General features: G+C 44.8%; 102 protein-coding genes, 2 tRNA genes and 1 riboswitch (1 of these 105 running past the window's edge). Of the genes, 40 read left to right on the top strand and 64 right to left on the bottom strand.

Annotation, left to right across the window (positions count from 1 at the left end):
• Window positions 1-1,114: the 3' portion of an ATP-dependent DNA helicase RecQ gene (locus tag R7P72_RS11760; RefSeq protein WP_213907266.1), read on the top strand. The gene continues 812 nt to the left of window position 1, outside the view; the window shows 1,114 of its 1,926 coding nt (coding positions 813-1,926); its start codon lies off the left edge, out of view; its stop codon occupies window positions 1,112-1,114.
• On the opposite strand, the gene dinB is transcribed toward R7P72_RS11760, so the two are convergent.
• Both dinB and R7P72_RS11750 read right to left on the bottom strand, forming a co-directional pair.
• Window positions 1,111-2,175 carry a DNA polymerase IV gene (gene dinB / locus R7P72_RS11755; RefSeq protein ID WP_054576341.1) on the bottom strand — a complete coding sequence of 355 codons (1,065 nt, stop codon included), beginning with the start codon at window positions 2,173-2,175 and terminating at the stop codon, window positions 1,111-1,113. The two genes, R7P72_RS11760 and dinB, sit on opposite strands and share 4 nt — an antisense overlap.
• Window positions 2,176-2,251: 76 nt before the next feature.
• Window positions 2,252-2,485 carry a DUF2789 domain-containing protein gene (locus R7P72_RS11750; RefSeq protein WP_213907267.1) on the bottom strand — a complete coding sequence of 78 codons (234 nt, stop codon included), beginning with the start codon at window positions 2,483-2,485 and terminating at the stop codon, window positions 2,252-2,254.
• 187 nt (window positions 2,486-2,672) lie between these two features.
• Between R7P72_RS11750 and R7P72_RS11745 the strand changes: the two genes are divergently transcribed.
• Complete coding sequence (locus tag R7P72_RS11745) at window positions 2,673-3,890, top strand: response regulator (RefSeq protein ID WP_005380276.1); 1,218 nt, start codon at window positions 2,673-2,675, stop codon at window positions 3,888-3,890.
• A gap of 158 nt (window positions 3,891-4,048) precedes the next feature.
• Here the strand turns inward: R7P72_RS11745 and nqrM are convergent, their stop codons facing one another.
• The 9 genes from nqrM to bolA form a co-directional block, all read right to left on the bottom strand.
• Window positions 4,049-4,282, bottom strand: a complete 234-nt coding sequence (gene nqrM, locus R7P72_RS11740; RefSeq protein WP_005380273.1) for a (Na+)-NQR maturation NqrM — start codon at window positions 4,280-4,282, stop codon at window positions 4,049-4,051.
• Between the two features lie 22 nt (window positions 4,283-4,304).
• Window positions 4,305-5,309 carry an FAD:protein FMN transferase gene (locus R7P72_RS11735; RefSeq protein ID WP_005380272.1) on the bottom strand — a complete coding sequence of 335 codons (1,005 nt, stop codon included), beginning with the start codon at window positions 5,307-5,309 and terminating at the stop codon, window positions 4,305-4,307.
• Window positions 5,310-5,464: 155 nt separating this feature from the next.
• Window positions 5,465-6,688 (bottom strand): NADH:ubiquinone reductase (Na(+)-transporting) subunit F, encoded by a 1,224-nt coding sequence (gene nqrF, locus R7P72_RS11730; protein ID WP_005380271.1) that lies wholly within the window; start codon window positions 6,686-6,688, stop codon window positions 5,465-5,467.
• A gap of 33 nt (window positions 6,689-6,721) precedes the next feature.
• Window positions 6,722-7,318: an NADH:ubiquinone reductase (Na(+)-transporting) subunit E gene (gene nqrE / locus R7P72_RS11725; protein ID WP_005380270.1), complete on the bottom strand. Its 597-nt coding sequence runs from the start codon at window positions 7,316-7,318 to the stop codon at window positions 6,722-6,724.
• A 7-nt stretch (window positions 7,319-7,325) separates the two neighbouring features.
• Window positions 7,326-7,958: an NADH:ubiquinone reductase (Na(+)-transporting) subunit D gene (locus R7P72_RS11720; RefSeq protein WP_005380269.1), complete on the bottom strand. Its 633-nt coding sequence runs from the start codon at window positions 7,956-7,958 to the stop codon at window positions 7,326-7,328.
• Window positions 7,958-8,728, bottom strand: a complete 771-nt coding sequence (locus R7P72_RS11715; protein WP_005380267.1) for a Na(+)-translocating NADH-quinone reductase subunit C — start codon at window positions 8,726-8,728, stop codon at window positions 7,958-7,960. Before R7P72_RS11715 ends, R7P72_RS11720 begins: the two co-directional genes overlap by 1 nt.
• Window positions 8,718-9,962: an NADH:ubiquinone reductase (Na(+)-transporting) subunit B gene (locus tag R7P72_RS11710; protein ID WP_005380265.1), complete on the bottom strand. Its 1,245-nt coding sequence runs from the start codon at window positions 9,960-9,962 to the stop codon at window positions 8,718-8,720. The genes R7P72_RS11715 and R7P72_RS11710 overlap by 11 nt, the downstream gene beginning before the upstream one ends.
• A 5-nt stretch (window positions 9,963-9,967) precedes the next feature.
• The gene (locus R7P72_RS11705; RefSeq protein WP_005380264.1) at window positions 9,968-11,308 is read right to left on the bottom strand and encodes a Na(+)-translocating NADH-quinone reductase subunit A; all 1,341 of its coding nucleotides are present in this window, start codon (window positions 11,306-11,308) and stop codon (window positions 9,968-9,970) included.
• 473 nt (window positions 11,309-11,781) lie between these two features.
• Window positions 11,782-12,090 carry a transcriptional regulator BolA gene (gene bolA, locus R7P72_RS11700; RefSeq protein WP_318110523.1) on the bottom strand — a complete coding sequence of 103 codons (309 nt, stop codon included), beginning with the start codon at window positions 12,088-12,090 and terminating at the stop codon, window positions 11,782-11,784.
• Between the two features lie 243 nt (window positions 12,091-12,333).
• On the opposite strand from bolA, the gene R7P72_RS11695 reads away from it, so the two are divergent.
• From R7P72_RS11695 to R7P72_RS11680, 4 genes are all read left to right on the top strand, one after another.
• A complete protein-coding gene (locus R7P72_RS11695; protein WP_005380260.1) occupies window positions 12,334-13,488 on the top strand; it encodes a methyltransferase in 1,155 nt (384 codons plus the stop codon).
• A 32-nt stretch (window positions 13,489-13,520) separates the two neighbouring features.
• Window positions 13,521-14,090 (top strand): YajG family lipoprotein, encoded by a 570-nt coding sequence (locus R7P72_RS11690; RefSeq protein ID WP_005380259.1) that lies wholly within the window; start codon window positions 13,521-13,523, stop codon window positions 14,088-14,090.
• Complete coding sequence (locus tag R7P72_RS11685; RefSeq protein WP_005380258.1) at window positions 14,090-14,635, top strand: peptidylprolyl isomerase; 546 nt, start codon at window positions 14,090-14,092, stop codon at window positions 14,633-14,635. Before R7P72_RS11690 ends, R7P72_RS11685 begins: the two co-directional genes overlap by 1 nt.
• 71 nt (window positions 14,636-14,706) lie before the next feature.
• Window positions 14,707-16,059 carry an AmpG family muropeptide MFS transporter gene (locus tag R7P72_RS11680; protein WP_005380257.1) on the top strand — a complete coding sequence of 451 codons (1,353 nt, stop codon included), beginning with the start codon at window positions 14,707-14,709 and terminating at the stop codon, window positions 16,057-16,059.
• Window positions 16,060-16,122: 63 nt separating this feature from the next.
• Here the strand turns inward: R7P72_RS11680 and R7P72_RS11675 are convergent, their stop codons facing one another.
• From R7P72_RS11675 to R7P72_RS11660, 4 genes are read right to left on the bottom strand one after another with little or no spacing between them, the layout of a single operon-like run.
• Window positions 16,123-16,782, bottom strand: a complete 660-nt coding sequence (locus R7P72_RS11675; RefSeq protein WP_005380256.1) for a ChrR family anti-sigma-E factor — start codon at window positions 16,780-16,782, stop codon at window positions 16,123-16,125.
• Window positions 16,779-17,363, bottom strand: coding sequence for an RNA polymerase sigma factor (locus R7P72_RS11670; protein WP_005380255.1), 585 nt, complete (start codon window positions 17,361-17,363; stop codon window positions 16,779-16,781). The genes R7P72_RS11675 and R7P72_RS11670 overlap by 4 nt, the downstream gene beginning before the upstream one ends.
• A 44-nt stretch (window positions 17,364-17,407) precedes the next feature.
• On the bottom strand, window positions 17,408-18,766 hold the full coding sequence (locus R7P72_RS11665; RefSeq protein ID WP_213885659.1) for a DUF4397 domain-containing protein: 1,359 nt from the start codon (window positions 18,764-18,766) through the stop codon (window positions 17,408-17,410).
• On the bottom strand, window positions 18,763-19,359 hold the full coding sequence (locus tag R7P72_RS11660) for an LON peptidase substrate-binding domain-containing protein (protein ID WP_005380253.1): 597 nt from the start codon (window positions 19,357-19,359) through the stop codon (window positions 18,763-18,765). The genes R7P72_RS11665 and R7P72_RS11660 overlap by 4 nt, the downstream gene beginning before the upstream one ends.
• A gap of 323 nt (window positions 19,360-19,682) precedes the next feature.
• Here R7P72_RS11660 and R7P72_RS11655 point away from each other — a divergent pair, with 323 nt between their 5' ends.
• The 4 genes from R7P72_RS11655 to csdA all read left to right on the top strand — a co-directional run bounded on the left by R7P72_RS11655 (window position 19,683) and on the right by csdA (window position 23,286).
• Window positions 19,683-20,480: an outer membrane protein OmpK gene (locus R7P72_RS11655; protein WP_005385292.1), complete on the top strand. Its 798-nt coding sequence runs from the start codon at window positions 19,683-19,685 to the stop codon at window positions 20,478-20,480.
• 108 nt (window positions 20,481-20,588) lie between these two features.
• On the top strand, window positions 20,589-21,479 hold the full coding sequence (gene panE / locus R7P72_RS11650; protein ID WP_017820775.1) for a 2-dehydropantoate 2-reductase: 891 nt from the start codon (window positions 20,589-20,591) through the stop codon (window positions 21,477-21,479).
• Window positions 21,476-22,075 (top strand): DJ-1 family glyoxalase III, encoded by a 600-nt coding sequence (locus R7P72_RS11645; RefSeq protein WP_006742560.1) that lies wholly within the window; start codon window positions 21,476-21,478, stop codon window positions 22,073-22,075. Before panE ends, R7P72_RS11645 begins: the two co-directional genes overlap by 4 nt.
• Window positions 22,075-23,286, top strand: coding sequence for a cysteine desulfurase CsdA (gene csdA, locus R7P72_RS11640; RefSeq protein WP_025768229.1), 1,212 nt, complete (start codon window positions 22,075-22,077; stop codon window positions 23,284-23,286). The genes R7P72_RS11645 and csdA overlap by 1 nt, the downstream gene beginning before the upstream one ends.
• A gap of 33 nt (window positions 23,287-23,319) precedes the next feature.
• Here csdA and R7P72_RS11635 read toward each other — a convergent pair whose 3' ends face one another.
• The 5 genes from R7P72_RS11635 to R7P72_RS11615 form a co-directional block, all read right to left on the bottom strand.
• Window positions 23,320-24,240, bottom strand: a complete 921-nt coding sequence (locus R7P72_RS11635) for a sensor domain-containing diguanylate cyclase (protein ID WP_136976877.1) — start codon at window positions 24,238-24,240, stop codon at window positions 23,320-23,322.
• 309 nt (window positions 24,241-24,549) lie between these two features.
• A complete protein-coding gene (gene csdE, locus R7P72_RS11630; RefSeq protein ID WP_213907268.1) occupies window positions 24,550-24,978 on the bottom strand; it encodes a cysteine desulfurase sulfur acceptor subunit CsdE in 429 nt (142 codons plus the stop codon).
• Between the two features lie 19 nt (window positions 24,979-24,997).
• Window positions 24,998-25,807 (bottom strand): tRNA cyclic N6-threonylcarbamoyladenosine(37) synthase TcdA, encoded by an 810-nt coding sequence (gene tcdA, locus R7P72_RS11625; RefSeq protein ID WP_005380241.1) that lies wholly within the window; start codon window positions 25,805-25,807, stop codon window positions 24,998-25,000.
• A gap of 99 nt (window positions 25,808-25,906) precedes the next feature.
• A complete protein-coding gene (gene mltA / locus R7P72_RS11620) occupies window positions 25,907-27,010 on the bottom strand; it encodes a murein transglycosylase A (protein WP_005391723.1) in 1,104 nt (367 codons plus the stop codon).
• Window positions 27,011-27,283: 273 nt separating this feature from the next.
• On the bottom strand, window positions 27,284-27,739 hold the full coding sequence (locus tag R7P72_RS11615; protein WP_213907269.1) for a DUF2850 domain-containing protein: 456 nt from the start codon (window positions 27,737-27,739) through the stop codon (window positions 27,284-27,286).
• Window positions 27,740-27,901: 162 nt separating this feature from the next.
• Between R7P72_RS11615 and argA the strand changes: the two genes are divergently transcribed.
• On the top strand, window positions 27,902-29,239 hold the full coding sequence (gene argA, locus R7P72_RS11610; protein ID WP_012841478.1) for an amino-acid N-acetyltransferase: 1,338 nt from the start codon (window positions 27,902-27,904) through the stop codon (window positions 29,237-29,239).
• Between the two features lie 416 nt (window positions 29,240-29,655).
• On the top strand, window positions 29,656-29,844 hold the full coding sequence (locus tag R7P72_RS11605; protein WP_005380230.1) for a hypothetical protein: 189 nt from the start codon (window positions 29,656-29,658) through the stop codon (window positions 29,842-29,844).
• A 34-nt stretch (window positions 29,845-29,878) separates the two neighbouring features.
• Here R7P72_RS11605 and recD read toward each other — a convergent pair whose 3' ends face one another.
• The 3 genes from recD to recC all read right to left on the bottom strand — a co-directional run bounded on the left by recD (window position 29,879) and on the right by recC (window position 39,518).
• The gene (recD, locus tag R7P72_RS11600; RefSeq protein WP_025768225.1) at window positions 29,879-32,026 is read right to left on the bottom strand and encodes an exodeoxyribonuclease V subunit alpha; all 2,148 of its coding nucleotides are present in this window, start codon (window positions 32,024-32,026) and stop codon (window positions 29,879-29,881) included.
• The gene (recB, locus tag R7P72_RS11595) at window positions 32,026-35,700 is read right to left on the bottom strand and encodes an exodeoxyribonuclease V subunit beta (RefSeq protein WP_182038658.1); all 3,675 of its coding nucleotides are present in this window, start codon (window positions 35,698-35,700) and stop codon (window positions 32,026-32,028) included. Before recB ends, recD begins: the two co-directional genes overlap by 1 nt.
• Window positions 35,701-36,026: 326 nt before the next feature.
• A complete protein-coding gene (recC, locus tag R7P72_RS11590) occupies window positions 36,027-39,518 on the bottom strand; it encodes an exodeoxyribonuclease V subunit gamma (RefSeq protein ID WP_318110520.1) in 3,492 nt (1,163 codons plus the stop codon).
• A gap of 252 nt (window positions 39,519-39,770) precedes the next feature.
• Between recC and R7P72_RS11585 the strand changes: the two genes are divergently transcribed.
• The gene (locus R7P72_RS11585) at window positions 39,771-41,594 is read left to right on the top strand and encodes a DUF3413 domain-containing protein (RefSeq protein ID WP_213907270.1); all 1,824 of its coding nucleotides are present in this window, start codon (window positions 39,771-39,773) and stop codon (window positions 41,592-41,594) included.
• Window positions 41,595-41,669: 75 nt separating this feature from the next.
• Here the strand turns inward: R7P72_RS11585 and R7P72_RS11580 are convergent, their stop codons facing one another.
• Window positions 41,670-42,644, bottom strand: coding sequence for a TDT family transporter (locus tag R7P72_RS11580; protein ID WP_031779038.1), 975 nt, complete (start codon window positions 42,642-42,644; stop codon window positions 41,670-41,672).
• A 109-nt stretch (window positions 42,645-42,753) separates the two neighbouring features.
• Between R7P72_RS11580 and R7P72_RS11575 the strand changes: the two genes are divergently transcribed.
• The 5 genes from R7P72_RS11575 (at window position 42,754) to dapD (ending at window position 47,529) form a co-directional block, all read left to right on the top strand.
• A complete protein-coding gene (locus tag R7P72_RS11575; RefSeq protein WP_005380210.1) occupies window positions 42,754-43,680 on the top strand; it encodes a LysR substrate-binding domain-containing protein in 927 nt (308 codons plus the stop codon).
• A 128-nt stretch (window positions 43,681-43,808) separates the two neighbouring features.
• Window positions 43,809-44,108: a YebG family protein gene (locus R7P72_RS11570; protein WP_005380208.1), complete on the top strand. Its 300-nt coding sequence runs from the start codon at window positions 43,809-43,811 to the stop codon at window positions 44,106-44,108.
• Between the two features lie 156 nt (window positions 44,109-44,264).
• Window positions 44,265-44,340: riboswitch (Fluoride riboswitch) on the top strand.
• Window positions 44,341-44,472: 132 nt separating this feature from the next.
• Complete coding sequence (locus R7P72_RS11565; RefSeq protein WP_005380206.1) at window positions 44,473-45,165, top strand: iron-sulfur cluster assembly scaffold protein; 693 nt, start codon at window positions 44,473-44,475, stop codon at window positions 45,163-45,165.
• Between the two features lie 23 nt (window positions 45,166-45,188).
• Window positions 45,189-46,172, top strand: a complete 984-nt coding sequence (locus R7P72_RS11560) for a GGGtGRT protein (RefSeq protein ID WP_318110518.1) — start codon at window positions 45,189-45,191, stop codon at window positions 46,170-46,172.
• A gap of 325 nt (window positions 46,173-46,497) precedes the next feature.
• A complete protein-coding gene (gene dapD, locus R7P72_RS11555) occupies window positions 46,498-47,529 on the top strand; it encodes a 2,3,4,5-tetrahydropyridine-2,6-dicarboxylate N-succinyltransferase (protein WP_042521367.1) in 1,032 nt (343 codons plus the stop codon).
• 81 nt (window positions 47,530-47,610) lie between these two features.
• Here dapD and glpQ read toward each other — a convergent pair whose 3' ends face one another.
• Both glpQ and glpT read right to left on the bottom strand, forming a co-directional pair.
• Window positions 47,611-48,666, bottom strand: coding sequence for a glycerophosphodiester phosphodiesterase (glpQ, locus tag R7P72_RS11550; protein WP_318110517.1), 1,056 nt, complete (start codon window positions 48,664-48,666; stop codon window positions 47,611-47,613).
• Window positions 48,667-48,722: 56 nt separating this feature from the next.
• Window positions 48,723-50,087 carry a glycerol-3-phosphate transporter gene (gene glpT / locus R7P72_RS11545; RefSeq protein WP_005380199.1) on the bottom strand — a complete coding sequence of 455 codons (1,365 nt, stop codon included), beginning with the start codon at window positions 50,085-50,087 and terminating at the stop codon, window positions 48,723-48,725.
• Window positions 50,088-50,983: 896 nt separating this feature from the next.
• On the opposite strand from glpT, the gene R7P72_RS11540 reads away from it, so the two are divergent.
• The 5 genes from R7P72_RS11540 to R7P72_RS11520 all read left to right on the top strand — a co-directional run bounded on the left by R7P72_RS11540 (window position 50,984) and on the right by R7P72_RS11520 (window position 57,333).
• On the top strand, window positions 50,984-51,838 hold the full coding sequence (locus R7P72_RS11540) for an MIP/aquaporin family protein (protein ID WP_005380195.1): 855 nt from the start codon (window positions 50,984-50,986) through the stop codon (window positions 51,836-51,838).
• Between the two features lie 59 nt (window positions 51,839-51,897).
• Window positions 51,898-53,415 carry a glycerol kinase GlpK gene (gene glpK / locus R7P72_RS11535; RefSeq protein WP_005380193.1) on the top strand — a complete coding sequence of 506 codons (1,518 nt, stop codon included), beginning with the start codon at window positions 51,898-51,900 and terminating at the stop codon, window positions 53,413-53,415.
• Between the two features lie 159 nt (window positions 53,416-53,574).
• Entirely contained in the window at window positions 53,575-54,366 is a 792-nt protein-coding gene (locus R7P72_RS11530; RefSeq protein ID WP_005380192.1) for a DeoR/GlpR family transcriptional regulator, read from the top strand.
• Window positions 54,367-54,543: 177 nt separating this feature from the next.
• Window positions 54,544-56,103: a glycerol-3-phosphate dehydrogenase gene (gene glpD, locus R7P72_RS11525; RefSeq protein ID WP_033905559.1), complete on the top strand. Its 1,560-nt coding sequence runs from the start codon at window positions 54,544-54,546 to the stop codon at window positions 56,101-56,103.
• A gap of 276 nt (window positions 56,104-56,379) precedes the next feature.
• Complete coding sequence (locus R7P72_RS11520) at window positions 56,380-57,333, top strand: CorA family divalent cation transporter (RefSeq protein ID WP_005391702.1); 954 nt, start codon at window positions 56,380-56,382, stop codon at window positions 57,331-57,333.
• Window positions 57,334-57,406: 73 nt separating this feature from the next.
• Here R7P72_RS11520 and R7P72_RS11515 read toward each other — a convergent pair whose 3' ends face one another.
• On the bottom strand, window positions 57,407-58,591 hold the full coding sequence (locus R7P72_RS11515) for an NnrS family protein (protein WP_033905560.1): 1,185 nt from the start codon (window positions 58,589-58,591) through the stop codon (window positions 57,407-57,409).
• Window positions 58,592-58,773: 182 nt separating this feature from the next.
• Here R7P72_RS11515 and R7P72_RS11510 point away from each other — a divergent pair, with 182 nt between their 5' ends.
• Window positions 58,774-59,325: a gamma-glutamylcyclotransferase family protein gene (locus R7P72_RS11510; RefSeq protein ID WP_025768214.1), complete on the top strand. Its 552-nt coding sequence runs from the start codon at window positions 58,774-58,776 to the stop codon at window positions 59,323-59,325.
• Window positions 59,326-59,363: 38 nt separating this feature from the next.
• On the opposite strand, the gene R7P72_RS11505 is transcribed toward R7P72_RS11510, so the two are convergent.
• On the bottom strand, window positions 59,364-59,951 hold the full coding sequence (locus R7P72_RS11505; RefSeq protein ID WP_017820436.1) for an outer membrane beta-barrel protein: 588 nt from the start codon (window positions 59,949-59,951) through the stop codon (window positions 59,364-59,366).
• A 420-nt stretch (window positions 59,952-60,371) separates the two neighbouring features.
• Here R7P72_RS11505 and ebgR point away from each other — a divergent pair, with 420 nt between their 5' ends.
• Window positions 60,372-61,358: a transcriptional regulator EbgR gene (gene ebgR, locus R7P72_RS11500; RefSeq protein ID WP_025768213.1), complete on the top strand. Its 987-nt coding sequence runs from the start codon at window positions 60,372-60,374 to the stop codon at window positions 61,356-61,358.
• A 170-nt stretch (window positions 61,359-61,528) separates the two neighbouring features.
• Here ebgR and R7P72_RS11495 read toward each other — a convergent pair whose 3' ends face one another.
• Window positions 61,529-62,446, bottom strand: a complete 918-nt coding sequence (locus R7P72_RS11495; RefSeq protein ID WP_115386440.1) for a LysR family transcriptional regulator — start codon at window positions 62,444-62,446, stop codon at window positions 61,529-61,531.
• A 112-nt stretch (window positions 62,447-62,558) separates the two neighbouring features.
• Between R7P72_RS11495 and chrA the strand changes: the two genes are divergently transcribed.
• Entirely contained in the window at window positions 62,559-63,698 is a 1,140-nt protein-coding gene (gene chrA / locus R7P72_RS11490) for a chromate efflux transporter (RefSeq protein ID WP_005380170.1), read from the top strand.
• 123 nt (window positions 63,699-63,821) lie between these two features.
• Here the strand turns inward: chrA and R7P72_RS11485 are convergent, their stop codons facing one another.
• Window positions 63,822-64,466 carry a helix-turn-helix transcriptional regulator gene (locus R7P72_RS11485; RefSeq protein ID WP_005380169.1) on the bottom strand — a complete coding sequence of 215 codons (645 nt, stop codon included), beginning with the start codon at window positions 64,464-64,466 and terminating at the stop codon, window positions 63,822-63,824.
• 568 nt (window positions 64,467-65,034) lie between these two features.
• On the opposite strand from R7P72_RS11485, the gene R7P72_RS11480 reads away from it, so the two are divergent.
• From R7P72_RS11480 to R7P72_RS11465, 4 genes are read left to right on the top strand one after another with little or no spacing between them, the layout of a single operon-like run.
• The gene (locus R7P72_RS11480; RefSeq protein ID WP_005380168.1) at window positions 65,035-65,964 is read left to right on the top strand and encodes a hypothetical protein; all 930 of its coding nucleotides are present in this window, start codon (window positions 65,035-65,037) and stop codon (window positions 65,962-65,964) included.
• Window positions 65,965-65,984: 20 nt separating this feature from the next.
• Window positions 65,985-66,308, top strand: coding sequence for a hypothetical protein (locus R7P72_RS11475; RefSeq protein WP_005380167.1), 324 nt, complete (start codon window positions 65,985-65,987; stop codon window positions 66,306-66,308).
• 5 nt (window positions 66,309-66,313) lie between these two features.
• Complete coding sequence (locus R7P72_RS11470; protein WP_005380165.1) at window positions 66,314-66,991, top strand: C39 family peptidase; 678 nt, start codon at window positions 66,314-66,316, stop codon at window positions 66,989-66,991.
• 54 nt (window positions 66,992-67,045) lie between these two features.
• Entirely contained in the window at window positions 67,046-67,612 is a 567-nt protein-coding gene (locus tag R7P72_RS11465) for a hypothetical protein (protein WP_005380163.1), read from the top strand.
• Between the two features lie 224 nt (window positions 67,613-67,836).
• On the opposite strand, the gene R7P72_RS11460 is transcribed toward R7P72_RS11465, so the two are convergent.
• On the bottom strand, window positions 67,837-68,832 hold the full coding sequence (locus R7P72_RS11460; RefSeq protein ID WP_213907271.1) for a transporter: 996 nt from the start codon (window positions 68,830-68,832) through the stop codon (window positions 67,837-67,839).
• Between the two features lie 476 nt (window positions 68,833-69,308).
• Here R7P72_RS11460 and R7P72_RS11455 point away from each other — a divergent pair, with 476 nt between their 5' ends.
• Window positions 69,309-71,000 carry an AMP-binding protein gene (locus R7P72_RS11455; RefSeq protein WP_031779037.1) on the top strand — a complete coding sequence of 564 codons (1,692 nt, stop codon included), beginning with the start codon at window positions 69,309-69,311 and terminating at the stop codon, window positions 70,998-71,000.
• A 68-nt stretch (window positions 71,001-71,068) separates the two neighbouring features.
• Here R7P72_RS11455 and R7P72_RS11450 read toward each other — a convergent pair whose 3' ends face one another.
• A complete protein-coding gene (locus tag R7P72_RS11450) occupies window positions 71,069-71,269 on the bottom strand; it encodes a DUF1127 domain-containing protein (RefSeq protein WP_224721253.1) in 201 nt (66 codons plus the stop codon).
• Window positions 71,270-71,375: 106 nt separating this feature from the next.
• On the opposite strand from R7P72_RS11450, the gene R7P72_RS11445 reads away from it, so the two are divergent.
• Window positions 71,376-72,323 (top strand): LysR substrate-binding domain-containing protein, encoded by a 948-nt coding sequence (locus tag R7P72_RS11445; protein WP_005380154.1) that lies wholly within the window; start codon window positions 71,376-71,378, stop codon window positions 72,321-72,323.
• A 106-nt stretch (window positions 72,324-72,429) separates the two neighbouring features.
• On the opposite strand, the gene fusA is transcribed toward R7P72_RS11445, so the two are convergent.
• Both fusA and radA read right to left on the bottom strand, forming a co-directional pair.
• A complete protein-coding gene (gene fusA / locus R7P72_RS11440; protein ID WP_005386444.1) occupies window positions 72,430-74,520 on the bottom strand; it encodes an elongation factor G in 2,091 nt (696 codons plus the stop codon).
• 215 nt (window positions 74,521-74,735) lie between these two features.
• On the bottom strand, window positions 74,736-76,115 hold the full coding sequence (gene radA / locus R7P72_RS11435; RefSeq protein WP_005386443.1) for a DNA repair protein RadA: 1,380 nt from the start codon (window positions 76,113-76,115) through the stop codon (window positions 74,736-74,738).
• A gap of 136 nt (window positions 76,116-76,251) precedes the next feature.
• Between radA and R7P72_RS11430 the strand changes: the two genes are divergently transcribed.
• On the top strand, window positions 76,252-78,600 hold the full coding sequence (locus R7P72_RS11430) for a PilZ domain-containing protein (RefSeq protein WP_318110514.1): 2,349 nt from the start codon (window positions 76,252-76,254) through the stop codon (window positions 78,598-78,600).
• Window positions 78,601-78,663: 63 nt separating this feature from the next.
• Here R7P72_RS11430 and serB read toward each other — a convergent pair whose 3' ends face one another.
• On the bottom strand, window positions 78,664-79,644 hold the full coding sequence (gene serB, locus R7P72_RS11425; RefSeq protein ID WP_005380142.1) for a phosphoserine phosphatase: 981 nt from the start codon (window positions 79,642-79,644) through the stop codon (window positions 78,664-78,666).
• Window positions 79,645-79,735: 91 nt separating this feature from the next.
• Between serB and R7P72_RS11420 the strand changes: the two genes are divergently transcribed.
• Window positions 79,736-80,341, top strand: coding sequence for a YtjB family periplasmic protein (locus R7P72_RS11420; protein WP_005391677.1), 606 nt, complete (start codon window positions 79,736-79,738; stop codon window positions 80,339-80,341).
• A 94-nt stretch (window positions 80,342-80,435) separates the two neighbouring features.
• Here the strand turns inward: R7P72_RS11420 and deoD are convergent, their stop codons facing one another.
• The 4 genes from deoD to deoC all read right to left on the bottom strand — a co-directional run bounded on the left by deoD (window position 80,436) and on the right by deoC (window position 84,790).
• Window positions 80,436-81,155 (bottom strand): purine-nucleoside phosphorylase, encoded by a 720-nt coding sequence (deoD, locus tag R7P72_RS11415; RefSeq protein ID WP_005380140.1) that lies wholly within the window; start codon window positions 81,153-81,155, stop codon window positions 80,436-80,438.
• Between the two features lie 143 nt (window positions 81,156-81,298).
• Window positions 81,299-82,519, bottom strand: coding sequence for a phosphopentomutase (locus tag R7P72_RS11410; RefSeq protein WP_005380135.1), 1,221 nt, complete (start codon window positions 82,517-82,519; stop codon window positions 81,299-81,301).
• A gap of 68 nt (window positions 82,520-82,587) precedes the next feature.
• Entirely contained in the window at window positions 82,588-83,916 is a 1,329-nt protein-coding gene (deoA, locus tag R7P72_RS11405; RefSeq protein WP_318110513.1) for a thymidine phosphorylase, read from the bottom strand.
• 97 nt (window positions 83,917-84,013) lie between these two features.
• The gene (gene deoC, locus R7P72_RS11400) at window positions 84,014-84,790 is read right to left on the bottom strand and encodes a deoxyribose-phosphate aldolase (protein WP_005380133.1); all 777 of its coding nucleotides are present in this window, start codon (window positions 84,788-84,790) and stop codon (window positions 84,014-84,016) included.
• Between the two features lie 90 nt (window positions 84,791-84,880).
• Here deoC and R7P72_RS11395 point away from each other — a divergent pair, with 90 nt between their 5' ends.
• A complete protein-coding gene (locus tag R7P72_RS11395) occupies window positions 84,881-85,015 on the top strand; it encodes a hypothetical protein (RefSeq protein ID WP_005391675.1) in 135 nt (44 codons plus the stop codon).
• 358 nt (window positions 85,016-85,373) lie between these two features.
• On the opposite strand, the gene R7P72_RS11390 is transcribed toward R7P72_RS11395, so the two are convergent.
• The 6 genes from R7P72_RS11390 to R7P72_RS11365 all read right to left on the bottom strand — a co-directional run bounded on the left by R7P72_RS11390 (window position 85,374) and on the right by R7P72_RS11365 (window position 90,658).
• Window positions 85,374-86,657: a NupC/NupG family nucleoside CNT transporter gene (locus R7P72_RS11390; RefSeq protein ID WP_005380131.1), complete on the bottom strand. Its 1,284-nt coding sequence runs from the start codon at window positions 86,655-86,657 to the stop codon at window positions 85,374-85,376.
• Window positions 86,658-86,861: 204 nt separating this feature from the next.
• On the bottom strand, window positions 86,862-87,635 hold the full coding sequence (locus R7P72_RS11385; RefSeq protein WP_005380129.1) for a TatD family hydrolase: 774 nt from the start codon (window positions 87,633-87,635) through the stop codon (window positions 86,862-86,864).
• Window positions 87,622-87,819, bottom strand: coding sequence for a DUF5363 family protein (locus R7P72_RS11380; protein ID WP_005380125.1), 198 nt, complete (start codon window positions 87,817-87,819; stop codon window positions 87,622-87,624). Before R7P72_RS11380 ends, R7P72_RS11385 begins: the two co-directional genes overlap by 14 nt.
• Window positions 87,820-87,913: 94 nt before the next feature.
• The gene (prfC, locus tag R7P72_RS11375) at window positions 87,914-89,503 is read right to left on the bottom strand and encodes a peptide chain release factor 3 (protein ID WP_005380123.1); all 1,590 of its coding nucleotides are present in this window, start codon (window positions 89,501-89,503) and stop codon (window positions 87,914-87,916) included.
• A 285-nt stretch (window positions 89,504-89,788) separates the two neighbouring features.
• A complete protein-coding gene (gene rimI / locus R7P72_RS11370) occupies window positions 89,789-90,244 on the bottom strand; it encodes a ribosomal protein S18-alanine N-acetyltransferase (protein ID WP_005380122.1) in 456 nt (151 codons plus the stop codon).
• Window positions 90,245-90,256: 12 nt separating this feature from the next.
• Window positions 90,257-90,658 carry a DNA polymerase III subunit psi gene (locus R7P72_RS11365; protein ID WP_005380121.1) on the bottom strand — a complete coding sequence of 134 codons (402 nt, stop codon included), beginning with the start codon at window positions 90,656-90,658 and terminating at the stop codon, window positions 90,257-90,259.
• A 159-nt stretch (window positions 90,659-90,817) separates the two neighbouring features.
• Between R7P72_RS11365 and R7P72_RS11360 the strand changes: the two genes are divergently transcribed.
• Window positions 90,818-91,264, top strand: a complete 447-nt coding sequence (locus R7P72_RS11360) for a hypothetical protein (RefSeq protein WP_005380120.1) — start codon at window positions 90,818-90,820, stop codon at window positions 91,262-91,264.
• 62 nt (window positions 91,265-91,326) lie between these two features.
• Here the strand turns inward: R7P72_RS11360 and R7P72_RS11355 are convergent, their stop codons facing one another.
• Together R7P72_RS11355 and R7P72_RS11350 are read right to left on the bottom strand one after the other, a co-directional pair.
• The gene (locus R7P72_RS11355) at window positions 91,327-91,830 is read right to left on the bottom strand and encodes a GNAT family N-acetyltransferase (protein WP_005380119.1); all 504 of its coding nucleotides are present in this window, start codon (window positions 91,828-91,830) and stop codon (window positions 91,327-91,329) included.
• Window positions 91,814-92,341, bottom strand: coding sequence for an SCP2 domain-containing protein (locus tag R7P72_RS11350; RefSeq protein ID WP_005394645.1), 528 nt, complete (start codon window positions 92,339-92,341; stop codon window positions 91,814-91,816). Before R7P72_RS11350 ends, R7P72_RS11355 begins: the two co-directional genes overlap by 17 nt.
• Before the next feature lie 363 nt (window positions 92,342-92,704).
• Here R7P72_RS11350 and R7P72_RS11345 point away from each other — a divergent pair, with 363 nt between their 5' ends.
• The 3 genes from R7P72_RS11345 (at window position 92,705) to R7P72_RS11335 (ending at window position 96,790) form a co-directional block, all read left to right on the top strand.
• Entirely contained in the window at window positions 92,705-94,744 is a 2,040-nt protein-coding gene (locus R7P72_RS11345; RefSeq protein WP_005380112.1) for a bifunctional diguanylate cyclase/phosphodiesterase, read from the top strand.
• Window positions 94,745-94,877: 133 nt separating this feature from the next.
• Window positions 94,878-95,891, top strand: a complete 1,014-nt coding sequence (locus R7P72_RS11340; RefSeq protein ID WP_005380110.1) for a peptidase U32 family protein — start codon at window positions 94,878-94,880, stop codon at window positions 95,889-95,891.
• Window positions 95,892-95,911: 20 nt separating this feature from the next.
• A complete protein-coding gene (locus R7P72_RS11335; protein ID WP_005380107.1) occupies window positions 95,912-96,790 on the top strand; it encodes a U32 family peptidase in 879 nt (292 codons plus the stop codon).
• Between the two features lie 53 nt (window positions 96,791-96,843).
• Here R7P72_RS11335 and R7P72_RS11330 read toward each other — a convergent pair whose 3' ends face one another.
• The 17 genes from R7P72_RS11330 to rlmE form a co-directional block, all read right to left on the bottom strand.
• Entirely contained in the window at window positions 96,844-98,190 is a 1,347-nt protein-coding gene (locus R7P72_RS11330) for an MATE family efflux transporter (RefSeq protein WP_005380105.1), read from the bottom strand.
• Between the two features lie 124 nt (window positions 98,191-98,314).
• The gene (locus R7P72_RS11325) at window positions 98,315-98,737 is read right to left on the bottom strand and encodes a MarR family winged helix-turn-helix transcriptional regulator (protein ID WP_005394653.1); all 423 of its coding nucleotides are present in this window, start codon (window positions 98,735-98,737) and stop codon (window positions 98,315-98,317) included.
• 97 nt (window positions 98,738-98,834) lie between these two features.
• On the bottom strand, window positions 98,835-99,755 hold the full coding sequence (gene nlpI / locus R7P72_RS11320) for a lipoprotein NlpI (protein WP_213907272.1): 921 nt from the start codon (window positions 99,753-99,755) through the stop codon (window positions 98,835-98,837).
• Between the two features lie 178 nt (window positions 99,756-99,933).
• Window positions 99,934-102,069, bottom strand: a complete 2,136-nt coding sequence (gene pnp, locus R7P72_RS11315; RefSeq protein ID WP_005380098.1) for a polyribonucleotide nucleotidyltransferase — start codon at window positions 102,067-102,069, stop codon at window positions 99,934-99,936.
• Between the two features lie 292 nt (window positions 102,070-102,361).
• Entirely contained in the window at window positions 102,362-102,631 is a 270-nt protein-coding gene (gene rpsO, locus R7P72_RS11310) for a 30S ribosomal protein S15 (RefSeq protein ID WP_005380094.1), read from the bottom strand.
• A 141-nt stretch (window positions 102,632-102,772) separates the two neighbouring features.
• Window positions 102,773-103,726, bottom strand: a complete 954-nt coding sequence (truB, locus tag R7P72_RS11305) for a tRNA pseudouridine(55) synthase TruB (protein WP_005380088.1) — start codon at window positions 103,724-103,726, stop codon at window positions 102,773-102,775.
• Window positions 103,726-104,121 carry a 30S ribosome-binding factor RbfA gene (gene rbfA, locus R7P72_RS11300; RefSeq protein WP_005380087.1) on the bottom strand — a complete coding sequence of 132 codons (396 nt, stop codon included), beginning with the start codon at window positions 104,119-104,121 and terminating at the stop codon, window positions 103,726-103,728. The genes truB and rbfA overlap by 1 nt, the downstream gene beginning before the upstream one ends.
• A 114-nt stretch (window positions 104,122-104,235) precedes the next feature.
• Window positions 104,236-106,947, bottom strand: a complete 2,712-nt coding sequence (gene infB, locus R7P72_RS11295) for a translation initiation factor IF-2 (protein ID WP_005380086.1) — start codon at window positions 106,945-106,947, stop codon at window positions 104,236-104,238.
• A gap of 22 nt (window positions 106,948-106,969) precedes the next feature.
• The gene (gene nusA / locus R7P72_RS11290) at window positions 106,970-108,457 is read right to left on the bottom strand and encodes a transcription termination factor NusA (protein WP_005380084.1); all 1,488 of its coding nucleotides are present in this window, start codon (window positions 108,455-108,457) and stop codon (window positions 106,970-106,972) included.
• A gap of 36 nt (window positions 108,458-108,493) precedes the next feature.
• Window positions 108,494-108,949: a ribosome maturation factor RimP gene (rimP, locus tag R7P72_RS11285; protein WP_005386424.1), complete on the bottom strand. Its 456-nt coding sequence runs from the start codon at window positions 108,947-108,949 to the stop codon at window positions 108,494-108,496.
• Window positions 108,950-109,174: 225 nt separating this feature from the next.
• Window positions 109,175-109,251: transfer RNA gene (locus R7P72_RS11280), tRNA-Met, on the bottom strand.
• 56 nt (window positions 109,252-109,307) lie between these two features.
• Window positions 109,308-109,391 (bottom strand) — tRNA-Leu (locus R7P72_RS11275).
• Window positions 109,392-109,407: 16 nt separating this feature from the next.
• Window positions 109,408-109,746, bottom strand: a complete 339-nt coding sequence (gene secG, locus R7P72_RS11270; protein ID WP_005380080.1) for a preprotein translocase subunit SecG — start codon at window positions 109,744-109,746, stop codon at window positions 109,408-109,410.
• A gap of 220 nt (window positions 109,747-109,966) precedes the next feature.
• Window positions 109,967-111,307, bottom strand: a complete 1,341-nt coding sequence (glmM, locus tag R7P72_RS11265; RefSeq protein ID WP_005380076.1) for a phosphoglucosamine mutase — start codon at window positions 111,305-111,307, stop codon at window positions 109,967-109,969.
• 19 nt (window positions 111,308-111,326) lie between these two features.
• Entirely contained in the window at window positions 111,327-112,157 is an 831-nt protein-coding gene (gene folP / locus R7P72_RS11260) for a dihydropteroate synthase (RefSeq protein ID WP_213907284.1), read from the bottom strand.
• A gap of 52 nt (window positions 112,158-112,209) precedes the next feature.
• On the bottom strand, window positions 112,210-114,183 hold the full coding sequence (gene ftsH, locus R7P72_RS11255) for an ATP-dependent zinc metalloprotease FtsH (RefSeq protein WP_017635895.1): 1,974 nt from the start codon (window positions 114,181-114,183) through the stop codon (window positions 112,210-112,212).
• A gap of 108 nt (window positions 114,184-114,291) precedes the next feature.
• The gene (gene rlmE / locus R7P72_RS11250; protein ID WP_213907273.1) at window positions 114,292-114,921 is read right to left on the bottom strand and encodes a 23S rRNA (uridine(2552)-2'-O)-methyltransferase RlmE; all 630 of its coding nucleotides are present in this window, start codon (window positions 114,919-114,921) and stop codon (window positions 114,292-114,294) included.
• A gap of 138 nt (window positions 114,922-115,059) precedes the next feature.
• On the opposite strand from rlmE, the gene yhbY reads away from it, so the two are divergent.
• The coding region (gene yhbY, locus R7P72_RS11245; RefSeq protein ID WP_318110508.1) for a ribosome assembly RNA-binding protein YhbY at window positions 115,060-115,343 on the top strand (284 nt) is incomplete at its 3' end.

Here is a 115,343-nt window from a genome sequence, read left to right as displayed (position 1 = left end):
ACAAATCCAACAGCAGTTCATGGATGGCCAAATTGACTGTATTGTTGCAACGATTGCATTTGGTATGGGGGTCGATAAATCTGATATTCGACGCGTCATTCACTTCGACTTACCCAAATCAATCGAGAACTACGCACAAGAGATTGGACGTGCAGGCAGGGACGGGCAACGCTCGGAGTGCATTCTGCTAGGCAATACGTCCGGCCTAACGGTGTTGGAGAATTTTGTCTATGGTGACACACCAGAATTTACGTCAATTAACTATGTAGTCGAGCAAGCGAAAGAACATGCTCCACAATGGGAGGTAGTGCCACTGCGTTTGTCGCGTGAAAGTAATATCCGCCAATTGCCACTCAAAACCTTGTTGGTTTATTTGGAGCTACATAACGTCATTGAAGCAAAGTACAGTTACTTTGCGGAATATCGGTTTAAGTTTTTGCACGATCAGCAATTTATTGTGAATCAATTTCAAGGCGAGCGACGTCAATTTGTGGAGGCTATTTTTTCCTGCTCACAAAAAGCCAAAGTGTGGTGCCAAGTTGATCTAGAAGCGCTATGGATGAACTATCAATCGGAACGCAGCCGAGTTGTCGCAGCGCTCGACTATTTTCACCAGAACGGCTGGATAGAACTAGAGAGCAAACAACTGACGGACGTGTACTCAGTTATGCCAACCAAACAGAGCTCGGATGTTTTAATCCAACAACTGTCTGAACTGTTCCAATCCAAAGAAAGCAAAGATATCGAAAGAATCCACACCATGCTGCACTTGTTCCAGTCCGAGCACTGTTTGAGCTCACAATTGGCGAACTACTTTGCGGATCACGATGCACCAAAGCAATGTGGTCACTGCTCCGTGTGTCGTGGTCACGTCGCCACATTCACAGCACCAGAACCTGAAGATATTGAACAATCTCAAGTATCGATATGGGCGCGGGAGTTTATTCAGCTTTCCCCATCGGCCATCAGTAATGATGCCGTTGCTCGCTTCTTGTGCGGAATCAGCACTCCTTTGATTAGCCAGCTAAAAGCCTCAAAGCTAGCAGGTTATGGTGCAATGGCAAATGTAAGTTTTGAGCAGGTATTAACGCAGGTAGAAACGGTAAGGGCCTAAAAAAAGCTCAATTGACGCGCTTGGTCTTCGGGCTTGAGCATCACGTTCAAGCCTAAAAGGCGAATTTCCCGTCCATTTTGGCGTTTAAGAATATCTCTTAGCAAGGTCTTGAAGTCCTCAAGCTCTAATTGCGGATGGATGTGCTCAATTGTTGTCAGTTGAAAGTCGGCAAATTTGACTTTAATACCTTGTTTAATAATCGACTTATCTGGGCTTGCACGCTCTAAACGTTTCTCGAGTTCAGGATAAAGTTTCTCCTCAATCACTTGCCAACATTCATCATAGGTTGCGATGTTCTGGCTGAATGTCCTTTCCACACCGACGGACTTTCTCTCGCGCTCAACAACGACTTCTCGATTATCAATTCCATGGCTTCGCTGCCATAAGGAGGCACCCTGACGACCAAACTGCCTCAACAACTCTCGATAGTCACTGTTTTTAATGTCCTCACATCGATAAAAACCGGCTTGGTGGAGCTTCTCAAGACTCACCTTCCCCACACCAGGAATGTTCTCTAGCGGAAGACTATCGATAACCTCTTGGACTTTCTCTGGCGGAATCACAAACTGACCGTTGGGCTTGTTCATGTCTGACGCGACCTTGGCAAGAAACTTTATCGGAGCAATGCCCGCCGATGCCGTCAACCCAAGTTCACTCCAGATATCGCGGCGAATTGACTCTGCGATCAACGTAGCGGAGCCACGGCAAGCTGTCGAGTCCGTGACATCGAGGTATGCTTCATCCAATGAGAGAGGTTCAATGATAGGCGTATAACGCTCAAAAATAGCACGAATCTGCTGAGAGACTTGCTTATATACATGCATTCTACCGGGCACAACCAACAAATGAGGACAGAGTTGCAGCGCGCGCGCCGTTGACATTGCACTGCGAACACCATATTTACGCGCATCATAATTACAGGTGCTAATCACTCCACGCTGCTTTTCATGTCCGCCAACAGCGAGTGCAATGCCACGGTAACTGGGGTTATCTCTCATCTCTACGGCAGCATAAAAACAATCCATATCGACATGAATAATTTTTCTAATTCGATCTGACATAGCCATCAAAGCACTGTTCAAAAAAACAGTATAAATCAAATCTACCTGAAGAGAAATGGGCGTGTTTAAGCGAACGTCAATTTCGAAGCATTACGTCCAATTGATCGACTAATTCGGCCCAATCTGCATCTTCTTCGATGGCTTGTTTTAGAAAGTTCGCCTGTGACATCGTCCAAAAGCTAGCTTCATGTAAAGGCGCAGAATCTCTTTTGTGTCGATGTTGATTAATAAAATCTTTCATTTCTTGAGGAGAGCTACCGAGGCCCAGTTGTTGAAATAGCTCAGCCATACCATGTTGATGCATTTCCATACTACTTTCTCCCTACGTTAGCTAAACATAATTATATAACTAAGACAGGAATAATGATGTGATGTTAACGGATGCGTGTCAAACATTTGAGTAGTTGTTCTACTTTTGGTTGACATGTGTTTTTTGATGGCGATAAGTTTAATTTTAGTTATCATTGATTTTAAACAATTAATTTTGGGGACTGCGCTTGAGTAATAAGATTCTGGTTGTTGAAGATAGTCGTGCATTTAAAAACTTTCTTTGCCAAACAATAAGCCAAGCTGGTTATGAGGTCATCGCAGCGGAAAGCTACGCGGAGGCAAAGAACTTGTTATCTTCAGCACAGGACCTCTTCTGTGCGGTTTTAGACTATTGTTTACCGGATGCTCAAGATGGCGAGATTATTGACCTCGTTTTGGAACATGGTCATCGTGTCATTGTTTTAACGGCTCGATTTCAAGAAGACACTCGCGAAAAGATGCTTGCAAAAGGCGTCCTCGACTATATTTTGAAAGACAGCATGGCGTCCGTTTCCTATCTATTACCACTCCTCAAGCGACTAACCAACAATCAACAACACAAATGTTTAGTCGTTGATGATTCACACACCGTAAGAAGACACATTGCCCAACTTTTGGAGCATCAATATATTCAGACGTTGGAAGCTGACAATGGGCAAAAAGCCCTAGAGCTTGTCGAGCAAAATCCAGATATCACTCTCGTTTTAACCGACCATGATATGCCCGTTAAAGATGGCATTACTATGGTGCGTGAATTACGTCGGAAGTGGGATAAAAATCAATTAGCCATTCTCGGCTTGTCGGGTAGTAACTCTAAGACCATGACGGCTAGGTTTCTAAAAGCAGGGGCCAATGACTTTTTATACAAGCCATTTAATCAAGAAGAATTTTTTTGCCGTATTCACCAACTGTTAGATATCAAAGACGCAACATCTGAACTGTTTAAAATGGCAAATCAAGATGCGCTAACGGGCTTATGGAACCGCCGCTTTCTGTTTGAGCAACCCCATGTAGAAAACGCTCAAAGAAACATCGCGATGCTTGATATCGATTTCTTTAAGCAAGTAAATGATACACACGGACATGAGGGCGGCGATGCAGTGTTAGTCATGATAGCGAATATTCTAAAAATCTATTTTCCAAATGATATTGTCGCTAGGCTTGGTGGCGAGGAGTTTTGTATTCAAGCCAGTGGCGACTATGACGGCTTTCTAACACGCTTAGAACAAATGAGACAGCGCATAGAAAAAACGCCAATAACTTATTTGGACAAAAACATTCTTGTGACCGCGAGTATTGGTGTAAGCAACATCGAGGGGGAGCTGGAACAACAAATAAAAGTGGCGGATGAGCGACTTTACATGGCCAAAGAGAACGGACGTAACCAAATCATTTCTTCGTCCTAATGACTATCAGTGTGGTCTTGCTCTGTAACATGAGAGAAAGAAACAACAAAACACGGTATTGGGCTCTTTCTCGGACATCTGAGCTTTGGTTAGCTGCCTAAAAATAAAGCTCAGCAGAACGCTGAGCTTTATCACTTTCTTAGTACGATTAACCAATACTAAGCAATTCTATCTTTTTCCCACGCCGCCAATTTCTCAGCACGCGCAGCCTCGCGCGCTTCACGTTTTTTACGCGCATCGCAGGGTTCTGGACAATTACACACTTTTTCGATGCCAACTGCCCCTAAGCCACCACAGCTACCTTTCACGACTTTCTTTTGGAAAATGTATCCGACAGCCATTGCAGTGATTACCGCGACAAACACAGCAAAGGTAATTAGAAATGTATTCATAAAAACATGCTCACTTCTGTTGTTATTTCTTCATGAATGGCTTGTATGCTTCCGAAGCCAACTCTTTAAAACCATCTTCCGTTTTCACAATCATGAAAACAGGAATATTATTTTCGTTCGCAATTGCCATGCCTTTGTCTTCACCTAGCACCATAAGACCAGTTGCAAGACCATCAGCAGTCATCGACGATTTATCTAATACCGTTACAGACACCACTTTATGATGAATTGGTTTGCCTGTTCGTGGATTAATAATATGAGAGTATCTCACACCATTACTCTCAAAGTAATTACGATAGTCACCACTTGTTGCAATTGCCATGTCGCCTGGTTCAATAATTTCTTGAATTGAACGTTCATCAACGGTCGGTTTTTCAATTGCGATACGCCAAGGCACACCTTCACGATTGACACCTTTGAGACGCATTTCACCGCCAACTTCGACCATAAAGTTCTGTACCCCTTCAGATTGAAGGTAGTCAGCAACCACGTCAACCCCCCAACCTTTCGCAATTGTCGATAGGTCGACGTACAAGTTAGGAAGGTCTTTGGACAGTGTATTACCATCAACAGATAGGTGGTGAATACCGGTATTTGCTTTGCGAGCAGCGAGTTCTTCATCGGTTGGAACTACATCTGGACGAGCTTCTGGACCAAACCCCCACAGGTTAACTAGAGGGCCGACCGTCACATCCAATGCACCTAAAGTAAGACCGTTAAGGCGAATTGCTTCTTTCACTACCGTTGCAGTTTGTGTCGAAACTGTAAATGGCTCGCTCGTTTGATGCTGATTAAAACGACTTAACTCTGAGTCGTCACGATAGGTCGACATTTGGTCATTAACCTCTTCCAATAAGCGATCAATTTCTGTCTGCATCGCTTTTGGCGTTGGAATACCATCTTGCTCGATATACTTGATGTTGTAAGAAGTCCCCATGGTAGGGCCACTTAAATGAATTTGATCGGCAGGCTGCTCACAGCCAGCCAAAATCAATAGAGAAGCAAATGCAACAAGCCACTTTTTCACTTGTTAACTCCCAATGTTGTTGAATTGATATGGGAAATAGGATCAATCCTTTCAATCCGATTACCTATATCAACTGTTGAGTATCAGTTTTATGTCTATAAAAAATAATGGCTAGCTCTTGGAGAGCTAGCCATAGATTCAATCACTTGGAGGAATTAACCACCGAAGTCATCTAGTAGGATGTTTTCATCCTCTACACCTAGATCTTTTAGCATGCCGATTACAGCTGCGTTCATCATAGGTGGACCACACATGTAGTATTCACAGTCTTCTGGCGCTTCGTGATCACGTAGGTAGTTCTCGTAAAGAACGTTATGAATAAAGCCAGTGTAACCATCCCAGTTATCTTCTGGAAGTGGATCAGACAGTGCACAGTGCCATACGAAGTTGTCATTCTCAGCTTGTAGCATATCGAAATCTTCTACGTAGAACATTTCACGCTTAGAACGTGCGCCATACCAGAAAGACATCTTACGCTTAGAGTGCAGACGCTTAAGTTGGTCGAAGATGTGTGAGCGCATTGGAGCCATACCAGCACCACCACCAACGAATACCATTTCTGCATCTGTATCTTTCGCAAAGAACTCACCAAATGGACCAGAAATAGTACACTTGTCGCCTTCTTTTAGAGACCAGATGTACGAAGACATGATGCCTGGTGGTACGTCTGGGTTGTTCGGCGGCGGAGTTGCGATACGAACGTTAAGCATGATGATACCGTGCTCTTCTGGGTAGTTAGCCATAGAGTATGCACGAATGGTCTCTTCATTAACTTTAGACTCGTAACGGAAAAGGTTGAACTTCTCCCAGTCTTCACGGTATTCCTCAGGAATATCGTAGTCTGCGTATTTCACGTGGTGAGCAGGAGCTTCAATCTGGATGTAACCACCAGCACGGAAAGGTACTGACTCGCCATCTGGAATTTGTAGCTTAAGCTCTTTGATGAATGTCGCTTTGTTATCGTTAGAGATAACAGTACATTCCCACTTCTTAACGCCGAAGATTTCTTCAGGAAGCTCGATATCCATGTCAGTTTTCATTGCAACCTGACACGCTAGACGCTCACCTTCACGCGCTTCACCTTTAGTAATATGGTCAAGCTCGGTTGGTAGGATGTCGCCACCACCTGATTTAACTTTTACGCGACACTGACCACATGAGCCACCGCCACCACAAGCAGAAGATACGAATACGCCAGCACCTGCTAGAGCACTCAGTAGCTTACCACCTGGTTGTGTAACGATCGCCAGAGAAGGGTCATCGTTCACAGAAATTGTAATGTCACCTGTTGGTACAAGCTTAGACTTAGCGAAAAGAATCACTAGTACTAGTGCAAGTACGATCAGAGTAAACATCACTACACCAAGAATAATGTCCATTGACTATTCCTTAATTGTTGCGGTTTACCCGACTTACAGTTGAACACCAGAGAAAGACATAAAGCCTAACGCCATAAGACCTACAGTGATAAATGTGATACCAAGACCACGTAGACCTGGAGGTACGTCAGAGTACTTCATCTTCTCACGGATACCTGCAAGAGCAACGATTGCTAGCATCCAGCCCACACCAGAGCCGAAACCGTAAACGATCGATTCAGCAAAGTTGTAGTCACGTTGTACCATGAAAGATACACCACCGAAGATTGCACAGTTTACTGTGATCAGCGGTAGGAAGATGCCTAGCGCGTTGTACAAAGGTGGGAAGAAACGGTCTAGGACCATCTCTAGAATCTGTACAAGTGCTGCAATTACACCGATAAAGGTGATGAAGTTTAGGAAGCTAAGGTCCACGCCCTCAACTAACGCGTTCTCTCTCAAAACTAGGTTGTATACTAGGTTGTTCACAGGAACAGCGATAGTCAGAACTACCACAACTGCAACACCTAGGCCGAAAGAGGTCTTAACCTTCTTAGATACGGCAAGGAAAGTACACATACCTAGGAAGAAAGACAGAGCCATGTTTTCGATGAAAATCGATTTAACTAACAGACTAATGTAATGTTCCATGACGTCCTTACTCCTTCGCTTCTACTTGTTCTGGTTTCAGAATACGGATTACCCAGATAAGGAAGCCGATTAGGAAGAATGCTGATGGTGCTAGTAGCATTAGGCCGTTAGGCTGGTACCAACCACCGTTGCTCACTAGAGGTAGAACTTCTAGACCAAATAGTTTGCCTGAGCCAAATAGCTCACGGAAGAAACCTACAGTGATAAGAACGAAGCCGTAACCTAGACCGTTACCAATACCGTCAATAAGAGATGGTACTGGCGCAGACTTCATTGCGAATGCTTCAGCACGACCCATTACGATACAGTTAGTGATAATCAGACCAACGAATACAGATAGCTGTTTAGAGATATCGTATAGGTAAGCTTTTAGCACTTGGTCTACCACGATTACTAACGATGCGATGATTGCCATCTGAACGATGATACGCACACTGTTAGGAATGTGGTTACGGATCAATGAAACAGAGAAGTTAGACAACGCAGTTACAAATGTTACCGCTAGTGTCATTACAAAAGCTGTTTCTAGTTTAGTTGTTACTGCAAGAGCAGAACATACACCAAGAACTTGTAGCGCGATTGGGTTGTTATCCAATACTGGCGCTAGAATGCTCTTTTTAACGTTTTGTGCACTAGACATTAGTTAAGTTCTCCGTCACGAACTTTTGCTAGGAAAGGACCAAAGCCCATATCACCTAACCAGAAGTCAAATGTGTGTTGAACACCATTACTAGTGAGCGTCGCTCCTGATAAGCCATCAACACCGTGCTCAGAACCTTGCGGTGCGCCGCCTTTCACGACCTTAATCGCTGGCTGGTGATCTTCATTGTACAATTTCTTGCCAATGAATTGATCGCGCCATGAAGGGTTCTCTACTTCACCACCAAGTCCAGGAGTTTCACCTTGCTCGTAGTAAGTAATAGCAGACACAGTGTTACCATCAGTTTCAACGGCTACAAAGGCATACATCATCGACCATAGTCCTTTACCGTGCATAGGCAGGATAACTTTTTGGACTTCATCTTGATCTTTTACAAGGTACACCACTGCTGTATTCGCGCGACGACGGATATCAGCTACGTCTTCTTCTGGTGTCAATGCGATTGAACGTTCTGCATCTTTTGATGCTTCACGTTGATCGTACGTAGATGCATTACCCTCAGTAAAGTTACCTGTTTCAAGGTCTACTAGACGAGGTTCGATGTACTCAGCAAATAGCTCTGGTACTTTCTTACCGTTTGCGTCAATGCCTGCAACTTCAACGATCTTTGATTGCTTATCTAGGACAGCGTTAGCTTTTTGCTTATCACGCAGACCTACTGCTGCTGTTGATACGATGATTGAACAAACAAGGCTCAACCCGATAACAACACCCAGCGTCTTTTTAATGCTGTCGTTATTACTTGCCATAGCGTGCTAGTCTCCGCTTGATGTTCTTCTCAATCACTACATGGTCGAACAGAGGTGCGAATAGGTTCGCGAATAGAATCGCCAGCATCATACCTTCTGGGTACGCTGGGTTAACTACACGGATCATCACACACATTGCACCAATCAGGATGCCGTACCACCATTTACCTTTGCTAGTAAATGACGCTGATACTGGGTCCGTTGCCATGAAGAACATACCGAATGCAAAACCACCTAGAACTAGGTGCCAGTGCCATGGCATATTAAACATTGGATTAGTGTCAGAACCGATCACGTTAAACAGAGTCGATACTGCGATCATACCGATCATCACACCCGCAATGATGCGCCATGAAGCGATTCGCATGTAAACGATCATCGCTGCACCGATCATTAGAGCTAGAGTCGATACTTCACCAATAGAGCCAGGGATGTTACCGATGAACGCGTCCATCCAAGTGATAGGAGCGCCAGTTACTGTGTTAACTAGAGCACCGTTACCACCTTGAGCCCATTGGCTAAGAGCAGTTGCACCAGAGAAGCCGTCAGCTGCAGTCCATACTACGTCACCCGAAATTTGCGCTGGGTAAGCGAAGAATAGAAATGCACGACCTGCAAGTGCAGGGTTAAGGAAGTTACGACCTGTACCACCGAAGATCTCTTTTGCTACAACAACACCAAATGTGATACCTAGTGCCGCTTGCCATAGAGGTAGCGTTGGTGGAACGATAAGTGCGAATAAGATAGAAGTTACAAAGAAACCTTCGTTAACTTCGTGTTTACGCACCATACAGAACAACACTTCCCAGAAGCCACCAACAATAAATACTGTTGCGTAGATTGGCAGGAAGTAAGTCGCACCTAGTAGCATCTTACTGCCAACACCCGCTTCCGCACCGATAGTGCCGCCAAGCATTTCTGTTAGCCAGTAGTGCCAGTTACCTGCGATAACTGTCGCTAGTTGGTCACCAGCGTACATGTGGTTAAGTGCTGCAATAGCTTGGCCACCTGCGTTGTACATACCCCAGAACATTGCTGGGAATACCGCAAACCAAACCATGATCATGATACGTTTTAGGTCAACGCTATCACGAACGTGCGAGCTTTTATTTGTTACGATACCTGGGGTGTAAAAAACTGTTGCTACAGCTTCGTACAGGGCAAACCATTTTTCGTGTTTGCCACCAGGCTCAAAATGATGCTCGATGTCTTCAAGAAACTTTTTAAGAGCCATGAAAATTACCCTTCCTTCTCGATAGTATCTAGGCATTCACGAAGTAACGTACCGTACTCGTACTTACCTGGACATACAAAGGTACACAATGCTAGATCTTCTTCATCCAGTTCAAGCGCACCCAGTGCTTGAGCACTGTCTGTGTCGCCGGCACATAGATCACGAAGCAGCAAAGTAGGCTCCATATCTAGAGGCATTACGCGTTCGTAGTTGCCAATTGGAACCATTGAACGATCACTACCATTGGTCGTCGTTGTCATATTGAACAACTGACCTTTGAATACGTGACCAAGGAAAGAGCGAGTTACCGAGAACTTATTCTTACCAGGCATTGCCCAGCCAAATAGTTCTTTTTCACGGCCTTCACGTAATACAGAAACCTGTTGATGGTAACGGCCAAGGTATGCGTGTGGACCAGTTGCATGTGTACCTGTTAGTACTGAACCAGAGATCACACGAACTTCGCCAGGCATCAGCTCGTTATCTGTTAGGTCATCTAAGCTTGCACCCATTACGGTACGAACTAGACGAGGGTTATTCACAACTGGGCCAGCTAGAGACACAACACGATCTGTGCATAGCTCACCAGTTAGGAACAGCTTACCGAACGCGATAACGTCTTGGTAGTTGATGCTCCATGCCACATTCTCTGCATTTACTGGGTATAGGAAATGCATGTGGGTGCCAGCAAGACCTGCTGGGTGAGGGCCATCGAAGACGTGTTCTTCTACGTTAGACTGTGAAGAGCGTGGCAAGCTAGTGCCAGATTTACATACGTAAACCTTGCCTTCTGTCAGGGCTGAAAGAATGTCTAGACCAGCAATGAATGCTTCTTGTTGCTCATTAATGATCAACTCAGGCTTAGCTGCTAGTGGATTAGTATCCATTGCAGTTACGAAAATAGCCTTAGTAGAAGACTCGATTGCAGGAACCTTGCTAAACGGACGAGTACGTAAAGCGGTCCATAAGCCAGAGTCAACCAACTGAGTCTTGATCACTTCACGATCTAGACCTGAAAGTTGAGCGGCTTCGAACTTATCAAATGTCACCTGCTCTTCACCTGCCACTTCAATCACTACAGATTGAAGGACACGTTTAGCGCCACGGTTAACTTCGATCACTTTACCGGCTGCTGGTGCAGTAAATTTCACGCCTGGGTTCTTTTTATCTTCAAAAAGAACTTGCGCTTTTTTCACTTCATCACCAACGCGGACATGCATGGTAGGTCGCATGCCAACGTACTCTTCGCCAAGCAAGGCGACTTTTTTGATGGTCTTACCATCATTAATCACCTGGGATGGAGTTCCTGCGATAGGAAGATCCAAGCCCTTCTTTATTGTAATCATACGCACTTGCACTACTTTTATCGGGAAAAAGATTCTTTTGATTGCGTAACTTTTAGACACGACATCAGTGTCCGGTTTTGATGTTGTTTTAAACATCAAAATCGCAACATCCTATTAAAAATCTCGTCACAAGGAATACGCGAGATTTATCAGGTGCCGTAGTCTAGCATTTTTTAGGAACTTGATGCCATGATCAATCATTAGAATAGAGGGGTTATTTCGGTAGAATCAGGTCTAAAAGGTCAAAGAATAGTCATAACTTTGACCCATCGCACAAATGCCATATTCCATACATATCTTATGGAAAAGTGATATTCATCGCCTGAAATATTCTGCAATTTCCATTCATTTGTTGAAACACTGTTAACACATTTTTTAACCAGAATTTGTGCCACGTTAACGTCCCTAAAGAATGTAAAACGAAAAAAGATGGCCTTAAGCCACCTTTCTCTGCACCTTTATATCTTGCGTTTTTAGTGAGCACCACCCATACACATCGGGCTATCAGGGGCGCCATCTTGTTCACGCTTCCACTCTTCATCAGTATATGTATGAATAGCTAATGCATGAATGTGGTTGTCCAGTTCATCTGCCAAAATTTGATGAACTTGACGATGGCGCCCAATCAAACGCTGTCCCGCGAACGAATCACTCACAACAATCACTTTGAAATGACTCTCTGAGCCTGGTGGCACATTATGCATGTAGCTCTCATTAATGACTTTGAGATAGCTGGGTTGCAGCTCACTGTGTAGTTTCTTCTCTATGATTTCTTGGATCATATTCGTTCCTCATTGATGCGAATTCCATAAGTATATACCTAAGTAAAGCAGACATGCATCACTCAAACGTCACTCTCATTATTGACGCACTTTGTAGACATATTGTCTCAAGGCGCTTGACTCCACGAACATGTCTAAAGAGCAGCCATCACTGAACTCGTAAAATTTGACAGCTTTTTGTATCTCGACACGTCATCATTTGCGACAATAACACTTAATTTCTAAATCAACTTACATTTAGCTATGAAAACCGAACTGAACCTTCACGAGCGAAGCTTAACACTTCATCGTTTCCCAAAACGTAGTAACGAAACGCTACAAGCGTGGGATGCCGGTGATGAGTATCTTATTAATCATGTTGAAGAGCTTGCTTTGCCAGACAATCAAAACATCCTCGTGATTAATGACAGCTTTGGTGCCCTCTCCTGCTGGTTTTCGGAAAAGCACCATGTAACGCTAATGAGTGATTCATTCATCTCACATAAAGGTGCACAGCAAAATCTCGAGCAAAACCAGTGCAATAAAGTAGCGTTTGCCACCACGATGGACCTCGTTCCTGCCAATATTGATCTCGTCTTGCTGCAACTGCCCAAAAGTAACCGCCATCTAGTGTGGATACTAAGCCAATTAAGAAAGGCGCTACCGGCTTCCTGCCCCGTCATTGCAGTCAATAAAGCGAAAGACATTCATACTTCGACGCTAAAACTGTTTGAAAAATACTTAGGCGAAACAAAAACATCTTTGGCCTGGAAAAAGCACAGATTGGTGTTTTCTCAAGCAACAGTTGAGCCTACGATTGAAGTAATGCCTTTCACGACTTGGCGCGTTGATGGCGAAGATATCGAACTCAAGAACATGCCAAATGTCTATTCAGGAGAAAGTTTAGATTTAGGTGCACGCTTTATGCTGCAGCACCTGCCTCAAGACCCTTCAATAGACAATGTCATCGACCTCGGCTGCGGCAATGGTGTTCTGTCTGTTAAATTTGGTCAGTTGAATCCAAATGCTCGGCTAACATGTGTTGATGAAAGCTTTATGGCGCTTGAGTCGGCAAAACAGAACCTACGCGACAACCTTGGTGAAAATAGAGACATACAGTGCATAGCGAACAATTGCTTGGACGGTTTTAAACACAGCAGCAGCTCTATGGTTATGTGTAATCCACCGTTTCATCAACAACAGGCAATCACCGATCATATTGCTTGGCAAATGTTCTGCGATGCTAAACAAGTATTAAGTGAAAATGGCCGTTTACTGGTTATCGGAAATCGTCACCTCGGGTACGACGCAAAACTCAAACGTCTGTTTGGCGATAAAAATGTGAAACTTATCGCTTCCAACAATAAGTTTGTGATTTTACAGGCTACAAAAAATCCTGCTAAATTAAGCGCAAAATAAGCTTTAGCAAAATAGTTAAAAGGAATAATAAAATGAGAAAATTGGTACTTGCGGCTTCGGTTGCGTTGCTTGCTGCGTGTTCAGCCCCTCAACAACCTCAGCTGAACCTGATGCCAGAAAGCACATTGAGCACCAATCCAATTGTTCAAGGCAAGACTTACAGTTTGACCAGCAAAGATGTACGTGCAGCGCAGTACGTGGCGTTGGTGGATAACGGCCGTTCGAACATTCTTCCTCTTCATGCTAAACAGAATTTACGTATTGCGTTAGAAGAAGCATTAGAGAAGCAATTCTCATCTCAAGGTTTCCATGCGGATCTAAACAGCAACAACGCGATTGAATTGAGCGTTCAAGAAGCGTTGGTCAACGTGAAGCATTCGGTGATGGAAAATGAGATGGATGCTAAAGTTGTGCTGGAAATCACAGCAGAGACACCTGAGGGCAAGCTAGTCAAAACTTATACAGGTACAGCAAAGCGATCTGGCACATTGAGTGCTTCTGATGCCGATATTGAAGAGACATTGAATGATGTGGTGACATTGACGCTTAAAGAGATTGCCAATGACCCTGAGCTTCGTCAATACATGCAGGAGCGTTTCTAATGTTACGCAAAGCGATTCTGTCCTTAGCACTACTCAGCTGCAGCGTTTGGGCTGGACCAAAAGTAGCGTTTGAAACGACACTTGGTTCATTTACGGTTGAGTTAAACGAAGAGAAAGCACCTATCACTGTCGCTAATTTTCTAAAATATGTAGAAGATGGGAGCTACGAGGGTACTATTTTTCATCGTATTATCCCAGGCTTCATGGCACAAGGTGGCGGCTTTAACCAAGATATGCAGATGGTGAAAACATACGCGCCAATCAAAAACGAAGGAAATAATGGTCTAAACAATGACCGTGCTACCATCGCCATGGCACGAACCAATGCACCAAACTCTGCAACTCGTCAGTTTTTCGTCAACTTAGTCGACAATGACTTTCTCAACTATGGCGCTCGACCACCAGGTTATGCTGTATTTGGTGAGGTTACTGAGGGGTTCGACGTTATCCAGAAAATGGCTCAGCAGCCGACCACGACGGTAGGCCGAATGCGTGATGTACCAGAGACGCAAATCGTCATCACCAAAGCTACACTACTTAAATAGCCAAAACGATAAGCCCTTTGAATAATCGAAGGGCTTTCTCTTTCAACGGCTTCATTTTATTGGATTGATTTATGTCTTCATTACCTTCCATCACTTGGTTGGAAACGGTAAAAAGTTACCTCGATAAACGACTCATGTGGGTTTTCATGCTGGGCTGCTCTAGCGGCTTTCCGTGGGTTCTTATCGGTTCAAACATGTCAGGTTGGCTAAAAGATGCCGGCTTGACCCTCTCCGCAATTGGCTATTTTGGTAGCGTTTTTGCGGTCTATGCGATCAACTTTCTGTGGGCACCTCTGGTTGACCGCGTGAAGCTGCCAGTCCTCTTTAGACTGCTGGGGCAAAGACGTAGCTGGATTTTCTTTTGTCAAAGTATCGTACTCGTCGCTACCCTATTTATTGCCGGTGTTAATCCAGCGGAAAACTTGGTGTTTGCGTCACTACTCGCCTTGTGTATTGCAACGGCTTCAGCGACACAAGACATCGCAATTGATGCTTTTCGTATTGATACTTTCCCAAAGTCAGAAGAGTCTAAACTGCCTCAAGCTTCTGCAATGGCGGTCATTGGCTGGTGGACAGGTTATTCACTACCGGGTTATTTAGCGTTTGTTAATGCTGACAGTGTCGGTTGGAATGGTGTGTATTACGGGATGGCGGTGATAGTCGGCATTCTAATGGTCTTTACGATTTTAGTCGGTGAACCTAAGACTCAACGCGAACAACTTCAGTCTGCCGCTGAACAACGCCACAAAGAAGTGGTTGGTTCGAAAGTCGTAGCTTGGTTTACCGTGACTGTTGTGGAACCTTTCCTTGATTTCTTTAATCGCAATGGTGTCCGTGTCGCGATTACTCTGTTGCTGTTCGTTTTCCTATTTAAAATTGGCGAAGCGTTTTTGGGCAGGATGTCGATCGCGTTCTACAAAGATATTGGTTTTAGCAATGAACAAATTGGCTATTACTCCAAACTGATTGGTTGGGGAGCCACCATCTTCTTTACTTTTGTCGGAAGCATGTTCAACGTTAGGTTTGGTATTGTACGTGGATTAATGATCGGTGGTATTGCTATGTCTGCCAGTAACTTGATGTTTGCTTGGATTGCTTCGGTAGGCCCAAACGAGCACTTGTACTTAGCCACGATTATTGTCGATAACTTTACGACTGCTTTCTCAACTGTCGCTTTTGTTTCATTTTTGACGATTCTAACCGGACAAGCATTTTCGGCAACTCAGTATGCGTTGCTTGCTTCTCTAGGAAACTTCGGACGGACGACTCTTGCTTCTTTCAGTGGCGAGCTAGTGGATTATCTTAATGATTGGAGCACATTCTTCGTGCTTACCGCTGTCATGGTCGTGCCAAGCTTGATTATGTTGTACTCGCTACGACATTACTTTGATGCTCTATTGGAAAAAGCACGTCACAAGCATTAACGAAACATATAAAAAACCACCGAATTCGGTGGTTTTTGTTTTGCGAGATATAAGATAAGAGGTCTATGGGTATAACCCTTTACCAAACATATTAAATATACGTGCCACGCCTTGAGTAAAGATCATCGGCTCAGTCAATACGGTTAAACACAAGCAGTCTTCTCCGGCCTTAGTGTAAGGGCTGTGCTTCACTGATGCGTCTCTAATCATCAAATCGCCCTCTTCATATTGGCCATCCTCGTCACTAAATCCGCCATGCAGGATCAATGTAGACTCCAGGCCTTTGTGCGTATGTTGAGGAATTTGCACATCTTCCCCGATGTACATTAAGCTGACACGAGCGTCTTCCCCTAGGTCAATCTGAGCACTAAAAACCTTGCCTCCGTAACTTCTCCATGACCCTACGAGGTCAGAGAAACGCGCTAGAGTTTTAGGAAGAGCGAAACTTTTTCCTGCGACATTAACAGCAGCAGAGTCGCGGATCACGATATTATCAGTCGCTGGCTCCGCATTGATGATGTCATTAAACATGTCGTCAAATTCAGAAACATACTCAGAAGGTATGTCACTTACGATGTTCGCTTGACTTGCTTCGACTTGGTTCACATAAGCTCGGCACTTGGTGCATGTTTCTAAATGGGTTGCGACCACAAGACCAGAAACCGCATCAATGCTTCCCGAAGCGTATGCTTCTAACAAGCTGTTATCTGGGTGTTTGTTCATAGTTGCTCCGTATGCATTGAATGCCTTAGCTTTTCTACTGCAAGCCTCAGCCTGGATTTTACAGTACCGAGGGGTATATCAAATAATTCCGCGACCTGTTGATGAGGTAGCTCTTCAAGATATACCGCTTGTAAAACATCTCTCTGGTTTTTCGGTAATATATCTAAAAACTTAACCACCTGTTCTTTCAACATATCTTGTTCTGGTGAATAGTGATCAACAAGATCAGGTGGATAATACTCTGACGGCCAAATGTCATCAGAATGAATGTGTAATTCCTTACCTTTCTGTTTTCTCAGCAAATCAAAACAAAGGTTTCGGATTATGGTATATATCCAAGTCGATAACGCGCTCTTTTCACCATCATAGAGGTGCGCTTTCTGCCAAACTGTCGCCATGGTCTCTTGCACCATCTCCATAGCAACTTGCTCATTACCAACATGTTTGTAAGCGAATTGCTTCAGCTTGGGTGCGTAAAAACGGAATACAAAAGCGAACGCATCTTTGTCTCGAGCCTTCACTTTATCCATGTAATCGTTCCAATCACTGCGCCCCAGTTTTTTCGGGCTATCACTCATCATAATCGGCCTTAATTTGTGGGAGGAGTCTCCTCCTCCCATTCGTCCTAATCGGTCACGTCATCGACCAACAAGTTGAAACCACCGTTGTTCCCATCATCAATGGCAACGACTTGGTACACAACACCGTTCATTACATTGACTGGTGCTGAGTCAACCGCAACAATACTTGGGTTACCAGCCACTGTTACCGTTACATAATATGTACCTTCAGCGACATATAATCCTTGTGCGCTATTTTTATACGCAAAATTAGCAATAGTTGGATCACTTCCATCTATTCCTGCACTCGTAGTGAGGTAAATATCCACCATTTCCGCTATAGGATTAGCCGCAGCGTGTGTCACATTCAATGTCGCGCTAGTCGCCACAGCGCGTCTCATATCTTCAACAACCAGAGCTTCGATATCAATCGCTGGGCTAACAACACCGACTGCATAAACACTGTAATCCATTCCACCTGCAACCATTAACCCGTCAACATCTATGATCGGATTGGTTGTTGTGCCATCCACGTAAACGTCAATATCGTAAGCGCCAGCAGCAAGATCCAAATAACCACGAATCTCTTTGAACGCTAAGTCGGCAAGAGGAGCGAAGGCCGCCCCGTTAACGTTAACATCGACGACTGGCGCTCCATCGACAAGGTGTCCGACTCTTACTTCAGCTTGGCTGCCCATATCTTCAATTATAGAAGAGCCCGAACCGTCCAACACCAAGAGTTTGACAGGTGACGTGCTATTCGAATCTCCTGTGCCGATAGCGGCAATCGTCAAGTTGGAATTAGCCGCAAGAGGTACTGTGCCGGAGTCAAAAGCAACGCTGTCTCCTACGGCAAGTCGAACTTGATACTCACCAGCTGGGATGTTCAATACGTCGGTAGAAGCTTTGTAAGCAAGGTTAGTTATTGGAGTCGCGCTAGCAAGAGCAACACCTGGCTCAGTGACATAAAGATCAACAGCAGGAACGCCTGAAGCTGCATGAACAACTTGAACATCTAGACTATTGGCATCAGCCATTGAATCGGCGCTGCGAGTCACAACTAAAGGCTCAACTGGGTTTGGCGAACCATCGGCATCGCCAACAACGAACACGTTATAATTGAGGTCGGAATCAAGATCTAGTTCTGTTTTAGGTATTACGGTCGCGGTTTCATTACCTGGGAGCTGAACATCGACCTGAATCGAATTCATCCCCTCTCGCAATTTAACGTAGCCAGATCCCACACCATAATCAACATTCGTTAATGATGGTTTATCGTTGATCCACACATTTGCAAGCGGCGCGTCAGAAGACGCGTGCACTGCTTGTAAATTGGAATACTCGATAGTGTCACTGTCGGAGCCACACGCCGCCAGTCCTAATGCCGCCACCATAGTTAGCGCAGCTCTGCCAAATCCTTTCATATCCTTGCCTCTTTGTTAGTCGGGGCTTCTATGGCTTCTGTCAGAAATTGCAACGCAGGAATGCAGTTCTCTGCGCCAACGAGCTGTTCGAACAGATTGCAGTCTAAAGGAAGTAATTCAAGCCAGCGCTGGGTCACCCAAGCTGAGTCATCGTAAAAACGATGCTGGTAGAGGTTTCCAAGTTGAGGAAACTCTTCATAAACATGGGATAACTGCTGGCTTAAATAGAAGAAATCTGGTGAGTTGTCTGGATGTTGCCAATTGTCTAACCATTCGACCTCTGCATGGCGTAAGCCGTCCGCATCTGCACGAACTCGTTTGACAACAAAGCGTTTCTCACCAGCGACTGTAATACCAAGAAGACCATCACTGAGTGTTTCAAAATCAACAATCCTGACCAAAGTTCCGATAGATGAAACGTTACCCACGTCTTTAGGGTCACCTTCACTTCCTACTAGGCAAACTCCAAAACCCACATTTTGTAGACTGCATTCCTTTACCATTCGCTTATATCGTGGCTCAAAAATGCGCAGATTCATTTTACCTTCAGGGAGTACAACTGAAGTGAGTGGGAATAACATGACTTCTTTCATTCAAACGTCCTCTTTGATTCACGGATACATACGAATCCCTTATCACTCCGATCACTAACGATTTATGTTGGTTAATCGACTGGCTTAAAAAGTCATAAAATCGCTCACGCAAACGATCCAAATCACACATTTATTGCAATAAAATGCAACAAACAAAAAGTTCCGTAAATAAAGATAATTTCGTGATGCAACTCACCAAAAACGTTTCATTTTGCACCCTTTATCACTTTCATTTGGGATTTTTATCGCTATTATTCCCGCCAATTGGAAAGCGCAGCACAGATTGCGTGTTCTGAATCATTACAAACATAGAGAGTCCCCTTATGCGTAAATCACTTTTAGCTCTTAGCCTTCTAGCGGCTACTTCAGCTCCAGTTATGGCGGCAGATTACTCTGACGGCGATATTCACAAAAACGATTACAAGTGGATGCAATTTAACCTAATGGGTGCATTTGACGAACTTCCAGGTGAGTCTTCACACGACTACCTAGAAATGGAATTCGGCGGCCGCTCTGGTATCTTCGACCTTTACGGCTACGTTGATGTATTCAACCTAACTTCTGATCCAGGTAGCGACAAAGCTGGCGCAGAGAAGATCTTTATGAAATTCGCTCCACGTATGTCTCTAGATGCGGTAACTGGTAAAGACCTATCTTTCGGTCCAGTTCAAGAGCTATACGTTGCAACTCTAATCGAGTGGGGTGGTAACTCTGGTGTTAACTCTCAAAAAATCGGTCTAGGTTCTGACGTAATGGTTCCTTGGTTTGGTAAAGTTGGTGTTAACCTATACGGCACTTACGACGGCAACAAAAAGGATTGGAACGGTTTCCAAATCTCGACTAACTGGTTCAAACCATTCTACTTCTTCGAGAACGGTTCATTCATTTCTTACCAAGGCTACATCGATTACCAATTCGGTATGGATGATGATGCTGGTAACAAGTTTGGTTCAACCGCGTCAAACGGTGGTGCAATGTTCAACGGTATCTACTGGCACTCAGACCGCTTCGCAGTGGGTTACGGTCTAAAAGGTTACAAAGACGTGTACGGTATCAAAGATACTGATGGGTTCAAGTCAACTGGCTTTGGCCACTACCTTGCTGTAACTTACAAGTTCTAATTGAACCACTAAGTTTGCTCAAAAATGGCGCCTTTCGGCGCCATTTTTATTTGCTTTCCTTTTTTCCCTCATTATCCTTGCAGCAAACCTTTTTAATGAGAGCGTTTGGTGAATATCCTTATCCTCGGTCCAGGTGCGGTGGGCTCACTCTGGGCAACAAAATTTAAGCTTGCCGGGCACAATGTTTCATTGTGGGGAAGAAGTTCTGAAAGCCAACAATCACTTCAGTTGGATGACACACCCGCAATCGTATTCAGTAATCAAGATATTTCCTCCGTAAATAAAGCAGATCTCATTTTGATCACGGTAAAAGCTTGGCAAGTGGAAGACGCCATTCAGCCTTTGCTCCCTCATATCAATACAGACACGATTATCATGCTGATGCACAATGGTATGGGTACTGCCTCTGCCTTGGAGAAGGTTGTGCCAAACAATCCGATAGTGCTCGCAACAACGACGCACGGCGCATACAAACCAGATAACCAACACGTATTGCATACCGGTCACGGAACAACGCAAGCGGGTGGTTATAATGACAAAGGAATGCAGTGCGCTTTTCTGCAAGATGTTATGCATCATGCTCTTCCAGAGGTCATTTGGAATCCACACATCCAATCTGCGTTATGGACTAAGTTAGCAATTAACTGCGCGATTAACCCACTGACTGCGATTCACCAGTGTAAGAATGGTGAGCTTGCGCAGCCCGAGTTTAAGATACAACTCGAAAGCATCACTCAAGAACTGGTTGAAGTAATGAGTAAAGAAGGTATTGCTATCGAGTTTCGCTCTCTTTTCGATACGGTAATGCAAGTGGTGAACGCCACAGCTGAGAACTATTCTTCAATGAGGCAAGACGTATTCCATCAACGTCGAACGGAAATTGATTTTATAACCGGATACTTGTTAAAGGCTGCCGAGAAACATCGTATCAATACGCCTGAGAATTTAAAACTTTACCAACGCATCAAACAAATAGAACAAAGCTGGACAGAACAATGAGTAAGAAAATCTTAGTGCCAATAGCTCCAGGCACCGAAGAAATGGAAGCCGTCACCGTTATCGACATGATGGTTCGCGCGGGTTATGACGTTACAGTAGCGAGTGCTGCTTTTGATGGCTCATTGACGATGAAAGCTTCTCGCGGAGTCACACTAACTGCCGATTGTAAGCTAGTCGATATCGCTGATGATGAGTTTGACGCCATAGCGCTTTCTGGTGGTGTTGGTGGTGCAGAAATTTTTCGTGATAGCACGGTGATGATAGAAATCCTTAAGCAGCACATCTACGAGGGAAAATTGGTCGCTGCTATCTGCGCAGCACCGGCGTTGGTATTGCAACACCATGATCTTTTCCCACAATCACTGATGACCTGTCACCCGAGCTTTCAGTCACATATCCCGGAAGAGAAGTGGCGCAGCAAACGCGTGACCTTTGATATCAACCACAACCTGATCACCAGTCAAGGTCCGGGTACAGCTTTAGAGTTCGCGATGGAAGTAATCATTCAACTCTCAGGTAAAAAACACGCATGGTCAGTTGCTGAACCAATGATCCCTCTGCCTACTCTGCACTACCACAAGCTTGGTGAGGAATAATGTTTGACGTAAATGCTGTACGCGAGCAATTTCCTGCTCTAAACCAATCCGTCAACGATACGCCCTTAGTGTATCTAGATAGCGCAGCGACAACGCAAAAACCGCAATGTGTGATTAATGTCATCAGTCATTACTACAGTGCGCAAAATGCCAATGTTCACCGTGGCAGCCATAGTTTAACGGCTAATGCCACCAGCCAATTTGAAGCGGCACGAGAACGAGTGGCAAGCTTTATTGGTGCAAACAGCTCTAAAGAGATCATTTGGACACGGGGCGCAACCGAAGCACTGAACTTAATTGCTCAAACCTACGCCCGTAGCACGTTACAACCAGGTGATGAGATCTTGATTAGCGAGATGGAGCACCACGCCAACATCGTGCCCTGGCAAATCGTGGCAGAGCAAACGGGTGCTAAAGTCATTAAAGTTCCGATGACATCAGATTGCCAGTTCGACATCAGTGCATTTGAGGCGCTTCTGTCTGACCGCTGTAAAATTGTTGCTTGCGCGCAAATAACCAACGTAACAGGCACACGCCAACCTATAGAAAAAATCACTGAACTGGCGCACAACGTTGGCGCGGTTATTGTAGTTGATGGCGCGCAAGGCATCGTACATGAGCAACTTGATTTATCGGCATCAGATATCGATTTCTACGTTTTCTCAGGTCACAAACTTTATGCACCAGCAGGCATTGGGGTTTTATACGGCAAGCTTGAACTTTTGGAAGCCATGCCACCATGGCACGGCGGCGGTAAAATGGTTGAACGCGTTTCTTTCGAAAAAACGACGTTTTCTGCACTTCCTGGAAAATTTGAAGCGGGCACACCAAACGTTGCGGGCGCGATTGCTCTAGCGAAAGCCATTGAGTGGTACCAAGGTTTTGACCATCACGAAGTAGAGACTCATCTCCATGCGCTTCAGGATAAGGCCTACCAAGCACTAAGCGCTTTGGATGACATCCATATTCTAGGCTATCAACCGAATGCCTCTGTACTGACCTTCGTAATGGACGGCGTTCATCACCAAGATATTGCGACGCTGCTCGATCAACAAGGCATTGCGGTACGAGCAGGACACCACTGCGCTCACCCATTGATGGATGCGCTAAATGTGAAAGGCACGGTACGCGTCTCTTTTGGTATTTATAACACGACGAGCGATGTGGAAAGACTCATCGCCGCCGTTGAAAAAGCCGTCGACATGCTATAACGCCAACGGTTTGATTTGGAGTAACCAACAAGGTTACTCCATCTGCCTATCCAGAGTCGCCACGCAATTTCTGCCATTTCTTTTCGCAGCATAAAGCGCTTTATCTGCATGCGCATACAAACGTTTGGTGGTTTCATTTCTGCCTATTTCCACCACGCCTACACTCACCGTGACCGGAATTTCAATCTTTTCAAATTCGAACTGACAATTTTGAATGTGGGAACGTACTTCCTCTCCTACCTCTTTCGCCGCCGACAGAGAAGTTTCTGGCAAAATAATCGCAAACTCCTCCCCTCCGACTCTTGCGAAAATTTCGTCTTTGACGAGTAAGTGAGAAACCAAATCAGCTAACGTCTCTAAGACATAATCCCCCGCATCATGACCACGTTTATCATTGATGACTTTAAAAAAGTCCAAATCAAACAATAACAACACGGAGTGATAATCTGGAGCTTGGGATTTAATAACTTCTTCTGTGAGCTTTTCGAAAAAAACACGTCGGTTGTAGATATTGGTGAGAGCATCTATTTGGCTTTGATGGCGAAGAAGGGTTTCAACTCGGTGGCGATTGGAGATGTTGCGTGTAAGAATAAGGACAACGCGACGACCCCGGTATTTTATAGCGAGTGGGCAGATCTTGCCTTCGTAGTATAGGTCGCCTCTTGGTCCACTGTTGGCATCTATTCCCTGAATGCTGTCGGCGCACATCTTGTACTCGATCGTCACAATACTGTCTTGTTTCAGTGATCGACTGATCTGCTCGATAAACCAGTCGGCTTTATCTTTTTCAAGTACGCTGTGAAGTGTCTTACCTATCAAATTGCTTCCATCGTGATAGGCTTTTTTATCTGTTCCTCCAAAAACATCAATATAGATACCATCTTCACTCAGAATAAAAGTGGGGTCTGGCATTCCGGATAATACGTCTTGCGCATGTTCCAAGGTGAATTGCATATAGGGAGGTTCCTAGCGTTTGTACCTAAATATCCCAATCGCCTCCAAATGCGTGTCAGCATTGGGGAACAGGAGCGAATGAGGCATATGTCTACTATCTAATATAGACAAATTTTAAATACAATTGAGTTTATAAAAACCAAGTGGGCAATATAATGAACCAGGATCAATAGAAAGGTTAATTAACACTAAAATAGTCGACTATTTGCATACTTTTTATCCATATGCAAAAAATGTCTCAACTCAGATACAAAAAAGCGCCAAACAGCTAGGTTATTCGGCGTTTTTAAGAATTGGGAAAATGACTCGTTACACGGCGGTTTGCTTAATCTGCTCTACAATAGCTTTCAAGCCATTACCACGTGACGGGCTTAAATGGGAGACAAGCCCCAGTTGACCAAAATAAGCATCAATATCAAATGCTTGAATTTGATCGGCCGTTTTTCCGTCATAAGCCGCCATCACCAAGGCAATCAATCCACGGACGATACGCGCATCGGAGTCCGCACAAAAATGCCAAACGCCATCTTGCTCTTGGCTCACTAACCACACCAAGCTTTCACAACCCGAAACGGTAACTTGTTCTGATTTCAGCTCTTCTGGTATTTGTGGCAGCTTTTTACCCCACTGAATAACCTGACGGTAGCGATCTTCCCAGCCTTGAAATTGCTGCATAGTCGCTACAATGTCTTCGCTGGTGATATCTGTACCAAATGGAGAAACGGGAAAATCTGTCATGATGCGCTCTTCTTCTAGTTTACTTCTTATATTTTGAAATCAACTTCTCAACGATTCGCGATACCGCGACAAAGCCAAACGTTGCAGTTACCACAGTCGCCGCACCAAAACCGCTAGCACAATCCATACGTTTTGGGCCTTCCGCTGTCGACTTCACACCACACACTGAACCGTCTGCTTGAGGGTACTTCAGCTGCTCGGTTGAAAACACGCAATCAATACCAAACTTACGAGCCGGATTCTTAGGGAAGTTATGATGACGACGCAAGGTGTCTTTGATTTTCTTCGCTAGAGGATCTTGGATCGTTTTCGTTAAATCAGCGACCATGATCTGCGTTGGGTCAACCTGACCACCAGCGCCCCCCGTAGTGATCACTTTGATCTTGTTGCTGCGGCAATACGCCAACAAAGACGCCTTCGCTTTTACGCTGTCAATCGCATCTAGCACGTAATCAAACTCTTTGCTTAAGTACTCATGTTGATTGTCTGGCGTGATGAAATCATCAATCAGATTGACTTTACACTCTGGGTTGATCAATTTGACACGCTCGGCCATAACTTCAATTTTGCTTTGGCCAACGGTGCCCGTCATCGCATGAATTTGGCGGTTAATATTCGTGACACAAACATCGTCCATATCAATCAGAGTCAACTCACCGATCCCCGTACGAGCCAGCGCTTCCACCGCCCATGAACCTACGCCACCAATACCAATCACACAAACGTGTGCAGCGCGAAGAATGTCTACTTCGCTGTTGCCATAAAGACGACGAGTGCCGCCAAAGCGTTGATTGTAGCTGTCAGATGCTGGGGTATCGAGTTCACGCATATTGAAGTCCAGATGATCGATAGAAAAACAAAGAGTGCGATTTATACGCACTCTTTGATGAAATGTCTAGATAAGAGGCGGTTCCTCTTTCTTGGATGGCTATTGTAGCTTTTCTGGCGGCAAAGCCCAAGGCGCTTGAGTTGGTGAGTTTTCCAGCCCAAGTTTCCAAACTCGACCAAAATGCTTGTAGTGCCCTGCTTCCGTTCCTGCTCTCGCACCAATGCCATGATACAGATCCAAATGGTTCTGTTTTACAGCACCACCAGTGTCTAAAACGATCAGCATTCGCAGTTGATGCGCACCACTCCACGTACCATCGGCATTCAGCAGTGGCACTTCCGCCAAGATTGGAGTCCCCATTGGTAAGATAGAACGGTCACCCGCGACCGCGGCCATTGGCAACAAAGGAATACCAGCCGATCCCGTTACTGGCGCTTCCGCTTTTGGCGCAAAGAAGACGTAAGAAGGGTTTTGCTCCAACAACTCGCGTACTGTTGCGTCGTCGTTGTCCATTACCCATTCTTTAATCGCTTTGAGAGACATTTTTTCACGCGGCACTTCACCACGTTCAATCAAAATGCGGCCAATACTAACGTAAGCTTTATTATTTTTCCCTGCGTACGCGAAGTACTCCAACGTATCATCATCTTCAAAATGCACATAGCCACTGCCCTGCACTTCCATCATAAACGGGTCAATACGGTTAGGTGCATAACCTAGCACTAAACCTTGGCCATCTAATGCCCCGTTGTAGATCTCCGCGCGAGTCGGACAATCTGATGAGCAGTTTGGCTTGCCATAAACTGGGTACTTAAAAATGTCGTTTGGTGTATGACGCAGTTCCATCACGGGAGAAAAGTATCCGGTAAACAGCACATTACCTTTTTTATCACCACCACCCAATTGCGCGGCTTGAATGCCAAACGCACTCAACGCACTGGTATCTCCGCTCTGTTGCGCCCACTCACTTAATCGTTGATATAGCGGTTGGTATATCTTCGCCATGGATGGTGACTTTATCACCACTTGCTCAGCTTGCTTGTTAAATTCAGTAAAATCGCGTGGTTTGTTAGACTCAACCACATCCACTTGATTGAGGATCTGAGGAAACTCACCATCAAGATATTGCTGAGCACGATCATTTTGTTGAGCACAGCCAAAGAGTAGGCTCAAAGAGATAATAGGAAGGAGTTTTTTTAACACGTGTCTTTTCCGTAAAAGAGAATAGCAAAAGGATGGCAAACAAATGCATACGGTGCAATTGAAAAGCAACGACAAAATGTTTCAACGCTAAGCCAATCCGTTTACTCGTTGTAAATTCATTCAGTTAATGCAACATGATAACAGCGGAAGAATTACGGAATTGTCCGGATTATGTTTGGAAGTAAAATTTACTGATTGAGAGATGAAATTGTGATCATCCATATGGCTCACAGACGCAAGAGAGCTCTGCTTAAAAGACAATAATAAAAACGACTATCTTACCGCTATCCTTGCACGTCCCTCTAAACGGAATACAGGTAGATAATGATCATTGGCATCCAGCTTCATTTCTGCATGCTGCTTACCCACAAAATTGAAGTGCCGCTCATTTGAACCCACTCGATACGAAAACGAATCCCCATCGAATTCAAAACTGGTCGCCACTGTAGAACCATTTACGGTAACACCGCGCTCACTCAACACAAATTCTTCACGAGCATAAGGCGCAACATCTTGCTCAACCCAGCGACCATAAATTGTCGATTTGGGAATGGGCGGATTAATGGTTCGAGTAATCAAATCACTATACAGCATGCACACGACAACGGTTCCAACTATCGCTATAAGCATGAGAGAACGCTCTAGCCACTTACGAAGCATTGATTTAGATGACGTTTTTGACAGATTTGAAGCAGTGATCGCAGCATTCTTATTAACAGCAGAAGACATGAGGTTCACGTATTGAGGAAAGACGCCACCATTGTAACCTTCCCTCTTAACGGGACCAAGAACCTACCTCAATATGTTTGTGCTTTATTCCAAAATTTCGCCTTGCCACTCAATGAATAAAAAGGCATTATTTTAACATAATTAAACAAAGGAATGGCTGTAGTGAAAATTCGTAGTACTGCTCTCGTAAAAGGATTCCGTCAATCAACACCTTATGTCAATGCTCACCGCGGAAAAACCATGGTGATCATGCTGGGCGGAGAAGCCGTCGCACACAAAAATTTTGGCAATATTATTAATGATATCGCACTCATGCACAGCCTCGGAATCAAAGTCGTGGTGGTGTATGGTGCACGTCCTCAAATTAATCAGCTGCTAGAAAAACAAGACCTCACTACGCCTTACCACAAAAATATCCGCATTACGGATGAATCGGCTTTATCTGTTGTTATGCAAGCTGCCGGACAACTTCAGCTTGCGATTACTGCGCGCCTATCAATGAGCCTCAACAATACTCCGATGGCAGGTACCCAGCTCAATGTCGTTAGCGGAAACTACATCATTGCCCAACCACTCGGCGTTGATGATGGTGTGGACTATTGCCATAGTGGACGTATTCGCCGCATTGACACCGACGCGATTAATCGCACTCTTGATCAAGGTTCAATTGTTCTGCTAGGTCCCATTGCTAGCTCTGTGACTGGCGAGTGCTTCAATTTATTATCGGAAGAAGTCGCCACCCAACTAGCGATAAAGCTGGGTGCGGATAAGCTGATTGGTTTTTGCTCCGAACAAGGTGTCATTGATGACAACGGCAATGCTGTCGCCGAGTTACTACCAATTGAGGCGGAGCATGTCATCAAAACGCTTTCTGAAAATACGTCTCCTGACCTAGATTACAACACTGGAACACTGCGCTTTCTTAAAGGCTCTATTGCCGCTTGCCGTGCCGGAGTACCTCGTAGCCACTTGATCAGTTATAAAGTAGATGGCGCCTTAATTCAGGAGTTGTTCTCTTTCGACGGTATCGGTACCCAAGTTGTTATGGCGAGTGCTGAACAAGTGAGGCAAGCTAATATTGACGATATTGGCGGTATCTTAGACCTCATTCGCCCGTTAGAAGAACAAGGTGTACTGGTTAGGCGCTCTCGAGAACAGCTAGAGCAAGAGATTGGAAAATTTACCATCATCGAAAAAGACGGCTTGATTATTGGCTGTGCTGCCCTTTATCCATACCCAGAAGAGCGTAAAGCTGAGATGGCTTGCGTAGCGATTCACCCTGACTATCGTGATGGAAACCGAGGTTTGTTACTGCTCAACTACATGAAACATCGTTCTAAATCCGAAACCATTGATCAGATTTTTGTCCTCACGACACACAGTTTGCATTGGTTCAGAGAGCAAGGTTTTTACGAAGTCAGTGTCGACTATTTGCCTGGAGCCAAACAAGGGTTATATAACTTCCAGCGTAAGTCCAAAATCTTAGCGTTAGATTTATAGCTTAACCTTAAATCAGGGAGCGAAACTTAACGTTCCACTATACCAACTAACCTCAAAGGGCAGGATTTAGTTCATTAACGCTCAACCCTGCACATCGAGCTTGTTTAGGAACGAGTTTGTTGAGGAGTAAGGCCACACATAAACCCTACTCCGGACTAGCGGGTCATCATGTAAACCCAACTTAGAAATGCGCAAACCATTGCTTGATTTTTGTTCCAATTTTATCTTTTAAATATACATTTGGTTGGCTATACTCTGCTCGCTAGTGATTGGTTTTTAACCAATACGAATGGATCTAGGTGATGTAATTAGCCTTCACCCTAAAATACTGGGCAATTGAAAAACTAGTTAGCTCCGTATTGCACACCAAGGACAGTTGTTAATCTGACTTTAAATAAGCCGAGACGAGCACTGTTATGAGAACAATCATTTGTAATTCGCTTCAAAGCTTCTGGGATATGGCTGACAATCAGTTTTTAGAAGGCCTAGACGTCCACTGTGTTTTCCCCGTAAATGACGCTATCCGAGATTTTATTCTTGCTTATCAACAGCAATACAAAATACGCAGCGTGTCTTTTACCAATGCGTTTGCAAAACATGCATAAAAGAAGACCGAGCCATAAGCTCGGTCTTCTTGTTTTAGTTGGTAAGCCGCTTTACTAACCCACTCGCGCGAGTGGTTTTCACCTTAATGCCTCGCTTCAGAACATTGAGCTCGGCGTAAAGAGCTAAACGCTTTTTCGCGCGGGTAATGCCTGTGTAAATCAACTCACGGGTTAATATCGGGCTAAAGTCTGGTGGCAAAATCATAAGGGTGTAATCAAATTCACTGCCTTGCGATTTATGGATGGTCATGGCGTAAGCCGTTTCATGTTCAGGTACTCGGCTTGGCAAGACCGATTTCACACTGCCGTCAGGTAACTCGAAAAAGACTTTCAAACGCGGTTCTTCTTCACTGTCATCTCGCATACAAATACCAATATCACCGTTATACAAACCTAAACCGTGATCATTACGCGTAACCATGACAGGTCTGCCGTGATACCAAATTTCATCCTGAACTTGAATTAACTTGCGCGCCGCAAGCGCTTTCTCGATGCGTTGGTTTAGCCCAGCCACACCGAAGTCACCTTCACGGATCGCGCACAGCAGTCGGCATTGATTGAAGGTATCTAACACCGCTTTGGCTTTGTGCGTTAGCGACTCTGGCTCTCCGGTTTTAGGATCAGTTTCCTGTTGTCCAATGCGTTTGAGGTAACGACCGTATTCCTGCACCAACGTCTGCATCATTTGGTTGTAATGTTGACTACTTAGTGCGAAATGTTCGATATCGGAAAAGTCACGCGCCCAGACGTTATCTACGCTCGCAGCAGAACCGGAATTAACCGCTTTTGCCAACTGACCAATGCCTGAGCGAGCGTCAAATCGGTAGCTCTTTTGCAGCATACATAAACTATCAGCAATGCTAGATGCACTGTTACCCGTATGGGCTAAAGTATCGAAGCCCGTCAGTTTTGCGATGGCTGACGCCTGCTCTTTGCCATAACCCAACGCATGGAACGAACAGATATCACCCAACACTGCCCCTGCTTCAACTGAGGCAAGTTGATCTTTATCACCTAGCAAAATCAGCCGCGCATGTTTCGGTAAGGCATCGACCACTTTATACATCATTGGTAAATCGACCATCGACGCTTCGTCGATAACCAAAATATCCAAATGCAGTGGATTTTGCTTGTTGTGACGAAATTCTGCGCTATTAGGAATCGCACCCAGCAACCGATGTAAGGTACTCGATTCAGTCGGAATTTTGGCTTTTAGCTCCGGAGAAACTGGCAGCTCTTGCACCGCTTTACCAATGGACTCGGTTAATCGCGCCGCCGCTTTCCCCGTCGGGGCCACCAGCTTGATGGTTAGATTTTTCTCTTGCGTCGCCTGTTCAATCAAAGCAGCAAGCAATTTGGTTACTGTCGTCGTTTTACCCGTACCAGGGCCACCAGAAATCACAGCAAATCGACGAGTTAACGCAACCGCCGCCGCGACTTTTTGCCAGTTCACACAAGCTGAGAGTGGCACGAGTTCATCCAGTATTTGCAAATCTTGAACCTTGCGCGCATTGCTAAGCACGGAATCAATGGCGTGCCAATCCAACGATTCGCTTGCGACCACATCAAGGTGGTCACACACCAATTGCTGACGCAACACTTGGTTGCTGCTTCCCGCTTCTACTGCTTTGCCCAACGCGTTAAACAGAAAATGGTATTGGCGTGCGAACAGATGGTTGAGCAACTCCGATAATCGCGCAAACTCTTGTGGTTGCAAGTTAACTGCGGCGCCCAGCTGATTGAGCTTTTCCGCCAGTGTCACTTCATAATGCCAATAGCGATGCAGATACAGACGCTCACCATCGAACATTAAAGGCAAGGCTTCTCCTTGCGCGCCGACCACGCTGGAATTTTGTAATACTTGAATCCAGTCTATGCCTTGCAACTGTGTGTTAAGCGCCAATGCCGACTCACCAAACAGCCCTAGCTTACTGGCTAAATCCGTAGTTTGCCCTTGTGCATCGCACAGAGACAGACAGATATGTCCTTTACCAAGCTCACTACTGACAACACCAGCGATAAACGCCAGTGCTTGGCTGTCCGACTGTTCATCATGCGTTTGAGAATCAATAAAACAGGCGAATTGGTAGTCGAGCTGACGAATAGCACCTTTGTGCGCCAAGCGTTCCAACACTACCAATAGGCTATCTTGGTCAGAATGAAGATTGTGATTTGTCGTCATTAAAGTAGCTCCATCTGCCCGGCTTGAGTTGAGCGCGTTTCAAGTACTTGACCATCAATCAAACGATCCATCTCTTGTAAGAACTCGAAAGTTGGTTTCGCGGCAAAAATGCCGTGGTCACTCTGCCCATCCATGCCGCGCAAGAACAAGTAATACACGCCACCAAAGTGCTGTTCATAATCATAATTGGCCAATCGGCTGCGTAGGAAACGATGCAGGGCTAACGCATAAATCTGGTACTGCAAATCGTAGCGGTGATCTGCCATCGCCGATTTCAGAGCCTCACCATGATAGTGCGTCACATCGTCGCCAAGATGATTCGATTTCCAGTCAAGCACGTAGTATTTACCTTGATGTTCAAACACCAAGTCGATAAAACCTTTGAGCATGCCTTGCACGGTTTGGAAACCTAAATCCCCCGCTTTCGCCGACAACGGATCGTGACGTTGAATGACTCGGTTTAACGCCGGTGCAGACAAAACTTCAATCGGCAGCAAAAATTCCATCTCCACCAAACGTTGCGACGGTGCTTTTTGATTCAGCAGCAAAGACTTACCATCCAACGGCGTTGCGAGTACGGTATCAATCAATTGCTGTAAAATAGGTAGCCACTCTTCATCGAGCTGTTCGCTTTCCATCAAGCCAAGGATGATTTGTGTATTCTCTTCCGTAGTGGCTGGCTGAGTAAATTCAACTTCCTCAAACAAGCTGTGCAGGAACGTACCCGGACGCGCACCACGAGGGAAGGTAAAAATAGAGCGCTCTGGCTCCACCAAATCCGCTTCGTCTTGCTCTTCAGATGAGTCGATATCAAAACCCGTAATCTCAATCGTGGCATCATGCTCGGCGTGATGAGAGCCTTGCTTGACCAAGCCAGAATAACTGGTGATGCGCCAGTTTCTATCGATAGGGTTTTGCAGCTCTTTCGCGCTAAGATCGTGTATTTCTTCTTGTGGCGCTACGTACTTCTCTTCGAGTTGTTGCGGCGGATCGGCCACAACGACACAATCAAGCTCGTCTTGTTGCTTTGTTAAACCTTGTTGCAAATCGTTAATGCCACCTTCTTGACCATTTTGAATCAAATAGCCAATCGCACTGCGGTGTACACCAGTTGGCTCTTTGGTCGAACGGCCATTGCGCAAAGGTGAGGCACCGATAAAACACGCATACACAGCTCGCGTTAGTGCTACGTATATCAAGCGTAAGTCTTCCGCCAAACGCTCTTTATCCGCTTGCTTCATGGACGCATCGTTGCCAGTAATATCCAGTACCGTGCGGTCATTGGCTGCATCGTAATATTTGGCTTCACTGGCTTCTCGATAGCTGAACACAAACGGCAGAAATACGAGGTCATACTCCAAGCCTTTTGATTTGTGAATAGTTACGATCTGCACTAAGTTACGTTCCGATTCTAAACGTTGGATTTGGTCATCACTGCCACCCAAACCGTTTTCCGCATCACTGATAGACTGAGCGAGCCAACGCAGTAGACCGTGATCGCTGTCCAGTTCATTACTGGCTTGTTGAAGCAGTTCACCGATGTGCATTAAATCGGTAAGCACTCGCTCACCATTTTCACCCTGTGAACTCGCGCCTTCTTCTAGTAATCGCTCGGCAATATGGCGTTTGCTGATCACCGCCCGCAGCATCGGCAGCACACCACGCTGAACCCAAAGTTTGCGATATTCTTTGAATTCGTTTACGGCGTTTTCCCACACAATTTCATCGTTATTAAGTGCATCCAAACTTGCTGCATCAAGGGCAAACAGCTCAGAGGCAAGACTTGCACGCAGCGCACGGTCATTTTCTGGAGTCAGCACCGCTTGCAGCAAACGCTGTAGATCCTGCGCCACTGAACTGGTAAACACACTGTCTCGGTTAGACAGGTACACGCTGGCAATGCCTTGTTCAGCCAGCGCTTGTTTGATCATTCGACCTTCACTACCTGTTCGAACCAACACCGCGATATCGCCCGCTTGAACCGCTTTCTGTTTTTCGCCATTCACCAGACACGCTTGCCCCTGTTGAGCCTGCGTCAAAATAGTTTGGATTTGGCTTGCAGTCGCCTCTGCCATTCGAGTCAAATACTCGCCTTTTGGTAGCGGTTTATCGTCCGCTTCTTGCAACCAATAAGTCAGCGCCGGTTGCTTTTGGCCACCCATAGTCCAAATGCGTTTTTCGGCATTGGGACTGTACTTAACGGGTAAGAACGGAATATCTGAATCATAGATAAATGGACTGTCTGGCAAAGCAAATACTTGGTTTACCGCCTGCACCATATCTGCGCTAGAACGCCAGTTGGTTCCTAACGTATAGTGGGCACTTACTTGGTTACGCGCTTTGATATAAGTGAAAATGTCTGCGCCACGAAAGCCATAAATCGCCTGCTTGGGATCACCGATCATAAACAAACCACATTCCGGATTATTCAGATAAATACGGCTGAAAATACTGTATTGAAGCGGGTCGGTATCTTGGAACTCGTCAATCATTGCGACGGGATACAAAGTACGAATACGCGCCGCTAAAAGCTCGCTTTCGTCCGTATCGATAGAAGCAGAAAGTTGCGTCAGCAAATCATCGAAAGAGAGCCACTGTTTTTGATTTTTCGCGTTGGCCAGCATTGCACGACAATGCTCAATCGCATGAGCAAGCAGTGGCGCTTTTAAGCTGATTGGATTGGCAAGAAATGTTTCAATGGCTTCAAATACCGCATGCTGCGGCGCACTGCCTTTCGGTGTTTTTTCCAACAAGACGTTTTGCGCGAATTTCTCCAGCTTGTCTGGATAATCGTAACCTGTAGTTTCCGTTGCCGCCCAAGCGTTTACCACCTCCAACCACGTCGGCAGAGACTTTTTGGTATAGCTACGTTTGTTAATACCTGAATCTGAAATCAGCGTTAAGAAGTCATCTTGGCTTTCTCGCCACTGTGCTTTTAATTCATCAATTTTTTTCAAATTTTCAGTATGAAGATCAGCCAAACTGCCTTTCATTGCTGGAACAGAAAGGCTTAACGGCGCACCAGTTAAGTAATTGCTGATGTCAGACAACAACGCAGATGGAGAGCTCCATAGCTGGCGAATTTCCCCAGCCAAGGTAAACGGCAACGGGTAGAAATTGCGACGCCAGTAATCGGCTACAACTTGCGCTTTTAGGTGACTTTCATCGGTCACAAACTCGTTATTAAATCGGCTGCCAGATTCAAACGCATTTTGCGTTAGCATACGTTGGCAAAAACCGTGAATGGTGTAGACCGCCGCCTCGTCCATCTGACGCTCTGCCTGCAATAAAATTTCTGCGGCTTGCTTGTGATCGTCAAACTCATTAAGCAAAGGTTGGATCACCGGATCGGAACTCTGTCCACGCGCAAACGCGATTCGCGCATCATGGATTCTTGCCCTGATACGATCGCGTAATTCCGCAGTTGCCGCTTCGGTAAAGGTTACGACCAGAATTTGGTCGACCGTAAGCGGTACGCGATGCCGAGTTTCCGCGCTGCCGTGACCAAGCAAAAGGCGCAGATATAAACCTGCAATAGTGAAGGTTTTACCTGTACCTGCTGATGCCTCGATTAACCTCGCACCATGCAGAGGAAACGTCATCGGTTCTAGTGGCGTTGGTTGAGGTTGCTCTGTGCGGTCTAACGTATGTAGAGGACACTCTGCACCTGACATTTGATCCATAACGCTGAATCTCTCCAGATTATTTACTAGGACGTATCACCTAATAAATGTGATCTATAGTTAAAAATTCTATTAATATGTTTAACAAGTTGGATAATTTAGAGCTTTGTGAGATCTTTCTCACGGTTATCCATAAGACGTACCGTTAGTATGCGCCCCACGAGATAAGCCAAACCTTTTGGCGGCACAACTCAAATGAATTAAACAAAAGTATCATGGTCCCTCTGACCTTGTGGCCGTACAGCGAACGCCCTACAAAAAATAATGATTTTCTGGCGGCCACCCTACTCTTCCTTCTCTTTATCCAACTGTCTTTATTACGCTTTTACGTCATCAGCGTCTTGAACCGCTAAGCGCGCACCTTGCAAAACTAATGCTGTCAGCAAACGAACTTCTGAGGCCAACTCATCATTCCAAGCAGGCCAAATTCGAGAGATGTACGCATTATTGCCTTCGCCCGGGCTCATGAAGCCATCATTGAATGCGTCAGCCATTTTCTTCAAAGATTTCTCTTCGTCATCTACCCACTGACCGCGACTAAAGCCCGCTTCAACACAAGCCAACGCCGTTTTCGGGAAATAAGGCAAAGGCTTAGTCATGCCTTCGAAGAATAAGCGAACTAATTCAGTCAGTAGCTGTTTGGCATACTGAGCATCGGCAATTTCTGGGTAGATCAAATGCAGCGCGCCTTCTTTACGATCGTAACCAATGATGTGGGTTTTCTTAGCATGACCCGACGCCGACATGGCAAGGTGATCGATCCACGCAGCAAGGTAATCCTGCGAGCGAATCTTACCGCTTCGATAGCGAATCAAACCGGATTGGTAGCATTGAGTTAGCCAACCTGTTAGGCGAACGTTTTTCTCTTCGCCTTCATTTCGCTCAAACAAGGAATCAAACGTCAGGTCGATTTCCAAATCGTCTTGAGGCGCACCAGATAAAAACGCCAGTTTATCCACCAGCTCTTCCGCCTGAACTCGGTTGGTTTCAAACTCGATATCACCAAACGCCCCCACCGGCAGTTTGCCTTGCGCGCGCTGTTGACTCATAAAGTGTTTAAGCACCTCTGTTGTTTTCTCTGGCTGCATCAATGTCGTTTCAAGCAAGGTTTCTAACAGCTCATCACGCATTTGATAGCTTTCCAAACCACCTACAACAAAGGGTTCGTCGTCTTCCATCACCGGTAGCGGCGGTTCAAAGATTACTTTTAAACGACGATTGAAAAAATACTGCACAGGTAAGCGCCAGAAACGTTGCAACTCTACTAAGTCGAGCTCAAGTGGGAACGTCGCTCCTAACAGATAGTCGTCTAATGCCCGATTAAAATCACGACGAACATAGCCTTGCGATTGACTACTTTGAGTCAATGCCGCTGGAATCCACTCTTTCGCGTAGCTGGCGTGCATGCCTTGGAACGCACTTGGGCTAAACGGCACCATGGCGTGGGTATTCACCAACGCATTTAATAAGTTGTCGCCAGACTCATCAACGGGCAACGCTTCATCACCACTTAAACAATAGTTCTGGTGGCAGTATTCCATCAGCTCAGAAACCAGAACCGAAGGCACTCGCTCGGTATTGTCTTGGATTGAACGGCCAACATAACTGATGTAGAGCGTTTGCTGTGCCGATAACATTGCTTCGAGGAATAGGTAACGGTCATCATCTCGGCGCGAACGGTCGCCCGGTTTGGTTCTTCCCGTCATCAAGTCAAAGCCTTCTGGCGGCATGGAGCGTGGGTACACGCCGTCATTCATCCCCAGTAGGCAAACGGTTCTAAACGGAATAGAGCGCATCGGCATCAGGGTACAAAAGTTCACTTGACCAGCCAGGAAGCGCTGGCTGACTCGTGTGCCAGATAATTTGTTTTGAAGGTATTGGCTGATGATCGACGGAGATAACGCATCATCAAATGCGGCATCAGCTAATTGCTCTTTGAGTTGGCTGAGCGTATCGCGAATGGATTTGAGCGCCATTTCGCCTTCTAACTCAACTGAGAAGAAGTCATCCAGCAGTGAAACCAAAGTCTCTCGCCAACCATCAATAGTCTGAACATGAGAAAGTTTGCTTCGATAAGTGCTAATTTGTTGAATAAAGTGTGCCAACTTGCCCGCCAGCTCTGCGCCCATGCCTTGCACTTCGTTGTACGGAGACAAACTGCCTTGCTCGGTTTCAAACAAACCTGCGGATTCTGGCATCGCGTAGCCAAGCAACATGCGTTGAATACCAAATTGCCATGTGTTTTGACGGGTTTCCGGCAGTTCAAATTCGCGTCCGGTATTGGCATCCAATCCCCAGCGAATCCCCGATTCCTCAACCCATTGTTTGGCTTGTAAAAAATCATCTTCGCTGAGTTCAAAACGCTTTAATATCGCTGGAGTTTCCAGAAGTTCGAGTAGTTCTGATGCCAAACAGCGCGTATTGGGTAAGTTCACCAACTGCATAAATGCGGCCAGAATTGGGCTCTCTTGATCGGCGGTTCGGTCAGAAATCGAATATGGAATAAAACGCTCACCCGGCGCGTTACCAAAGACCGCCTGAATCGCAGGGCTGTAAGCGTTGATGTCCGCGACCATCACGATAATATCGCGCGGTTTTAACGTTGGGTCAGCATCGAACATCGCCAATAGTTGATCATGCAGCACTTCCACTTCGCGCATCGGGCTGTGACAAACGTGTAGGCTCAGTGATTTATCACCCAAGCTAACCACTTGTTTGTGATGACTGTTTTCAATCTGTTGGTCATCTTGATGTTCTTCAAGATTGAGAATATCCGCTTGCAATTGATGGAGCAGACTGTCGCGCTCAACATCAACAAAGGCTTCGATTTCATGAGATTCCAGCTGAGACAACAGATACATATTGTCACGCCCGAGTTTACCCATGGATGCCAACAGACTGTTTCCGACCACATCGGTGTGCAGCTCATCGATCACATTATCTTCCAGTGATCCTTTCAGTTGCTCAGTTTCACCTTGCACTTCCGAGTGATCGTCCTGCCACACAACGTGCTGACGATGTTTCGCCGCCAAACGAGCCAGATATTTGCGATCTCGAACTTCACCCCAGTAATAACGACACGGGTTGGTGAACATCAGATGCACGTCGATGTGTTCACCAATTGCTTTTAGCGCATCCATATAGCGAGGCGGCAACGAAGAAATGCCAAAAACAAACAAACGCTTGGGTAAATGGTCAAAATTGCCGTTAAAACTCTCTAACGTGTCGATAAAGTGCTCATAAAGGTTGGCACGGTGATATGGAGACTGTCCTAATGACACAGTGTGATCATACAACGCTTGCCATAAGATCGGCTGCCACGGATGCTCATCTTCCAGCTCTGGCACACTCTGCCCTGCTTCCCAACTTGCGATCCACTCCGGACGATACACCAAGTAACCATCGAAAATATCGGCAATTTTCTCAGCCAGTTGATACAGCTTAGAGTGATCACTGTCATCTTTGAGGTACTGCGCTAACGGCGAAAACACGTCTTGGTTGAGAAGCCCCGGCAGCAGATGCATCAACTTCCAAGTCATCGCTTCTTTGTTAAACGCACTGCGTTTTGGCACGTCTGGCAACACCTGCGTAAACATTTCCCAAATGAAGGTAGCAGGAAGCGGAAAATCAATGTTCGCGGCAACACCAAACTCTTTGGCCAATTCCATTTTTAGCCACTGAGACATGCCCGGACTTTGAACCAGAATTTGTTCTTTTTCGAACGGGTTTTCCAGCGGACTGATTCGAATCAGTTCGACAAGGAGTGATTTAAGAACGTCAACTTGGTTGGAGTGATAAACAGTAAACAAATTGGGAATACCGAGCGCCGATTGAAACTGTTAGCTAGCTTAGCACAGCCCCATTTAAACCCGCAGTGATCTCGCGTTCGGAAAAAACAAAAGGTTATATATCACTCAAATAGAGTATGAATCTTCTGAATTTTCACATGTCAATCAAGTCTGACACTTCCATACAAAATGTGACATTCGTCGCAACTATTCCATAATAAAAAACACTGTTTTATACTCCCTCTACCCATAATTTATAAACAAACAAAAAGTATGTTTCGCAAACTGTCTTCCAACAGCGCTTGGCTGATTGCTTTTTTTGCTTGCTTTGCAGTGTACCTGTCGATCGCTTGTTATCCTTTTGTGTTGTCTAACAATCAGAATGAACCGCTAACCTTGTTGCAAGGTTACTATTTGGTTTCGACTCAATATGGCTGGCTGGGCTTGATCGCTCTTCCATTTATGTTGTTGAGTTTATTGCTCTCTTTTCTACCGACTCGAGCATTCAAAGGTATCGTGATCGCTATCGCGATCTGTCTATTGATCATGTTTAAAGTCGATATCCTCGTTTTTCAGCAATACAAACTTCACATCAACGCTCTATTAATCCGTATGTTTTTCGAAGGTGGCGGTCATGTCTTCGATATTTCGTGGATGAGTTGGCTTATCTTCGTCAGTGAAGTTGCCGTTCTGGTGATCGGGCTCGCTTGTACCGTTTGGGTAAGTAATCAACTGGCACAAAGCCGAGCTAAGTTCGTTTTGATCAGCGTCTGGTTTGCTGTATTGCTTAGCACGCAGATGATTCATGCGTACAAAAACGCACTTTACGACGATGAAGTCAGTCAGTTTTCGAATAACTGGCCACTTTACTACCCGCTGACGGCTCGTAAATTTATTTACAAACACGACCTAGTGGATGAGAGCATTGCATCGAAGAACCGCGTAGAGTTAACCAACATTGAACGTAGCTCACTCAACTACCCGCTTGCGCCGATTCAAGTGCAAAGCAAAGAGAAACAGCCCAATGTTTTGTTTATCTTGGTTGACGCGTGGCGCTACAGTGATGCGACGCCGGAAATCATGCCAAATGTCAGCAAGTTCGCCGAAAAAACGGTAAATTTCACACAACATATGAGCGGCGGCAACTCAACTCAAGCGGGTATTTTCAGCCTGTTTTACAGCTTGCCAGCAACCTACTGGGAAAGCTTTTACGCAAGTCAACGCTCTCCTGTTTTTATGGATACGCTGCAAGCAGAAGGCTACCGCATGGGCATTTTTGGCTCGGCACCGCTCACCAGCCCGCCACTCTCTCGCACGGTATTCAAAAAAGTGTCGGACTTGACCCTGAAACAAACTGGAGAAACAGCTATCGAGCGCGATCAGCAGATAACAGACAAGTTCATCGAGTTCCAAAAGCAGGACAGCGACAAGCCGTACTTTGGTTTTCTGTTCTACGATGCCGCCCACGGCACGGTGTTTCCCGAACCTGAATTTGCGAAATTCAAACCATACTGGGAACGCGTTGACCACATTTTGCTCAACAACGATTTTGACGCTTCGCTTTACCATAATCGATACAAGAACTCGTTGTACTACATCGATAGCTTGATTGGTGATGTGCTGAAAAACGTCGACTTAGACAATACCATTGTGGTGATTTCATCAGATCATGGTGAAGAGTTTAATGACCATAAGATGAACTATTGGGGCCACACGGGTAACTACAGTGACGTTCAAGTACATGTGCCTCTTTACGTGTACATGCCAAATCGTCAGCCAGAGCAAGTTGATTACCGCACGACCCATTTTGACGTCGTGCCAACCATGATGAATACGCTGTTTGACGTTCAAGGAACAACGAGTTCATACAGCGTTGGTCATAACTTGTTTGATAGCTCTGCCTCTCGCGATTGGTATATTGCAGGCAGCTACTACAACTATGCATTGGTCGGCAAAGAACTGATGCTTGTGGTCAACCCTGGCGGGCACTCTCAGCAACTGAATCGCCAGTTAAAAGTCGAGAAAGAACAGAAAGTTCCTGTCGATATCATTCGTCATTCTCTGGATGAGATGTCGCGATTTTACAAAAAAGGCTAGCGTCCAACATCGACGCCGATTGAAATAAAAAAGCCTCTTGGTTGTAAGACCAAGAGGCTTTTTCCTATCTGCTATTTAAGCGTGATGAGCGTGCATCAAGCGTGGCTGAATCAACAAGTTGTTGATGTATTGTAAGGCCACATAAGAGACAACAAATGTTGCCACAATCAACTCAAGACCAGCTAAGCCGCGCACTTGTTGAACATAGTGCGCAGCCAATCCTTGCAACTCCATCCAATTGGCCATTTTAAACAGCGCCGTCGCACCGATCACCATCGGGAAAGTGAACGCCGCATAGCCTGGGCTAAATGGCAGTCTAAGCAATTTAAAGAATGCGAGGTAAATGATGGCTGTCATCAATACCGCGATACCAAATAGCATAGCGATGATCACTGGTGATGGTGTCGCAGTGACCGTTAAGTACCCTGCCAATGATAGACTTGCTGGCGCTGCCATGATTGCCATTGTTGGTTTCGCTGCATCCGGAATTTCATGGGTAAACATGAAACGGTAAATCATCATCGGCAACATGATCGCGTACGCCACCATACCGAACATCAATGCACCTTGTGCCACTGGTGCTAACATCGGGTTGCCAGAGAAAGACACATCTGCAACGATGATACCCACAGGCGGTACAAACCAACTAGGAACCATGTGGTGCAATTCAAAATCTTTGGCGCGATGGTAAACAAAGCTCACCAAGAACACGATGTGCAAAACCACCGCAATCAGCCAAAGCGCATCGCCAGCTAATGGGTAAAAATGGCCGAGAGAGTTCGATACCACCATAGTGCCCATCGCAAATGTCGGAACCACGCTGCCCACAACCGGATGAGCAAGATCTTGTCTCAACAGATGATTATGTAGCAAAAACTTGGTTGCCAATATAGCCAACAATATGCTTGCGATACCCGCACTAATCCACTGTCCGTAGCCATGTAATTCGGCGAAGTTTTCCCAACTCCAGCCCAAGCTTGCAATACCAAGAGCCAAACCCGCCATTGGAGTTGGCGCTCCCATTATTTTTGCTTTTGTTCTTTGAATCATGATGACCTCAACCAGACTCACTCTTGATGGGACGTATAATACGCTTGCACTTCGTTCCGATATATCTAATTATTTAAAACAAACGTTCAGAATTACTTAACGGTGGGGTATGGCAAGTCACATTTCTCTTAAACAACTGAAAGTGTTTACGACGATCACGCAGCACAAAACGCTCACAGCGGCTTCTGATAGTCTCTTTTTATCGAAAGCCGCAGTGAGCATGGCACTCTCAGAATTAGAAAAACAGATCGGCCATCACTTGTTTGATCGTGTTAATAACCGACTGATTTTGAACCAAGAAGGTCAAAAACTGCTACCACTGGCGGATGAGTTACTCAACCGAGCCAAAGACATCGAGAGCATTTTCGATGGTGACCAAGCGCTATCGGGCCAACTTCGCATTGGTGCCAGCGACACCATTGGCAACCAAGTCGCGCCCTATTTGCTTAGCGAATTTCGTCAGCAAACGAACCATCGTTCTCAAAGCCTGTTCATTTCTAACTCCGCACAAATCTGCGACATGCTGACCGATTACGAGTTAGACATAGCCCTCATTGAGGGCAAAACACTTCACCCTGAATTGCAGTCTACCCAGTTTAGCGAAGATGAAATGTGCGTGATTTGCGCGCCCGATTACCCAGCCGCGCACGAAGGGCCAGTAAACTTAACCGAGCTAGAAAACAGTGAATGGATATTGCGAGAGGCAGGGTCCGGTTCACGCGAATTTTTTATGCGCGTTATCGCGCCGCGCTTGGAACATTGGCATGAAGCTTTTCAGCTCAATACCACCGAAGCGTTGATCAACTCAGTATCGGCAGGGTTAGGCTTGGGCTGCTTGTCACGTTTGTCTGCAGAACCTGCTATTCGTGACGGCCGCGTAAAACTGCTCGACATGCCTTTAGATATGAAACGTCGCTTCTGGTTACTGGTTCATAAAGAGAAATATCAAAGCCCATTGCTCAAAACGTTTATCGAATTTTGCCAAGATTGGGAGCGACCAGCAAACCTTCCTTTGGCGGACAAATCCGCAAAGTGAAACCAAGATAGTTTAAATGCTAGTCAGTTAGTTGTACGTGTCTCTCATTCTGAGGCTTGTCGCTAGACTTGATTGGTCAAAAACTGTATAAAAAGCCAGTATCAATACACCAAATTAGGGGACCAACCATGGCTGTAATCGTCAAGTACGTGGTAGAACGCAATGGAGAAGAGAAAATGACTTTTACCTCTAAAGCGGAAGCTGACGCATACGACAAAATGCTGGATATGGCAGACGAGTTATTCTCACTGCTGGGTAAAAGTGAACTTCTAGAAGACGAAGGTAAGCAAGAAGATCTTGCAATGTTCCTTGCGCAAAACAAAGAAGAAGTGCTTTACGCTCTTGGTGCAAAACGTAAACCTGCACCAAAAAAAGCAAAGAAGCTTGAAGCTGTTGAAGAAGATAGCGAGCAAGAAGACGCTGCATAAGCCTCTCATTTGTTTAGAAAAAACGTCGCATTATGCGGCGTTTTTTTATTCCTTCCGTTTATCTCCATATATCTCTGAGAATATAAAGAACCGATTTAATATCCCAAATTGCTCTAAATTTCATGTTGCAGATTAGTGTGACTTAGATCTAGTCTAAATGGGTTCGGTGATGGGGTACCACCGGAATCGAAAGATTCGAACCGCTGTTAAAGCTAATGACTCCTACAGAAACGAAAACAGGTCAGCCCTGTTGGAAGTGCTTTCGCTTATGTTGTGAAAGCGAGAGTTCTGTAGTGAGCAATTCAACTCTTCTCCAACGCCGCTCCTGTTTTCTCAAAAATTAAAAATACACTGGGAAAACATTATGCAATATTCACACGAAATCCAATCAATGTGCCCGATTCAACGCGGCGATCTTCATGCATCTGCACCGATCCCTGTTGAAGGCGCAATGATCAATCCAAAAGACGTTATCGCGATTTCTGGTCTTAGCCACGGCGTTGGCGCTTGTGCTCCTCAACAAGGTGCAGCAAAACTGACTCTTAACATCAAAAACGGCATCATCGAAGAAGCTTTGATCGAAACGATCGGCTGTTCAGGCATGACTCAATCAGCCGCGATGGCCGCAGAAATTCTAACAGGCAAAACCATTCTGGAAGCACTGAATACCGACTTGGTATGTGATGCTATCAACGTCGCGATGCGCGAAATCTTCCTTCAATTTGTTTACGGTCGTACTCAATCTGCTTTCTCTGAAGGTGGCTTGGAAATTGGTGCGGCATTGGAAGACCTTGGTCAAACTCAACGTAGCCAAGTGGGTACTAGTTACTCAACTAAAGCAAAAGGCGTGCGTTACATGGAGTTAGCAGAAGGCTACGTAACAAAACTCGCGCTAGACGAAAACAAAGAAGTGATTGGTTACCAATATCTCAACCTAGGCAAGATGATGAAAGCCATCAACGAAGGCGTATCTGCAGCAGAAGCCGCAGACAAAGCAACGGGGACTTACGGTCGTTTTGACGAAGCCGTAACGACCATCAACCCACGCCAACAATAATTACCACCAAGAGGAAAGAGATTATGAACACTCCAATTACTGAATCTGTACGTCGCACATTAGACGAAATGCAACTTTCTTCTCCGGAAGAGGCTTACCAATACTGTATGGATCGTGGTATCGACCCTAAAGCACTAGTGATGGACACTCAACCTATCGCGTTCGAAAGCGCGGCCGATGCCTACACACTGGGTACGGCTTTGGCGATTTTCCGCGGAGCAAAAACAGCAGAAGAAGCTGCAAACATCATCGGTGAAGGTCTTCAGGCGTGCACTAAACCCGGCAGCGTGGCAGAGCAACGCCAAGTGGGTATCGGTCACGGTGCATTGGCGGCTCGCCTACTGAATGAAGAAAGTGGCTGTTTTGCTTTCCTTGCTGGCCATGAGTCATTCGCAGCGGCAGAAGGCGCAATCAAAATCGCATTGAACGTGAACAAATCACGCAAAAATCCGTTGAAAGTGATCCTAAATGGCTTGGGTAAAGACGCCGCTTACCTAATCTCACGCATCAATGGTTTCACTTACATACGCACTCAATACAACTACCAAACTGGTGAGTTAGTGGAAGTAGAGCGTCGCCGTTTCTCGCAAGGTCCACGTGGTGAGATCCTTTGTTACGGTGCTGATGATGTACGTGAAGGCGTGGCTATTATGCACAAAGAACAAGTGGACGTGAGTATCACTGGTAACTCGACTAACCCGACTCGCTTCCAGCACCCAGTTGCCGGTATCTACAAAGCAGAGCGTAACCGTGAAGGCATGCCTTACTTCTCTGTGGCATCAGGTGGTGGTACTGGTCGTACTCTACACCCAGATAACTTGGCGGCTGGTCCTGCTTCTTACGGTATGACAGATACCATGGGTCGCATGCACGCTGATGCTCAGTTCGCGGGTAGCTCTTCAGTACCAGCACACGTAGCGATGATGGGCTTCATCGGTATGGGCAACAATCCAATGGTAGGGGCAACGGTTGCACTTGCAGTAGAGGTCGGTGAGCTAAGCCTCTAAGCCGATTTATCGCTTTACTATCTAAAGCCAGTAAATCCAACAAACCCAGTGTAGGGGGAGTGACTTCGGTCCTCCCCTTATTTTTTTGCGATGCTCCCTTCTCCCACTTCACTGTGTCTCTGCCCAAAATCTGTCTGATAAGGCTTTTGCGACACATTTCTCATCAGACAAACATATCTCTAAAAAGACAAAAGGTATCCATCTACAGACTTTATCTATTTCCCCTCTTTAAACTCCCTAGCACTCTCATTATGATGACTGACAACTTAATTATTTCTTGTCAATGAACAGACGAGACACAAGACTCAACACATGGAGATCAACTATGGCTTTCTTCTCTCTAGCCTTTGGTACGGCAACTAAAAACCGCGACGGCAAAATCATCGAAGCGTTTTTCCCAAACCCAGTTCTTAACCCAAGCGAAGCGCTTGTTAACGCACTAGCAGCAGTAGCAGGTTACGAGCAAGGCAACCAAGCTATCGAGATCTCTGCAGCACAAAGCGCAGAACTAGCAGCAGCATTTGAAGCAAACGGCGATGCAGCAAACGCATCTTTCGCAGCAAAAGCAGCAGAATCAGCACAACCACTTGTACTGGTTATCCTAGCTACGGATGAACAGCCACAAAGTGTTGCTGAAGGCTTCCTAAAACTTCAACTTATCTCTAACCGTCTAGTTAAGCCACACGGCACAGTACTAGACGGTATCTTCGGTCTACTGCACAACATCGCATGGACTAACGAAGGTCCAATCGATCTACCTGAACTAGCAGAGCGTCAAATTGAAGCTCGCCTAGCGGGTCGTGCACTAAGCGTAGATTGCGTAGACAAGTTCCCTAAAATGGTGGACTACGTAGTACCAACTGGCGTTCGTATCGCTGATACTTCTCGCGTACGTCTTGGCGCACACGTTGGCGAAGGCACAACAGTAATGCACGAAGGCTTCATCAACTTCAACGCGGGTACAACAGGCGTGAGCATGGTTGAAGGTCGTATCTCTGCTGGCGTAGTGGTTGGTAACGGCTCTGACATCGGCGGCGGCGCATCTATCATGGGCACACTATCTGGCGGCGGTAAAGTTGTAGTTTCTATCGGTGAAAACTCTCTACTAGGCGCGAACGCAGGTCTTGGCTTCCCAATGGGTGACCGTTGTACTATCGAATCAGGTCTGTACGTAACTGCTGGTTCTAAAGTACGCATGCTAGATTCTGCTGGCCAAGAAGTAGAAGTAGTGAAAGCACGCGATCTTGCAGGTGTTTCTGACCTACTGTTCCGTCGTAACTCTGTAACAGGTCAAATCGAGTGTCTTGCTAACAAGAGCGCGGTTGAACTGAACAGCGAACTGCATAAAAACAACTAATTCATTCGTGAATTAGCCCTACGAAAAATCCCCCAGCAGGAAACTGTTGGGGGATTTTTTAGCTTACAGCAAAATGCGTGATTACTGATTTAAAAAGCTGACCGCTTTATCTGGGAAATCAGTAAACAAACCATCCACTTTTACTTGGTTGTAGTACACATCCATCATGCCTTCAAAACTGTCAGTGTACGCTGGAATGCGTCCTGGATCGGCGCGGAACGTGTATGGATGCACTTGCAAGCCAGCGTCTTTTGCAGCCTTCATCAACGGCTTGATGATGATATTGTCTTTGGTTGACTTATCATCCACCAGCATCGGCTTCCAAGGTCCAATTCCTTCCGCGTAACTCGCTACTTTCTTCATTCCGTCGGCTTCGGACATCCAGTCATAACTGTATGGTGTTGCCTTGTCGCCTTTATACACCATAGTTTCGTTCCAGTCCGTGTAAGCCATAAGCTGAACGAGCTTTAAGTCCATGTCCATTGCAGGCATAAGTTCACTGTTGATGCGTTGAAGTTCATTCGCATCAAAACACTGAAGGTAGACTTTGTCGTCTTGAGAGCCGTAACCGTACTGCTTCAAGACTTTAAGTACTGCTTTAGAAATGTCCTTACCTTCATGACGATGGAACCAAGGCGCTTTAATTTCTGGGTAAATACCGATGTCATAACCCAGCGTTTTGTTTAAGCCTTGGATCAGCTCAATCTCTTCAGCAAACGTCGGCACGGTGAAATCAGATTTCCACATAGGGAATCGGGTTGGATAGCCCGCTACTTTGTTGCCTTTCTCATCGATGTTGAACCCTTCGGTAACTTGCAAGGATTTGATTTCCGCCAGAGTGAAATCAATCGCGTAATAACGACCATCTTTACGTGCACGATCAGGAAAACGCTCCGCAACATCCGTTACGCGATCGAGATAATGGTCATGCAACACGACCAACTGGTCGTCTTTCGTCATTACCACATCTTGCTCTATGTAGTCAGGTTTCATTGCGTAAGCAAGTGCTTTGGCTTCTAGCGTGTGCTCAGGCAAGTAGCCCGATGCACCACGATGCGCAATGACAAGCGGCTTCGCAATCGCACCAGCAGAGAGGCTAAGTGCTAAAAAAGTAAGACATACTGACTTTGTTTTCATTGTTATTTCCTTGATAAAGCGAAGAGGCAGTATTCCACTGCCTCTTTAAATAAATATTACGCTAGCGCTTCCTTCTCGCGCTCTTTTTGCTCGTGGTGCGCACGTTCACCTAAGAAGGCGTACATCAAACACACGATAGAAGTAATACAAGAACCCACTAAGATGATAAAGCCACCATCCCAGCCAAAGTGGTCTACGGTGTAGCCCAAAATCGCGTTTGCGGCAACTGCCCCACCCAGGTATCCAAACAAACCAGTAAGACCAGCGGCAGTACCTGCGGCTTTCTTCGGAGCGAGTTCAAGTGCGTACAAACCGATCAGCATAACCGGACCATAGATTAGGAAGCCTATTGCAATAAGCGCCATCATATCTACTGTTGGGTTGCCCGCAGGGTTAAACCAATAAACCATCACTGCAACTGTCACTAGCACCATAAATAAGATACCAGCAGGTGCACGACGACCTTTGAACAATTTGTCAGAGATCCAACCACACAATAGTGTTCCTGGAATGCCAGCCCATTCGTATAAGAAATAAGCCCATGACGATTTATCTACCGAGAAATCCTTCGCTTCTTTTAGGTAAACAGGTGCCCAGTCCAGTACGCCGTAACGAATTAGATAAACAAATGCGTTTGCAATTGCAATCGACCAAAGAAGTTTGTTGTTGAAGACGTATTTGAAGAAGATTTCCTTCGCTGTCATTTCTTGTTCATGGGACTTGTCATAGTCATCTGGGTAATCGTCTTTGTATTCTTCAATAGGAGGCAGACCACAAGACTGAGGGGTATCGCGAACCGTCATCCAAACAAACACAGCAACCAACGTGGCGAAAAATGCAGGAACATAAAATGCAGTGCGCCAATCATCGTTAAATGCCCACAGGCCAAGAATAAATAGTGGACCAATCAAGCCACCACCCACGTTGTGCGCCACGTTCCAAACCGAAACGATCTCACCACGCTCTTTACGTGACCACCAGTGCACCATGGTTCGGCCACAAGCAGGCCACCCCATCCCTTGGAACCAACCGTTTAAGAAAAGCAAAATGAACATCGCAGTGACGCTACCAGTCGCCCATGGCATAAAGCCAAAGCAAAACATCACTAATGCAGACATCAATAGGCCGCCACTAAGGAAATAGCGAGGGTTGGAGCGGTCTGAAACGCTGCCCATTAGAAACTTAGAGAGACCATATGCAATGGAAACAGCTGCCAAGGCGACACCTAAGTCTCCGCGGCTAAAGCCTTGCTCGATAAGATAAGGCATCGCCAAACTGAAGTTTTTACGAACTAGATAGTAACCGGCGTAGCCAACAAAGATACCGATAAAGAGTTGCCAACGGAGGCGAGAGTAGGTGCTATCGATGCTGCCAGGGGACAGACGATCAATGTGCGCCTTAGGTTTGAATATTCCAAACATAGGAACCTCATTATTTTGTATGCGATGGTAAAAACACAAAAGGAGCGAACGAAACAAAATAAATATTCGTTCGAAAGTTCATGAATTGTATGGAGTTAGGATTTTATTTCTGTGACAAATGTTGCACATGAATTAAATATAAGTAAATACAGTAAATTATATGAGCATTAATTAGATCATCGTTCAACTTTACTCAAGATTCGTTAATATGAAACTGATATTCAAACCTCTCACTTGAGCATTCCAATTCGAAACCTTTGAAACAAAGGCTCGAATTAGAACATAAACTAACCGTAAAAAGGGCGATTTACGCCTGCCCTACTCGCTCCGAACCAACTAATAACTAAAAAGCTGAAAAACGATCACGTTTAGCATCAAACGAAATAAAAAAAACAATTTTTATTTGAATACAAGCCGAAGCAATGATTCACAAACACAAGACATTAACAGCGTTTATTCTCTTCTCAACTCATCCTATTGGTACCAATGGGATGACGATTTTTTCTAAAAGTCCAAACATGACAGCGTATTTTTTATATCACTGCTATCCCTTGATACATTTGACATTCCGCTACTCCTTTAGGGTTAATTGCTACACAAGTTCTGTGCAATAAGTCTCCAAGCACGTAGCAGCTTCACAAAACTCCTCTTACCAGTTGTGCATTCTTTTTCACATCGGTAATTTGAGCGCTCTCAACACTGGCCTCGTGACAAATAAATTATTTTCGTTGTGTTCTTTTCCGGTTAAAAGATGCGCCATTTAACAAAAACGAAGACTTTGATTAACAAATCTATGCTCAAACGCTCATTTTTAACGCTCGTTTGTTTTCGCAAACGTTTATATATGCACAATAGTATCGTGCTAGACAGGCAAAAATGATCAAAGGACTTTTAACATGACAACGAACAAACACCCCTCTCTGCTCGGAGAATGTTTGGCCGAGTTTATCGGTACAGGACTACTTATTTTCTTCGGCGTAGGCTGTGTTGCAGCCTTAGTTCTAACAGGCGCATCATTTGGACAATGGGAAATCAGTATTGTATGGGGCTTCGGTGTCGCCATCGCTATTTACTGTACGGCTGGCGTCTCTGGTGCACACATCAACCCTGCCGTTACCATCGCACTTGCTATGTTCCATGGTTTTGATAAGGCGAAAGTGGTGCCATACATTATCGCTCAAATGCTTGGGGCATTCTGTTCTGCTGCATTGGTATACAGCTTATACAGCAACCTTTTCACCGACTACGAAATCGCTCATAACTTCGTTCGCAGCAGCCAAGATGCACTAGCAACTGCTGGTATCTTCTCAACCTATCCGCATGCCTCCCTCTCTTTCTTTGGTGCTTTTGCTGTGGAATTCGTTATCACTGCTGTGCTGATGTTTGCGATTCTGGCTCTGGGCGATGAAAATAACGGCGCGGCACGTGGCGCAATGAACCCTCTATTAATCGGTATTTTGATTGCCGTCATCGGTGGTTCACTTGGTCCACTAACAGGCTTTGCGATGAACCCTGCTCGTGACTTTGGACCAAAGCTGTTCGCTTACTTCGCAGGTTGGGATTACGCTCTGACAGGTGCTAAAGACATTCCTTACTTTATCGTGCCTTTACTTGCTCCGATTGCAGGTGCGTGTTTTGGTGGTTGGTTGTATCCAAAAGCGATTGCCGCTTACCTTCCACAACAAGGCCACGGTTGTACGATTCCAAACCAATGTGAGACGGAAGAAGAAACAGAAGAAGCTAGAGCTTAAAACTGACGTAACTCGAACATTTACTAAAATATAAATAACGAAACAAAAGGATTCTTACCATGACTGAGCAAAAATACATTGTTGCCCTAGACCAAGGTACAACAAGCTCTCGCGCAGTGATTCTTGATCATGATGCGAACATCGTAAGCGTCGCGCAACGCGAATTTACTCAGATTTATCCAGAAGCTGGTTGGGTTGAACATGATCCAATGGAGATCTGGGCAACACAAAGCTCTACCTTAGTAGAAGCTCTAGCTAAGTCTGGCATCCGTAGCGACCAATTAGCGGCTATCGGTATTACTAACCAGCGTGAAACGACTATCGTCTGGAACAAAGAAACAGGTAAACCCGTTTACAATGCGATTGTATGGCAATGTCGCCGTACTGCTGATATCTGTGAAGATTTAAAAGCACGCGGTCTCGAAAACTATGTACGTGACAACACTGGTTTGGTGCTTGACCCTTACTTCTCCGGTACCAAAGTTAAATGGATTCTGGACAATGTTGAAGGCGCACGAGAAGACGCAGAAGCAGGTAAGCTGTTGTTTGGTACTGTCGATACTTGGTTAGTTTGGAAGATGACTCAAGGTCGCGTTCACGTAACCGACTACACTAACGCATCGCGTACCATGCTGTTTAACATCAACGATCTATGTTGGGATCAAAAAATGTTAGATGAGCTTGGCATCCCAGCATCTATGATGCCAGAAGTGAAGCGCTCATCGGAAATTTACGGTAAAACCAACATCGGTGGTAAAGGCGGTACTCGTATTCCTATTTCTGGAATCGCAGGTGACCAACAAGCGGCGCTTTACGGCCAAATGTGTGTTGAAGCGGGTCAAGCGAAAAACACTTACGGTACGGGTTGTTTCTTGCTAATGAATACTGGCCAAGAAAAAGTCACTTCGACACATGGCCTTCTAACTACTTTGGCTTGTGGTCCTGCAGGCGAACCAGCTTATGCACTTGAAGGCGCCGTATTCATGGGTGGAGCTTCTATCCAATGGCTACGCGATGAATTGAAAATCCTAAACGGTGCAGAAGACTCTGAATACTTCGCGACAAAAGTGGATACATCAAACGGCGTTTATGTCGTGCCTGCATTTACTGGTTTAGGCGCTCCATACTGGGATGCCTACGCACGTGGCACGATTGTCGGCCTTACTCGCGGTGTGAATTCAAACCATATCATCCGTGCAACATTGGAAGGCATCGCTTATCAAACTCGTGACGTACTGGATGCGATGCAAGCTGACTCAGGCATTAAGCTTGCGAACCTTCGCGTCGATGGTGGTGCAGTAGCGAACAACTTCCTAATGCAATTCCAATCCGATGTATTGAACACAGAAGTACACCGCCCTCAAGTAACTGAGGTTACCGCTCTTGGTGCAGCCTACCTTGCCGGCCTTGCAGTTGGTTACTGGGATAGCATTGATGAGTTGCAGAATAAAGCGGTACTTGATCGCACCTTTGAGCCACACGATGATGAAGAAAAACGCAATCGTCGTTACAAGGGCTGGAAACGTGCAGTGAAATGTGCACAAACCTGGTCTGAACTTCACGACGAAGAAGATTAATCTCATCTCCATAAGAAAAAAAGAGCGCCATTTGTGCGCTCTTTTTGCGCTTTATCCCCGATTCCTGAACTCGCTTACTTCTCACAACGAGCAAATTCGAGCACAATAGAGCTTCGAATTTGAAGCATTGGCCGTTACCAATGCACAAGGGAGTGGTAAGTGAAGCAAATACCTCGACACCAGCAGATTGTTGAGCTGGTGAAAAAACAAGGCTATGTCAGCACGGATGAGTTAGTAGAAAGATTCAATGTCAGCCCACAAACCATCCGACGCGATCTCAATGAACTCGCCGATGACAACAAAATTCGTCGTTATCACGGTGGAGCCACTATTCCTCTCAGTTCTGAAAACACATCTTACAACACGCGTAAAGCGCTCAACTTCAATGAAAAAGATGTCATTGCAGACGAGGTAGTCAAACACATTCCAGATGGTGCCACACTATTCATCGATATCGGCACCACACCAGAAGCAGTTGCGCGAGCGCTCAATAAAAACCATAAACAGTTGCGTGTTGTCACCAACAACATCAATGTTGCGACCATTCTTTTCCCTAACCCTGAAATCAAAGTCATCTTAGCGGGTGGAGAAGTCCGCAGCAGAGACGGCGGTATTGTTGGCGAGGCTACCCTCGATTTCGTTAAACAGTTCCGTCTCGACTTTGGTATTCTCGGCATTAGCGGTATCGACTTCGATGGCTCGCTATTAGACTTTGATTACCACGAAGTCCGGGTCAAACAAGCGATCATTGACAATAGCCGTAGTGTATTTCTTGCCGTAGACCACACCAAGTTCGGGCGCAATGCTATGGTGAAACTAGGCAATATTGCACAGCTCAACATGATCTTTACCAATAAGCAGCCACCAGAAGAAATCTTGTCAATTTTGAAGGAAGCTTCTATCCCACTTGAAGTGGTTGAAGCTAACGAATCAAACTCCGAAAACGAGTAACGTCAATCGTATAACTCCCCCTCAAATGACCTCTGTCTTAATTAGACAGAGGTTTTTTTTGTGTCTAAATCACACAAAACGCTCACAAACGAAAATAATAGATGATCACAAACGAAACCTGAGCTAGGATTACATTATGTTCTAAAATGCTCGTTCGCTCACCAAGAGGTCAAATTTATGAGTATACAAAATAATGCTTCCACTACTAGCTCATCCACTACCTTAGACTTGATCGTAATCGGTGGCGGCATTAACGGAGCTGGTATTGCAGCAGACGCAGCTGGCCGAGGTTTGAGTGTTGGCTTATACGAAGCAAATGACTTCGCATCTGCGACTTCTTCAGCAAGTTCTAAACTGATACACGGCGGTTTACGCTACCTTGAACACTACGAGTTTCGTTTAGTTTCGGAAGCGCTCGCAGAGCGTGAGGTTATTCTTCGTAAAGCACCACACGTCGCACTACCAATGCGTTTCCGTTTACCGCATCGCCCATTCCTACGCCCAGCTTGGATGATTCGTTGTGGCCTTTTCCTTTACGATAACTTGGGTAAACGTACGACGCTGCAAGGCAGTAAAACCGTCAACCTTGCGAAATCTGGCTTGCTAAAACCAGAAATGAAAACGGGTTTCGAATACTCTGACTGTTGGGTTGATGATGCACGTTTAGTATTACTGAACGTTCTTGCGGCTCGCGAAAACCATGCTGAAGTGCGTAACTACTGCCGCGTGGAAAAAGCACACCGTGAAGGTGGTATCTGGCATGTTACTATTCACGATGTGATGACAGACCAACGTTTCGAACGTAAAGCGAAAGCGTTAGTCAATGCTGCGGGGCCTTGGGTAAAACAGTTCTTTGATGATGGATTAGAGCAAGCCTCTCCTCGTAACATTCGCTTAATCAAAGGCTCGCACATCGTTGTTCCTCGTATCCACAACGAACCGCAAGCCTACATTCTTCAAAACAAAGACAATCGCATCGTATTTATGATTCCTTACTTAGATAAGTTCTCAATCATTGGTACAACAGATGTGGAATACAAAGGTGACCCACGTGAAGTGTCGATCTCAGATGACGAAGTCGATTACCTCATTGATATCGTAAACCAACACTTTGTCCACCAGTTGACTCGCGAAGATGTAGTTTGGACATACAGCGGTGTTCGTCCTTTATGTGACGATGAATCTGACTCTCCGCAAGCAATCACACGAGACTACACGCTAGAGCTCGATGCGGAATACGACCATGCACCTCTGCTTTCTGTTTTTGGTGGTAAGTTAACGACCTACCGTAAGTTAGGTGAAGCAGCAATGAAGAAACTTGCTCCGTTCCTACCTGAAATGGGTAAAGACTGGACGGCCAACCAAACCCTTCCTGGTGGTAACTTCAGCTGTAGTCGTGAACAATTAGCGAAACAAATTCATGCTAAATACACTTGGGCGCCAGAAGCATTGATTCTTCGTTATGTCACTCAGTTTGGTACCCAAACGTGGAACTTAATGGAAGGTACAACAAGTGAAGCTGACTTAGGACAAACGTTCTCGACACAAGCCGGTGGTGTTTACCAACGTGAGATCGATTACTTAATGAACCATGAAATGGCAATGACCGATGAAGACATTTTATGGCGCCGTACTAAGCTTGGTCTTTACATGAACGAGGAAGAAAAACAGGCCTTAACGGACTATTTGAAGAAAAAGCTACAACAGAAAGTGGTTAATCTTTCTCAAGTTGGCTAACAGCTCCCCTCCCTCCCCCCACAATAAAGCCTGCTTAGTTGCAGGCTTTTTGTTTTGTTGTTTAAGCACAACACCTTGGTGCGCTCCACTCGATTGCAAATAAGAACAACTATTCATAGACATTTGGCGTTAAATACAATCATACTCATTTGAAAAATAATGCATCAATGACTTCAGAGTACCGTACTCAGAGCATTGCCTCTGTATGGCAATGCAATTCTCGCGAAAGAAGTATCTTGAGGTTATTTTGGTATCGGCTCAAACAAGGAAAAGAAAATGGGTTTTATGATTGAACATTGGGACTTCTCAACCCCAGAAGCAACTCAACAATCCACCACGGCAGAGCAAATTCAAGCTAAGCATTGGTACCATTGCGAACGGCTGCATCCTGATATTCGTGGTTGGCTGGAGCAAAACCAAGTACCTCGAGCTACGGTTGATCATCTATTAGCCGACGAAAGCCGACCATCTTTCCATCCTTTAGATGACGAGAACTTCATGTTGATTTTACGAGGCGTCAATATGAACGGCAATGCATCACCAGAAGATATGCTTAGTATTCGAATTCTCTACTTTCAAGGCGCACTCATTTCAACTCGTAAAATTCCATCACGCGCGATCATGGAGATTCGCCAAGCATTAGCGGAACACAAAGGCCCAAAAAGTCTTGCTAGTTTACTTCATCAGATCATTGAAGGATTAAACAGTAAAATAGACATTTACCTTGATACAATTGAAGAAACACTAAACCAGTTCGACGTGAATGATGAATCGACGTACAAACATATGGCGACTCAAAAAGCACTGATTTCTATCAAGCGTTTTATTCGCCCTCAGCAGTACGCTATCCGTGATCTTGTGGAGTCAGAATCAGAATTGATTGCTTTGAGACCTCATCAATATCGCTTCGCACACAATAATATTACGCGCATAAATGAAACACTTGAGTTTTATCTTGGAGAAGTGGCGCTTTTCCAAGAAGAGATCAAACATCATCGTGATGAGAAAACCAATAAAAACAGTTACCTGTTTACTTTGGTAGCAACGATTTTTCTACCAACCAGCTTCTTAACAGGTTTACTCGGTATCAATGTTGGTGGAATGCCAGGCGTGGAATCCACCATGGCATTCACCTGGTTCTGCATCGCCTTAATTGTCATTTTTGGTCTAGAGTGGTGGCTATTTAAACGCTTGGGGCTCACGAATAAAGCGGACGACGAAGACGAATAAACACTAAACCTATAAAGAACAAAAACCAAAAGAGGAGCACGCGGCTCCTCTTTTCTCTACTCACATTAGAATCTTATCCGGGGTGACCATCCACACGAGGGGTCACAAGCATCACACCAAAGCGCCACACAAACAGCCCAAACGCAACAATCCATAATCCGCCGCTGATATCAATCCACAGCATCATGTTCGCTGGGTCAAAGATCACGGCGAAACTGCGAACCAAAGCTGCCGCGGTAATCGCTGTAAACGCAAGGCTCATGTTTGGCCCTTTGTAGATCATGCGACCAGTATGTCCCATCGTCACCCGTGCAATCATCGCTAAAATCAAACCGCCTAACGCACCTATCGCAAACAGGTGAATGAGGTTATGGCTGGCAAATGCATCTCCCCAGACGCCTCGCAAAATTAAGCTTAGTGGTAAACACAAATACGCAGCATGCAGCGACCACACTAAAGGCTCGCTCAGGGTTAACCAAGGTTTCCAGCGAACAAAACGCACCAACTGAGCAACACCTGCAAATAGCATCAAAGGACTACCTAGTTCTGCAAACGTCACAGGGAAAAAGCTCAGCACAAATAGCATTACCAATGGCAAGTTCGCGAACCACTCTAACCAAGCCAATGGTTGCGCTTTTTCGAAATTAAATCGACGCGCAGTAAAAAATGGAATCACACGTCCGCCCATCACTGACAACAGCAAGGTAAACCACCACAGCATTGCTTGCCACACCGCTGAAGAGCTAAAGGGCGGCATACCTTTTATCGTTGCGTAGCTTGCAAAGTTCGCAAAGATGGCTAAAAGAAACAGTGGAACGAAAAACAAATTACGCCAACCTTTGGCTCGATACACACGAATGCCCACCTCATAGGCGACAAACAGTAAAAATACCGCTTCGATACTGCTGGTTAACCATAACGGTGCTGGTGTCCAAAGCAATATGCGGGGCACTAACCACAAGCCAAATAAAGCCAGAAGCATGTAATGCTTGGTACCATTAATGCCAGTCCAGTTTTGTACCGCGGTCAGTACAAAGCCAACTACAATGGCCATCGAAAAACCGAACAACATTTCATGTACGTGCCACCACAATGCAGGCACGGCTAATGCGTTTGGCTGTCCGCCTTGGAACATCCACACCCACAACGCAATCGCAACAATGGCGTAAATCGACCCAAACAGAAAAAACGGCCGAAAGCCTAATCGCAGCCATGCGGGGATTTTTTCTTCTACTTTTTTATCGGTGATATTCAGCATTATCTTGCCCTCAAGCGTCTCTCGATGCTGGTTAACTCAACTACATATTGATGCTACCATAAACATGTATAAAAAATACATGTTTATAATTAAGATTATACTTAAGAGGTAAAGTTGTGCTTCAGATGCGGGTTAGGTATAAACATGAGAGGCACAACTATCAGTTAAGGGATGCAACGACAATGTACATATTTGGCTATGGCAGTTTGATTAATTCTGCGTCGCGTAAGTTAACCGGACAAACGGGAGAAGCCATTCCCGTCATAGCACATGGGTTGGTTCGCTACTGGGGGAAGATTGACGACAGCTACAGCCTCTCTCCATTAGTGGTGAACCAAGGCGATGGACAGGTTAATGGCGTTTTACTCGAAGTAAATGAAGAAGCGCTCGCAGAATTCGACCGCCGTGAGCGAGGTTATCATCGTATTCAACTTCAGCCAGATCAAATCGAAACAGATGCGAGTTTTAACCAAGAACATGACATTTGGGTTTACGTAAAAGACGAGCCACTACCACCATGCGAAAAGAGCCCAATCATGCAAAGTTATGTTGATACCGTACTGGCAGGTTGCTTGGAAGTTTCCCACGCGTTTGCAGAGCATTTTGTGCGTCACACCATTGGCTGGCAACACGCGAAAGAAAATGACCGCCACCAACCCAAATATGGCAACCTTGCAGGCGTACAAGATCACCATTATGAGTTGATTGATAATCTAATAAAAAAAGGAGCCTAACGGCTCCTTTTTAGTATCTATGTTTTGCTTACGCGAGCTTAAAACTTGTAATCAACACCAACGTACAGGCTGTCAAAATCAAAATCTTCGCTGCCACCGTTTTCGGCATCAATACTTACCGAAGAAGCACGGTAGCCACCAGATACAACCAAACCTGAAGCGAACTCATAACCAGCCTCAACACCGTAGTTAAAGCCTACATCACGACCATCATCGGTAACAGTGCTAGATGATTTCACTTCATAAGAAACACTCATTACACCAAGGCCAGCAATCGCACCAACATAGAAGCCTGTACCTGCAAATTGGTATTTAGGCTTCGCATTGAAATTGAACGCAGAAGCATCAACACTAAATTTAACCGGCCACCCCATGTAAGAAAATGTTTCTTCAAAGTCGCCAAAGTATATGTACTCACCTTCAAAAGCTAGTTTGAAGTTTTCTGAATATTGAAGCTCTTTACCTACAGCAAGGCTAAGACCTGTCGCAGAAAGATCTTTTGACAAGCTTTTAACTTTAAGATCTGAATTTACCAAATCAGCACCAACATACCAGTTACCTTTTGCTTGAACTGATGCTGAAGCAACCACTGCACCTAAAGCCAATAATGGCAATACTTTTTTCATTATAATTTCCCAATTTTTCATACTGTTAGACAGCTTTTAAAAGCGCGGAGATTATAAATAGAGTTGAATACTTTCCTATTGATTTGTTTATAAAATGAGACACAAAACATAAACATGAACAATAAAACGTTTGCTTGATTAAACTCTAAACAGCTCGAGTCCTATTAAGTACTAGAGTTACCACAAGTAGCAAGTTTCCAAACCAGTCGCGTTTTTCAGTATTTTTACAGCAATATAATCCTTACGTTTACGGCTTTATTTATTACTCAATAGAGTCTATTTCATGAAAACAATTTGGCTTGATATGATGATTTAAAGTGTTTAGGACTGTCTTACTAAAGGTTTGTGCATATCTAAGTAGCTGTTTAAGATAGTCAGATTATTGAGCTCACACTTGGGCAGTGCCAACGGGAAATTTACATGGCAAAGCTAAAAGATATCGCCATTGAAGCAGGCGTCTCACTTGCAACCGTATCGCGGGTTTTGAACAACGACCCAACGTTGAGCGTTAAAGAAGAAACCAAATACCGCATTTTGGAAATTGCAGAAAAACTGGAGTACCGCACCAGTAGCTCGAAGAAAGGCATCAAAGAAGCTAAGCAAAAACATCACTTTTTAGCCTTATATAACTACAAACAAGAAACAGAGGTGAATGACCCTTACTACTTATCAATTCGTCATGGGATTGAAACGCAATGCGACAAATTAGGTATTACGCTAACCAATTGCTATAACAGTGAAATTGATGTTGAAACGAAAAAGATAACAGGTGTCCTTTTAGTCGGAAATGTCGACCAAAAGGTAGTAGATAAATTACCTAAACGTCTAGCCGATAGCATTTGCTACATAAACTTTTCAGATCCAACCTGCCCTTATGATTGCGTTGATGTCGACCTTATTCGAATCAGTAGGCAAGTAGTTGATTTCTTTGTACAACGAGGCCACCGCCGCATCGGTTATATTGGCGGTCAAGACAAGCACGACGCAGCTGACACTCGTGAAAATGTGTTTTTGGACTATGGCTATCTAAAAGGCGTGGTCGCAGAACATGATATACACTATTGTGCCTGCTCTAGTTTGTCCGGTTATAACTTAGCGAAAGAGATGCTAGCCAAAGGTGACTTCCCGAAAGCAGTATTCATTGATTCAGACTCCATCGCGATTGGCATAGTACGTGCAATCCATGAATTTGGCTTAAAGATACCAGAGGATATTACGCTGATTAGTATGAATGATATTCCTACTGCTCGCTTTACCTTTCCGCCGTTGTCTACAATTCGTATTCACTCTGAGTTGATGGGAACTCAGGGAGTGAACTTACTAGTGGAAAAATACCGAGATGGACGCTTACTCCCTCTTCATGTATACGTTCAAACAGAGCTTAAACTACGTGGTACAACTCAATGATACCTTTTCCATTAATCTCTTTTATGAATTAAATCTGGAACATCCCCCCCTAACCCAAGATATTCATTTTGCACAATCAGTACTGTTTCGGCGTAACGCCGATAACTCAGCGGGTAGTAAGAAGTTCAACAACAAATCACTCTAAGCACCATGAGTGCCCCAAATGTTTATCATTTAGAGGTGATGGTCGAAGAAACCAACTCGCGTAGCCAAATGCCTTTGTCTTCATTGTTTCGGCTGGAATGCCACAGCATGGCAATATCAAAATCCGCAACGGCGATCGGCGGCTTAACAGTAATGAGATCGTCCGAAAAGCCCTCCGCCAACGCCATTTTTTCTGGCACGATGGCAATGAGATCGCGCTTTTTCAATAGATGCCGAATAGTGAGAAAGTTGCGCGACGCCACGGTGACTTTGCGGCTCAAGCCATGTTCTGCGAGCTTTTGGTCTACTTGTGTCTTTAAGCTCCCATCGGGACTTACCAGAGCTTGCTCGATGTTCGCGAACGCTTCCAGAGACAGCTGTGTTTCCCCTTTCAACACCTGTTTATCACACATGCACACGTGTTTTTCGGTGTACAAGTACAAGCTCTCAAAGTTGTCATCCAACACCGGCATGCTGCCAATAATGACATCGAGCTTTTCGTGCTCAGTTAATGCCACGTAGTTGCTACGATTGACGTTAATAAAACTGATCTGCGCCTCTGGGGCGCGCTGGCGTATTTCGTCATAAAGCCGAGGAGCAAAGATAAACTCGGCATAATCCGTTAACCCGATGCGACATACACCCGCGTAATTTTCAGGTTGGAAGGCAGACTTAGTGAGCAAGTCTTTGGCGATAGAATCCAACAAGTGATGCACAGTTGGCGCGATGTGGTGAGCGTGCTCGGTGGGCTCCATCTTGTGCCCTTTTCGCTCAAAAAGCGGGTCGTCAAACAACAACCTTAAACGAGACAAACTATGACTCATCGCCGACTGGCTAACGTAACTTTTCTCTGCCGCGACGCTAACGCTTCGATAGCGATACAAGTAGGAAAACGTCACCAATAAGTTCAAGTCAATGTTGCGCCACTGAATGTCCTCTTTCACTCCAACATCCTCATCCCATTTCATTCATAGATGAAATTAAAATCATCAATTTGAGTCATTTTAGAGCATTCGATAAATTAGCAACAATGCTTTTTAGATAAACAGGCTCGACATGTTCACCATATTCAAAACTTTTTTCTGGCTGGGTTGGTTCAGCTTCGGCGGCCCGGCGGCTCATATTGGTTATTTTCGCCAAACCTTTGTTGAGAAACTGAAATGGCTTGATGACAGCGAGTACGCGCAAATTGTCGCGCTCAGTCAGTTTTTGCCGGGACCGGGCTCAAGCCAAGTTGGCTTTGCTTTAGGCTATAAACGTGGCGGTTTAGGTGGCGCATGCGCAGCATTTGTCGGATTCACGCTTCCTTCAGTGGTCATCATGTTGGCGCTGGCGATGGTGAGCAGCCAAATCACCGACACCGCAGTGTTCCAAAACATCGTTCACGGCCTAAAACTGCTCGCAGTCGTCGTCGTGGCGGATGCGACTTGGGGCATGTACAAAAACTTCTGCCAAAGTAAACTGACCGCGGGTTTGTGCGTCGCGACTGCGATTGCGTTGCTGGTGGCACCAAGCATCATGACGCAAATGTTCGTGTTGATCGCAGCAGGTTTTGTCGGAATGCGATATCTGAAGAAAGACTCCGCGCCATCAGCCGAGTCGTTTAAACCGTCTATCGCGCCATTAGCTCTATTTGCGATGCTTTTACTCGGCTTACCGTTAGTGGCTCATACGTTACCTTTGCTTGGGCTGTTTAGTGATTTTTTCCAAGCTGGTAGCTTAGTGTTTGGTGGCGGTCATGTGGTTCTGCCGCTTCTGCAAAACATTGTTGGCGACCAGCTCAGCCAAGATGCATTTTTAACAGGCTACGCCGCTGCACAAGCTGTACCGGGGCCAATGTTCACCTTTGCTACTTTTATCGGTTATGAGCTTTCGGATACGCCAATTTTAGGCGCTCTGATCGCAACGCTTGGCGTATTCCTCCCTGGGTTTCTTTTACTACTTGGCGTTCTTAAGAACTGGCAAGCACTGGCAGGCAAACCGCTGGTCTCCGGCGCCATCAACGGTGTAAATGCCTCGGTAGTAGGGTTACTACTCGCGGCACTTTACCAGCCAGTATTTAGCAGCGCAGTTGTTGCTCCCATCGACATGGCGTTAGTGATTGCGGGTTTCTATCTACACAAAAAGCTCAACCTTTCGGTACTATGGATGATCGTGTTTTTTGTGGCAGCAGGCCTTGTCACGGGCATGATGTAGCCTGCTGATACGCCAACTATTGAATCTAGATAAACCACGGGCACTCAAATACGAGTGCCCTTGCTTAGATTAGATAGTGAAAACGGAACAGACCCCGATAAAAAGAGCATCACAAATTATGACTTAACTTCTCTCGGTTAAGCCATTGTTCATTCTTACCAACTTAACTGCATCATGACGAGAATGGACATCGAGTTTTTTGTACAACTTGTATATATGGCTTTTCACTGTACTTTCAGATAAAAAAAGTCTTGAAGCAATTTGTTGATTTGAAATGCCGTACACAAGTAGCTCTAGAATCTGTTTTTCTCTGCATGTTAACTCATCATGCTGCTGTTCTTCGGACAAATTTGCATGCCGATAATTGAGGACTAACTTCTCTAGGTACATTCTTGGTAGCCACAACCCACCTTTCAGTACGTATTCCGCGCCATCACATATATGTGTCACTGATGCACTTCGGAGCAAAATTCCTTTTAACAACTTCCAATGCAGTAAGTCCGTTTGTACTTTTTCACAAGGGACGTTGTGAAGCATAAAGGACCACCCAAATAGATCAAAATCTGGTAACTTTCCTTGTACTTCAAGCTGACGCATAAAATCGTAATCAATAAACATCAAATCGATACTGAGTGAGTGACTTCTGAACACCACTTCATCTGGTTGCATTATCTTTACATCGACATCATGAATGGAAGACAGCTGTTTTTTTATTAAGTTACTTTGTAAATTACTCTCAGCTAGCAGTATCAAGTGCTTCTTTTCCATAGTCCCACCACATTAACTTACCTGTTTCACCAACCCCCGTTAGAAAATTAATTGGAGGCAGCAAAGAGAATTTATCTTCATTTTAAGTAGAAAATATAGCACTTCAGAATGATATCGCATTGCTTTTCAGCACCGAAAAAGACTTAAAAAGTATGAACCTGTTGTGTTTTTATCCATACTTTTCAACCTGTGTTAGCATAAGGATATGATTTATAATATTAAATAATAAAGATAATAATTGGATAAAATGCCATTTATAAAAAATGGATGACTGCTCCGCTCAGTGCAATAGAACAAATTACTTCTTTATATTGGCTTCATTTCATACTTGATGAGTACTTAAAGTAAATACAAAAAATAACATTATGATTATGTTATTTTTTTCTTTAATACTTTAAATAGACGTACCTAAATACTCCCTTCCAGCCTGAATCATTCTCAATAATGAGAACAGCTTTCACTGATCCTTTCTTATAATTTCATCGCTTCCCACAACATTTGAAGGAAGCAGCAAGAAGTTAAGTGCAGTCATTTTTAATCAGGAATAACAGGAAATGGAGTAATCGTTATGACTCTAAACAAAACAGGGCTTGCTTTAGCAATGTCAGCAATTTTATTTAGTGGCTCTCTAATCGCGAATGAGATCGATGATGGAGACGACAACATGCAATGGACTGACAGCGCTAATACCGATATCGGTTTATCTGGCAGCTTCAATGATAACAGTGACAATAGCGCATCTCTCGGTGTTGGTGATAGCTTCAACGACAACAGCGATAATAGTGCGTCACTAGGTATTGGTCATAGCTTCAACGACAACAGCGACACTGACAACAGTGCAACTCTTGGTGTTGATGACAGCTTTAATAACAACAGCGACAACTCAAACTCGAGCACTAACACAGCTCAAAGCCACAACGACAATAGTACGTCTAACGCTAACGACAACAGTACCAGTGCTGATCTTGATGTGAGCCTAAATAGTGATAGTAGTGACTCAAGTACTAACACAAATAGAAGCCACAACGACAACAGCGACTCTAGTACTACTGTAAGACGTAGCAACAACGACAACAGTGACTCTAGTATCAACAGTAGCTTTAACGATAACAGCGATAATCGTAATCAAAGCGACAACCGTAACCAGAGTGATAACCGTAGCTACGCTGATTCAAGCACAACAAACTCGAACAGCTTTAACGACAATAGTAACTATCAAAATGACTCGAGCTCAACAAATGTTGATAGCTTCAATCAAGTCCATATGGATACAGATATGGTTGTTGCGAGCTCAAGCCTAATGGGTGGTGTTACAGGTGCATCAGTTATTTATGCAACTAACGCGGATGATACTCGAGTTCGAGTTGAAAACATGAACACCCTTGGTGGTCTTGGTGGTGCAGCTGGTATTACTACCGTTGGTCAAAATGCTGGTTCAAATTCACTTGTACAACAATCTGTTACAACTAATGCAAGTGTGTTTACTGGGGGTGAGTAACCGACTAGTAGGAGAAAGCGATGCGTTTGGCAATCTGTACTTTGAGTATGATAGTTGCCTGCACTGCACTCGCTGATGACATTGCATTATCTGGCGGAGAAGTTAGCTTGGATATCATGAATGAATCAAGAGGTGGACAAAATGTTGAACTCGACTTGGTTTATGCAGAATCAGATATCAATGGTATTTCGTCAGATAATGTCGCGTCAAACACCGTGAGTGGTAACAATATACTATCAAGTGGAGCGTTCGCAGACAGTTCGGGTATATCCAACGTAATTCAGAACAGCGGAAACAACGTTTTAATCCAGAACTCTACCGTCGTTAACCTGACACTCAAGTAAACAATATGAAAGTATTAAATAACTTAATTTGGCTGATGCTCGTTTATTCAGCATCAGCCATTTCATTAGAACTGCTACCTTACCGAGCACATTACTCTGTTCCTGTTAAAAGCTACAAAGAAATAGTGTTCGGTGATGTTTTTCGCCAACAGTATGACTTCAGCTGTGGCTCTGCCGCCCTGGCTTCTCTTCTCACTTTTCATTATGCAACAGAGTCATCTGAACAAGATATCTTCAAAAGCATGTTTGAAAAAGGTGATAAAGAAAAAATCAAAGAGAAAGGTTTTTCTTTGTTGGATATGAAGTTTTACTTGGATTCCATAGGGTTACGTTCTGACGGCTTTCAAGTAGGATTGGAGAAAATTAAAGAAGTCGGCGTCCCTGGGATTACTCTCGTTAATTTCGATGGGTATATGCATTTTGTTGTCATCAGAGGTATAAACAATCACTCAGTTATTCTAGGAGACCCTTCTAGAGGAACCATGATAATGAAACTGGATGAGTTTGAAAAATATTACCAAGGAATTGTGTTACTGGTCCGTAACGAAGCGGAAATGGGAAGGTCTAGCTTTATAACCAATGATAATTTCACCGTATATCAAAGATCACCATTAAAAACAGGAGTGTCTAGAGATTCCTTAGGGGTATTTAGCATTACTCTCCCAGTTTCCGGTGAAAATTAATATAACATTGTTTTAAATAACTTTAAGAACTAAACAACCTGAAAGGCCTGCATTATGAACTACAATAAATTTTTGTTAGTGCTTTGTATGCTAATACCTCATTTTAATGTGAATGCTAAAGATGTTGGCCTGCAAGAACTTACTCCTCTTTCAAATTTATCTTTAGAAGAATATCGAGGTGGCTTCCAAATTACGGACGAGTATATTATTAATATTGGATTAAGCATTACTACGACTATAAATGGCGATGATATTTTGAACACAAACATTGCCAACTTAGTAATTGAAAATGGTAATTTAAAAAACATTAGCGCAAATAGTGAAAATCAAAGTGGAGATATTTTCAACCAGGGTATTGTTAACATCATACAATTTGGTGAAGGAAATATTATTGGAGATGATTCTATAGATTCACCCAAAATGCCTTCGTCTCAAAATCCTAATATAATAAGTTCAGACTTTATAAATTCAAGTATTATCAATATTATTCAAAACACGAAAGATAACAGTATTATTGGACTTAGCACGCTCGTAGACATTGATGCTCAAGTAAATGGGGTAATACGGGAAATCAAAGCAAACCAACAATTAGAAGACGCCTTATTGAACCACCTTCAATGAGCATTTCCATTTTTATCTGAAAAATTGTCACGTTAAGCTTCTTTGATATTAGAAACGACTGATATCTATGATTACATACCAAAAGAAAGGTAGATATATCAATAGGCCACCATCATTTTAAGAATATATACCTACTTTATCCAATATAATCCAATCAATTTATAATGCGAACACTAGGCGCTAACGATAAATTAGGCCCAAGACTCAAGGGCCTAATATCCATTTTACAAATTAAAAGGTACTCGTACTGTTAATTGAAAGTCGGGAGTATCTTCTGTAAGACCAGCTTGAGCACTAACATTGATAGATGAGCGTTCACTAAAGGCATAGTTTATACCAAAAGTTAATGCATCTAATTGAAGCAACTTAGCATCATCTGCCGATCTGCCATTTACTTTGCTTTTTAAAATAGTTTTATGGCTAAGTCCTAAAGAGAATGAAAGATCAGGATTCACCGCAAACCCCATTCCTCCTGAAAGAGAAATAGTGTCTCCAAGTTCAACATCAGCTTTTGTGTCGCCAACTGTAACAGTATCCTCTAAGTTATAAATATAACTTAGACTAGCGAACAAGACCGCAGGATCAACAGGGTGAATAAGAGATAAATTAGGCTCAAAACTCCAAAAACCCGAACCTGTAGGGACATCACTAAATGAGTTGCTTCCATCTTCAATAGAAACATCATAAGGCGATCGTCCTGTATCCGACTTTACTCTAAGGCCACCTACCCAGTATGGCGCAGACTCAAAGTTAAACTGGTGCCTCAATGCGAACTCTACATCACCAAGCCCTCCGCCATCCACCGTTGTGTTTACTACTTCACTGTTTGAACCATCTTGAATGGGGCGCGTAGAAACTTGGTCATTACGATACACATACGGCACTCTAACTTCTAACTCTGTGGCGTTTGTTAAACCGTACCGAGCAGTTAATCCAACGGTTACTGTAGTCCTATCCGAATCACTCACTTCAATTCGCCCAACAATCAGAGTTGGTAAGACTGTATACCCAACAACAGATACTTTGTTTGAAGAGTTTTGTGTATAGCTTAAAGACGAATCAAATGACCATTTACCTTTAGGTGTGAGAACGCCTGGGCGCTCAATAACATCACCAACCGTTTGGGCGCGCTGAGGAATATCATCTCCTTCAGCACCATGTGCATTCCCCGCAATGAATAAACTACAAAGATAGGTACCCAGTAAAGTCTTCCGTAACATCACATCTTTCCTTTTGCTGATGATCGTACCCAAGTAATCTCAGGCAATAGCTTGAGGTGAAGCTCCTAACTTTCCAAAGTAAGATTAGTATAGCTACTTCAAAACCACGACATACCTTTAAGTTTGGCGCTTTGAAGAAATTAGGAGACATTTATACTTATCTTCAACACTAAGCCACTAGTTAATAAATAATTAGGATAGATTCTATGTTTTCGCAATATTATTAATAAAATAAATTGCTTACCTGTGCTCTTAGTATGAAGTCGGTATGACATAACAGCTGAAAAGCCTGTTCTCTTTTGCGTAGCATCAATCACATTGCTTTTTAGATCGAGTCGCTCCGACTTCAACCATAACTAACGCTATCTTCCCCACATATTTCATCAAAATGCATTCCCGTGTCGCGATTTAACATGCTAAAGTTAACAATGCGTTAACAATTATAAATACAATGAGAAGACATGGAGTCACTTAAAATGAATCAGCCGAATCTAAATAGCGCTGCTGGTTGCGCTCTCCCACCACCAAATGAAATGATCCTCAAATGGGCTCAAGAGCGTCCAAATGAGGTCTACCTAAAACAAATTATTAACCGACAGTTTGTTGAGTACACATTCTCTGATGTTGCAGATCAAGCCTTAAAACTTGTCAGCGCACTACGCTCGCTTGGTGTAAAGCCTGGCGACAAAGTTGCGTTAGTATCTAAAAACTGTGCAGAATGGTTTATTTGCGATCTTGCTATGATGCTTGGTGACTATGTCAGTGTGCCAATCTTTCCTACCGCCGGTGCAGACACCATCGAATACTGTGTGACTCATAGTGAAAGTAAAGCGATCATTGGCGGAAAACTCGATGATCCCAAAGCAACTCAGCAAGTCATTGATGCTATGCCTGAACTCATTAGCATCGCTCTACCTTATGACACGGCACCTAAGTGTAAGCACGAATACCAAGCGCTCATTGCTGATGCAGTGCCAAGTGAAGAGCGTCCGCAGCATTACGATGACAAGCTAATGTCGTTGGTGTATACCTCAGGCACATCAGGGTTACCGAAAGGCGCGATGCTAACTTACGGCGCATTCAGTTGGTCTGTTCAGCAACTGATCAATCATATTGGTATCCAAGAAAACGACCGATTGTTCTCTTATTTACCGCTCGCTCATATTACAGAGCGTGTTTATATCTTCGGTTCATCGATTATGGGTGGCGTGCCAACAGCATTTCCAGAGTCACTGGACACTTTTATCGAAGATGTGAAGATGCACCGACCAACTCTGTTTATCTCCGTCCCACGATTATGGACGCTATTCCAGCAACGTATTCAAGACAAACTTCCACAGAAGAAGCTCAATATTCTGTTGAAAATCCCATTCGTCAATTCTTTGATCAAGAAAAAGCTAGCAGATGGTCTAGGTTTAGATCAGGCTCGAGTATTAGGCTGTGGCTCTGCACCTGTCTCGCCAGCGCTGTTGGAATGGTACCACTCAGTGGGCCTTGATATCACAGAGGCTTGGGGGATGACGGAATCATTTGCCTACAGCACGCTCAACTACCCATTTAGAGCTGACAAAATTGGTAGTGTCGGTAATGCAGGGCCAGGCATTGAGTTAAAAATCGCAGCCGATGATGAAATCATGGTGCGTGGCAAAGGGCTATTTTCTGGCTACTACAAAAATGATATTGCCACCCAAGAGTCTTTTGATTCAGAGGGCTGGCTACACACAGGCGATATCGGCGCTATCGACTCAGATGGTTATCTAACGATTCAAGGCCGTAAAAAAGATAACTTCAAAACCGCCAAAGGTAAATTTGTCTCTCCGGTTCCTATCGAGAAAAAGCTTTTCGAGTACAGTCGCGTAGAGATGATGTGTCTCATCGGTTTAGGGCTACCCGCTCCGATTCTTTTGGTTGTGCCACATGACTTCCCTAACTTTGATCGAGAGCGATACGCACGTACCACACGTAAAGTTATTGCCAGGATGAATCAAGAACTCGCCTCTCATGAGCAAATCAAAGGTGTGTTAATGATTAAAGAACCTTGGAGTATAGAAAATGGCGTACTGACGCCAACGCTTAAAATTAAACGTCATGTGCTCGAACAAAAGTATCATGAGATAGGCCACAATTGGCCAAAAGATGAATTGGTCGTGTGGGAAGAAGACTTGTAATTTTGCTTGCACTCCTCAACACCATTGGGGAGTGCAACTTAACTTTGAGCTTGAATCAAACTCATAGACTACTCTCTCCAGAATGGCTTACTCACTTCACAACTAATCTCCCTTTCACCTAATCCAATATCGTCCCAAAGGTGCTTTGGTAACTCTCTCAAGTGACGACGTGTCTTATAGTTCCTTCTCCAAGCCGCCAGTTTAGAATAAATTAACTGTAACCCGCTCTGATGGGCAGTAGGTATAGTACGCTCACAAGTGTGTGTCATGTTTTCCATTTCAAAGATCCCTATACAATGTTGACCACTTAATAATCAGCGACTACGCTGATAACCTCAAACGATAGAATCTGCCATAGAGTTAAGGAAAACTAATGTGAAAGATCGAATGCCTCCCTTACAAAGCTTGTATTACTTTTTCGTTGCAGCAAAGGAAGGAAGCTTTAAAACGGCAGCAAAAGAACTGTTTGTTACGCCAGCGGCCATTAGTCAGCAAATTCGTCATTTAGAAGAGTTCTTAGGCACGGACCTATTTGTTCGTCAGCACAGAAAAATCGTGCTCACACCAGAGGGAGAGCTACTGTTTAGTCAGGCAGAAAGAGGGTTTGCTCATTTGCAGCAAGGGGTAAGATTAGTCAATCAAGATCCAAACCCGAACCACCTTTCGATATCAACACTCCCCTCTTTCGCTCATCATTGGTTAGTCCCGAAAATTACGGCTTTTCGTCAGCGTCACCCTGATATCGCCTTGCTATTAGAACCAACCAATGATTTGGTGTCTTTTCAAGATAGCCAGATAGATTTATGTGTTCGTTACGGTTTAGGAAAGTACCCCAATTTAGAATCACAATGGCTAATGGACGAAGCTTTTTATCCAGCTTGTCATCCGGTGTACCAGAAAGAGCACGGGATCTATAACATCGAGGATTTAAGCAAAGCTGAGCTGATTGAAGATGTTTGGCCTGATCTTGATTGGAATATGTGGTTAGCAACCTTGGGTCACTGCGCAGCAAAGCCTACCTTAAAATACAGTGGATCACATCTCGTGCTTGAGGCTGCACTATCACTTCAAGGCGTGGCATTAGTAAAACACAGTTTAGCTCATCAATATTTTCGTTCTGGCAAATTGGTCCGAATTGGAGATATCGCTATCAAGCCCAACTTTGCGTATTACTTGTGTGCGCCAAAAGGCTACTTAAAAAGACCTAAAGCTCAATTGTTTGCGCAATGGTTGAAGGAAGAAATAGAAATATTTGAAAAGTCAGTGGTACCAGACTTTAAGACCATTGACCTAAAAGGCAACAGTACTAGAACGGCATCATAACAAACGCTAAATAGGAATAAAACAAACACGCTCTGCGTATAAGACTGCTAAATACAAAAAGCCCCGCACTAAGCGGGGCTTTCAAGTTATAGAGTTAACTTAAGAATTACTTCTTAGCGTTACGCTCTTTAACGTCAGCAATTACTTGCTCTGCAACGTTTGTTGGACATGGTGCGTAGTGTGAGAACTCCATAGAGAACTGACCACGACCAGAAGTCATAGTACGTAGAGTACCGATGTAACCAAACATTTCTGATAGAGGTACATCACCCTTGATACGTACGCCAGTAGACGCTGCTTGTTGGTCTTTGATCATACCACGACGACGGTTAAGGTCACCGATTACGTCACCAACGTGATCTTCTGGAGTGAACACGTCAACTTTCATGATTGGCTCAAGAAGTTGCGCGCCAGCTTTAGGCATAGACTGACGGAATGCACCTTTCGCTGCGATTTCGTAAGCGATAGCTGAAGAGTCAACTGCGTGGAAACCACCGTCGAATAGTTCAACTTCAACGTCTAGAGTAGGGAAGCCAGCTAGAACACCGTGCTCCATCATTGACGCAAAGCCTTTCTCAACTGCAGGCCAGAATTCTTTAGGTACGTTACCACCAACAACTGTTGATTTGAACGTGAAGCCAGAGTTTGGCTCACCTGGTTTGATGCGGTAATCGATCTTACCGAACTGACCAGAACCACCAGACTGTTTCTTGTGCGTGTAGCTATCTTCGATTGCTTGAGTGATAGTTTCACGGTAAGCAACCTGTGGAGCACCAACTTCTAGCTCAACGCCGTAAGTACGCTTAAGGATATCTACCTTGATGTCTAGGTGAAGTTCACCCATACCTTTCAGGATAGTTTCGCCTGAATCTTCATCAGTCTCAACTTGGAATGATGGATCTTCTGCAACCATTTTACCGATCGCGATACCCATCTTCTCAGAACCGCCTTTATCTTTAGGCTTAACTGCGATAGAGATTACTGGATCTGGGAAGATCATTGGCTCAAGAGTACATTCGTGCTTAGGATCACATAGAGTGTGACCAGTTTGAACGTTCTTCATACCAACTACAGCGATGATGTCACCAGCTTGTGCTGAATCGATTTCGTTACGCTCGTCCGCGTGCATCTCAACCATACGGCCGATACGCTCTGTTTTACCAGTTGCAGAGTTAAGGATTGTGTCACCTTTCTTCATCTTACCAGAGTAGATGCGGATAAAGGTTAGAGCACCGAAGCGGTCATCCATAATCTTAAATGCAAGAGCACGTAGTGGCTCGTCTGCAGATACAGTCGCAACTTCACCAGTTGGCTCACCAGTCTCTGAATCAGTTAGAGGCTGTGGATCAACTTCTGTTGGAGATGGTAGGTAATCAATTACCGCGTCAAGAATAAGTTGGATACCTTTGTTCTTGTACGCTGAACCACAGTAAGTTGGGAAGAATGCTAGATCACGAGTACCTTTACGGATACAACGTTTGATGTCTTCTAGAGATGGCTCTTCGCCTTCTTCTAGGTAAGCCATCATTAGATCTTCGTCTTGCTCTAGAGCAGTTTCGATTAGCATTTCACGGTATTCAGCAGCTTTCTCTACCATGTCTGCTGGAATATCTTGAACTTCGTAGTTCTCTGGTTGGCCAGACTCATCCCATACGTAAGCTTGTTGGCTTAGTACGTCTACAACACCTACGAAATCTTCTTCGATACCGATAGGTAGAGTCATAACTAGAGGTGTAGCACCTAGTACGTTCTGTACTTGATCTACAACTTTGTAGAAATCTGCGCCCATACGGTCTAGTTTGTTAACGAAGATCAGACGTGATACGTGTGATTCGTCAGCGTAACGCCAGTTAGTTTCTGACTGAGGCTCAACACCACCAGAACCACAGAATACACCGATACCACCGTCAAGTACTTTTAGAGAACGGTAAACTTCGATAGTGAAGTCAACGTGTCCAGGAGTATCGATGATGTTTAGACGGTGATCGTTCCAGAAACAAGTTGTTGCTGCAGACTGGATTGTGATACCACGCTCAGCTTCCTGCTCCATGAAGTCAGTAGTAGTTGAACCGTCGTGAGTGTCACCGATCTTATGGATCTTACCAGTTAGCTTTAGGATACGCTCTGTAGAGGTAGTTTTACCCGCGTCTACGTGAGCAAAAATACCAATGTTTCTGTATTTTGATAAATCAGTCATTGTCTTACTCTGTTAATAAGGTATAAAGTGCGCGCAGAGTATATCACATTCTGTCAATACTGATACCCTTGCGTGCGGATGGAAGAAAAAAAATTTTAACGTGAAATTTCCGTCCCCAAAGCATAGTCAAACACAGCAATTTATGTACTTTATTCGCATTTTATTGAGGACGGATAGAACAGTTTGTGATTGCACAAATACCATTCTTATGAGCATTACAGCTCGTCAAAAGCCTCTATCGCTTCCGACAATTTCTTAACGCCGTGAATTTGCATGCCAGGGATGCCACCTTTCGGCATGTTGGCTGCTGGCACGATGGCTTTCTTGAAACCATGTTTGAACGCTTCATTCAAACGCTCTTGCCCACTTGGCACTGGACGGATTTCGCCCGCAAGCCCTACCTCACCAAAAATCACCACATCTTTAGGGAGTGGACGGTCACGAAAACTCGATAAAAGCGCCATAACTAAAGCAAGATCAGCGCTTGTCTCCGTCACCTTAACACCGCCAACCACATTAACAAAGACATCTTGGTCTGCCATTTGTAAGCCACCATGCTTATGCAACACAGCGAGCAAAAGTGATAGGCGGTTCTGCTCCAAGCCGACCGCAACACGACGAGGGTTGGCTAACTGCGAGTAATCCACCAGCGCTTGAATCTCTACTAGTAGAGGGCGCGTGCCTTCCCAAACCACCATGACTGAAGAGCCTGATGTTTCTTCTTCACCACGAGAAAGGAAGATCGCTGATGGGTTACTCACTTCCTTCAATCCTTGGCCTGTCATTGCAAATACACCAAGCTCATTCACAGCACCAAAACGGTTTTTATGACTACGCAAAGTGCGGAATCGGCTATCCGTTCCACCATCGAGTAGTACCGAACAGTCGATAATGTGTTCAAGAACTTTGGGGCCCGCAAGGGTACCATCTTTTGTTACGTGACCAACAATAAATACCGCAACATTATTCTGTTTTGCGTATCGTGTCAGAGCCGTCGCAGATTCACGTACCTGAGCAACACTGCCAGGCGACGATTGAACATCAGAAACGTGCATCACCTGAATCGAGTCTATTACCATTATACGAGGCTGCTCTTTTTCGGCGATTTGGCAAATTTTGTCGACGTTCGTTTCCGATAGCATTTTTAAATGATCTTTCGGCAAGCCCAATCGGGAAGCACGCATTGCCACCTGCTGTAATGACTCTTCACCGGTTACGTAAAGCGTTGGCATTTGCGCAGATAAACTACACATGGTTTGCAACAGAAGGGTTGATTTACCTGCACCAGGGTTACCACCAATCAAAATTGCGGCACCTGGCACAACACCACCACCCAAGACGCGGTCAAGCTCTTTAAACCCACTGGTGAAGCGAGGTACTTCTTGCAGATCAATTTCGGATAGCGTTTGAACCGTAGCTTCTGTTGCGGAACCAGCGTAGCCGCTTAAGCGTTCATTGCGAGCAACGGTTGGCGATGCAGCGATACGTACTTCTGTTATCGTATTCCATGCACCACATGCGTTACACTGCCCCTGCCAACGGGGAAAGTCCGCGCCACAATCATTACAAACATACGCTCGTTTTGCTTTCGCCATGATGCCTCAATTTTTTCTACAAATGTGACTAAGCACAGCCAAGTCAGACCTGAACTGAAATGAACTATTGATATACTTAAGTATTACTTCGCTTAGCCGATACAATTTAAAGTAACGACATACTCTAACAGAAATAATGCAGCAATCTGAAATTCTCTCGCTCGCAGAACGACTCATTCCCGTTTACGGTACGAATGACTTTGACTTTGTCCTTGGCCAACTGACCGAGGAAGAGACGCCTTCGGCCAAAATTTTGGTTAAAATGGAACTTAACCGCTTAATGGCTCCATGCAAAAAAAGCATTGATTTGCGAGGTCGCGTTCAAGGCGAATGTCGCGAGTATATTTTGGATGGTATTCCACATTGGTTGGATGATGTTGCTTTCAACGCTTACCATAAAAACATCAAAAAGTTTGGCTGCTACACGGAAGGAATGTGGGAAGCATTGGTCAACACGCGAAATAACTTTCGCGTAATGAGCAAGCGCCTTACTCAGCAAAAAACGCAATCGTTAACGGATCCTAAAAGCCCGTTCTTAGCAGAACCCGTTCACCTAGGCTACGATTTAAAGCGCCAAGAAAAACGCTTGAAAGTCCAATCTCAAGTTGAAATTTGCCGTTCTAAAGGGCAGCTTCTTCATGGATTAAGCATTGATTTATCTAGCTCTGGCGCAAAGTTCAAAGTCCCTAGCGCATTTAAATATAACCTTGGGGAAATTATTCAGGTCACGTTTACTGAATTTGCCAGCAAATCTAACGTTGCAGGTATAGAGAAACCGCTTGCATACCGCATACTCGCGGTTGATGACTGTTACGAAAATGACTCAGTTCGATACCTCAGAACCATACGCTTAACTGACACCAATGTCGTCACCAGAGTGATAGATGAAGCGCTCAACAGTGCTGCTAAAAGGGCTCGTCACGACAATCAAGACAAGATTATTCGAGCTCGAACTCGCGGTTATGAGCACATCGCACTAAAGCACACCAGCAGCTTGCCTCTATTCTTTGATGGTAGTGACCTAAAATTAGCAATGTTAACGCCAAACAATCAAAAGCTTTGGCAATACTGGCACGATGAGAGAAACCAGCAAATGTTTGGTTCCTTATTCAACGAGCAACGCATCGCGTCACTCATTAAGCCTGGTGTGAAAGGAACAACCAATGTCCTTTATTCATTTACTCACGAGCACGAGAATCGAACCTATTTCTATTCGATGTTTCGCCCTGAAGCAACTCGCGAACAGCGCCAGCTATTTTGGCATTTAGGTGGCAAACGAGAGAGTTGGCGCGCCTTTAGAATTTCAATCTTTGAACTATCTGAGCAAGAACAGGAAGACCTAGCAGCTTTCTCTCCAGAGTTAGCAGAAACGTCTCAATCACTGACTCATATTGGTATTTTGCAAGAAATTGCTGACGAAAAATCAGGGCAGGATTACCTGCTAACTGAAAAGCCGCGCTTACCCGCTAATACGTTAAACGCGTTTCGTCACCCGAGAAGAGTTATCGGCAATCCAAAGGGCATTTATTTTGATGCAAAGTCTCGTCGAAAAGAGCCTCGTTATCGTTTTAAAACACCTTTAGAGTTGTACTCAGGACAAACTAAAACAGGCGGCTGTACTGTTGACCTTTCCAAACGAGGACTCGGAATTAGGCTAAGTGAGCCTACGATGTTACGTTCTGGGCAAGAGGTAAGAATCAACTTTCGAGAATTACAACTCTACGATAAAAAATTGCCGTTAATGTCGGTGCCATACCGAGTAATTCGTGTAAGCCCAGACGGTTGTAGCGTGCAGCTAGTTATTGATGAAAGCAGCCAAACCATGAAGGTAATCGCTTTTTTCAACAGCATTATCGAGCACAATCAAGACAAGCTAATCCCGCAAAAAGAGACGCTACCAAGTAATGCTCTACTTGAAAGGCTGCACTGCATGTTGCTCTCGCGTACGCTGAGCACGCCCATTTTTATCAGTAAGAGTACGTCATCTTCAATCAAAACCCCCGTTATCGGGGTGAACTTGCCGCTACCTAAACACATTGAGCTTTTTGCCCGTCTTGGGCATGACCAACTGTTGTCACTTGAACCTATCTTTAAAGGCCGGACAAGCACATTAATCGCAGAGCCAATAAAACGTGTAGAAGGTGCTCAAGCCAGACATCAGGATATCTACATAAGCGCCGCAAAAGTAGGCAATAAAATTACAGGCATTGAGTCAAAGCTTCATCAAGAGTTCAACAGCGTAAAAGAGCGGATTCAATTTATAAAGAAAGCGCGAATGATGGGTGACTTTTACGTGATTCGCCTTTCTACTGCGCCAATTTTCGATCCGATGACATCATTACTGCAACAAGATTTAAGTGACTTAACCCAATTTGGCGTACATCAAGCGAGCAAGTTAGAAAAAGAGTTAACGGCGCTCGTTGGTTACAGTGAATTTGAAGACATTACTGAAGAGGTTGTAATTAGATTGGAGTTAACCGAGTAAATTCAAAGTCATACCAAATTGAAAAAAAACACCGCCTTTCTGGCGGTGTTTTTGAATGGATGGTTAAGGTTTAGCTTTCCAGCTGACCTTTTGCTGCTTCACCAATGCGCCAGATAAAATACAGAGCACACCGCCCAACCCTGCAAAGCGAATCGCTGATTGCGCTTGAGCTTCCACTTTTGGTTTTGCGTGATACGCAATCCCTAATCCTGCCACCGACATCATCACAAGATCATTAGCGCCATCACCGACAGCAACCGTGTTGTGCTGCTCAATTTCATATTCATCCGCCAATTCCACTAGAATGTCCGACTTCATCTGCGCCGTTACCACATCGCCAAGTACTTTACCCGTGAGTTTGCCGTCAATAATTTCTAATTGATTGGAGCGAGCAAAGTCTAAGTCGACTTTATCTTTGATGTAATCAGAGAAGTAAGTAAAACCACCGGAGGCAATCGCTGTTTTCCAGCCCAAGGCTTTCAACGTCGCAATTAGCGCTTCAAAGTCCGGCATGAATGGTAACTGGGAACGAACTTGTTCAAGAATTGATTCATCGGCACCTTTGAGCTTACCAACTCGCTGACGTAAACTTTGCTCAAAATCCAGCTCACCTTGCATGGCACGTTCAGTGACTTCAGCGACCTCATCCCCTACTCCTGCCAGTTTCGCGATTTCATCAATACACTCTATCTGGATCGCCGTTGAATCCATATCAAATACAATCAACCCTTGGGTTGATAGATCGGGCACTTCATTAAGCGAGGCGTAATCTAGGTTGAGACTTTGTAAGATCGTTTCATGTTGAGGAGTCAACTCTCCGGCCATCAGGGCTACTTCATATTGGCCAACTTTCCACGTTTCTAGTATTGGGTTGTAAAAGCCGGTGAAGAAATCAATGTCTTCGAAGTGACTTGGCGAAAGGTACTCAGCAAATACGATCCAGTTTGCTTTTGCTTTATCTAATTGGGAGGCAAATCGAGTCTCGGGTAATCGTTTTAAAAGTGTCGTATGTTTTCTGATAGGCAAGCTTTTTGACGCGTCCATGTATATAATCCCTTATGACTTTGCTAAAACGTTACCTCAACAAACTAAAAAGGCAAGTCTTTGTTTTATTTTAAATGGATGAGTAAAGAGCATGAGTGAATCTTTGTTCTCAGTAAGGAATGCCCTAAGAATTCTGGCACTAATCCTACTGTGTGTGATGTTGTTTATCACAATAAAAAACAGTGTTGTGATCAGTAAGGGTAATGAGAAAATTCAAGCACAACAGCTTGAAACGCTCACCAAAGTTTTGATTTCACAGGCGTCTCTTTCTGCCAGTGAGATGATTTTAACTAAAGATCAAGAACGATTACTTCAGCTAACAAACCAGCTAGCACAAGACCGTTTAGTGTTTGATGCAACAATCTACGATGCACAGGGTGTACGTTTAGCGTCTAGTGAAGAGGCATTATCGGTACGCGAAGTTCTTGGCCTGGATACGCCTTTGGCAACAGCTTCCATTGGTCGCCAGCAGTTGGTTGAACCAGTTTTTGCAGATGGTGCGCTTATCGGTTTTGTTCGCGTGACCTTTGAGACGGGCCGGGTGACGGCTATTTCTGACCACCACTATCGCAAGAGCGATCGTTATATGTACATGATGGTCTTAATGAGCTTTGTCTGTGGTATGTTGTTCATCTTGATTTTACGTCGACAACCGATACGTCGTAAAAAAGCGCCAAACCTGCTGCTAACCAAGTAACTAGGTAGCGCTAACAACTCATATAAAAACAGCCCGCAATGTGTGGGCTGTTTTTTAGCTCTTGAGAGCGAAAAATAGAATGACTCTTCGTCGCTTACTCTTCGTCACCAAGCAATACTGAATCTAGTGCGATTAGCATCATGTCGTTGAATGTCGTTTGACGCTCGTCAGATGTAGTCTGTTCGCCAGTCTTGATATGATCAGAAACCGTACAGATTGTCAGAGCTTTTGCACCGTATTCTGCCGCAACACCGTAAATACCAGCCGCTTCCATTTCAACACCAACAATGCCGTACTTGTCCATTACATCGAACATTTCTGGATCTGGCGTGTAGAAAAGCTCTGCTGAGAATAGGTTACCAACTTTAACGTCAATACCGCGAGCTTTTGCAGCGTCTTCTGCCGCACGAACCATGTTGTAGTCTGCGATTGCCGCGAAGTCATGACCTTTAAAGCGGATACGGTTCACTTTAGAGTCAGTACATGCACCCATGCCGATCACAACATCACGCACTTTGATGTCTTCATTCACTGCGCCACAGCTGCCAACACGGATGATTTTCTTCACGCCGAAGTCTTTGATTAGTTCAGTCGCGTAAATCGAGCATGATGGGATACCCATACCGTGGCCCATTACTGAGATCTTACGGCCTTTGTATGTGCCTGTGTAACCAAACATATTACGAACGTCACACACTTGAACGACATCTTCAAGGAAAGTCTCTGCGATGTATTTTGCACGTAGTGGATCACCAGGCATCAGTACGACGTCTGCAAATGCACCCATTTCAGCATTGATATGTGGAGTTGCCATTTTCTTTTCCTTAACCTTTCTCTAGCGCTCCGCGCTTAAGGCGATATAAGCCAGAGTATTCTCATTTCCGACAAGCAGCATTTACATACTGCAAACATAAAACTAGGAGCAATCAAGCTCCTAGTTTTCAAAAACCTAACTAATTATAGGAAGTTCTTACCGTAATCCATTGGAGAAGTACCGAAGTAACTTGCCAATGTTTGACCGATATCTGCGAATGTTTCGCGGCGGCCAAGAGAACCAGCTGGTACTTTTTGACCATAAACCAATACTGGGATGTGCTCACGAGTATGGTCAGTACCTGGCCATGTTGGGTCACAGCCGTGGTCTGCCGTTAGGATAAGCACATCGTCTTCTTCCATAATCTCTAGCACTTCGTTGATACGACCATCGAAGTACTCAAGTGCCGCTGCGTAACCCGCTACGTCACGACGGTGACCGTAAGCTGAGTCGAAGTCTACAAAGTTAGTGAATACGATCGTGTTGTCGCCCGCTTCTTTGATTTGCTCTAGCGTTGCTTCGAACAATGCAGGGATACCTGTCGCTTTCACTTTCTTAGTGATGCCGCAGTTTGCGTAGATATCAGCAATCTTACCAATAGAAACCACGTTGCCTTGCTTCTCTTCAACAAGTTTCTGTAGAACCGTTGCTGATGGTGGCTCAACAGAAAGGTCACGACGGTTACCGGTACGCTCAAATTGACCTTTACCAGCACCAACAAATGGACGCGCGATAACACGACCAATGTTGTAATCTTCTAGCTCTTCACGTGCGATTTGGCAAAGCTCTAGTAGACGGTCTAGACCGAAAGTCTCTTCGTGACATGCGATTTGGAATACAGAGTCCGCAGAGGTGTAGAAGATTGGTTTGCCAGTCTTCATGTGCTCTTCACCAAGATCGTCAAGAACTTGAGTACCAGATGCGTGGCAGTTACCTAGGAAACCGTCAAGACCTGCACGCTCAAGAATGCGGTCAGTCAATTCTTTCGGGAAGCTGTTTGCTTTGTCAGTGAAGTAACCCCAGTCAAACAGAACAGGCACACCTGCGATTTCCCAGTGACCAGACGGCGTGTCTTTACCTGAAGAAAGCTCTGCTGCATGACCGTATGCACCAATGATTTCAGCGTCTGCGTCTAGTCCAGGTGCGAAGCGACCTGTCGATTCTTTATGCGCCATTGCCAAACCAAGTTTCGATAGATTTGGAAGGCGAAGTACACCTTGGCGATTGTCGTTATCTGCTAAGCCTTTTTCACATTGGTCAGCGATGTGACCTAGTGTGTCTGAACCTACATCACCAAATTCTTTAGCGTCGGCAGTTGCACCGATACCGAATGAGTCTAGTACTAAAATAAATGCTCTTTTCATTGCTCGTTCCTTAGGCCCACTCGGCTTTTTATTATGGTTGAGTAGGCCTTGTGTAATTACTTGTTCTATTAGATATCTTCTGCACGAATTTGGCGGTAAACCTCTGGAGTTGGTGTGTATTCACCACCTACTTTGATTGCACTGCGCAGTGCTTTTGCCGCTTCTTCCCATTGCTCTTCAGTGCGAGCGTGGATGACCGCAAGAGGTTTATCACTGTCTGCGACCTCACCTAGGCGGATGAACTTGTCGAAACCAACTGCGTAGTCGATTTCATCAGTAGCAACACGACGACCACCACCCATAGCAACCACAGCCATGCCGATAGCACGTGTATCCATTGCAGAGACAATGCCCGTTTCTGTTGCGTAAACTGGCTTGATGATTTCTGCTTTTTCTAAGTAGTTGTCGTAGTTTTCTACGAAGTCAGCAGGGCCGCCTAAGCCAGCAACCATCTTGCCGAAGCACTCAGCCGCTTTGCCGTTATCCAGCACTTCCATCAGTTTTGCGCGTGCGTCTTCTGTGTTCTCAGCAAGCTTGCCAAGTACTAACATTTCAGCACATGAAGCCATGGTCACTTCAAGTAGACGAGGGTTACGGTATTCACCTGTTAAGAAACGAACCGCTTCACGAACTTCTACTGCGTTACCCGCTGAAGACGCCAATACTTGGTTCATGTCCGTAAGAATTGCCGTAGTCTTAGTGCCAGCACCGTTTGCTACCGCAACGATTGATTTTGCTAGCTCTTCAGACGCTTCGTAAGTTGGCATAAATGCACCTGAACCCACTTTTACGTCCATCACTAGCGATTCCAGACCCGCCGCCAGTTTCTTAGAAAGGATCGACGCCGTAATCAGGGAGATATTGTCTACCGTTGCGGTAATATCACGAGTCGCGTAAACACGCTTATCCGCAGGAGCAAGGTCACCAGTTTGACCGATGATCGCCACACCAGCGTCTTTGGTTACTTGACCAAAAACATCGTTGCTCGGCGTAATGTTGTAACCAGGGATAGATTCAAGTTTATCCAGCGTACCGCCTGTATGACCAAGACCGCGGCCAGAGATCATAGGTACGAAACCGCCACACGCTGCCACCATTGGGCCAAGCATTAAAGAAGTTACGTCACCCACACCACCGGTTGAGTGTTTGTCGACAATTGGACCACCGAAGTTCATGTGGCTCCAGTCGATAACCATGCCCGAATCACGCATTGCACACGTTAAGGCGATGCGCTCATCCATGGTCATTTCATTAAAGAAAATCGTCATAGCAAACGCCGCAATCTGACCTTCAGATACCGTGTTGTTCGCTACGCCTTGAATAAAGAAGTTGATTTCGTCTGCGGTAAGTACTTCACCGTCACGTTTTTTACGAATGATTTCTTGTGGTAAATACATTAGTGCCTCCCAAGCTCTTTTGAGCCATGGTTGTAGTAGGATAGAAGAGGTTTGGTAGCACCCGTTTAGGTGCTACCGTTCAGACGTATTATTGGAATTAGTACGCTGTTGGATCAGCGACGTCGTCCGATACTTCTAATGTATTTAGTAGGTTGGTTAGCAGGCTAGACGCACCAAAACGGTAGTGACGAGCATCAACCCAGTTGTCACCTAGGATTTCGTCAGCCATTGCTAGGTATGCTGCTGCGTCTTCAGCAGTGCGCACACCACCTGCTGGTTTGAAACCAACAGTTTCTGCAACACCCATGTCGCGAATAACTTCAAGCATCATACGAGCGTATTCTGGTGTTGCGTTTACTGGCACTTTACCAGTTGAAGTTTTAATGAAGTCAGCACCTGCTTCAATACAGATTTGAGATGCTTTCTTGATTAGTGCTTCTTCTTTTAGTTCACCTGTTTCGATGATCACTTTAAGAAGAATGTCACCACAAGCTTCTTTACATTGCTTAACTAGTTCGAAGCCTACTTTCTCATCACCCGCCATTAGCGCGCGGTAAGGAAAAACTACGTCAACTTCGTCTGCACCGTAAGCAACCGCCGCTTTTGTTTCAGCAACTGCGATTTCAATGTCGTCGTTACCATGTGGGAAGTTCGTTACTGTTGCAATACGAACCTCTGGCGTACCTTGCTCACGAAGTGTCTTCTTAGCAATAGGAATAAAGCGAGGGTAAATACAAATTGCAGCTGTGTTGCCTACTGCTGTTTTCGCGTCATGACATAGTGAGATCACTTTTGCATCAGTGTCATCGTCATTCAACGTAGTTAGGTCCATAAGTTTAAGTGCACGTAGCGCTGCTGCTTTTAAATCGCTCATTTCTATCTCCGATCAATATTCAAAAAATTCACTACTCAGCCTTACATCACGTCTTTAACTATAATCAACAAGTCGAGACAATGTGAGTAAATGGCTAAACAGTCTATTAATGAACGGACTTGGTTCCCTGAAGACTCGGCATATACAGCGAAAATTTATCATATGCCAATTGCTATCCTTGTCACCGCACAGTACCAGTTTGGCCTATGGCACAACAATCTATGATTGCGGTGTCTTTAATATCACATCACAAAGCAAAACGCCTATTAGATCTGATATTGCAGGGCAATTCATTTGCCCATCGATTATGTAATATTCATTACGTGATTAAGAATCAAGCTTAACCACTATCCTGTGATTAATACATTATAGAGTTTCACCGCAAAACTGTAGCACCAAATAGAGCGCAAACGGTTTGTATCTCAAAATTTCCTAGCCCCTATTCCATTGACTGCGTAATACCTCGACTAAGGCAAACACCCGATGAAATTTTGGAGCCCGAAAAACGAAAAATGCCCCGCAGCAATCTCTTGCTACAGGGCATGATGTAAAACGGCGTCTATATATTAAGAACCGATTCTAATTATAGTGCTGCAAGGCTTAAGCAGAAGCCTGCAATTGTCGCTGCCATAAGGTTAGACAACGTACCTGCAAGAACTGCTTTAACACCCATGCGAGCGATGTCACTACGACGGTTTGGTGCAAGGCTACCTAGACCACCAAGTAGAATCGCGATAGAAGAAAGGTTCGCGAAACCACATAGTGCGAATGAGATGATAGCTGTTGTCTTCTCAGACATTACTTCACCAGTTGCCGCGATTACTTGAGCGTTTTCACCTAGATATGGTGTGAAGTTCAAGTAAGCAACGAATTCGTTCACTACGATTTTCTGACCGATGAATGAACCAGCTGTTACAGCTTCTGCCCATGGAACACCGATTAGGAATGCTAGTGGAGAGAACGCGTAACCTAGGATTAGCTCTAGTGTTAGTTCTGGCATGCCGAACCAACCACCGATGCCACCTAGCATACCGTTGATTAGCGCGATTAGACCAACGAATGCGATTAGCATTGCACCTACGTTAAGCGCAAGTTGTAGACCAGAAGCCGCACCGCCCGCAGCTGCGTCGATTACGTTAACTGGTTTGTCGTCACCGCCGTCCATCGCTTCTTCGATACTTTCGTGAGGCTGGTCAGTCTCTGGGTGAAGGATTTTAGCGAACAGTAGACCACCTGGTGCTGCCATGAATGATGCCGCAACTAGGTACTCTAGTGGAACACCCATAGATGCGTAACCAGCTAGTACACCACCAGCAACAGAAGCTAGACCACCACACATTACCGCGAATAGCTCTGATTGAGTCATTTTTGGAACGAATGGGCGAACAACTAGAGGTGCCTCAGTTTGACCTACGAAAATGTTAGCTGCCGCTGACATTGATTCCGCACGAGAAGTGCCTAGCGCTTTTTGTAGTGCGCCACCAAGAATCTTGATAACCCATTGCATAACGCCAATGTAGTAAAGAACTGAAATCAGTGCAGAGAAGAAGATCAGTGTAGGAAGAACACGGAATGCGAAGATGAAACCGCCGCCGCCGAATACTTCGAACATCTTGTCAGAAACAAGACCACCGAACAGGAATGATGAACCATCGTTACCGTAGTTGATAACGTTAGAAACACCTGAAGAGAAACCGTTTAGTAGATCACGGCCCCAAGGTACATACAGAACAAATGCACCTAATGCGAATTGGATAGCGAATGCGCCACCCACAGTTCTAAAGTTGATAGCTTTTCGGTTGTTAGAAAATGCCACTGCAATCGCAAGAAGCACTACCATACCGATTAGGCTCATAAACAGGCTCATAGTTTATGACTTCCTTATAAGTTATTTATTGGCGTGTTACAAAATGGAGCTATAAAGCGGGGGCAATTATACTCATGCAGAATCAATTAAAGTAATGCCAGCCTCACACTTTCCTATAAGATTCATGATTGATTCAACCAGCTTTGTGAGTTAATTCACAATAAGCAGGAAAACGTTTTCGATTTCAAACCACATCTTTAGATTTTATTCACATATCGAGAAAGCAAAATTGCTATTTTTCCACAGTTGAGAGGCAATCGATTGCTTTCGGCCGTTATGCAACTCTACGAGCTCATTAAAGACGTGAATGAGTTTGGCTGGGTGATTTGACTCCCCTTGATATCCAAGTATAGGCATATCTGGTGCGTCTGTTTCGATTACTAGGTTTTCGAGTGGTAATTTTTGAATTGCGTCGCGTGTTTTCTTGGCTCTTGGGTAGGTAATCGTTCCTCCTACACCGATAAAAAAACCTAATTTGACCCACTCCATGGCTTGCTGATAACTCCCAGAAAAAGCGTGTAGCACACCACCTCTAGGGAGATTCGCCGCTTTCACCATTTGAATGAGGCGATTGTGCGCTTTTCGGCTATGTAAAATAACTGGGAGTTCGAAGCGTCTAGCCAGCTCAAATTGAACTTCAAGTATCTTTTCTTGCAACTGTGGATCAACATCAATGGCAAAATCTAAACCACACTCTCCTATTGCCACGCACTGCTGCCCTTTTTGATTTAGATAGCCTTCTAGCTCTGTGAGGTGCTGCTCAACGTTATCTTCAAGAAAATACGGATGAAAGCCGAGCGCATAATACAAATTGGCATGTTGCTCTGCCAAAGTTTGAATACGAGCCCAGTTTTGCGGACCGACGGAAGGAATCAAAATTCTTGCGACGCCTTGCGTTTGAGCAAGCTCAAGTTGATGTGCAAAGTCATCTTGAAACACATCAAAATCAAAGTGGCAGTGCGTATCAAAGAGCTTCATCTTGACGCTTTTTATCTGTATCTGCGGGCAGAAAATCAGAGGATGGTTGGGCTTCACTCTTCTCTTCAGTTTGATGGGCTGGGTCTTTTCGATATGGGACACAACTGCGTTTCTGATCGGGAGTTAACCCCATCTCTTTACACCAGTTGTCGTAACGCTTTAGCCCACGTTTAAACCAATTCATATCTTATCCTTATATAAAAACGCCCTTGGCTAAGTTTATAGCCAAGGGCGTTTTAAAATCTAGTTTGCGTTAAGGCTTACCCTAACCGCGCAAATTAGTGCTCACGCGTCGCACGGAAATCAACGTCAGGGAAACGCTCTTTCGCCAAGTTTAAGTTAACCATTGTTGGGGCGATATACGTTAGGTTATCACCACCATCCAATGCTAAGTTCGCTTGATTCTTGCGTTGGAACTCATCCAGTTTCTTCGCATCACCACACTCAACCCAACGAGCAGTTGCAACGTTAATGCCTTCATAAATCGCTTCAACGTTATACTCAGATTTCAAACGAGCCACAACAACATCGAACTGAAGTACACCAACGGCACCAACGATCAGATCGTTGTTCTGTAGAGGACGGAATACCTGTACCGCACCTTCTTCTGATAGCTGAACCAAACCTTTGAGAAGCTGCTTCTGCTTTAATGGATCTTTCAGGCGAATACGACGGAATAGTTCCGGAGCGAAGTTCGGAATACCAGAGAACTTCAGTGATTCACCTTGCGTAAAGGTATCACCAATCTGAATAGTGCCGTGGTTGTGTAGACCAATGATGTCACCGGCGTAAGCGTGTTCTGCACGTGCACGGTCACCAGCCATAAAGGTTACTGCATCAGAGATACTCACTTGCTTGCCAAGACGAACGTGGTTCATCTTCATACCTTGCGTGTAAGTGCCCGATACAATACGCATGAATGCGATACGGTCGCGGTGTTTTGGGTCCATATTCGCTTGGATCTTAAATACGAAACCAGAGAACTTCTCTTCAGTCGCTTCAACTTCACGTTCAACCGCTTGACGAGTTTTCGGCGCTGGAGCCCATTCAGTTAGACCGTCTAGCATATGATCCACACCAAAGTTACCTAATGCAGTACCGAAGTAAACTGGCGTCAGGTCACCTGTTAAGAACATTTCCAAATCAAACTCAGGGCAAGCACCCATGACAAGCTCAAGCTCTTCTCGAACACTTTCCGCAAGGCCTGCACCAACTTTTTCATCAAGCTCTGGGTTGTCGAGACCTTTGATGATTCGAACTTCTTGAATCTCATGACCGTGACCTGATTCGTATAAAATCGTTTCATCACGGTGAATGTGGTAAACACCTTTAAACTCTTTACCACAGCCGATTGGCCATGTGATTGGCGCACACATCATGCCCAATTCGTTTTCTACTTCATCCAATACTTCCATTGGATCACGAACGTCACGGTCAAGTTTGTTCATGAAGGTTACGATTGGCGTGTCACGTAGACGTGTAACTTCCATTAGTTTACGAGTACGGTCCTCAACACCTTTCGCTGCATCGATAACCATCAGACATGAGTCAACTGCCGTTAGAGTACGGTAAGTATCTTCCGAGAAGTCTTCGTGTCCAGGCGTATCAAGTAGGTTTACCAGACAATCGTTGTAAGGGAACTGCATTACAGAAGTAGTAACCGAGATACCACGTTCCTTTTCCATTTCCATCCAGTCTGATTTTGCGTGCTGTGCGTTACCACGACCTTTAACCGTACCTGCTTTTTGGATCGCGTTTCCGAATAACAGTACTTTTTCAGTAATGGTGGTTTTACCCGCATCCGGGTGAGAAATAATAGCGAACGTTCTGCGCTTAGACACTTCGCCTAAAAAAAGGGGATTTGACATTAGTTAATCTTCTAAATTACTTTCATGCTCACAAAATAGGCAAGCATATCTACTATTCGATATTGTGCGGTATTCTCGCTTATTATCGCTGTGCTAGCAAACTGGAAAGACATGAACTGAATTTACTCGGCTCACCAGCCTTTACCTGCAACTAACAAGGGAAAGCCAGCTCCACACAAAGAGATGTAAAAATTCAAAAAATTATTATTACATATTCAAAAGCCTCGAATCCGGATACGCATTTAAAGCATAAGTGTTGATGAGGTAATTAGTAACGGCCTAAAACTAACTCAAAAATAAGTAACTCATGATAATGGCGTCTTCCTTACCATTTCCCGATTTAGCTGGGTAATAGTTGTAACGACGGTCCACTTCATTAAAACCTGCTTGCTCATAAATATGGATAGCTGGGTGATTACTTTCACGCACTTCTAACCAAGCACTCTCTGCTTTGGCTTGTTCACAGTATTCAATAAACGCGTCCAGCAATTTTTGCCCTAGCCCTCTGCCCTGTTGAGAAGGCGCTACTGCAATATTTAATAGTGTCACTTCTCCAACAATATTCTGTCCATAGAAGTAACCAACCACTTGAGAGCCTTCCAGCATCACATGATGGCAAGCACCGCGACTGGATAAGTCACGAACCAAAGATTCGGCCCAAGGGTGAGAATGTGCTTGCTGCTCGATTTGCCAAACTTGGTCGAGGTGCTCTGCACGCATCGGCGTAATTTCAATTGTCACGCATTAGCTCCGTTAAGAAGAGTACGAACAGATTTGTTGCCACAATGCGCGGCGCTGTTCGTTATTACCATCAATATCTTGTAATAGTGGCGAGGTCAGGTGCTTTGCCTTGATGCTTTGATCAGCCTCACAGCCTGCAAACCACACCCACTCTAGCTGATGTTCACCCAGCATGGATAAGCGCTCAGGCTCTAGGTGTAGCGCATCATCAAGCGTGAGCTTAATGCTTTTTAATACGCGCTCAAACATCAATGCCGTCTCGTTTTCTGGACATATTGGCGATACCAATAGGAGTTTACATGAACTTTGCAAATCCAATAATGGCGATTGATAGCCTTCCAGTCTTTCAGGGTGTACCAGCTCCCATGTGCTGATCCCCATTTCACGTAAATACTGTTTCTCGTTAATTGACATTTTCCGTCACCTATTTGAACGAGGGCAATCCTATCAAATTATCGCGATTATACCTAAAGGACTTCAAGGAACACCTGAACACAATGAGATGATTTGGATATTCCTGAACATAGCGTTTTGCCAACGGCCACACATTGGGTATGACATATGAGGTACATTATGAAATTCTTAAATACGCTACTACTTTGCACACTGGTAGCCGCCACCAGCGTGAGTGTTTTTGCTAATAACAGCGATGAGTGGGAGCTGATTGCAACGAAAACCGTTAACTTTCATACAGAAACAGATACCGTGACACCAAATAGCCTATTCCGAAACCGAAGCTTCAGTAAAATAAAACTAAAATGTGTGCAAGGAACGGTAGACATGAATGGTTTAAAAGTCGTCATGACAGATGGTAGTGAGAAAAAGCTTTCCTCTATGGGCGTACTAACAAGCGGATTGTCGACTCGTGCCTGGAGCCTTCCAGGTACAAAAGAAGCCAAGCTAAAACGGATTGAAATGACTTACAGTAGCTGGGGAAGCACAAAACTTAGCCTGCTAGGGGTAAGTAAAAAAGCGAAAATAGAGGTCTGGGGCAAAAAGAAAAGTAACCAGTCATCCTAACCTCCCTATCTCAGTTTTCAGTGAATAAGAAAGAAGCCCACTTAGTCGTGGGCTTCTTTCATTTACAGTTCAGAGAACTCTGGCGCATAGTCTATGCGTCCGGAGCGTCCAGCACATTGACCTTCGACCAACTCTGCGACTCGAAATGCACCTTTAGGGACATCCCAAGCACATTCAAAGCCCATCTCGTCGCATGATTGAAAACCCTGGCGCGCGTAATAATCAGGATCGCCCAACACCACACACACTGGGTAACCAAAATCACGCAGTGAATCAAAACCTTCTTTGATTAACTCTGCAGCGATGCCTTGGCGACGGTAATCTTCATGAACAGCTAATGGCGCTAGCCCTTGCCATGACAAATCTTCACCATTTAAGGTCACAGGGCTAAATAAAGCATGGCCTATCACCTCTCCCTCATCTGTACACGCGACTAAGGAAAGCGTGAATTTGCTGTTTTCGCGCAAACGCATCACAAGCTCAGCTTCAGCTTCCGTCGGGAAGGCGTGTTTCAATAAGCGGTCAATGGTAAGAATGTCCGCTGGGGCTTCAGTTCGAATAAGCATTCGCTACTCCGGTTGGTTGTGCAGGCGCTTGAACTCCTTTCTGAACAAAATCAGCCAATTGATTCAAAGCGACTTGCATTGCTTTCGGTAACTGCTCTAAGTCGACACTGTCCATTAAGTTTTTCACTTCTAAGCCAAGCTCAGTATCACCTTCAATTGAAAGGCGACGTTGGAAGAACAGTGTGTCAGGGTCTTCTTTACGACCAGCAATCAGTACTAGGTCGTTTAGATTACCACTAAAACTCACATCTTCCTGAACTGGTTTTTCAGCTACCACCAATTTTTCGTCTTGATAGCTGATGTACCATGCTAAGTTCAAGTCTTTAATCGCAACTTTTAACCACTTGTCTTCAAGGAACTCAAAGTCACCATCTTCCAAGGCTTCTTTAAACACCATTTTTAGCCCTTCTAGCAACGCTTTTTGCTGAATTGGCTGTGGTAATAACTGGACTGGAGAACGCAAAATATTAGCTGCGTTCTTTACTAGTTGACTGCGAATCTTGTTTAACACGTTCATTATCCGTTACTTTGTCATTAGGTTGCTTATATTAAGCAATCGTGGCGATGAGATTACTGTTATGTATCAATAAAGTGCTTATTTTAGATTGGTGGTTTATTGCTCACTAACGCTTCTTTTTTTGAACTTACGTGTATTATTGATGCGAACAGGTGGATAAACACTTTTACAACCGTATTTTCAAAGTTATAGTTATCTGAGCGTATCCATGTGATTGTCGACTGCACAGCTAAAACCGCGAGCCCTTTAATGGCAAGTAACACTTTAGCTTGGTGGTAGACCGCCGCAGGCTTATCAGGGTGTCGCTTTTTATACACGGACGAATAATCTGGCTCATTGGAGATCGGTAATACCCTAATGCCTTCCCAGCAATTAAAACATTGGTTTGCCACGCTAACCTCAAATAGCCCTTTCTTCTTTGCCATTCTTGATAAAAAACACAATTATCGAATGGTAAGTGACCGTTACTGCGATATCGCAGGTTTAAGTCATGAGGAAATCGTCGGCTTAAACGATTGCCAAGTGCTGGGTGAACAGTTTTATAAGAAGCTTGCACCATACTATCAGCGCGCGTTCAAAGGGGCACATGTCGAAGCCGAAATCACGCTCGATGAAACCGACCTTGAAACCAGTCTTCACTTTAGTCTTTCGCCAGTTTTTGAAGGTAACGACATTCGCTTTGTTGTTTTTCACGCTGTCGATACTTCAGAAAAGCAGATACTCGTTCGCTCCTTAGAAGAGTCCGAAAGTAAGTTTGCGAAGTTAACACAACTGCTACCAGACGGCTTACTGCTTATCGAAGATGATATTGTCATCTCTGCGAACCCCGCATCAGCGCGCCTTCTCGGACTTAACTCTCCTCATGAATTGTTGGGCGAAGAGCTAAGTCGTTTATTCATCGATGAAAACAGTAAAAAGGTATTTAGTCATCGATTGAGTACATTAATTTCTGACAAACCTTTTGTCTGCTTAACCAGTGCAAGATGCGGCTTTGAACGGAAAGTTCAGCTACACGCGGATTCCACGGCGATATTAGGTAGCGAATCTCAAATTATCCTAATTCAAGATGCTGATGATGCGCCCAAAAACCTGTCTTCTGCATCGAATGAAGACATACACATTGACTCGCTCACCAAACTCTACAACCGCTTTGGCTTCACCAAACGTTTGGAACAGCTGATCAAAAAGCAAACACCGCTTCTGGTGTTCTATTTGGATATCGATAACTTCAAAAACATTAATGACTCACTTGGTCACCATATTGGCGATAAAGTGATTCAAGAGGTATCGGCCCGTCTTAAACGGTTACTACCAAACCAAGCGATTATTGGTCATTTGGGTGGCGATGAGTTTGGCGTCATTCTGCCGGAGCCAGAAAATACCCGCATGGCTGAAATTTTGTCCGATCGCATTATCTCGTTGATCAACCAACCTTTCGACTTGCACCACTTCAGCAAACGCCTTGCCTGTTCAATTGGTAGCGTTCGATACCCTGAAGACGGACAAGATGCACGAATCCTACTACAAAATGCCGATACTGCGATGTATGAAGCCAAAGATCGTGGTAGAAATCGTCTGATCAAATTTAACGATCAAATGAACAAAGAAGCGCGTATGCGTTTGTGGCTTGAAATCGAACTGCAAAAAGCATTGCAGCAGAACGGTTTGGAAGTGTGGTATCAACCTAAGGTTAACGCGCGAGACTTCAGTATCAACGGCGCAGAAGCGCTCGTTCGTTGGAAGCATCCAGTCGAAGGGTACATTAGTCCTGGCTCATTCATTCCTGTCGCCGAGCGCGCTGGGTTAATCGAACACCTTGGACGTGTCGTGATGCGTGATGTTTTCAATACGGTAAAACGTTGGAAGCAACAAGGCATACTGCCAGGCCGTGTCGCCATCAACCTCTCTCCCGAGCAATTTGGCAACCCACAGCTGATCGACTTTATGGAAAAGCTGCTTCGCACTACCGAGCTTGATCCAAGCTGCATTACCTTCGAGCTAACCGAAAGTGCCGTGATGAGTGATAGCGAACATACACTGCAGATGTTGAATGCGATTAAAAAGCTTGGCTTCGCTCTCTCTATCGATGACTTTGGTACCGGCTACTCTTCTCTTTCCTACTTAGCGCGTTTCCCTATTGACGAGCTAAAAATCGACCGCGCTTTTATTAATGATATCGACACACTACCGAAACAAGTCACTGTGATTGAAAACATCATTAATCTGGGTAAGTCGCTCGACTTAACTGTCGTTGCCGAGGGGGTGGAAACCCACCAGCAAGCTACTTTGCTCTCTAACCTTCAATGTAATGCGATTCAAGGATTCCATTTTTATCGCCCGCAGCCAAAACATGAAATTGAAGAGCTGTTTGTACAGAATCGTCGTCACAAGAACTAACCCCGACCCGATACCCTTACTCGCAAGGGGTAAATATCGACTTTATTGAGCTAAACCTAACTTAGGTCAATTTCGCTATTCATAATTCTTCATAAAATGCGGACACCTTTTTATTCTCAATGATTGTGAGCATATGGAACTCTTGTGTCCCGCGGGTAACCTGCCTGCGTTAAAAACTGCGATTGATTGCGGTGCCGATGCCGTCTACATTGGTTTCAAAGATGATACCAACGCCCGTCACTTTGCTGGCCTCAACTTTAACGGCAAAAAGTTAGAAAAAGCGGTGCAATACGTTCATGACCGCAATAAAAAAATTCATGTCGCGTTGAATACCTTCGCTCATCCCAATGGCTTCGAGCGCTGGACGAACGCAGTAGACAATGCAGCGGCACTGGGTGTAGACGCGCTGATTGTTGCAGACATTGCAGTGCTGGAGTACGCGGCTCGCAAATATCCCGATCTGGAACTACACCTTTCAGTGCAAGCATCAGCGACCAACGTCGCAGCCATTGATTTTTACAAACAAAACTTCAACGTAAAACGGGTAGTGCTACCCCGCGTTTTATCGATTCATCAGGTCAAACAGCTCTCACGCAACATCACTAGCGATGTCGAGTTAGAAGTCTTTGCTTTTGGTAGCCTTTGCATCATGTCTGAAGGTCGCTGCTACCTATCGTCATACATGACAGGCGAGTCTCCAAACACTGTGGGAGCATGCTCTCCAGCTAAGTACGTTCGCTGGCAAGAAACAGAAAATGGTCTGGAATCCCGCCTTAACGACATTTTGATCGATCGCTACAGCACCGGTGAAAATGCGGGCTACCCTACCTTGTGTAAAGGCCGTTTCGAAGCAGAAATCGAAGGCGAGAAAAAACGCTACCACGCACTGGAAGAACCAACCAGTTTGAACACCCTCTCTATGCTGCCAGAACTATTTGCTGCAAATGTGGCGTCTGTAAAAATTGAAGGTCGCCAACGTAGCCCAGCTTACGTAGAACAAGTCACTCGAACATGGCGAGCCGCGATTGACCGTTACCAAGCAAACCCAGAAGCTTATCAAGTCGAAGCGGCTTGGGATGCCGCATTGGCAAACGTGTCTGAAGGTACGCAGACCACACTTGGTGCTTATCACCGCAAATGGCAGTAGAGGTTAAGATGGATAATTCAATGAAATACGCGCTTGGCCCGCTGTTGTACTTCTGGCCAAAACAAGACATCGAAGCGTTTTATGAACAAGCGAAATCAAGCTCCGCGGACATCATCTATCTTGGGGAAACCGTATGCTCAAAACGTCGAGAAATGAAGCCTTCGCATTGGCTTGAAATAGCAAAAGAGCTGTCTGCATCTGGCAAGCAAGTGGTGCTATCAACAATGGCACTACTAGAAGCTCCGAGTGAAGTAAACATAATGAAGAAGTACATCGACAACGGTGACTTCGCGATTGAAGCAAATGACGTATCTGCTGTTCAATTGGCATCAGAGCATAAAGTGCCTTTCGTCGTTGGCCCTGCAATCAATACTTATAACGCACACACGCTCAACTTATTTTTGAAGCAAGGTATGATGCGTTGGTGCATGCCTGTCGAGCTCTCTCGCGAATGGTTAAACGATACTTTGGTTCAGTGTGACGAGCTTGGTATTCGTAACAAGTTTGAAGTTGAGGTATTTAGCCACGGTTATTTGCCTTTAGCATATTCCGCTCGCTGTTTCACAGCCCGAGCTGAAAACCTAGCGAAAGACGATTGCGAAACCTGCTGTATCAAATACCCTACGGGTATCCAGGTCAGCAGCCAAGAAGGACAAGAAGTCTTTAACCTTAACGGCATTCAAACGCAATCAGGGTATTGTTATAACCTGATCAATGACTTACCAAGTATGCAAGGCCTGGTTGATGTGGTCCGATTAAGCCCTCTCGGTGTGAGTACACTTTCTGAGTTAGAGCATTTTCGCTCAAACGAGCACGGCGACAACCCTGAAAAACTTGAAAGCCGCCAATGCAATGGCTATTGGCATCAGCTAGCTGGCTTAGAAGTAAAAAACATTTAGCTCCCCAAAAAAGAAAAGCGAGGCCCAACCTCGCTTTTCTCTATCAGCCATTGTTAACAGGCTTGCACTGTTGGCTCAGCCGAAGTTTCATTAAGCAGCTTTTTCACATCTCGCCACAACATACTGATCACGACCAAACTCAATGCAATGTTAGACAATGGGAAAGCTAACCAAATGCCTGTCACGCCGAAAAGTTTCGGCATAATGAATAAGAATGGCAACTGGACCAGCATGTTGCCTAGTGTTACAAACATAGCTTTGCTGCCTTTGTTTACTGATTGATAGTACGCGGCCGCCACAACTAAAAAACCATCTAAGAACAACGCAAACATGTGTAAACGAATCCCGATCACAGTGCTATCAATCAACTGTTGGTCAGCATTATTAAACACCGCAACCAGTTCGTACGGGAAAAGGTTCATCAAAACAACGAACGCCACCCCACCAAGCACAGATGTCCCCATCGCGACCTTTAATAACTTTCTGATGTTCTCCTGATTACGTGCACCGTGGTTGAAGCTCACTAAAGGCTGCATACCATTCGCAATTCCTTCGGCTATCAGATAGTAAACCGTCACGATGTACCCCAAAATGGCGTACGCTCCGATCAACATTGCACTTCCGTATTGAGCAAATAACGCGTTGTGCAGTGCCACCATCACAGAGCCGTAGGCGTACATAAAGAAACTTGATGTACCTATCATGATAATCTTTGGTGCAGCATCAACCTGAACTTTGAAGTCGCGGATACGAAGGCGTAATGTTGCTTTTGAAGTAAAGAAGTAACCAATACCGAGCACAGTGACCACTAATTGTGCAAGTGCAGTGGCAATAGCGGCTCCGGTTAACTCCCACTCCAACCAAGCAATAAATACGTAGTCTAATACGATGTTAATAACGGCACCGATGACCATCAAAATCGTTGCTAAGTTCGGGCTGTCGTCATTGCGTAACAGAAACGGAACTGCGATAGAACCCAACGTGAATACGCACGCGACAATCAGAATATGCAAATATTGCAGCGCAAGTTCAAACACTCGCCCTTCCGCACCTTGCCAGCGAATAAATTCATCCGAAAACAAGAACAATATTGTAGCAACGACCGGCATCAATGCCGCTAACAACGTCAATCCGGTCGTTAGGATTCGCTTAGCGCCTTCATGATCGTTCTCTCCTTGCTTGATCGAAGTCAGCGCGCCAGTCCCCACCCCAATCATCATTCCTATACCGAGGATCGAACCGATAATAGGCCACGCAACATTGATCCCAGCTAATCCGTCAGCGCCAACATAACGGCCAATAAAAATGCCATCAACTATTTGATACAAACCGTTTACGAGCATTGCTACGACGGTTGGAATCGTATATTTCCAAAACTGTCTATAAATTGAGTTTTGCATGACTGTCACCAGTAGTTAGCAAAGCTAACCATTTAATTAGCAAGACTAACTAAATGGTTAAATTAAATAAAAGAAAGATGAAACAACAAAAACTAAACCATACAGCTGAGGCCTTTGCTTTAGTTTAAAATGACTTATTACTCAATGCTTTATTCAGTAAAGCTTGTAACTGCTCAGCTTCTTGCTGATTTAATTGTTGCATCATTTGTTCAGAGATATCTTTGTACACTACCTGCTCCAAAGACATTTTTTCTGCGACTTCTTCTGTAAGCAACACACGCTTAGCGCGAGCATCCTCATTACATGCGATGCGTTTCACCAAACCCTTTTTTTCCAAACGCACAACCATTGTCGATGCGGAAGGCTTAGTCACTTGCAGCTCTTCTGCAAGATCGGTTATTCGCACACCCTCAGGGTAAACCTGAATCACACGTAAATAATCGAACTCATTAAAGCTTAGATGTGATAATGGATCTTCTTTGGCATAGACACGCCAAGCTTTGGCGCAAAAACGCTCTAAATCAATCAAGCTTTCTTCTAATGCCATAAAGCCACCACCACTTAGTTAGCAAGACTAACTATTTTAAATGAGTCACTCATCAAGTTCAATCATAAAAAAGCCGCTCTCATCGAGCGGCTCTAAATCATTCAATTTCCAGCTTATTGGCAGCCTTTAACTTGGCTAATCTATCTTGCTGTAATTGATCGTAGATTTGCGCCAGCTCCAAGAAAGAATAGCGATGCTCAACATAATCGTAAACGTTGAACGAAATCGCGAGCTTATAAAGTGAGATGGCACTTGCGATATCACTTTCAAGCTGATTACGCTTTCCAAGGTAGAAATACGTTTCCGTCAATCGTTCAGCTAGACGATAATTCTCTCTTGTTCCATCCATAATTGCTTTAAGAGCGTCTTCGTCCGAGACATCTCGCAGCATGATAGCAACAAGAACCCACCCCCACTCTTCACTGCGATCACGTAAATAACGCTGTTGAAGATTGGCTTTTGCTTGCTCTGGATTTTGCTCAGCTTCGATGATGTACAGCCATAATGAACGAAAAGGATCCATTGGCATTTCTTGATAATGCTTGGTCATATCTTCTAAAGCGAGATCGATTCGGCCACCATAATACAGTGCAATCGCACGGTTGCGCTCAGCATAGGTATTATCAGGAGCCAACTCTATGGTCGAGTCAAACGCTTCATATGCCGCATCAAACTCTCCTACTTGGGTAAAGTATACTCCCAAAAGATTGAAGATGTCCGGCTGAGCAGGATTCAACTGCAAAGACTGGTTAAAGTCCAAACGGGCAAGATCACGTAAACCAACGCTGTCGTAGTAGCTACCGCGCTCATAATGCATTTTAGCGCGCACTTCATCACTAAGGTCGGGACGTTGTAGCAACTGCGAGAGACGCGCGATTTGTACTTCTTGTTGAACACTAGGCTGAAGTGGCACCGCCATCGGTGGATATAACCACTTTTGTGCTGATTGTTGAGAAGTATTTGCACAACCGGTCAGCGCGATAGCAACACATAAAATTGCGGTTTGAAACCATTTCACTAATTGATACTCCTGTTTGGACCGCTCAAGATTTATTTCTCTTAATGCAATATAGGCGATAACCTCGTTTGAGGTTAATACATCGAAACAAACCAAAAAAGGGGAGCGAAAATGCTCCCCTTTTATAACATGCTTTCAGGCCCTTAATCTAATAAAAGGCTGAAAGTCTCATTTTGTCTTACTCGTCTTTAGCAGCTGGTGCTTCAGCAGCAGCTTCTTCAGCTGGCTTTTCTACCGCTTCTTTCATGCTTAGACGTACACGGCCTTGGCGGTCGATTTCAAGAACTTTAACTTGAACTTCTTGACCTTCAGCTAGGTAGTCAGACACTTTCTCTACGCGTTTTTCTGCGATTTGAGAAATGTGTACAAGACCATCTTTGCCTGGAAGAACCGTTACGAATGCACCGAAGTCTGCTAGACGTGCAACTTTACCTGTGTAGATACGGCCCACTTCAACTTCAGCAGTGATCTCTTCGATACGGCGGATAGCTTCTTTCGCAGCAGTGCCTTCAGTTGCCGCAATCTTGATAGTACCGTCGTCTTCGATTTCGATAGTTGTACCAGTCTCTTCAGTTAGAGCACGGATAACTGCACCACCTTTACCGATAACGTCTTTGATCTTCTCAGCGCTGATCTTCATCGTGTGAATACGCGGAGCAAATTCAGAGATGTCTTCACGAGCACCAGAGATTGCTTCATCCATTACAGATAGGATGTGCTTACGTGCGCCTTGAGCTTGGTTAAGCGCAATTTGCATGATTTCTTTAGTGATGCCTTCGATCTTGATGTCCATTTGAAGTGCAGTGATACCAGTGTTAGTACCTGCTACTTTAAAGTCCATGTCACCTAGGTGGTCTTCATCGCCAAGGATGTCAGAAAGTACAACGAAATCGTCACCTTCTTTAACAAGACCCATTGCAATACCAGCAACAGATGCTTTGATTGGTACACCTGCGTCCATAAGCGCAAGAGAAGTACCACATACTGAAGCCATTGAAGATGAACCGTTAGATTCAGTGATTTCCGATACAACACGTACTGTGTATGGGAACTCATCAACAGAAGGCATTACTGCAGCAATACCACGCTTCGCCAGTTTACCGTGGCCGATTTCACGACGCTTAGGAGAACCTACAAAACCAGTTTCACCTACACAGTATGGAGGGAAGTTGTAGTGCAGTAGGAAGTGATCTTTACGCTCACCAGTTAGCTCATCGATGATTTGAGCATCACGCTGAGTACCTAGCGTTGCCGTAACGATCGCCTGAGTTTCACCACGAGTGAATAGCGCGCTACCGTGAGTACGAGGAAGAACACCAGTACGTACATCTAGTGCACGAACCATGTCTTTTTCACGGCCATCGATACGAGGGTTACCTGCAATAATACGGCTACGTACTACTGTCTTCTCTAGATCATGGAAGATAGTGTGGATTTCTTTTGTGTCTGCTTCAGGATCTTCAGCAAGAAGAACTTCATTTACTTCCGCAGCGATCTCATGGATGCGGTCGTAACGAGCCATTTTCTCAGTAATTTGGTAAGCTTCAACAAGTTTAGCTTCTGCTAGATCAGCAATCTTATTTTTAAGCGCTGTGTTCTCTTCAGGAGCAACCCAATCCCAAGCAGGAGTTGCAACTTCTGCTTTGAATTCGTTGATAGCTTGAATAGCAACTTGTTGTTGGTCATGACCATAAACAACCGCCGCTAGCATTTCTTCTTCAGTTAGGTTGTCCGCTTCTGACTCAACCATCAGTACTGCTGACTCTGTACCTGCAACAACAAGGTCAAGCTTAGAAGTTTCTAGTTCAGTTTGGCTAGGGTTAAGTACAAGCTGACCATCGATATGACCAACACGCGCCGCACCGATAGGGCCGTTGAATGGAATGCCAGAGATAGCAAGAGCAGCAGAAGTACCGATCATTGTAACGATATCTGGCTGAACATCTGGGTTTACAGACATTACTGTCGCGATAACCTGAACTTCGTTTTTAAACGCGTCTGGGAATAGCGGACGGATTGGACGGTCGATTAGACGAGCTGTTAGCGTTTCGCCTTCAGAAGGACGACCTTCACGTTTGAAGAAGCCGCCTGGGATTTTACCCGCAGCGTAAGTACGCTCTTGGTAGTTAACCGTTAGTGGGAAGAAGTCTTGACCTGCAACGGCTTCTTTTTTACCTACAACAGATACGAATACAGACGTATCATCCATTGTGACCATAACTGCTGCTGTAGCTTGACGTGCAATAACGCCAGTTTCTAAAGTAACTGTGTGGTTACCGTACTGGAACGTTTTAACAACTGGTTTTTCGAACATTGTTATTCCTTGTTTCTAATCTTCCTTTAGTGCTTAAAGAAATCTTAGATGTGTTAATTGACACTCAAGGCATTACGAATCGCGACTAGTAAAAAGAAACTCGGAAATTCCTTTTGAATAGTCGCGACCTTTTGGTCGACGTGGTTGACTGTAATGCTATGAGCTTTTGAGAAAACCTCTTACAAGGTTTAGCCGCCAGTATTATAACGGCATAAGTCTAATTTGGCTAAATTTAGGCAACAAAAAAGGGGCATAAAGCCCCTTTTTAGACAAACTGCTATGCAGTCGCTGATTAGCGACGTAGGCCTAGACGTTTGATTAGGTCTTGGTAGCGAGCTAGGTTTTTACCTTTTAGGTAATCTAGAAGCTTACGACGACGAGAAACCATGCGTAGAAGACCACGACGGCTGTGGTGATCGCCTTTGTGCGCTTTGAAGTGACCTTGTAGGTGGTTGATAGAAGCTGTAAGTAGAGCTACTTGAACTTCTGGTGAACCAGTGTCGCCTTCGCCTTGTGCGTATTCTGCAACGATTGCTGCTTTAGTTTCTGCATTCAGAGACATAATTCTCTCCTAATAAGAGTAGGTTTAAAGTTGTAGCAGCCAATCTCTGATTCAGCCGCTACGCGAAGCGCGGATTATAGGGAAATTTCCTATCTCGTGCAATATAAAAATACCGACACTCAGGTCGGTATTTTCAATCATTTACTTGGATGCAACGTCATCTCGGAACACGACCAATCGCTTAGGAGCGATTTTGCCATCTTCGTTCATTTCGCCAACGCCAATAAACAAGCGTTCTTCACCCATAGTAAGGCGAAGTGAGCCCTCAGTCGGAGCACCAAATACTTGAACGGGCTGCCCATGTTGGACCATATTCGCCAGTTCAGGCACCAAGTTGACTTCTGGTAAGTCTTCTACCGCTGTATCCATTGGCAAAAGCAGTGGGTCCAGTAGTTCTCGAGGCGCTCGTTCCTCGCGGTGAGCTTGCTCTAGCAACTCATTTAGTTGCTCAAGTGTTACCATATTCTCGTAAGGGTATTTAGCAACACCAGTACGACGAAGCATAGTTACGTGCGCACCACAACCTAACATTTCGCCCAGATCATCAACGATAGTACGAATATAGGTACCTTTAGAGCAGTGCACTTCCATCTCTACTTCATCGCCTTCAAAACGGTGAAGAACAATCTCATATACCGTGATCTTACGAGATTCACGCGGAACTTCGATGCCTTTACGAGCGTATTCATACAAGGGTTTACCTTGATACTTCAACGCAGAGAACATGGAAGGCACTTGATCAGATTCACCACGGAACTGATCGATGCACGCTTCTAGCTTGTCTAACGTAACATCGACTGGACGCGTCTCTACAACTTCACCATCCGAGTCAGACGTATTGGTACGTTCACCCAGCTTTGCGATCACGCGGTAGCGTTTATCAGAATCAAGAAGAAACTGAGAAAATTTTGTCGCTTCACCCAAGCAAATTGGCAGCATGCCTGTCGCTAATGGGTCCAAGGCTCCAGTGTGGCCTGCTTTCTCGGCAAAGTAGATTCGCTTTACTTTTTGCAGTGCATCATTGGAAGAGATACCTGTTGGTTTGTCCAACAGTATAACGCCATTAATTGGACGACCTTTACGACGACGAGCCATTATTCTTCGTCCTCACGACCAGAATCTTTTTGCTTTTGTTTGTCTGAACTAACGACTTCAGACACTAGGTTAGACATACGCATACCTTCAACAAGCGTATTGTCATAGTGGAAGCGGATTTCTGGCGTTAAACGTAGACGAATACGCTTACCTAACATCATGCGAATGTGCACTTCGTGCTCACGTAGCGCTGCTAGACATGATTCTGGTGTTTGCTCACCCACACACAGGAAGGTCACAAATACTTTTGCGTAAGCTAGGTCACGAGAGACTTCTACGTCTGAGATCGTCACCATGCCAAGGCGAGAGTCACGAACTTCACGTTGAAGGATCATCGCTAGTTCTTTTTGCAGCTGCTGTGCAACGCGCTGCGTGCGGCTAAATTCTTTTGACATATCTTTACTCTTATATAGAAAGAATGGGGGGTTGGTCAAAGCCAGCCCCCCATGGTGTATTCAACAACCAATTACTACTTATCTTTCAAAGACAATATTAGTAATTTTAGTCAATTAGTCTAGAGTACGTTTAATTTCAACGATTTCGAAGACTTCGATTTGGTCACCAACGCGAACATCATTGTAGTTCTTAACGCCGATACCACATTCGTAGCCATTCTTAACTTCTTGAACGTCATCTTTGAAACGACGTAGTGACTCTAGTTCACCTTCGTAAATAACAACGTTATCACGTAGTACACGGATTGGGTTGTTACGCTTGATCACACCTTCTGTAACCATACAACCAGCGATAGCGCCCAGTTTCGGTGACTTAAACACGTCACGAACTTCAGCAAGACCAATGATCTCTTGCTTGAATTCTGGAGCAAGCATACCGCCCATTGCTTGTTTCACTTCATCAATCAATTGGTAAATGATTGAGTAGTAACGTAAGTCAACAGCTGCGGCTTCAACAGCACGGCGAGCAGAAGCATCTGCACGAACGTTAAAGCCAAGGATGATTGCGTTTGAAGCTTCCGCTAGTACTACGTCAGTTTCCGTAATACCACCTACACCAGAACCAACGATGTTCACTTTAACTTCGTCAGTAGATAGCTTAACTAGTGAGTCTGCGATTGCTTCTACAGAACCTTGAACGTCTGCTTTAAGTACAACGTTAAGTTCAGCAACTTCACCAGCAGTCATGTTAGAGAACATGTTCTCTAGTTTAGATTTCTGCTGACGAGCAAGTTTCACTTCACGGAACTTACCAGCACGGTAGTTAGCTACTTCACGCGCTTTACGCTCGTCACGAACTACTGTTGCTTCATCACCTGAAGATGGTACACCTGAAAGACCTAGGATCTCTACAGGGATAGATGGGCCAGCCGAAGTAATTTCTTTACCTAGCTCATCACGCATTGCACGAACACGGCCGTATTCTTGACCACAAAGAACGATGTCGCCTTTGTTTAGTGTACCTGATTGAACAAGTACTGTTGCAACTGGACCACGACCTTTATCTAGGCGAGATTCAACAACAACACCAGATGCCATGCCTTCAGCTACAGCTGTAAGTTCAAGAACTTCAGACTGAAGAAGGATTGCTTCTAGAAGACCATCGATGTTTGTACCCTGTTTAGCAGAGATGTGAACGAACATGTTCTCACCGCCCCACTCTTCAGGAATAACGTCGTATTGAGCAAGCTCGTTCTTAACGTTATCTGGGTTCGCGTCTTCTTTATCGATCTTGTTCACAGCAACAATTAGAGGAACGCCTGCCGCTTTCGCGTGCTGAATCGCTTCTACTGTTTGTGGCATTACGCCATCGTCTGCTGCAACTACAAGAACAACGATATCTGTTGCTTGAGCACCACGAGCACGCATTGCAGTAAACGCTGCGTGTCCAGGAGTATCAAGGAACGTGATCATGCCGTTGTCTGTTTCAACGTGGTACGCACCAATGTGCTGAGTAATACCACCCGCTTCGCCAGAAGCAACGTGTGTGCGACGGATGTAGTCAAGTGTTGACGTTTTACCGTGGTCAACGTGACCCATGATAGTAACAACTGGAGCACGTGGAACTGCTTCCGCGTTAGTGTCACGGTCAGATAGTACCGCTTCTTCCAGTTCGTTCTCTTTACGAAGAACTACTTTATGGCCCATTTCTTCAGCAACAAGTTGTGCTGTTTCTTGGTCGATCACTTGGTTGATAGTCGCCATAGCGCCCATCTTCATCATTACTTTGATAACTTCTGTCGCTTTAACCGACATCTTGTTAGCAAGTTCTGATAGAACGATCGTTTCGCCAATTACAACGTCTTGCTTAGCAACCGTTGCTGACTTATCAAACCCGTGCTGCATTGAAGTCGGCTTAGCAAGTTTGCCCTTACGACCTCTACCGCCACGTTGGTTGTTACGGCCACCGCGAGCTTGGTCGTCTTTACCCGAAGCTGCTTTTTTCTTCTTACGACGACCGCCTTCTACTTTGCGATCTGCTTCATCTTCGGCTTCACGTGCGTATTGTGAAGTCGTTACATGGTAATCTGTATCTTCCATATCACCCTTTTTCTCTTCTGCAGCAGACCAACGCTCTTTATTCTTTTCAGCCAATTCGCGAGCTTCTTCAAGCTTGCGCTGACTTTCCTCTTCAGCCTTACGCTTAGCTTCTTCTTCCTGACGACGTTTAAGCTCGTCGGCCTCTTTTCGCGCTGCTTCTTGCTTAATTTTCTCTTCAGCATCACGCTTTGCTTTTTCTTCAGCATTACGTTGTGCATTCGTATCTACGTCTCGCTTCGCTTTTTCTTCAGCTTCACGTTTCGCTTTTTCTTCCGCTTCACGTTTTGCAGCTTCTTCAGCTTCACGTTTTGCAGCTTCTTCAGCTTCACGTTTTGCAGCTTCTTCTGCTGCACGTTTTGCTGCTTCTTCTGCTTCACGTTGTGCTGCTTCTTCAGCTTCACGTTTCGCTTCATCTTCAATTGTGCTGCGCTTCACGTATGTACGTTTTTTGCGCACCTCAACCTGAACATTCTTACTCTTACCACCACCCGCGTTCACACTAAGTGTACTACGAGTTTTACGCTGAAGCGTAAGGCGAGTCGGCTCTGAATCACCTGATTTATCACCGTGTTCTTTCTTTAAATGAGAGAGAAGCTTCTGCTTCTCTTCATCAGTAACATTGTCAGAGCTCGCCTTTTTAATGCCAGCGTCAGCAAGTTGTTCAATCAAGCGGTCGACTGGCGTACCAATCTCATCACTCAGTGCTTTAACTGTTAATTGTGTCATGCCGCTTCCTCCTTGCCGAAAATTATGCTTCTTCGCCGAACCAACAGATGTTACGTGCGGCCATAATTAGCTCACCTGCACGTTCTTCGGTCAGGCCTTCGATACCTTCTAAATCGTCAATACCTTGGTCAGCAAGATCTTCCAGTGTCGCTACACCTTTCGCTGCCAATTTAAATGCCATCTCACGCTCAAGACCTTCAAGTGCAAGTAGGTCCTCAGCTGGTTCTAGACCTTCAAAAGACTCTTCTTGTGCTAGTGCGATCGTCGTTAGTGCATCTTTTGCACGTCCACGAAGCTCTTCGATTAGTTCTTCATTCAAACCATCGATTTCTAGTAGCTCGTTAACTGGCACGTATGCGATTTCTTCTAGCGTTGAGAAACCTTCTTCAACAAGAAGTTGAGCGAAGTCTTCTTCAATATCTAGGTACTTCATGAAGTTTTCAATAGATGCTTGTGATTCTTCAGCGTGTTTCTTCTGAAGATCAGCAACTGTCATAACATTCAGTTCCCAACCGGTTAGTTGAGATGCTAGACGCACGTTTTGACCGTTACGACCAATAGCTTGCGCTAGGTTGTCAGCTTCAACTGCGATGTCCATTGAATGTGCATCCTCATCAACGATGATAGAAGCAACATCAGCTGGCGCCATTGCGTTGATAACGAATTGAGCTGGGTTATCATCCCAAAGAACGATATCGATACGCTCACCACCAAGTTCGCCAGAAACAGCTTGTACACGTGCACCACGCATACCAACACACGCACCTACAGGGTCGATACGTTTGTCATTTGTTTTGACAGCGATCTTAGCGCGAGAACCAGGATCACGTGCTGCGCCTTTAAGCTCGATAATATCTTCTGCGATTTCAGGCACTTCAACACGGAACAGTTCTGCCAACATTTCTGGCTTAGAACGAGTGATGAACAATTGGAAACCACGTGCTTCAGGCGCGACTTTGTAAAGAAGGCCACGTACGCGGTCGCCTGGACGGAAGTTTTCACGAGGAAGTTGGTCATCACGCAGGATTACCGCTTCAGCGTTATTACCAAGATCAAGCACGATTGTGTCACGGTTTACTTTTTTCACGACACCAGTGATTAGATCACCTTCATTGTCGATGAACTGTTCAACGATTTGTGCGCGCTCAGCTTCACGAACTTTTTGAACGATAACTTGCTTAGCAGTTTGAGTCGTAATACGGTCAAACGTTACTGATTCGATTTCGTCTTCTACGTAGTCGCCAAGCTCGATTGAGTCATCTTCGTATTGCGCTGCTTCTAGTGAGATCTCTTTTGTAGGGTTCTCAACGTCATCAACAACTAACCAACGGCGGTAAGTTACAAATTCACCGGTTTTACGGTCAATGGCAACACGTACGTCGATTTCGATTTCGTATTTTTTCTTTGTAGAAGTTGCTAGAGCAATCTCAAGAGCCTCAAAGATACGCTCACGAGGTACCGCTTTTTCGTTCGATACCGCTTCTGCTACCGCTAAAATTTCTTTACTCATTGTATTTAGCCTCTAAGCTTAAACTTTTTTAGGGAACTAAAATTTAGGGATCAGGTTAGCTTTGGAAATGTTACTTAGAGCAAACTCTTCTTGCTGACCGTCTACAGTAATTGTCACTGTTTCGCCATCAACACCGTGGATAATACCTTTCCACTTACGACGGTTTGCTACAGCCATTTTCAATACGATGCTGACCTCGTGACCAATAAATTGCTCGTAATGTGCTGCTTTAAAAAGTGGTCTTTCTAAACCTGGAGAAGACACTTCTAGGCTGTAAGCAACAGAAATTGGATCTTCAACGTCTAAAACTGCACTAACTTGGTGGCTAACTTCTGCACAGTCGTCTACGTTAATACCATTTTCATGGTCAATGTAGATACGTAACGTTGAGTGCGCGCCTGCACGAATGAATTCTAATCCAACTAACTCATAACCTGATGCCGCTACTGGCGCGTCAAGCATTTCAGTAAGTTGTCTTTCTAAACCAGTCATTTAACCACTCCAGAAACAAAAAAAGGGCTCAGAGCCCAATCAAAAAACCAAGCAGTATCTGAGCTATTTCAAAAAGCTCAGATAACAAAAAACCCCGATAGTCGGGGTTTTATGCTGCTGGACCCTGATACGTTAAGAATAGCCAACAATTGCTTTTCTTAACTCGTAGTGTGGTTAGCACTACGCAAACTTGCCAATCTACGATTTCCTTTTAAAGAAAGAGATTGGTTGCGGGGGCCGGATTTGAACCGACGACCTTCGGGTTATGAGCCCGACGAGCTACCAAGCTGCTCCACCCCGCGTCCGACTTGCTGAGCATTATACTCGCAAACAAGTGATTTACAAGTTTGTAAATACATGGTGCCGAGAGAGGGACTCGAACCCTCACACCTAAGGCACTAGCACCTCATGCTAGCGTGTCTACCAATTTCACCATCTCGGCATCAAAACCTTACAGCTTATTGAGGAATTTCATCACCCGCAGGGGCAGGAACTTCACTCGCTGCATCCTTAACTTGTTCAACAACTGGTTGACCTAACGTTGGGTCTACCCATTGTGATTCAGTCTGGTGCGTAGACATACGACCAAGTAACAAGCTAACGATAAAGAATACGGTTGCTAAAATAGCAGTTGTTCGGGTTAAGAAATTACCTGAGCCGCCAGCACCAAACACTGTGTTTGAAGCACCAGCACCGAACGAGGCTCCCATATCTGCGCCTTTACCTTGTTGAATCAACACAAGGCCAATCACACCAAGCGCTGCCAACAGGTAAATCACAAGTAGAACTGAAAACATTTTTTCCACCTATGTTCCAAATTGTTGAGCCAGCGCCGTTCAAAAGAATAAATCATAATGAACAAGGCTAGCGACCTCCTAACGGGAGGCGGAGCAATACTAGCGAAAGCCAGTAACGCTGACAAGGGAAAATTAGTAAAAAATCAATGCCAATGCGTTAAGCGCTCAAAAAAAGGGCAAAAGATGCCCTTTTCATTCAAGACATGCTTTAACGCAATGATTAACAACTTGCTTTAACAGCCTCAGCGATTTTCAATGCTGAGTGTTGAACTAGTTCACCATCTTCGCCTTCCACCATAACGCGGATCAAAGGCTCAGTGCCAGACTTGCGCAGCAGTACACGCCCTTTATCACCAAGTGTCGCCTCGACTTCAGAGACAGCGTTTAATACAGCTGTAGCTTCAAGAGGGTTACTTTCTCCTGAAAAACGGACATTTTCTAAAACCTGAGGATATAATGTCATTCCTTGCGATAGTTCATACAAAGACATATCGCTGCCAATTACAGAAGCAAGTACTTGAAGTGCAGCGACAATCGCATCGCCGGTTGTGACTTTATCTAATAAGATCACATGACCTGAGTTTTCAGCACCAATTTTCCAACCTTTTTCTAGCAGTTGCTCCATGACATAACGGTCACCAACAGCAGCACGTACAAACGGAATGCCTAGCTGCTTTAAACCATTTTCCATACCCAAGTTAGTCATTAGTGTACCAACAACACCACCCTTTAGCTCACCACGACGAAGTGCATCACGAGCGATGATATAAGCAATTTGGTCACCATCAACTTTGTTACCCAAGTGATCGACCATAATGATACGGTCACCATCACCATCAAACGCGAGACCAAGGTGCGCTTGCTCTTCAACAACACGCTGTTGAAGTGCTCGTACGTCTGTTGCGCCCACTTTTTCATTAATGTTGATGCCGTTAGGCTCTACGCCCATAGCGATAACTTCTGCCCCAAGTTCTTTGAAGACATTTGGAGCGATGTGGTACGTTGCACCGTGCGCACAGTCTACTACGATCTTAAAGTTCGCAAGGCTCAACTCAGATGGGAAAGTACTCTTACAGAATTCGATGTAACGACCAGCTGCATCATTTAGACGGGTTGCTTTACCAAGCTCAGCAGACTCCACACATTCAATTTCTTTATCTAACTCAGCTTCGATCGCCAATTCGATATCGTCAGGTAGCTTAGTACCCTCAGAAGAAAAGAATTTAATTCCGTTGTCGTAATATGGGTTATGTGATGCAGAAATCACAATACCAGCCTCGGCACGGAAAGTCTGAGTTAAATATGCCACAGCTGGAGTTGGCATGGGACCAGTAAATGTTGCTTTAAGTCCCGCAGCTGCAAGGCCTGCCTCTAGTGCAGATTCAAGCATATAACCTGAAATACGTGTATCTTTACCTATGATAACTTTCTTTGTGCCTTGTTTCGCTAGTACACGACCAGCAGCCCAGCCAAGCTTAAGTACGAAGTCTGGAGTGATTGGGTATTGTCCTACTTTACCGCGCACACCGTCAGTACCAAAGTAACGTCTTTCATTCGACATAAACTTTCCTTTATTATTTTTAAATATTGTTTTTCGTCATCTCAACAACTTTCATTGCTTCGATTGTCTCTTCAAAGTCATGCACGCGAATGATCTGCGCGCCTTTCATCGCGGCAATCGTAGCACAAACAACACTTGCGTTCGTACACTCTGCCGCTGGCTTGTCTAACAGTTTGAAGACCATGGATTTACGAGACATGCCAGCCAAAATAGGCAGGCCGAATTCATGAAACTTTTCAAGATGAGCAAGCATATGATAATTGTGTTCGATTGTTTTGCCAAAGCCAAACCCAGGATCGAGAATCAGTTGAGATTTATCAATCCCTGCTGCTTCACACGCCGCGATACGTTCTTCTAGAAAAGCCGACACGTCCCCCATTAAATCATCATAATGAGGGTCAACTTGCATGGTCCTAGGCTGACCTTTCATATGCATCAGACAAATTGGAAGGTTTGCTTCTGCTGCGACTTCCAGAGCACCTGGCTCTTGCAGCGAGCGGATGTCATTGATCAAATCAGCCCCAGCATCAATTGCTTGACGCATCACTTCTGCTTTACTGGTGTCAACGGAAATCCACACATCATACTTTTCACGAATGGCTTTGATTACTGGGACAACACGCCTAAGCTCTTCTTCCAAAGACACATCCGGTGCACCAGGTCTTGTCGATTCACCACCAACATCAACAATACTTACACCAGCCTTTATCATTTTATCAACTTGAGCAAGAGCAAGTTCAATTGAGTTGTATTTACCGCCATCCGAAAAGGAATCCGGTGTCACATTTAGAATGGCCATGACATGTGGACGCGAAAGGTCCAAAGATTTGTTATTTGCTGTAATCATCATCATAAACACAAAAACCCCGAGATAACTCGGGGTTTAATATTATCGATACTCTTTATTCAGAGTCTTTCTTTTCAGGCGCTTCGTTAGAAGTTGTTTCAGAAGAGCTAGGCTGTTCTGCATCTTTCGCAGTCTCCGTTGCTTCTTCTTTAACTTCTTGCTTTGCTTGAGGCTTGTCGCTGTCTTCTGGTTTGCTTGCTGAGTTATCACTCCAGCCCGCAGGCTCACGAATTTCAGCTTTGCGCTCCATTAAGTCATCAATCTGGCGAGCATCAATGGTTTCATACTTCATCAGCGCATCTTTCATCGCATGCATGATATCCATGTTCTCTTGAAGAATCTTCTTCGCACGATCGTAGTTGCGGTCAATGATCTGACGAACTTCGTCATCAATCAACTTCGCTGTATCGTCAGACACATGTTTAGTCTGAGTTACACTACGTCCTAAGAACACTTCGCCTTCATCTTCTGCATACAGCAGAGGACCAAGCTTTTCAGAGAAACCCCATTGAGTAACCATCTTACGAGCAATATCTGTTGCGCGCTCGATATCATTAGAAGCACCGGTTGATACTTTGTCAGCACCGTAGATAAGTTCTTCTGCTAAACGACCACCGTACAAGCTAGAAATCATTGATTCTAGGTGTTGGCGAGACATGCTCACGCGGTCCTGCTCTGGAAGGTACATTGTTACACCCAACGCACGACCACGTGGAATGATAGACACTTTGTACACTGGATCGTGTTCAGGAACCAAGCGACCAACAATCGCGTGACCCGCTTCGTGGTATGCGGTTGACTCTTTCACTTCCTCAGACATCACCATTGAACGGCGCTCAGCACCCATCATGATTTTGTCTTTCGCCAGTTCAAACTCAACCATAGAAACGTTGCGCTTGTTACCGCGCGCAGCAAACAGGGCTGCTTCGTTAACTAAGTTTGCTAGGTCAGCACCAGAGAAGCCTGGAGTACCACGTGCGATGAGAGAAGGCTCTACATCACCCGCTAGAGGGACCTTACGCATGTGAACTTTTAGGATCTGTTCACGGCCACGTACATCTGGAAGACCAACTACCACTTGACGGTCAAAACGACCAGGACGCAGTAGCGCAGGGTCTAGCACGTCCGGACGGTTAGTCGCAGCGATAACGATAATACCTTCGTTACCTTCGAAACCATCCATCTCAACGAGCATTTGGTTTAGTGTTTGTTCACGTTCATCATGACCACCACCAACACCTGCGCCACGTTGACGGCCTACCGCATCGATCTCGTCGATAAAGATGATACAAGGTGCAGCTTTCTTTGCTTGTTCAAACATGTCACGCACACGAGATGCACCAACACCAACGAACATTTCTACGAAATCAGAACCAGAGATAGTAAAGAATGGTACTTTCGCCTCACCGGCAATGGCTTTCGCTAGAAGCGTTTTACCCGTACCAGGAGGACCAACCATTAGAACACCCGTTGGAATCTTACCGCCCAGTTTTTGGAAGCGGCTTGGATCGCGTAGGTAGTCCACCAGTTCTTTCACGTCTTCTTTTGCTTCGTCACAACCAGCAACGTCAGCAAAAGTTGTCTTGATTTGTTCTTCGCTCATCATTCGAGCTTTGCTCTTACCAAAAGACATGGCGCCTTTACCACCGCCGCCTTGCATTTGACGCATGAAGAAAATCCATACACCAATTAGTAAGATCATTGGGAACCAAGAGATGAAGATAGTACCAAGCAAGCTTTGCTCTTCTGGAGGCGTGCCTTGTACTTTCACGTTTTGGTTAATTAGGTCATCTAGAAGCTTTTGGTCATACACTGGCATGTAAGTGACCATTTTGGCACCGCCGCCACGACGAACAAAGCTAATTTCACCGTCTTTAAAAGTTGCTTCTTGAATCTGGCCTTGGCCAACTTCCTGTACAAACGTGGTGTAATCCACGGTTCTGCCATTGCTTTCTCCAGGGCCAAAGCTCTGGAATACCGACATCAATACGACGGCGATAACAAGCCACAGAATTAAATTTTTTGCCATGTCACTCAAGGTGTAAGCCTCTCGATAACTAATTGTAATTAAAGGTAGGGTACTACAGTTCATTAACTGTAGCTATAGTGTTAACACGCTCTCAAGAGAGCAAAATGGTTAACCTTTGTAACCAGTGGCTACGACGAAGACCTCTCGAGAGCGAGCTCGCGATGAGTCTGGTTTTCTAATTTTTACGGTTTTAAACATGTCTCGGACTTCTTTCACATACTGATCGAAGCCTTCCCCTTGGAAAACCTTTACGACAAAGCTACCATTAGGCGCTAGAACTTGTCGACACATATCTAAAGCTAATTCAACTAAATACATAGCGCGAGGTTGATCAACAGAATTGTTTCCCGCGATGTTAGGCGCCATATCAGACATTACTACGTCTACCATGGAAGGTTGGATCCTTTCTAGCAAAGCTTCCAATACTGCATCATCACGAAAGTCGCCTTGTAAAAAGCTAACGCCAGCAATCGGGTCCATAGGAAGCAAGTCACACGCGATGATCTGACCACTGTCCCCTACTATCTTAGCAGCATATTGAGACCATCCGCCCGGCGCAGCCCCCAAGTCGACGACTGTCATTCCAGGCTTTAACAATTTATCTTTCGTTTGAATCTCATCGATCTTGAAATAAGCACGTGAGCGGTAGCCTTTTTTTCGGGCTTCATTCGCGTATTTATCATCAAAGTGTTCTTTCAACCAACGACCAGAACTAGCCGAATGTTTTTGTTTACTCATTTTAATCCCAACAAGGCACAAATTGGAGCTATTGTTTTAATAGGCGCTACCTATTACTCAATAAATTATAGTCTTCAGCAATAGATGGCGTTAAAATAGCTTTTTTCAACCCTTATTTTAAAGAAAATTGGCCGCGTAATGAACCTAAGCACCAAACAAAAGCAGCACCTAAAAGGCCTAGCTCACAGTTTAAAACCTGTTGTGCTAATGGGCGCAAATGGACTTACAGAAGCCGTGCTAGCAGAAATTGAAATCGCTCTTAACCATCACGAACTTATCAAAGTAAAAGTTGCTTCGGAAGATCGTGAAACAAAACAGCTAATCATCGACGCTATCGTACGTGAGACGGGCGCTGAAAAAGTTCAGACTATTGGTAAAGTGCTAGTGCTATACCGCCAGTCTGAAGAGCGTAAAATCGAAAT

It is taken from the genome of Vibrio sp. Vb0888 (assembly GCF_033338835.1).
In the GTDB taxonomy this organism is placed as follows: domain Bacteria; phylum Pseudomonadota; class Gammaproteobacteria; order Enterobacterales; family Vibrionaceae; genus Vibrio; species Vibrio alginolyticus.
This window is presented reverse-complemented; position numbering and strand designations above follow the sequence as displayed.

What these genes read in the sequence shown, in the direction of transcription:
- dinB (WP_054576341.1), bottom strand. Translation starts at nt 2,175, where the DNA reads ATGTCAGATCGAATTAGAAAAATTATTCATGTCGATATGGATTGTTTT.
- R7P72_RS11750 (WP_213907267.1), bottom strand. Translation starts at nt 2,485, where the DNA reads ATGGAAATGCATCAACATGGTATGGCTGAGCTATTTCAACAACTGGGC.
- nqrM (WP_005380273.1), bottom strand. Translation starts at nt 4,282, where the DNA reads ATGAATACATTTCTAATTACCTTTGCTGTGTTTGTCGCGGTAATCACT.
- nqrF (WP_005380271.1), bottom strand. Translation starts at nt 6,688, where the DNA reads ATGGACATTATTCTTGGTGTAGTGATGTTTACTCTGATCGTACTTGCA.
- nqrE (WP_005380270.1), bottom strand. Translation starts at nt 7,318, where the DNA reads ATGGAACATTACATTAGTCTGTTAGTTAAATCGATTTTCATCGAAAAC.
- R7P72_RS11720 (WP_005380269.1), bottom strand. Translation starts at nt 7,958, where the DNA reads ATGTCTAGTGCACAAAACGTTAAAAAGAGCATTCTAGCGCCAGTATTG.
- R7P72_RS11715 (WP_005380267.1), bottom strand. Translation starts at nt 8,728, where the DNA reads ATGGCAAGTAATAACGACAGCATTAAAAAGACGCTGGGTGTTGTTATC.
- R7P72_RS11710 (WP_005380265.1), bottom strand. Translation starts at nt 9,962, where the DNA reads ATGGCTCTTAAAAAGTTTCTTGAAGACATCGAGCATCATTTTGAGCCT.
- R7P72_RS11705 (WP_005380264.1), bottom strand. Translation starts at nt 11,308, where the DNA reads ATGATTACAATAAAGAAGGGCTTGGATCTTCCTATCGCAGGAACTCCA.
- bolA (WP_318110523.1), bottom strand. Translation starts at nt 12,090, where the DNA reads ATGATCCAAGAAATCATAGAGAAGAAACTACACAGTGAGCTGCAACCC.
- R7P72_RS11695 (WP_005380260.1), top strand. Translation starts at nt 12,334, where the DNA reads ATGAAAACCGAACTGAACCTTCACGAGCGAAGCTTAACACTTCATCGT.
- R7P72_RS11690 (WP_005380259.1), top strand. Translation starts at nt 13,521, where the DNA reads ATGAGAAAATTGGTACTTGCGGCTTCGGTTGCGTTGCTTGCTGCGTGT.
- R7P72_RS11685 (WP_005380258.1), top strand. Translation starts at nt 14,090, where the DNA reads ATGTTACGCAAAGCGATTCTGTCCTTAGCACTACTCAGCTGCAGCGTT.
- R7P72_RS11680 (WP_005380257.1), top strand. Translation starts at nt 14,707, where the DNA reads ATGTCTTCATTACCTTCCATCACTTGGTTGGAAACGGTAAAAAGTTAC.
- R7P72_RS11675 (WP_005380256.1), bottom strand. Translation starts at nt 16,782, where the DNA reads ATGAACAAACACCCAGATAACAGCTTGTTAGAAGCATACGCTTCGGGA.
- R7P72_RS11670 (WP_005380255.1), bottom strand. Translation starts at nt 17,363, where the DNA reads ATGATGAGTGATAGCCCGAAAAAACTGGGGCGCAGTGATTGGAACGAT.
- R7P72_RS11665 (WP_213885659.1), bottom strand. Translation starts at nt 18,766, where the DNA reads ATGAAAGGATTTGGCAGAGCTGCGCTAACTATGGTGGCGGCATTAGGA.
- R7P72_RS11660 (WP_005380253.1), bottom strand. Translation starts at nt 19,359, where the DNA reads ATGAAAGAAGTCATGTTATTCCCACTCACTTCAGTTGTACTCCCTGAA.
- R7P72_RS11655 (WP_005385292.1), top strand. Translation starts at nt 19,683, where the DNA reads ATGCGTAAATCACTTTTAGCTCTTAGCCTTCTAGCGGCTACTTCAGCT.
- R7P72_RS11645 (WP_006742560.1), top strand. Translation starts at nt 21,476, where the DNA reads ATGAGTAAGAAAATCTTAGTGCCAATAGCTCCAGGCACCGAAGAAATG.
- csdA (WP_025768229.1), top strand. Translation starts at nt 22,075, where the DNA reads ATGTTTGACGTAAATGCTGTACGCGAGCAATTTCCTGCTCTAAACCAA.
- R7P72_RS11635 (WP_136976877.1), bottom strand. Translation starts at nt 24,240, where the DNA reads ATGCAATTCACCTTGGAACATGCGCAAGACGTATTATCCGGAATGCCA.
- csdE (WP_213907268.1), bottom strand. Translation starts at nt 24,978, where the DNA reads ATGACAGATTTTCCCGTTTCTCCATTTGGTACAGATATCACCAGCGAA.
- tcdA (WP_005380241.1), bottom strand. Translation starts at nt 25,807, where the DNA reads ATGCGTGAACTCGATACCCCAGCATCTGACAGCTACAATCAACGCTTT.
- R7P72_RS11615 (WP_213907269.1), bottom strand. Translation starts at nt 27,739, where the DNA reads ATGTCTTCTGCTGTTAATAAGAATGCTGCGATCACTGCTTCAAATCTG.
- R7P72_RS11605 (WP_005380230.1), top strand. Translation starts at nt 29,656, where the DNA reads ATGAGAACAATCATTTGTAATTCGCTTCAAAGCTTCTGGGATATGGCT.
- recD (WP_025768225.1), bottom strand. Translation starts at nt 32,026, where the DNA reads ATGACGACAAATCACAATCTTCATTCTGACCAAGATAGCCTATTGGTA.
- recB (WP_182038658.1), bottom strand. Translation starts at nt 35,700, where the DNA reads ATGTCAGGTGCAGAGTGTCCTCTACATACGTTAGACCGCACAGAGCAA.
- R7P72_RS11585 (WP_213907270.1), top strand. Translation starts at nt 39,771, where the DNA reads ATGTTTCGCAAACTGTCTTCCAACAGCGCTTGGCTGATTGCTTTTTTT.
- R7P72_RS11580 (WP_031779038.1), bottom strand. Translation starts at nt 42,644, where the DNA reads ATGATTCAAAGAACAAAAGCAAAAATAATGGGAGCGCCAACTCCAATG.
- R7P72_RS11575 (WP_005380210.1), top strand. Translation starts at nt 42,754, where the DNA reads ATGGCAAGTCACATTTCTCTTAAACAACTGAAAGTGTTTACGACGATC.
- R7P72_RS11570 (WP_005380208.1), top strand. Translation starts at nt 43,809, where the DNA reads ATGGCTGTAATCGTCAAGTACGTGGTAGAACGCAATGGAGAAGAGAAA.
- R7P72_RS11565 (WP_005380206.1), top strand. Translation starts at nt 44,473, where the DNA reads ATGCAATATTCACACGAAATCCAATCAATGTGCCCGATTCAACGCGGC.
- R7P72_RS11560 (WP_318110518.1), top strand. Translation starts at nt 45,189, where the DNA reads ATGAACACTCCAATTACTGAATCTGTACGTCGCACATTAGACGAAATG.
- dapD (WP_042521367.1), top strand. Translation starts at nt 46,498, where the DNA reads ATGGCTTTCTTCTCTCTAGCCTTTGGTACGGCAACTAAAAACCGCGAC.
- glpQ (WP_318110517.1), bottom strand. Translation starts at nt 48,666, where the DNA reads ATGAAAACAAAGTCAGTATGTCTTACTTTTTTAGCACTTAGCCTCTCT.
- glpT (WP_005380199.1), bottom strand. Translation starts at nt 50,087, where the DNA reads ATGTTTGGAATATTCAAACCTAAGGCGCACATTGATCGTCTGTCCCCT.
- R7P72_RS11540 (WP_005380195.1), top strand. Translation starts at nt 50,984, where the DNA reads ATGACAACGAACAAACACCCCTCTCTGCTCGGAGAATGTTTGGCCGAG.
- glpK (WP_005380193.1), top strand. Translation starts at nt 51,898, where the DNA reads ATGACTGAGCAAAAATACATTGTTGCCCTAGACCAAGGTACAACAAGC.
- glpD (WP_033905559.1), top strand. Translation starts at nt 54,544, where the DNA reads ATGAGTATACAAAATAATGCTTCCACTACTAGCTCATCCACTACCTTA.
- R7P72_RS11520 (WP_005391702.1), top strand. Translation starts at nt 56,380, where the DNA reads ATGGGTTTTATGATTGAACATTGGGACTTCTCAACCCCAGAAGCAACT.
- R7P72_RS11515 (WP_033905560.1), bottom strand. Translation starts at nt 58,591, where the DNA reads ATGCTGAATATCACCGATAAAAAAGTAGAAGAAAAAATCCCCGCATGG.
- R7P72_RS11510 (WP_025768214.1), top strand. Translation starts at nt 58,774, where the DNA reads ATGTACATATTTGGCTATGGCAGTTTGATTAATTCTGCGTCGCGTAAG.
- R7P72_RS11505 (WP_017820436.1), bottom strand. Translation starts at nt 59,951, where the DNA reads ATGAAAAAAGTATTGCCATTATTGGCTTTAGGTGCAGTGGTTGCTTCA.
- ebgR (WP_025768213.1), top strand. Translation starts at nt 60,372, where the DNA reads ATGGCAAAGCTAAAAGATATCGCCATTGAAGCAGGCGTCTCACTTGCA.
- chrA (WP_005380170.1), top strand. Translation starts at nt 62,559, where the DNA reads ATGTTCACCATATTCAAAACTTTTTTCTGGCTGGGTTGGTTCAGCTTC.
- R7P72_RS11485 (WP_005380169.1), bottom strand. Translation starts at nt 64,466, where the DNA reads ATGGAAAAGAAGCACTTGATACTGCTAGCTGAGAGTAATTTACAAAGT.
- R7P72_RS11480 (WP_005380168.1), top strand. Translation starts at nt 65,035, where the DNA reads ATGACTCTAAACAAAACAGGGCTTGCTTTAGCAATGTCAGCAATTTTA.
- R7P72_RS11475 (WP_005380167.1), top strand. Translation starts at nt 65,985, where the DNA reads ATGCGTTTGGCAATCTGTACTTTGAGTATGATAGTTGCCTGCACTGCA.
- R7P72_RS11470 (WP_005380165.1), top strand. Translation starts at nt 66,314, where the DNA reads ATGAAAGTATTAAATAACTTAATTTGGCTGATGCTCGTTTATTCAGCA.
- R7P72_RS11465 (WP_005380163.1), top strand. Translation starts at nt 67,046, where the DNA reads ATGAACTACAATAAATTTTTGTTAGTGCTTTGTATGCTAATACCTCAT.
- R7P72_RS11460 (WP_213907271.1), bottom strand. Translation starts at nt 68,832, where the DNA reads ATGTTACGGAAGACTTTACTGGGTACCTATCTTTGTAGTTTATTCATT.
- R7P72_RS11455 (WP_031779037.1), top strand. Translation starts at nt 69,309, where the DNA reads ATGAATCAGCCGAATCTAAATAGCGCTGCTGGTTGCGCTCTCCCACCA.
- R7P72_RS11450 (WP_224721253.1), bottom strand. Translation starts at nt 71,269, where the DNA reads ATGACACACACTTGTGAGCGTACTATACCTACTGCCCATCAGAGCGGG.
- fusA (WP_005386444.1), bottom strand. Translation starts at nt 74,520, where the DNA reads ATGACTGATTTATCAAAATACAGAAACATTGGTATTTTTGCTCACGTA.
- radA (WP_005386443.1), bottom strand. Translation starts at nt 76,115, where the DNA reads ATGGCGAAAGCAAAACGAGCGTATGTTTGTAATGATTGTGGCGCGGAC.
- R7P72_RS11430 (WP_318110514.1), top strand. Translation starts at nt 76,252, where the DNA reads ATGCAGCAATCTGAAATTCTCTCGCTCGCAGAACGACTCATTCCCGTT.
- serB (WP_005380142.1), bottom strand. Translation starts at nt 79,644, where the DNA reads ATGGACGCGTCAAAAAGCTTGCCTATCAGAAAACATACGACACTTTTA.
- R7P72_RS11420 (WP_005391677.1), top strand. Translation starts at nt 79,736, where the DNA reads ATGAGTGAATCTTTGTTCTCAGTAAGGAATGCCCTAAGAATTCTGGCA.
- deoD (WP_005380140.1), bottom strand. Translation starts at nt 81,155, where the DNA reads ATGGCAACTCCACATATCAATGCTGAAATGGGTGCATTTGCAGACGTC.
- R7P72_RS11410 (WP_005380135.1), bottom strand. Translation starts at nt 82,519, where the DNA reads ATGAAAAGAGCATTTATTTTAGTACTAGACTCATTCGGTATCGGTGCA.
- deoA (WP_318110513.1), bottom strand. Translation starts at nt 83,916, where the DNA reads ATGTATTTACCACAAGAAATCATTCGTAAAAAACGTGACGGTGAAGTA.
- deoC (WP_005380133.1), bottom strand. Translation starts at nt 84,790, where the DNA reads ATGAGCGATTTAAAAGCAGCAGCGCTACGTGCACTTAAACTTATGGAC.
- R7P72_RS11395 (WP_005391675.1), top strand. Translation starts at nt 84,881, where the DNA reads ATGGCTAAACAGTCTATTAATGAACGGACTTGGTTCCCTGAAGACTCG.
- R7P72_RS11390 (WP_005380131.1), bottom strand. Translation starts at nt 86,657, where the DNA reads ATGAGCCTGTTTATGAGCCTAATCGGTATGGTAGTGCTTCTTGCGATT.
- R7P72_RS11385 (WP_005380129.1), bottom strand. Translation starts at nt 87,635, where the DNA reads ATGAAGCTCTTTGATACGCACTGCCACTTTGATTTTGATGTGTTTCAA.
- R7P72_RS11380 (WP_005380125.1), bottom strand. Translation starts at nt 87,819, where the DNA reads ATGAATTGGTTTAAACGTGGGCTAAAGCGTTACGACAACTGGTGTAAA.
- prfC (WP_005380123.1), bottom strand. Translation starts at nt 89,503, where the DNA reads ATGTCAAATCCCCTTTTTTTAGGCGAAGTGTCTAAGCGCAGAACGTTC.
- R7P72_RS11365 (WP_005380121.1), bottom strand. Translation starts at nt 90,658, where the DNA reads ATGTCAATTAACGAGAAACAGTATTTACGTGAAATGGGGATCAGCACA.
- R7P72_RS11360 (WP_005380120.1), top strand. Translation starts at nt 90,818, where the DNA reads ATGAAATTCTTAAATACGCTACTACTTTGCACACTGGTAGCCGCCACC.
- R7P72_RS11355 (WP_005380119.1), bottom strand. Translation starts at nt 91,830, where the DNA reads ATGCTTATTCGAACTGAAGCCCCAGCGGACATTCTTACCATTGACCGC.
- R7P72_RS11345 (WP_005380112.1), top strand. Translation starts at nt 92,705, where the DNA reads ATGCCTTCCCAGCAATTAAAACATTGGTTTGCCACGCTAACCTCAAAT.
- R7P72_RS11340 (WP_005380110.1), top strand. Translation starts at nt 94,878, where the DNA reads ATGGAACTCTTGTGTCCCGCGGGTAACCTGCCTGCGTTAAAAACTGCG.
- R7P72_RS11335 (WP_005380107.1), top strand. Translation starts at nt 95,912, where the DNA reads ATGAAATACGCGCTTGGCCCGCTGTTGTACTTCTGGCCAAAACAAGAC.
- R7P72_RS11330 (WP_005380105.1), bottom strand. Translation starts at nt 98,190, where the DNA reads ATGCAAAACTCAATTTATAGACAGTTTTGGAAATATACGATTCCAACC.
- R7P72_RS11325 (WP_005394653.1), bottom strand. Translation starts at nt 98,737, where the DNA reads ATGGCATTAGAAGAAAGCTTGATTGATTTAGAGCGTTTTTGCGCCAAA.
- pnp (WP_005380098.1), bottom strand. Translation starts at nt 102,069, where the DNA reads ATGTTCGAAAAACCAGTTGTTAAAACGTTCCAGTACGGTAACCACACA.
- rpsO (WP_005380094.1), bottom strand. Translation starts at nt 102,631, where the DNA reads ATGTCTCTGAATGCAGAAACTAAAGCAGCAATCGTTGCAGAATACGCA.
- truB (WP_005380088.1), bottom strand. Translation starts at nt 103,726, where the DNA reads ATGGCTCGTCGTCGTAAAGGTCGTCCAATTAATGGCGTTATACTGTTG.
- rbfA (WP_005380087.1), bottom strand. Translation starts at nt 104,121, where the DNA reads ATGTCAAAAGAATTTAGCCGCACGCAGCGCGTTGCACAGCAGCTGCAA.
- infB (WP_005380086.1), bottom strand. Translation starts at nt 106,947, where the DNA reads ATGACACAATTAACAGTTAAAGCACTGAGTGATGAGATTGGTACGCCA.
- nusA (WP_005380084.1), bottom strand. Translation starts at nt 108,457, where the DNA reads ATGAGTAAAGAAATTTTAGCGGTAGCAGAAGCGGTATCGAACGAAAAA.
- rimP (WP_005386424.1), bottom strand. Translation starts at nt 108,949, where the DNA reads ATGACTGGTTTAGAAAGACAACTTACTGAAATGCTTGACGCGCCAGTA.
- secG (WP_005380080.1), bottom strand. Translation starts at nt 109,746, where the DNA reads ATGTTTTCAGTTCTACTTGTGATTTACCTGTTGGCAGCGCTTGGTGTG.
- glmM (WP_005380076.1), bottom strand. Translation starts at nt 111,307, where the DNA reads ATGTCGAATGAAAGACGTTACTTTGGTACTGACGGTGTGCGCGGTAAA.
- folP (WP_213907284.1), bottom strand. Translation starts at nt 112,157, where the DNA reads ATGATGATTACAGCAAATAACAAATCTTTGGACCTTTCGCGTCCACAT.
- ftsH (WP_017635895.1), bottom strand. Translation starts at nt 114,183, where the DNA reads ATGGCAAAAAATTTAATTCTGTGGCTTGTTATCGCCGTCGTATTGATG.
- rlmE (WP_213907273.1), bottom strand. Translation starts at nt 114,921, where the DNA reads ATGAGTAAACAAAAACATTCGGCTAGTTCTGGTCGTTGGTTGAAAGAA.